The organism is Halobacillus campisalis (genome assembly GCF_030345335.1).
Classification (GTDB): domain Bacteria; phylum Bacillota; class Bacilli; order Bacillales; family Halobacillaceae; genus Halobacillus_A; species Halobacillus_A campisalis.
Map to the genome: position 1 here is coordinate 1 of NZ_JAPVRC010000005.1, position 115,343 is coordinate 115,343.

The window sequence follows — 115,343 nt, forward strand, 5'->3', positions numbered from 1 at the left end:
TTTTTCTTGTTCTATTCTCTTCTTCCGTTAGCACAATAAACGATGTCCACTATCACCTACACCGTTTCTTATAACTCTACTACATATACGATAAATACCTGCAATAGTTTCAAAACGCCTAACATCTCGAATTCAAATCTTCCACAATCCTGCAATCCTGCCCTAAACATTTAAAAAAAGAGCAACTCCTTTGTTTCAGAATTGCCCCAGATACACTAAGAATTGAATTCAAGATAATTAGTTTTTTTCAAAATTATATTAAACCCAAAATTTCAGTCTTTAATAATGTGAAGTACATTATAAGAGTAAACACTATATCACAAATTGTTACTTTATAAGCGTTAGGGTTGTGTGCATAACTTACATTCCATAAACCGCTCTCCCCATTTAAGAAACAGCAACAAAGAAAATAAGTATATACTACGGACTTTACTAGATAAGCCTAATTCCTTATTGTATTTAGTTTTACTTTTACCCCCATTGCAAATGACGCAAGAGCAAAAATGATTAAAAAGAAACAAAGAATGCCATAAGCTGCACCTTCAAAACCCCTAATGTTCACAAAGCCGTGATAAAAGAGAATGGCAGCAATTATTGTTAAAAAGCATCCAGGTAACATCCTGACAAATAAGGAAAAACCCTTTTTACTGAACCACCAAGTAAGCGTCAATACAATTATCCCTGGTATTAAAGACACTAATAAAGGTCCATAAAGCATCATAAGAACACCCCCTTTTAATTAGATTTTGCCAGATAATATTGGTTTTCCTAAAGAAAATTAAGTACCCCTACATTACAAAAGTTCAATAATCTTTCTCATTCTCCACCGAAAGAATCCTCTCATATTACAAATACGATACCAATCCAATTTAGTTTCAAAACGCCTAATATCTCGATACTGAGTCTTCCACTAACCTGCCCTTATCTGTAAGACTCAGTTTCGAGATAACATTCCTTTCATATTCATTCACTTCCGAAATAGCGATTCATCATATGACGATTCTTCTTCATTGTCGTCGCCGGATTCTCCTTCTGAAAATAACGGGAGGCCCCCCTTATTATTACTTAATTTCATCCACTACTTGTGTGGCTATAGGTTCTTTCTTAAAGTCTTTCACACAACCAATCACCACTGTGGCTATGAACCGCAGTAGTGATTAGATCCCCAAAAAAACTACCCCACCCGCGAAACCATCTCAAACACAGCCGGACGAGACTGATCCCCTGGCGTATACTTGATATACCCCTTCTCCACCAACTGCTTCCGCGCCCGCTTATACGAACTCAAAGGCAGCCGGGACTTCAAACGAATCACCTCACCAGGTACCGCGAACTCTTTCTTCCATCCCCTCCTGCTGTTGATTTGCATCAGCGTGAACCATAATAACCCCGCTGATGAAGACAATTTATCCATATCCACCTGATCATGAAAAGCTTCCAATTCTTTCATATAATCCATGTTTACCTTCCTCCTCTATCATGAAATGTTACTTTCCACAGTCTTGGTTCTACTGACAAACTTCCCATACTCCTTCATGAACCTCAGCCCGACATTCCCTACTGGACCATTTCGCTGCTTGCTGATTAAAAATTCCACCTCGTCCTTTTTGCCGCCCGTCCAATTGTAGTAATCATCTCTGTATAAAAAGGCAACCATATCGGCATCTTGTTCGATGTTGCCGGACTCGCGCAGGTCGGATAGGAGCGGGCGTTTGTCTTTGCGCTGCTCGACGTTGCGGGAGAGCTGGGATAGGAGAATGATGGGGACTTTCAGTTCAAGGGCGAGCTGTTTCAGTTCGCGGGTCATGGCTCCGATTTCGAGGTCGCGGCGTTCGTGGCGGCCGGGAGAGGTCATGAGCTGCAGGTAATCGATGATGATCATCGGTTTCGTGTGTTTGTCTTTTCGCATCGAATGACGCACGCGGGCGCGCACCTCGGCGACGGTTGTATCGCGTTCGTGAAGGTGGAGCTGCCACAGCGACATGTCGCCCATTGTTTGCATGCACCGTTCAAACTCGCTGTGGGAAAAACACCCCTTCTGCCATTTTTGCCCATGGATTTCCGCTTCGCAGGACAGCATGCGCTTCAACAGGGCTTTGCGTCCCATTTCCAGGCTGAAAATATGGACGCGGCCGCCCTGCTTGCAGTGATGTCCCGCGAGGTTGAGGGCGAACGCGGTTTTCCCCATCGACGGCCGTCCCGCTAAAATGATCAAGTCGCCGGCTTGTGTGCCTCCGGTCATGCTGTCCACGTCGCTGTATCCGGTAGCGAAACCGGTCAGTCCGTCGGCAGGCGGGTGGAGCATGTCGCGCGCAATTTCCAGGAGCGTGTCATAGACGGTCGGCTCCTCCAGGACCATGCCTTCCTCGCGATACGTCTCCAGCCGGCTCATCATCAAATCCAGTGCTTCTTCGCTCGGATTACTGGCGTACTGAATTGCCTGCTCCTTCGTTTTACGGTTGCGGTACGCATCGAGAATGAGCCGCTGATGATGCTTAATGTTGGCGGTCGTCGGAACCGACTGGGCCATGCCGCTTAAATAGCTGACCCCGCCGACTTCGTTGATATTTTTTTGCAGCTCGGTCGTTACGGTCACCAGGTTGACCGGTTCACCCGCCTGATCAATTTTACAGACGGCCTCGTAAATCAATTGGTGGCGGCGGTCGTTGAAATGATCCGCACGTAACGTCACGTCCTTTACGACCTCCTCTTCCAATAAAATCGATCCAATCACGGACTGCTCGGCTTCTCTGTTATACATCATGACGACACCTTCCTGACGAGTTCTTCAAACATTTCTTCAAAGCGCTGCTTCACTTCTTCCGGCACCTTGGCCGCTTCCTCTTCCCACTGCTTCACCTGTTCTAAGTTCTCATTTTGTTCCGGCAGATGATGTGCAATGTCCGCAATCGTCGGAGGGAATGGATAAGCCGAGGCATGATTGAACAGTTTCCCCATTACCCCGTCAAATTCCATCTCCTCCAGCCGCGGAATAAGAAAGTGCACCCTCCTTTTCGTAAGCTTGAACTTTCCTGGATAGAGCTCCTCCATCGTTTCCAATACTTCTACCGCTTCTTCATACGTCATGCGTGACGCTCCCTTCTATATTCTTCAAACATTCGTTTAACGACTGATTTACGATCGTCCTTCTTATTCGACGGTGTCTTGGCCATCCGCTCCACATCAACGAGCGATTTCACCCCAGCTTTTTCCCACCGTTTCAAAATTCCTTCACAGTAGTGAAAAAATAACTTGTTGTGCTGCCCTGCAATTCTCATCGATTCCATGACGAGCTCATCGGAGAGCTGTTCACACCAATCGGTAATCTTCTCCGCAATAAAAGGATTCAGCACGCCGAAGTTCTCTTCGTAAAAAGTATGAGGCTGCATACGCGCGCCACCTCCTTCTTCTTTTCCTTTCACTTCTTTTCTTTTACATAATGCCTCCGGGCTGACCCCCGGCTTATCCACCAGCATGTCCTTCACCTCAAGCTGCTCTGTATCCTCCACATCAACCACGCCAGCTTCTTTCACCTGGGAAATCATCTGGTACGTCGGAGCCTGATGGCGCCTGCCCGCCTCGAACAAAATATACCCCTTCTCCGCTAACTCTTTACGCGCCCGGAGAAACGCGCTCTCGCTTAAAGCCGACTTCACTAAGATCGACGACGTCGGAACGGTAAACTCTTCCTTCCACCCCGTCTTGTTGTTGAACTGAATCAGCACATACCACAGCATCGAAGCCGACAGCGAAAGAGAATTCAAATCCTTCTCATCAAAAAATGCATTGATCTCTTTCAAATAGTTCACATGAACCACCTCCTTTTGTTTTTGCTTCTTTTACCCTGTTCATAGTCATAATCGAAAGAAGGGCCGGGTGAGGTGTCATGAATTTTATATTTTTTTGAAAAACTTTAAAAAAAGGTGAAAACGTGTGCTCCTGACCATGATCACACGAAAGAAATTCACCGGTTACCAGGTGAATTTCTAATTTACACTCTATGATTAATGGCCATTAGACTTAGCAGATTGCAGCGAGCATATGGAATAGAAAAGCGATCTTAATCACCGGACTTTCATAAGAAAGACACCTTCAAAAAGGATCACAGCTTTGAAGGTGTTTAATGAAGTACCAATATATTAGTCGCAAGGGGTCGCTTTGTAAAACGGCTTATAAAATATAGTTAGATCTATACAGAACTCAAAAGTGTTGTTTCTGTTTGCTTCCGGTATTGAATCAATTCAAGTAATGCGGCTTAAATTGATAGTCGGGGGGTTTTTGATGGAATTCTATTTCAATAACATTCGCTTTCCTACTATAGCGTACCGGGGGGAATGACCAAAGTTTGTTATTTTTAACAATCTCTAAATTATTAATGGTATAATCAATTTAAATTAAGGGGGAAATTTCATCCAAAACAAGCAGCTCGAACTACGAATAGAAATGGCCCGGCTAGAATTGTACCAAGATTATCAAGAAGGCAAAAGCGATGAAGAGGTAATTGAAATTTCCCAGAAATTAGATAAGTTATTAAATCAATATATTCAATATAATAAGAATTTTCCAGAATAAGATTGTTCCCACCTATATCGGGTATATGAATTATACTTATATAATTCCGACAAATTTTTCGGTTATTTGCTAATTCATTAATATGAATGAGGAGGGTTGGTATGGATCATCATAAAAGTTCTATTTATGAAGAATTCTCTAACGAACAGCTGGTAGGTTTTTATTTGTTCATCCTCACGAATATCTATTCAAAAAATGTATCATCTGCCATGTTTACTGAGATTGTTTTATTAGAAGAGGTTGCAGCTAAGCGTGGATTAGAATTGAACCACCTTAAAAACGTGTGGAGAACCAAAGAAAATTACCCCGTACTAGTAACCGTGGGTTAATGGAATACTCTATCACAACGTAGTTAACTTTTAACCCTCGCCTCTCGCATTCTTTCCCTCATTTGATTCATGTAGTTTACAGATTCATTCCGTTTAATTTCCGAATTCCCTTAATGCACAAATGGACTCTAAACTTATGTTCATACATATAGCTTTAAATTCAGATGTTACATTTCATTCTATCGTTTACATGCCCCTCCTATCTTTATCGATACTCCCAACCATAAGGCATCAGAATTAACGTAACAGCATCTATACGACTCCACTCTTCTGCAGATTATTGCATAAAAAGCCTGATTCCCACTGCCAGAAGTGCAGTGATGGATTCAGGCTTTTATAATTTTCATCTAAATGATGCTGCGCTATCCTTTAGTTCTCGAACGTATCGGGGGACTGTCCCCAGCAAAACCAAAAAACCCAATACCTTTTAAGTATTGGGTTATCATAAAAAAATAACCTTATTTCTCAAAAAGAAAACCGAGTCGGAAACTAGAACTGAACATCTTCAGACTAATAAAAAAACTAACAAAGAATAACTTTAATTATTCTTTAGAATCTTTTTTATTCTTCACGGCAAGTTCCAGTTCATTTAAAAGCTTATCCAGCGCTTGGGAAATAACTAGTATTTGTGAGTCATAAGGGTTATTTTCATACGCTTGATACATTTTTTTTCTTAACACTTCAATTTGCTCATTCAAACTATTGATTTGTGACAGTCTTCATCCCCCCGCAAGCATCTGCAAGGCATTGATGAAGAAGTGATTAAATTATTTTACTGTGCAACTAAACCAAAATTATCAACTGGTTAAACTTTTAAATTAACCTTGATTCAATTAACCTTCTCAGTCTTAATCATCTAACACAACTAAATCACTCAAACAGATACTTCATGTTAAATGCTGAGACAGCCTATAAATAAGGAACTTATTAGCTTAATAGATGGTAAAGCTTTTTAGTTTCAATAGTATACTCGGTTTTCATACAAATACTATTCCCATTAATTTTTACCCTATATCCCCCTATATAAACCAAAGTTTTGAAATCACACCATTATTTTACCTGTAATAAAAACTTTTTACCCATAAGAAAAAACACCTTCAAAAAAGACTTTGAAGGTGTTTAATTTAGTTTCACTTTATTAGGTCACAGGGTTTAGTTCTCGTATTATTGAAGTGCCTCATCCCATTTGGGCACAACCCAGCTTAATGTTACGGTTCACTGAAGGCATTGAACAGCCTTCGTTGCGTAAAAAGCATTACTTATTGATTTTAACGAATGAAAAAAATCGATATAGCAATAATATGAAGGTACTTTTTATTCGGGAAGGAGGAAGTTGAATGAACAAATTATTGTTTAAGGTAGTCACTTTGTTATTACTGCTAAGCATGCTGCCTGGGTTAGTTAGTGCCAATGATAATACGCCGGAGCAAAGTAGTAGTCCATCAGAGGTAGAATTCGAAAATGAATTCAGGAGACTTTGGATTGATCATGTTTTATGGACAAGCAATTATATTACAAGTGCAACAACAGCAGGAGCGGAGGATCAGGAGCAAGTGCTGACAAGGCTTCTGAAAAATCAGGAGGATATCGGGAATGCGGTGAAGCCGATATACGGTGAGGAAGCTGGGAATAAACTTACAGATTTGCTTAAGGAGCATATTGCGATTGCTGGCCAAATTGTAGATGCAGCTAAAAACAATAACGAAGACATGGTAAATCAGCTAAACAAGGAATGGGATAGAAATGCTGATGACATAGCAGCTTTTCTTAGTGAGGCCAACCCTAACTTGGAAAATGAAGAATTAAAAAAGCTGCTGTATATGCATTTGGAATTGGTCACAGATGATTTAATGGCAAGCTTAGAAAAAGATTGGGAAGCAAGAATCATTGCGATTGATGAAGGGGTCACCCATATCATCGTCATGGCAAATGCTATCTCTGAAGGAATTGTAAAACAGTTTCCAGAGAAGTTTGACCAATGATTTACAGAAGCTCCAGCCTTGTGCTGAAGCTTTTTTCATTTTTGACAAAAGAATGCGAGTAAACAGTTCAAACTATATCTGACAAATTGTTCCGATTAAGGACTGCCGCCTATCTGGCTTTTTTACCGTTTCTCTATTAAACCATTCAATTCCTTTTAACGATAAAGTGACGGTAAATAAATCCCGCTTTGCACGCAGGAACACATAAATAGACCTTCATACTTGCAATACCGGGATAATAATTATACTATAAAGCAATCCTTTCAAAGGATAGTATATCAAGGGAGAGTATAAGCGAATGCCAACGTTTATAGCAAATGATTATTTAGTAAAAGACGGAAAAGTCGTTTCCCCGGGACATGAAATCGAAATTACCGAGGAGCAGGCGACTAAATTAGAGGATAAAGTTAAAGACGCATCCCATTCTTTCTACACTACAAAGGAAGAAGACGGAAGCCAACCCTCTAAATAAATTACAAATGGAAACAAGGAAACCTAATGAAGGTTCCTTGTTTCCATTTTTTCATCTTACTGTTCGGAACGTTTTAATCCATCATGTCCACCAACTATATCCCCCTCCACACACGCCCCTCTGCATTCACAGCTAGAGCCTGCCACGTAAAAGCGAAGAGTTTTGACGGGGCGATGGTGTACATACCTCGTTCACATCAATCGTCCGATCCTGGTTTCCTCTCTGTCTTACCAGCTCCCTCCCTTGACTTACGAGCGAATGACGATCCGTTAAAAGAAGGCGGGCATTCCTATACACAGCCTTGCATAGAGTATGTATGGACAAGTCAATAAGGAGGAACGCTGCATGTTGGAGCACATTTCATTATCTCTGTTGTTGATTTTTACATTTTTTGGTGTCCTTTTTATCACAGGCCATCATATGAAACTCTGTGAGTCCATACCCCAGATGACAAGCATGGTCATTGCAATGGCATTATCTATGAGTTTCGGTTTATTTACTGGGTATATTGCCGGAGTTTTATTCAGTGGAGACTTATTTTTTTCTACTAGTCTAGGCATGATCGTGGGAATAACCATTGGCTTCTTGTCAGGGCTGCCTGCAGGGTTACTTACAGTCATCGAAGGGGTGTTCTCTGGGATGATGGGCGGGATGATGGGTGCCATGCTTGGAGAAATGATCAATTCATCTGATCAGGAGCTTCTGTTAAAAATATTATTCTTTATATGCTTTTCCACTATTTTATTATTACTTGGATTAATACAGGCTCAGACAAATAGGAAGAGAAATTTCACTAACCCACTGTTGACCATCGTGCTTTATGGAGTTGTTTTCATTTCCATCAATTCCTTAAGCCCATTTTTCCCTAGTCATACTGTCCCTTCCCCTGTAAACAAGGAGATCGTTGTGGAAGCCGGGGATTTCAGTTTCACCCCGAGTGATGTAACTATAGGGGTCGGTGAGAAGGTAGACTTATCGTTAGTAAACAGAGGTAAACACGAGCACGACTTAGAAATTATCAATCTTTCCACCAGCGACATGACTGCTGGTGAACATTCACATGACAGCTCAAACCAAAATGTTCACTTACATACCAAAGTCGGTAAACGTCAGACGGTCTCTTTCGTAGCTGCTGAACCCGGCACTTACCAATTTATATGCACTCTCTCTGGTCATAAGGAAGCTGGCATGTTCGGCACCTTTAAAGTGATGTAATCATAATAAACAGTACCCCCTCCTTTGGGACGGGGGTACTGCTTTTTGACGCACTAATTGTTAGGATCCCTGGGTACTTCTCGTTTAAAAGAAGGTCTACATCCGTTTCAATTGTGATTTTTCAATACAACAAACCTACATGAATAATTCAATAAAAGCCCAGCCTGCTGCAAAAAAGACGCCTGTGTATAAGGAAAGGTAAATCATCAATTTCTTCTTTGCTGTTTTCTGTAACTCTATATACTCTTGATACGTCAGTTGACCTTGAGCAAATTTCAACCCATTTTCACTTGGTTCTACTTCATAAAGACGTCCATCATTTCCTTTTAATACGATTTTTTCGATCAGCTTGAACGAGTCAGGTTCTTCTGCTGTTAAATCTACGATTTCATTTCCCATGCAAATGAGCTTAACCGGCAAGTAAATCGAATAAGAGCTTATTTTTTCAAACATGTGATAGGCTTGCATCTCAAATGTATGATCGGAAACGCACATAGTTCTCACCTCGTATCATTTTATTTACTGATTCCCGACTTGGTGAACGCAGTCTTTCTATTAGCGTGTTAACCACTTGTTAATGGAAAGGAAGTGATAAGCTCCCCTTCCGCTTTCCTCAGTATTTCTAACGTACCACGATTCGTAATGTTTTCTATTATAGAGTAATCTTTTGGTTTTGCGTAGTCGAGTCCCCTACAAGAAACGTACTGTTTGTTATTAACATTATACGTTTTATCTCCAGAGATAGATACAGGTCAAATTTTCAAAAGCAAAGTTCATTAATTCGCTAGTTTCTTGATAAGCGATTGCTTAAGCTTCGCTCTTCATCCTTATCACAATAACTCCCATACCTTCACGTTCTGCCAGTGTAGCTAATGTTGTTCCAGATTGATCCACATAGCCGGTTTGGCACCCTGTCACATCTGTATGATTCGAATCAAGCGCAACAGGGGTCAGAAAAAAATAATTTGAAATTTCCACTTTAAATTACATTATATGTAAATATATCACCCTCAGTTTGTGGTCGGAACAGCCCTTGCATATGAAAATTTAACTATGAAAGAAAAACACATTGAAGACGCAGCAAAAGCCTTCGGCACACAATTACGCAATCTCCGTTTAGAGGTCGACCTCTCGCAGGAAGAACTCGCCTTTAGAACCGGCGTGTCGCCAAACCATATTGGTTACATCGAACGAGCAGAAAGAAATCCAAAATTGGACCTCATCAACAAAATCGCTTTCGCTCTGCGCGTCCAGCCTGCCACCTTATTTACAACCATAGAAGTACCAAGCGATCTAGATGAGCACGGGGAACGACCAACAGGTCAATAAAAACGTTGGTGACAAGAATTCTAAGGCAATTATGTAGAGAGGAGAGTAAGAAACCTAGTATATTGTAAGAAGAAGTACATAAGGCAGCACTCTGAATTAGGAGGTTTTGAGCGCTGCCTTACAACTAAATCAATTGGAGGAATTAAATTATGGATTACATCTTAAAACACACAGAACTTGAAGATGACGGACACAGGAGCATACATATCCTAGACGTAAAGAAAGAACAAGCCCTCATTTACTACCCAGAAGAAATTTCACATGTGGATCATCAGCTTAAAGAGTTTCTATTCACAAAATTAAAAGACATTAACGAAGGCCATTATGATACTTGATTAGTAAGAACTTCTCATTGGATCTTTTATAAGCTTGATGATCATCTACGAAAATGATGGATGACACGGTCACGCTTTATCCACCAACCTCTTGCATATTCCTCTAGATAAACCACATCGCATACACTGCAAGTAACTTCTCCAAACAGATACAACCTAACTGATTGATAACCCCTATATTATATATAACTTCCAATCCCTGAGTTTACCTTGTACCTGCAACCGAAGAAGTGAGTTCATCACGCCACTCTCACACTGATCTTTTCTTACCTAATAAAATGATACATACAGGAAGAAAAGAGCCAGTGGTTGCAAAAGTGTTACTTCTATCAAGCGGAAACTGTTCTATTCGTTTAAGAAGTTACAGGCACCAGGTGAGAAAACATGTACAAGTATAAGGGGATATCAAAGACACACCTATTTGTAAAAATCAAAATCTAGTAATCAGAATGAAGACAGAGAGGAAACAAGAGAAATGTTCAACGATCGTAAAGAAATACTCTGCATATACATTGAGCGAAAGCCCGTGATGATTGAAATCATCACAGCTAAGAAATATATTGTACTGGCCGATTTCAATGATCGATCCTATAAAGTGGAAGCTGCAGATAAAGGTGTAGCTTTGCGGGAAATGGTGAAGATGTTGAAAGAGGATTATATTATTCAATAGTCGGTCAATAAATAAATCCTGGTTACACTGGATGTGGTTAAAAAATAGCGTATCTCCAATAAAATTCATTGTGGATACGCTATTTTTTCCGCTCTAATGTACTGAGGATCTGACATCAACTCTAGTAAGTGTAAAATACAAAGACTCAACATCCGCATTTAATTCTGTACTTTCAATCATAAGCATAAAGCCGCTTGCGACTTCAATTTCTGTTTTAGTTTGGTCTAAGAGGACGCAATTCTCGGTTACAATAAGTTGAAAATGAGTAGACATTCCTTTGACTTATATTGAACTTGAAAGTGTAGTTCCCGTCTGCTTTCGGTATTGAATCGCTTCAAGCAATGCGGCTTCGGAAATCGAATCAGACCCATCAAGGTCAGCAATCGTTCTTGCTGTCCTGATAATATTGACCTGGACACGGTTACTCCAATGATGGACCATGCTTTTTTCCTGAAGAAGGTGCTGAAGTGGAGGAGATAAGGGGGAGGTAAGCGAGAGTTCTTCGAGAGAAACAATCGAGTTAGTCACAGGACGGCTGAAACGCTGGTATTGATTGTTTCTAGCTTTCGTGACTATATCTTTTCGTTCAGCAGAAGTCATTGATTTTTCCGCTGGGGTGAGCGATAAATCAATAGGGCGCAGCTCGAGATGGATGTCCATCCGATCGAGAATCGGACCGGATAATCGCTGTTGATAGGCATGAACTTGTTTCGGTGTGCAGATGCAGTACTTTTTCGTCGATCGGTAGTGGCCGCAGGGACAGGGGTTTGTGGCGCCGATCATGATAAACCTGGCTGGAAAAGTGACCGTTCCACTTACGCGGCTGATGGTCACTTTTCCTGCTTCAAGCGGCTGTCTTAACATATCTAACGTTTTCTTCGGAAATTCGGCCATCTCATCAAGAAAAAGCACACCGCCGTGTGCAAGAGACACCTCTCCTGGTTTTGGAACGGTACCGCCGCCAATCAAAGATACGGAAGAAGCGGAATGATGGGGGTGACGATAAGGAGGCAAAGGAGTGAGAGCTCTCGTTTCATGAGCTAATTGATACAGACTGAAGCTGTCGACCATCGTTTCTTCTGTCATGTCCGGGATGATCGAGGGAAAAGCTGCAGCAAGCATACTCTTTCCGCATCCAGGCGGACCACTTAACAGCACATGATGCCCGCCAGCTGCAGCTACCATTAACGCACGCTTAGGAATGTCATGCCCGATAATGTCCGAAAAATCGGTCAGCGCTTGAGAAACACGGGGAGTTTCCATGACGACAGGGGGAGATTCTGCAAAAGGAAGCAGCGATTGACCACTTAGATGATCGATGACATCTTGCAGGTGTTGAACGGGTACAAGGAAGTCCTTGTCTTTTAGTGTAGCTGCTCCTTTCATATCGCTTGGGACATAAAGTGTTTCATAGCCCATTCGCTTCGCCTGCATAGCTGCTGCCAGCATTCCTTCCGTTTCATGTACCGAACCATCTAAAGACAAAGCACCGATAAATGCCGTGCTTTTTGGAATGTCGCAAGTGAGCTGCCCCGTCTCTTTTAATACGGCAATCGCCATAGCAAGATCAGCCATCGGACCGCTTTTTTTCTGTTCGGCTGGTGAAAACAGCACAATCAAGTGCCGTCCGGAAATATCAAGCCCCACGGATTCGATCTTTTGATTCCTTAATCGATGCATCCGGCAATCCTATGACAGAGATTTGTTCGATGCCATCCAGCGACTGAACCTCTACTCTCATCTCGTAGCCTTCCAGTCCCTTAAGTCCAATGCTTTTTACTATAGTTGCGATACGTACCCCCATCCTTTCCGTCCACATACGCCTGATACTTCTCGTGCGCAGGGTGCGTAAATAAGCTGAGAATTTTCTCTGTACATACACACCTGTCCTCTGCATGAGAAGCCAGGTAAGCAGCATAACTGCTGAAGGGATAAGCAGCAGCTGATGCTACCATGTTCGCTTTCAGTGGATTCAAATGAATATATTTGCTTGCTTCTAAGACATACTGCTTCGTATCAATTAACGTCGCGTGATACCTGCCTTGAAACAAGTGACCACTTACCTTATGCCTTTTATTAAAGTAAATAGCATATCTTGTGTGCATAGCTTTGATACTTTCACCAGGGGGAAGGTGAAGAGTTTCCATGAGAAGATGGACATGATTCGTCATTAAACAATACGCATGGAGACGAAAAGGGAATTCCTTCTGGCCCCACACCAGCAGACTCTTATATTCCTCAAAATCAGCATCATCATAAAATAGATCCCCTCTTCGATTACCCCGCGCCGTCACATGGTATATCGCTCCCGGATACCAAACCCTTGGTTTTCTCGCCATTCCCTTCCCCTCCTCCAAAGCTGCCCTTCGATGTATGTAGTGTACGCTTAGAAAGCTACTCCCGCAAAACCGGAATTTTCAATTTTTCACTGTATAAAGGCCATCAATCTTTTAGTTTGATTGATAGAAAGTTGCTTTATGGACACCAATAGATTCAGAAGCGGGGATTTTTGCTCAAATACAATATTAAAACATGATTCCTTATCAAATTACTGAAAACCTACGGGCCGGGGGACTGTCCCCCAAATCGTGTTTCAAAAATAAAAGAAAAGGGGAATGAGGGGATTAGACTTAAAGGAGGTTTTCATATGGGATTTATATTATATTTAGTTGTCGGAGGATTAATCGGCTGGCTGGCCCAAGTATTAATCGGGAGAGACATGCCACTTGGTATAATAGGTAATATTATCGCAGGGATTGTCGGTGCCTGGATCGGCGGTGAACTTTTAGGTTCAATGGGTCCTACCTTAGCAGGTATTGCTATTATTCCAGCACTGATCGGTGCTATCATTTTTGTATTTATTCTAAGTTTAATTATGAGAGGTACAAAAAAGAAATAAGAGAAAAGCCAGCTCAGTAAAATTTGAGCTGGCTTTTTTTGGTGTAGACGTCAAGTCGAATTTTACACTTTTTGCTCGTTTCCCTTTTACACTTCTGCTTGAAAAATACTTTTTCGGTTTTTCATCCGATGACTTTCCTCATTCTCTCCACCATGTATGACCTCCACACGATGAAGTAAACGATCTAAAATAGCTGTCGTGATCCCTTGATCGCCAATCAAATTTCCCCATTCATCTGGACTTTTATTGGAAGTCAGGATGATCGAACTTCGTTCGTATAAATGGTTGATCAAATGAAAAAACAGATTTGCCTCTCTCTGATCCATCGCCATATACATCAAATCATCGATAATCACCAGGTCGGCATTTCTCATTCGTTTGAGTTGCACCTTTGATTTATTCAGGTATTCTTCCGTTTTTAAGAGCTGCACAAGCTCACCCATTGTAACGAAGTAAACATTGAATCCTTTGGAAACAGCTTCGAGCCCCAGTCCAATTGCGATGTACGTTTTTCCAATGCCAGGTGGCCCAAGAATAATTAAGTTATATTGCTGTTCTAGCCAGCTTAACTCTCTAAGTTGTGTTAATTGGCGGGCCGTCAGGACGTTTTGACCTTTTAGTTCAAACTCATCTAGTGACTTCACGAAAGGGAAGCGTGCCCATTTCATTCTCTTTTCCAGGCTTTTAGCTTCACGCTTTGCTAGCTCATATCGCGTAATAGATTCTAAGAATTCTAAGTAAGTCCATGAAGCTTTTTCAGCTTCGCGAAGAAGCTGTGGGAGCTCCTCCGCAGTTTCTGATAATCGTAATTGACGAAATTGATCTTGTAATTCATTCACGGTCTTGTTCATTATGGTCGACCTCCTAAAATGCTGGTATAAGCATTTAAAGAACGGGTAGAGGTCTTAATTTGTGAATGTTTTGCTGTATGGGTATAAAAAGACTTTATCTCTTTTACCGAATCATGAGGCAGTGTATGAATGTGCTGGGCCATATCACGAAAGTCATTCGCACTATACAACTTTTCTCTCATACACTTGGCCAATACGGTATCGATTAAAGCTGGATACTTTTGGACGACCTGATGAATGATCGCAAACTGGTCTCGACGATACCTTGGGTATCTTTGGCTGATCTCATTAAAGAAAGCAAGGGCCTGTGTTTGATCTTTAAAAAAGGAGATCAAACGTCGCTTAAACTCTTCAACCCCTTTGGAGCGATCACGGGTATGATTACGGTTTTGAATGAGCTTCCCTTTTTCTAAACTTATACTGTGTTCGGCAATGATTTCACTCTCTGCGTCTTTTCGAACCACGAGCGTCGGTGGCTCTTTACCTGTAACTTCAATCAAAACAAGATTCTCAGCGTTTGTTTGATAAGTTCCAAGTGGGACGGAATAACGATTGGACTTGTACCGGATTGTATTGTCCTTGCTTACACTTCTTGTTATACTTTGATTATTGGTACTTTCATATGAAAGTAAGGAAGAGACTGGCTTTAAGTGTTGCTTTTCGACGAGAAACACTTCAGCTGGTCTTTTTTTTGTTGTCTGATGAACCTGATGGTTCCCTGTACGCTTTAGCCATTGTAACGACCGATGATTCCAATCCTCTATATCACTGAACACTCGGCTGTCTGCGAAGTTGCCTTTAATATACTTCACTACATTTTCAATCATCCCTTTAGACTCCGGATCAGCTCTTCTGCACAAGTGAACTATAAACTTCCGTTCATTCACATAACTTTGAAACTCAGCTGTTAAAAGGAGCTCGCCTGCATTTTCACTAACTGTGATTAAGTGATCCTGATCGTATACGATTTCTTCTGTGCGTCCCCCATAGAATTGAAATGCATTTTCATGACAACGTATCGCATCTCTTGTGGTGAAAGGACGTGTCTGCCATTCCGTATACTTCTGTCTGGAGTGAGCGAGTACAAACGCAATGAAATACAGCTTGATTTCCTTTCTGTTAGTAGTCTTTTGTTTTGTTTCACCCCAGTCTACCTGAAGTTGTTTCCCCATTGGTTGTTCAGGTATGGCTTCGTATTGACGAACCATTACCTTTTTCTTAATCTGGTAGAATTCCCTGACTTCTTTCACATAAGATCTCAACGTACTTCCACCGACCGTTAGGTCGGGGTACCTCTCTAAAAGCCAATCATGTATTTGTGCAGCACTTAAGTGAGGATACTCTTCTAACCAGGCCAGTATCCAGTCTTTGTACCTGTCTAATTTCTTGCTCCTCCCAAGAGGCTGTTCAGTATAAGCTTTTGCTTCCTCAAATGTCATTTCTAAATATTTATAGACAGTTGGTCTTGAGATCTTAAGCTCCTTAGCAATTTGAGCTACTTTAAACTTCCGTTTATGTAGGTCTTGAATCTTTAAATATAGCACTAATTTCTCCTCCAAAATCCTAACCTCCAGTAAAATAACGTCACCAACTATTTTACTAAAAGAATAGGCTGATAGAGCAAAAGTGTAAAATCTATTCAAGCAAAAACTGTCAACTTTATTCTAGCGTTAACATCCGTACCAAGGATCCCCAATCTCTTGCAGGAGATGGTGAAGATGTTGAAAGAGGATTACATAACTCAATAGACAGTAAACAAAAATCCCTCTTCAACTTTATGATGGCAAAGAAGCGTAGTACCAATAGAAATCCATTGGTGCTACGCTATTCTTTAGTTCTCTAACGTACCGGGGGACTGTCCCCAAAATTGCAATTTTGAAGGTGTTTAATGAAGTATCATTTTTTTAGTCACAGGGACAAAAAGATCGTAAATCACCATATCACAACACTACATTGGAGAAATGAAACTGAATGTATTAAAATTCTGGATTATACCACTTGCCTAATGATATTCATCAATCATTTGTTGCACTTTATTAACTTCTTTTTCATTTACTTCCAGATAGTAAATTCCATCAATCTTTACTCCACTACCTTTAACTTGATATGTATCAATGTTTTTTTGAGCGCTTCGATAATTTAATAACAGGCTTTGCATTGTATTAAAGTCCAAATTAGTTTTCATGTTATTTCCTAACACATCCATAATTGCACCAATTTTATTGACCGAGGCAACACTAGATCCTTTTTCAATAATTGCTTTAATTACTTTCCTTTGTCTTTCGGTCCTTCCGAAATCACCATTTGGATCTTGTGATCTCATTCTTACAAACCCCATTGTTTGGGGACCATCCAGACTAATCTCTCCCTTATTATAATGAAAACCACTCTTACCTTTCCATTCCAAATCATTCTTTACAGTGACTCCACCTATTGCATCTACCATTTCCGATAAACCTTCTATGTTCATTCGAATATAATAATCCATTTCATGGTCCAGAAAATTTTCAACAGTTTGAACAGCCATATCAGTACCACCAAATGCATAAGCATGATTGATTTTATCATAGTTGCCTGCGTTTGACCCTTCTCCAATCAACTCAGTTCGAGTATCTCTTGGTATACTAACTAATTGACTTCTATTATCACTGGGATCTAATGTTAAAACCATCAAGGCATCAGACCTACCTTGGTCACTATCTGTCTCATCAACTCCCATCAATACTATTGACAAAGGGTTTTCATTGCTAACTTTTTTTTCCCCAACCGAATGATCTATAGAGCTCACAGATTCATTCATCTCTCCGTTAATAGTACTTTTCGCATTATTATAATGAAAAAACAAAAAAGTCACTGAACCTATCACAATTATTCCTATAACCACTAAAGTAATCTTCCACCACTTATTAATCTTCAATTTTTAAGCACCTCTTTACTCCTCGGCGTATACTTTGTTGCTTTAGAGCTAATTTTTATAATTCATGTATTTTTTAATTCAAATATAAAATTACAAACATTACTCTAAAAACTTTGAGACACAGTTGAATATGACATTTTTTGTTATTTTGTTAATTCTCAATATAATCCAAGTACCACTTCACAAATTCCTTCAGTCCTTCATCAATGGTGGTAACAGGTTTATAGCCAGTTAATTGATTCAATTGTTCAATATCAGCATAAGTTGCTTGCACATCCCCAGGCTGCATGGGTAGAAACTCTTTATTTGCTTTTTTACCCAGGTGTTTTTCTAAAATTGAGATAAAATCCATTAGTTTTACTGGTTGGTTGTTCCCAATGTTGTATAACTTATAAGGAGCATAGCTAGAGCCAGGGTCCGGGTTTAATCTATCCCAATTATCATTAGGTATAGGTGCTTTATTTAATAGTTGAATAATCCCCTCTACTACATCATCAATGTAAGTGAAATCCCTTTTCATTTCTCCGTTATTAAAAACCTCGATTGTTTCTCCATTTAGAATGCGATTGGCAAAAGAAAAATAAGCCATGTCTGGGCGTCCGTATGGACCATAAACTGTAAAGAATCTCAGTCCAGTTGTTGGTAGATTGTACAAATGACTGTAAGTATGAGCCAATAATTCATTAGACTTCTTAGTTGCTGCATATAAACTAACTGGGTGATTTACTGAATCGGAAGTAGAGAAAGGCATTTTTACATTTGCACCATAAACTGAACTAGAAGAGGCATAAATTAGATGACGCACTTTAAAGTGTCTTGAAGCCTCTAATATGTTCGTAAATCCTTGAATATTTGAGTCAATGTACGCATGTGGGTTTTCTAAACTATAACGAACCCCTGCTTGTGCAGCCAAGTTTATAACTATCCCAATGTTTTCATGTTCAAAGCAATTATTAACTGCTTTTAAATTCGCTAAGTCTTCTTTATAAAAAGTGAAGTTATCATACTTTTCGAGGATAGATAATCGCTCATCTTTTAATTGAGTATCGTAATAGTTATTTATATTGTCATAACCTATAACTTTGTATCCTTGTTCTAAGAGTTTTTTTGATAAATGCATACCAATAAAACCTGCGGCACCAGTTACTAATATATTCAAGCTATACCTCCTGAAAATCCATAATTAAAACCTTTAATACTATATAGAATTGAAAATGTATTGATATATTAATTGTTTCTAAATTAAATTAACTATTTAATTTTTTTTAGTATCCTTTTAATAAAATAATTTTTCATGAATTTTATAATCCATTTTCCTTCTGTCCCCAAAAATATCCTTGGTAACAATGTACAGATAAACAATAAAATTACACCCATTAATATAAAGTTTGAAAATATTGTGAGAAGTGGGTTGTTGAATGTCAAACTTAGATTACTCAGTAATAAAAATACAACGGTTGTATTTAAAATAGCGGGAACATGAATTTTTATAAACTCAAACTTACTTAGTGATAAGATTTTCAAGCTTAAATGAGACATTAGTAAAAAATTTAAAATTAAAGAAATATTGATTGCGTATGCTACTCCAATTAACCCCCATTGTTGACCTATTAAGCTACCACCTATAACTGAAATTGCATAGATTAATTGACGCCATGCCCTTCTATATACTGCGCCGGTTGATCTAGCTACTGACTCACTAATCTTATAGCTTGTTCTAAAAAAAATACCTATACTTAATATTTGAAATGGTAAAACTGCATCTAACCACTTCTCCCCTAACAATACCAGAATTATTTCTTCTGAGAATATAAATGAAAAAATACTCGTCGGTAAAGCTACTAAAGATATAAGTACAATGCCTCTCTTAAAAACCATTCTTAATCTACTCTTGTCGGTTTGTATCCGTGACATAGCAGAGAATAAAACTTTATCTACTACTTGACCAAAAAATGTAGCAGGTAAAGCCATTAATTGATATATTCTTCCGTAAATACCTAATGACTCTGCGCCTAGCGTTCTTCCCACTACTAAGTTATCCCCTTGTAAAGCGAAGTAGTTAAATATTCTAGCTAATGTAAAACCACCACCAAAGTACATTAATTCCTTTGTTGCAATAATACTTATTTCTAATTTCTTGCTATGTTGCTTCTTACTTAAAATTAGTATTAATTTTACAATTTCCTGTGAGATTTGAGCGATAACTAATGCATAAACCCCGAAACCGCTAAGGCCAAAAATAATTCCCATTGCCCCATAACCTATAATATAAGCTAGTGAATTAATTAGTGATATGGATTTAAATTCCAAATTACGTTCTAACAAGCTTAAAGAAGTCATATAAATACCTTGTATTAAAAAAGTGAAAGAAAGGACTTTTAATACATTCTCTAACTCTGGTATCCGGAAAAAAGAAGCCATTATACCTGAACAAAAAAATATTAACAGAGTAAAAGAAGCTCCCATTAAAATTGATAAACTAAAAGCTGTACTAATGTGATGTTTCTTTATATGTGGACGTTGCACTAAGGCCGGTCCTACACCTAAAGAAGAAAAAATTAAAGAGAAACCTATCACTACCATCGCTGCAGTTACTATTCCAAATTCATTTGGTGCTATTAACCTTGCAAGAATTGTTAACACTAAGAGCTGAGAGATACCTTGAACTCCCTTACCGCTTATCATCCAAAGAAATCCATTAAAAGTAGTTTCACTTAACGTTCTGTTTGTTTTTTTATTCATTACCTCATCTTTTCCTAATGTATTAATTTATTGCTTTATATCTGAAATAGAAGTTCTCATTATTTCAAAGTTACTTTTAGCTTTTTCAACTATACTTTCTGGTAGAATAATTCTTTCATTGTGATAATTCTCTAATAAATTCAGAATCTTGTCCTCAGTAACTTCTGTTAACTTAAGGCATCTATCTTCCTCACCTATTTGATTATAATAGCGTCTTACTTTTTCATAATGGTTTGGAAAAGCTAGAACAGATTTTGAAAATGATGCACCCAAAATTCCCACATGAAGTTTAGTAGTTAGTATTACATCCACCCTATTTAACAGGGAACATAATTGCCATGGGCTTTGATAATTATAAACATATATTGAATCACAATTAACTTTTTCTTTAATTGTTTTTAATTGTTCAGTTGTTTCATTAGTTAGGACATCTGCGCCTATTATCACACCATAATCATTATGGTTTTTTAAAAATAGGTTTAGTGATTTAATAATAGTATTTTGATACTCTGCGAATTCATCTCCGTAATTATTAATGTGCAAAAAGATTATTTTTTTATTTTCAAAAGTGGATAAAATAGATTTTTCTACATCTTTATTTAACACAGGTAAAACATCAGGAGTTATAATTTGAGCACTATCAGAAGTAACTGTGAGTTGGTTGTTAACCCCGTATTTTTTATAATATTCAGCTGTTTCATTATCCCTAACAGTAACAGTTTTTGCTTTATTTAAAATAAAAGTTAACATTTTTCTTAAGAATTTATTAGAGATCGGTCCTCCACCAACACCGATAACCATTAGTTTTTTCTTAGTTAAAATAAAATATAAACCTATTGGCACAAACTTTAGAAATCTAAGTACGCTCTTAGGAAAAGATTTTTTTGTTCACCAAAATATCCCCCAGAGATATAAATAAGCAAGTCTGCAGTTAAAAGATCTTTGAAACTTTGCTTATTTTGATATCTTAATTCTCTTTTGAAAAATTTGCCTATTCCAAACCTCGGACATTCAAAGAATAAGTTTCTTCCCTCTCTGTTGCATTCTAATACTTCATTGTAAAAAATATCAGCAAATAAATAATCACCAAAATTCGAACCCATAGTTGCACCATGTAACATTATTTTCATAATCACTTTTCCTTTCTTTCCTTTAACAATCAAATAACAATCAAAATTTTATTTATTTTAAATTTTAAAATTTTATTGTATCATTAATATTAATATTTGGTTTTTAAACTATTAACCAAGGTGGGTACTACTTGCTCTTCAGTATACTTGCTTGCTTCTTCCAAACATTTTTTTTGTTTGAGTTGGAGTAACTCTGGGTGATTATGTAATTCTGTTATTTTCTCTAAAAGTGATTCAATTGAATTCACCTTACATATTAAACCAGTATCGTTACTCACTATTTGTGTGTTGTATTTCCAATCAGACGCTATAACAGGAACCCCGGAAATAAAAGATTCAAGAACCGCACCAGGAAACCCCTCCCCTACATAATATGTAGGAAAAACCATGCAATCATATTTTGAAATAGTAGAAATTATATTTGGTTCTTTTAAGACTCCCTTATATTTAATGTAACTTCCACTCTTAATTTCAGTATAGAATTCATTCTCAAATCCAATCTCTATAGGTCCATATATATCTAGTTGAATTTTCTCCTCATTTAATTTATTGAAGGCATTCACTGCTTCTATCGCAATTAGTACACCTTTATCCTTACGTACTCGGGAATAAAAAACTAAATTTTTCAGTCCTGATTTCCCTATTGGTGTTACTCTGTTTTCATTCTCCAATATTCTATAATTAGGAAACCAATTGACATTATTCATACCTAGCTTTTCAAGCTCACCTTTCATTGACTGCATCTGTACATTAACTGAAGAAAGGTCTTTTAAAACTTTAATTAATCGGTCCTCATCTCTAATATGTTCAACCAACCAACCTCCAATTGCTACATAAGAAGTTTTTGAACACGCAAACAATAACTTGATCATATACAGAACAGGTTTTAAACCATTCTGTGCAGGCATAATAATTACTTTATTAGCAGTAAGCACACCGATAAAAGCTGAAATAATAGTTCGGAATTTTTTATTGGAAGTGTCTACAGTTGTGACGTTATAGTCATTCAAATATTTTTTTATAGATTTTGTTACCGTCCTGGTTCTAGTTGATTGTCCAGTTAATCTATCATCTTTTCCGTAATTGCCCATGATTAGTATTTTCTTTTTCTTCTTCATGTCTTACTCTCCTTAATAATACCTTCAATTTGTTCAACCTTGTTTTATTATAGTAATAATGCAAGGTTGAACAAATTGTTCGCCTATTAAATAATAGAAATATTAGTCTAGACTACTTAGATTTTTTTGTTGGGAATATTAAATTAATGCTTATTATCATAAGAAACAAGTACAATGTCATTTTAATAACAAACTCTGTAACACCATTCTTATAAAGTAAAACTATTTGTGATAAAGCAATTAAAGCTAGCACTTTATGTTTCATATAGATACTATGTAAACTTCGATTATACATAACTGATAATATATAACCTACTAAAAAGCTAACAAAGATACTTACCGGTCCAAAAGTTAAATACATATCAGTTATATAAAATAAAGACAAATTTGATCCTGCATTGCTCATATTCTGGACTTCTTCTGTAAGAGCAGCTAATTTTTCAGAATATATTGCACTAGGAATTGGACTAGTTATTAAATATATGACATTCCTAAAGTATGGTAAACCTGAAGCTATTGTCTCATAGTAATTGTTTAAAGCAATTATCGTTGGAAACCCTGTTGAAGAGCTACCGAATAATACCTCAAACACTCCTCTAACTTCCCATGGGGGAGTAATATTAGATGCGCCTCTTTGAATTTGATTAAACCACACCCTACCGTACCAAAAAAACGGGACTAACGCTGCTATAAATAAACCTAACCTTAAAACTTTGGTTTGTATTTGATTTTTTTGTTTGTTCTTATAGCCTTTAAAATAATCTATAATACTATACTTAGGTAGCACTATAAATAAAAGTGATATATATAATATTTGGTTGATAATCTCTCTTCTTTGACCAGACGGGACTGAAGACGCCAATACTAATAACACATAAAACACAGTTGTCTTATCTATTTTTTTATTATTAAAATGGTAAACTTTAAGTCTTTTTAAAGTAAGCATTATGATAGGTAATAAAAAAGAAATATATTTTTCGTAGTAAGAGCCGTAAACATCCTTACTTGATGGGGTAAAAAACATAATTAAATCGCCATTATATCTACTTAATAGATTAACCATTATGACTAGCCATATAGTAAAACATAAGCACTGAATAATATAATAATTAACACTTACATAATTTGTTGGCTTACATAAATCAACATTAACTTTTTTATTTTTTCTTTTTAATGAGTAACCAATTTCAAAACTTAACATAATTAGTGTAGTTATAAAGTTAAAATATGTAATAGTGGTCTTAGATGCAAAAACATTGTATTGTCCTACTATTTTATAAACGTATGAAAATAATTGCCAATCAAAATACATATCGTAAACAACAGGAACATAAAACACAATATAAATTATTATAAAGAGTGCTCCAAAATCAAGTGCATTTTTCTTTAATACTAAAATGGCTTTAATTAACAATATTATTTGCAAAGTAAATATTATTAAATTTAAAAAAGTTAACATGTTACCTCCTCTTTTTTTAAACCTATATTCACCTATTTTTATTTTTTTATTAGGGCCGCATTATGTAACATTTAATAATCAATAGAAATTTAAATATTCTCATTGCGGTCATGCAAAATATATTACTTTAAGGTTAACTATCTATTTATGCTAATTACGAGATAATTTTCTTTTATAATTATTTAAATAGTTAAGTGTACCTATTGGAGATACGATTATAGCTAAAATAGAATTAAGCAGAGCATTATAGTATTTTTTATTTTTATAAAAAATAAAAAATAGTACACTATAATGTCTACACAATATAAGCCTCTTTTGCTTACTATTTAATAAGTAAAAATATTTTCTTTTCACTTTTATTAATTCTTTTTGCACTTTAATCTTTTTTGGTCCTGTAGATATCCTTTCACCCTCATGCATATGATTGACAACTAGTATTCTTTTAATATGGCCAACTTTTAATTTTGCTTCAATTGCTTTAAGTACAAGCATATATTCTTGGGCTGAGCTATAGTTATCAAATCCACCTATATTTTTTAGGCTCTTACTTCTAAACATAAAATTATTTGTAACTGTAAGATGATCTATAAGGTGTGCAGTTAGTAATTCCTTATACTCTGGGTTCTCACTAATATTCTGAATTTTAGTGTTAATTATTTCTCCTTTTTCATTACATGTCTTATTATCTGTTAGTGATAAGTCCCAGCCGTTGGTTTTCATTCCTTCTACTTGTATTCCTATCTTCTCTGGTAAGTAAATATCATCGTCATCCAAGAAAGTTATAAAAGTTCCTGTAGAAGCAGAAATACCGATGTTTCTTGCCAATGCCCCTCCCACATTATTTTTATTTATAATGTATTTCACCTTTTCATTGGAAGAATACTTCGACATTATATTTTCAGTTTTTAATTGTTGATTAGTACCGTTACCATTATCATCAACAACGATAATTTCAATATTTTGAAAAGATTGGCTTAAAACAGAGTCTATAGCTCGACACAAATATTCACATCGCTTATAAGTAGGTATTATGACTGATACAATATCCATTTTATTCTCCTTTTAGAAGAGTAATAGCTCTAAATTACTCAATTAATAGTAAAATCTTATTTCTTTATGTATTTGTAAACAACATAATCTCCTTCTCCCTTTTCACAAAGTTTAATAGTTCTAAGAAATTTAGAAATATGGGCATGACTTAAATAATGAAATCCTACAGCTTCTGTAGCTTTTATACTTGGAATATTGTCTTTGTGTATATAATCATAAGCGTATCTAAAAGTTAATTCTGGCTGCTTTAATATAAATTCAAGCAAAATTTTTGAAAGTTTTCTTCCCCGATATTCTTCATGAATAAAATAAGGACCAACAATTACATCTTTCTCCGAAGCAAATTTATATCTATTATCTTTTCCATTTTGAACAAGACAGTATCCGATGAGGTTGTTATTCTCTCCAATGTAATATACAGTGTAACCCGTGAAATATGCTAATAGTAACCTAATCCTTCTTTTTAAAGTTATTGGCTCTAATTGTTTGAAAAAAGGTTTTAATATTGTGGGCTTATACAAATAAAAAGAAAGTCCTTCCTTTTCTGTCAATAGTTTCATAGAATTCACCTCAAATTTAGAAAAATTTTCTTCATTATTAATCAGATCTTTTTTTCATTTCCTTTCTATAACGACCTAATGATTGAATTGAATAGGAAAACCATGGTAAAGGATCTGCTAAGGAAAAAGTCTGGTCTTTAGTTTTTTTCATACTAAACCACGATGGTTTTGATGTTAGACGATCTGAAGATTTAATAAACCATAAAAGGTCCGTTTGTGAACAACGAAGCCGTTGTCCAATTTTATATTTATTATATGATGTAACAGGGTGATCGAATTCTCTTTGAATTATTTGTTTAGCCAGATCAACCCCTGCTTCAAAACATATCTTAACGCTTCCTGAAACTCTAGGATTAATTTCCATTATTTTAGCAATTCCGTCACGCGGATCTTGTATTAAATCAACATCTGCACAACCTCTCCAACCAATGTCTTTTAGTAATTTACTGCAGCTTTCAACAATATCTTTCCTATCCACAGTTATATTAAATGTACTTGATCCTCCCTCAATTGGAAACCATCTATTCTTTGAGAATACAAGCGAAGTCTTAATTTCATTTTCATTATCAACAAACATTGCTGCTTCAAACTGTACATCTGATTGTGGTATATATTCTTGAAAAACATAAAATGATATATTAATTTTGTTCTTGACAATATATTCTCTTAATTCAGCTTCATTATTTGCAACTTTAAAACCTATAGCTCCATATCCAATTCTAGGTTTAACAACAATTGGAAAGTTCAGGTCAGAGTTAATTACTTCTTCGATTGATTCGACAGAGATAAGAGTAAGAGGGCAAGGAATACCCCTTTCCATGCAAATTTCCATAGTTTTTAGTTTATCTTGAGCTATATCATAAATTTCCCAATCATTAGATGCTATTTTCGCATAGTTACTAAATTCATCTTTATTTCTAGATAGTAATGAAGCAGAAAAGTCAGACATAGGGACAACTAAATTGTATTCTCCACTTTTCAATAACTCTCTAACTGTATTTACAGTTCTTACATAATCATTACTAGAACTATACTTTACTATTTTTTTTGTAGGGTATTTTGAAGTGTACCCGACATCCAATTTCGAATGATTTAAAGTTGTTACTTCACAGCCCAGTTTATTAAATGCTTTAGCCATTGGTAGCGTCTGCCTTGCATAACCTTCGAATATTAGAACCTTTACTTCACTAAATTCCATATATATCACCTATTTCTTTTATCTTAGAACAATATAAACAACCCCTACTATACAAGGTGGTTGTTCGTATTATTTAAAAAAGTTTTAATAGTACAAGCTTCAAAATCATTGACTAATTTTTTTAATTTTTTTTCTGTTTGTTTTAAACCATAATAGTGCCTAAATTTCTCAAACCTATTAATGTTTTCAAATTTGGGTTGGTTATAATCCAACTCCCAAGGGTGCAAATAAAAACAAAATGTATTATGTTGTTTTAATATTTTTTTAACCCCATTCCTATATAGGGGATACGGAATTAATCTAAAATAACCTCCACCTCCCCAGGGTAGAGAGACAACTGATTTCATCACAGGAATCTTTACTTCAATTAAACCATTTGCCAAGGTTTCAATAATTTGATTCTCTTCATTATCGATATTTGAATATTTATCGTGATAGTTTAACATGTTTATACTTGAATCATATTTAAAGCCTTCTTCCTTCAATATATCCAAACCATCTTCTGTTATTGAAAAAGTTGGAGCTCTGTATCCAATTATTTCTTCTCCAGTCAAATCCTCTAAAAGTTTCTTTGACTTCCTTAAATCTTCTCTGAATTCATTCTCACTTATGTTATAAACTAAGTCATGATTATATCCGTGGCTAGCTATCTCATGACCATTAAGATGTATTTTTTTTACCAATTCTGGGAATTTCTCAGCTACCCAACCTAACACAAAAAAAGTACCCTTCGCATTAGCATTTTCCATTAGTTCAAGTATCTTTTCAGTCGAACCCTCTACTCTATGTTCTAAACTTTCCCAGTCTCCTTTATTAACAATGTGTTTAAAAGTTTCCACGTGAAAATAATCTTCTATATCAAAACTAATCATAATATCTTTCATTAAATTTCCTCATTTCATTATTCCAACATATTCTTAAATTTTATAGATTAAAGACCCAAAAACTTTATTTACTAAATGAAATCTTTTCCCAAAAACTTTAATCAGGCTCCCTAACATACTAGACAAATAAATCTTCTTTCCTTTTTTTTGAGCTATCTCCTTAACAAGCAAACTTGTATTTACATACTTATCGTCTTGTGGGAAAAAGACACCTTCAACGTTTTCATCAATATAATTCTTTATGTATAAACAAAACCTCTGAATATTCAACATACTACGCTCATTATTAACCATTGGAAATATATAAGATTTTTGCGCTATTTTCTCAAGTTTTTTATAATTACCAGGACAATTAGGGCCGTATATCATTGGTGGCCTTAAAATTACAACTTTAAAAGAACCATTTCTTAATTTAGTTATTTCGGTCTCTGCTTCCAATTTACTCTTCCCATAAAATGTATTAGGATTTGGTTTGGTTTCTTTTGTAATAACTATCTTTTTCTCTACCTTACCTTCTTCACCGTATACAGCCATGGTACTCAAGAAAATAAATTGATTTATTCCTGACTCCTTAGCTTTCTCAGCCACTTGTACTGGAAGTTCTTTATTTATAGTGTAATATACTCGTTCCATTTCTTTTTTTTCTTTATGATGAACTACTGCTGCCACATGAAGTAAAACATCATACTCAGACCAATCCATTAGCTTCCAGTTGCTAGTTCTAACACTTATAGCGTCTACTGAATACTGACTAGGATACTTTTCCAAGTATTCTTTAACTTTGGTACCTATATAACTATTTAATCCTGTTATAAGTATCTTTTTCATTTAGATAAATACTCCTTAGTATCAATATTGCTATCTTCTTCCTTAGCTGGATCATTCTTGCCTTCTACAACTCCATCACTCTTTAACACGCTAAAGATGGTACCTAAGAAACACTTAATATCCATCCACAGACTAATTTTCCGAACATACTCTCCATCTAATTTTGCTTTAATTTCAATTGGCAGTTCATCTCTCCCATTAATTTGTGCCCAACCAGTTAGACCTGGAGGAACATCATTGGCGCCATATTTTTCACGTTCTTCTATTAAATCATATTGGTTCCAAAGAGCCGGTCTTGGTCCAATAATGCTCATTTTCCCAGAAAAGATATTCCAAATTTGAGGCAGTTCATCTAAACTAGTTTTCCTTAAGAACATCCCCATTTTCGTAATATATTGTTCAGGATTTTCAAGGAGATGAGTTGGAGTGTCTTTAGGCGTGTCGATTTTCATTGTTCTAAACTTAAACATATTAAAGTGTGAGGCGTGAATTCCCACACGTTTTTGTTTAAATAGAATGGGACCTTTTGAATCTCTTTTTATCGCAATAATAAGAACTAGAAATACAGGTGATAAAACTATTAGTCCTATTGACGATAACAATATGTCTATCGATCGTTTAACTTTTAGATACATTACGTTCTCACTCCTTGAGAGGTTTATTTAGTTGGTTACTACTTATTTGGAACTTTAAGTGATCCAATTAACTAGTAACCATCTAATTATTAAATAGGTATTACAATTAAGGTGGAAAGAGTACCGCCTTAACAGTGGGTACCCTTACCTTAATTTCTTAGTTACCTTGTTATTGCTTGTCTACTGTCTGATGAAACTGAAGGTCTCCCTACCGAATGATACTCAATACGGTTCTCCTTCATCTCTTCGATAGAGAAACAGTTACGTCCATCAATTACAAGCGGGTAAGCCATGCGATCAAATACATCCAACTCCACATTCTTAACTTCATCCCACTCAGTAAGTACTAATGCAGCATCACTACCATTAACAGCTTCTTCTACTCCATTTGCATACTGTAACTCATCATTAAGGATTTTTTTCGCATTTTCCATCGCAATCGGATCATAAGCTACAACATCAGCTCCAGCATTTATTAATTCTTCCGTCACAACTAGAGAAGCAGCTTCCCTCATATCATCTGTATTAGGTTTAAACGCTAACCCCAAGACTGCAATCCGTTTCCCTTTTAAGTCAGGAAGACGCTCTTTAAGCTTTTCGATTAATAAGCCTTGCTGCTTTTGATTCACTTTAACTACACCTTTAAGCAATTCAAAGTCATATTTCACATTCCCAGCAATTTGGATCAAAGCTTTTGTATCTTTAGGGAAGCAAGAGCCTCCGTACCCAATGCCAGCGTTAAGAAACTTATCTCCGATTCGCTTATCCATGCCCATACCATTCGCTACATCTTCCACATTTGCATCTAGTCTTTCGCAAATATTCGAGATCTCGTTTATGAAACTGATTTTGGTAGCCAGGAAAGCATTAGAAGCGTACTTAATCATTTCCGCACTTTTTATTCCCGTTTTAAATACCGGCACTCCGAACGGTTTGTTAATTTCTTCAATGATATTAGCTGCTTCTTCACTATTAGATCCCACTACAATTCGATCACCATTGAAGGAATCATAAATAGCTGAACCTTCTTTTAAAAATTCTGGATTAGAAGCCACTTCCACTTTAACATTTTTCGCCAGATTTTCGTTGATAATCGACTGAATTCTATCATTTGTTCCTACAGGCACTGTACTCTTTGTAACAACAATAGTATCTTGAGTTACATTAGCAGCAATATCTTTAGCTACTTGCTCTACAAATGCTAGATTTGCAGAGCCATCTTCTCTTTCAGGAGTACCGACCGCTATGTAAATGACTTCAGCGTTTTTAAAACCTTCTTCATGCACAGTAGTAAAGAATAATCGTTTCTTTTCAATGTTCTTGCTCATCATATCGGACAAACCCGGTTCATAAATAGGAGATTCCCCTTGCTGCATTCTCTTTACTTTTTCCTCGTCAATATCTATACACGTTACGGTATGACCAATTTCAGATAAGCTCACACCTGTGACTAAGCCTACGTAACCTGTTCCTACTACTGCAATAGTTCTCATCCTCAAGCCCCCGATGTTTATTGTTTAACTTTGTTTTTCACTAAAGACTCCAATAACCCTTCCACTTCAGAGCCAATTTCTTCATTTTTAAGTGCGAATTCAATGGTCGTTTTTATGAACCCGAATTTTTCTCCTACATCATACCGGCTTCCGGCAAAGTCATAGGCAAATACGTTTTGCAGCTCATTTAATGCTTGAATCGCATCCGTTAATTGAATCTCACCGCCAGCTCCTGTTTTATGCTCTTCTAGAAAATCGAAAATCTCCGGATTAAGCACATAACGTCCCATAATCGCCAAATTAGACGGGGCGGTACCTTGCTTCGGTTTCTCAACAAATGTATTCACTTGATAGAGACGATCATTTTTATCAGAGGGATCGATGATGCCATAACGGTGCGTCTGGTTATCTTCTACTTGCTGTACACCAATAATAGAAGAACCGGTTTCATCGTGCTGGTCAATTAATTGTTTAAGGCAAGGTGTTTCTGATTCCACGATGTCATCACCTAAAAGAACTGCAAATGGTTCGTTGCCGATGAAGTTACGTGCGCTCCATACCGCATGTCCAAGACCTTTAGGTTCTTTTTGGCGAATATAGTGAATATCAACGTTTGACGTTTCGTTTACTTTCTCAAGTAAGTCAAACTTCTCTTTTTTTCTTAAGTTATCTTCTAGTTCCCAATTATTATCAAAGTGGTCTTCAATCGCACGTTTTCCTTTTCCAGTCACAATAATAATATCTTCAATACCAGATTCAATAGCCTCTTCCACTATGTACTGAATAGTAGGTTTATCGACGATCGGCAGCATTTCTTTAGGCATCGCTTTTGTAGCTGGCAGGAAACGTGTACCCAGCCCTGCCGCTGGTATAATGGCTTTTTTAATTTTTGTCATCTGAAATTCCTCCAATATCAATTAGAAACAGAAATTTTATTATCTATCAGTTTGAATACTTTATCTTTCACTTGTGCTGGTGAAGTTTCATCAATTTCTACATTGATGAAATTCACTAATTCATCCACTGGAAACTCGTTGTTTTTACCAACGTAGATTTTCGGATAAACTTGTTCGGAATTAACTTCATTATCTCCCAGCAGTTCTTCGTACATTTTCTCACCCGGGCGGATTCCGTTAAATTTAATCGGAATTTCTTCTTCCGTAAATCCTGATAGTGAGATTAGGTTTTTAGCCAAATCTACTATTCTTACGGGCTCTCCCATATCAAGCACAAAGATCTCCCCGCCTCGAGCTAATGCCCCGGCCTGAATAACAAGTCTCGATGCTTCTGGAATCGTCATGAAATACCTGGTCATATCAGGGTGGGTAACTGTCAATGGTCCTCCATTGGCAATTTGTTTTTTGAACAAAGGAATGACACTTCCCCGACTGCCTAACACGTTTCCAAATCGAACCGCTACGAATCTAGTACTGCTGACCCGGCTTAATGATTGAATCACCATTTCAGCAACACGCTTCGTAGCACCCATCACATTTGTCGGATTCACGGCTTTATCAGATGAAATCAAAACAAAGTTCGGTACTCCGGCCGCGTGTGCCGCTTCAGCCACGTTTCGTGTGCCCAGCACATTATTTTTTACGGCTTCTTTTGGATTGGCTTCCATTAATGGCACATGTTTGTGCGCAGCTGCATGGTAAATATAAGAAGGCCCATATTCGTGAACAATCTCGAAGATACGATCACGATCCTGAATATCAGCAATCTTCGTGATCAGTTCCGTTTCTATGTCCAGCTGTTTTAGTTCCATATGAATGGTATAAATGCTGTTTTCTCCATGCCCTAATAAAATAAGCTTACTTGGACCGAACTTTAATAATTGACGGCAGATTTCTGACCCAATAGAACCACCAGCACCAGTAACTAACACGGTTTTTCCGTTGATTTCACTGGATATGGATTGAATATCGAGCTCGACAGGCTCTCTGCCTAATAAATCTTCAATAGATACGTCTCGAATACTATTAACGGATACGTTACCTAACGCAATGTCTTCAATCATAGGAAGCGTTTGAACATTACTAACGATGCTTTTCGCTTCTTTAATGATTTCTTTGATTCTTGATTGCTCAATAGAAGGCATAGCTATGACCACGTGGTTCACACGACGTTTCTCAACTACTTCTTTTAAATCGTTACTACTGCCTAATACCGGTAACCCCGATATCGATAGGTTTTGCATCGTAAAGTCGTCATCCAGGAATCCGACTAAGTTTGAATTGACGTCGTTGGAGTCTTTCATTTGACGGGCCAGCATTCTGCCCGCTGAGCCTGCGCCTATAATGAGGGTTTGTTTCATATTTGGATTATTTTTTACGATTCTTGCTTTTTTCCCTTTTGGATTCAGCGTCAATCCATAAGTCTTATAATAGCGCCACGCGAAGCGAACACCGGCAATCAGTAACACATGTAACATCCACGTAATCACTAACGCTCGCTCATAAATCATTCCAAACGCTAAAAACTGGATGACCGTTGTCGATAGTAACGACAGCGTGACCACGACAATAATGCCGACGAGTTCCTCCATACTGGCATAACGCCACTTCTTCCGATACATGCCTAACAAACCGGAAAAAAGATGGTGAGTAATCAGCAATACTGCAGATGATACGAACATAATTTCATCAAACGTGGCCACATAAGGGTTCAAAAAGAAATGTGACATATAGATGGAAAAAGATACGATGATAGAATCAATCAATATTAATAAAAACAACCTTTTTCTATGAGAAGATAACATGTAAACTACCCTCTCCTTTCCTAAATTCTAAAAGATACCTAAAAACTTTTTCTTTTTAACACGGCTCGGAGAATCTGACGCCAGATTCTCCCCATTCACCACATACTCCGCATTCTCCGCAAACAAATAAACCATGGATTCCCCATAGTTCTCCCTGATTTCCTCATATGCATCCGTCATACAGAACCCTCGGCTCTCGGTGTTGTGGGCATCAGATGCTATCAGGTGGGCCTGGTTCGCTTCGATCAGCTGGTGAGTGAACTTCTGAACATTCTTACCGAATCGTCCCGTAAGACTGGCTGCGGTAATTTGGGTGAATGCTCCTTTGCTGACTAAATTGTATAAAATGTCGGGATGCTGGATGATTTGTTTGTTCCGTTCTGGATGGACGATGATGGGCTGATAACCCTCAAGCTGGATATCAAACAACAGCTGTTTGGCATACCTCGGCACAGCGTCTGAAGGAAATTCGACGAAGACATAGTGTCCTAGATTGTTCAAGGTCAAAATGTCGTCCGCACGTATTCCTTCCATCATGTCTCCGTGGATCCGTGTTTCCTGTCCAGGCAGAACGGTTAATGGAATGTTATGTATGTGTAGTTGGTGGTTAAGTTCGGCGGTGAGTTCGATGATATCTTGTTTGTAGTTGTCGTATTTCCCATTCTTATGGTGGGGGGTGGCGATCATGGTATGGATTCCATCTTCTACTGCGGCTTTCGCTATGTGAATACTGTCATCCATCGTCTGAGCTCCGTCATCGATCCCTGGGAGTATGTGGCTATGTATGTCGATCAATAACCTGGCCCCTCTCCTAATATTTTCATATTTTCACAGTTTTTCCACTCTGTTGGTTTATAATGGTATAAGTATATCAGGTTTATTCCATCATTTATAGGGAATATTTACGAGATTAGTTCTATTTTTGTAAAATTTTCATGATAAATAGGGTGATACCAACGGTTAGGTTTACTGTAACTTTTTTGTCTGTTCAATAGGTAATTTGACGTATCCGCTTACATTTAATATCAAAAAACAAGACGGGGCTCATTTTCAGCTCCGTCTTGTTTTTTACTATTAAAATAAACCGAACACCTTTTTCTTTTTTACGTGCTGTGGTGTATCGCTCGCTAGTGTGTCTCCTGCGATGACATACTCCGCATTCTCCTGGAAGAAATACACGTAGGATAGGCCGTACTGTTTTTCAATTTTACTGTACGCTTTTTTCATGTTAAACGCGCGGCCTTTCTGATCGTGGGCGTCAGAAGCGATTAAGTGGGTTAAGTTGGCTTCGATCATCTGGTGGGACACTTTCTCTGCTGTTTTGCCAAATTTGCCTGCAATGCTTCCTGCTGTGACTTGGGAGAAAGCGCCGTGTTTAACAAAGGAATACAGGATGTTCGGGTTCTCCTGAATCTTTAGGTTCCTCTCGGGGTGCACAATAATAGGCTGATAGCCTTCCACCTGCAGGTTGAATAATAGATTCGAAGCGTACTGAGGTACGTGGTCATGCGGGAACTCTACGAATACATACGTACTGTCCACATTTAAGGCGAGAACTTCGTCTTTGTGGATGTCTTTAATGAGTGCGTCGTTTATCCGCGTTTCTTGTCCGGGCAATACGGTTAGGTCGATCCCTTTCTCTTTCAGCACGCGATTGAGTTCATTCACTTGAATGATGATGTCGTGCTTGTAGTTATCGAACTCCCCATTCCTATGGTGAGGGGTTGCGACAATGGTGGTGATGCCTTCTTCTACTGCTGCTTTAGCCATCTCAATGCTTTCTTCCATCGTTTGTGCGCCGTCATCTACTCCCGGCAGAATGTGACTGTGAATATCAATCATTCCAATTCCCCTTCCCTATTTCGTTAAAATATATTTTATAGCCAGACTTGTTGTAAGCCTGGCTTTATTGTCATGTCCATTATTTTTCTGCATACCTGACTTGAGTGAATTTAAACCTGTTTTTTATTCGTCTTTTCTAAGACGCCATCTGTTGAATTCGAGATATTCGCGGAATTGCTGCTTCGATAAACCGGAATTCATCGCTTCCACGACTAACTCTACCCAGTCTTCATCCAGTGGGATATCAATGGTCTTCGTTTCGCCCTGGACGAGGTAATGAACCGACACCCCGAGGGCTTCAGCCACTTCTTCTACGAAGTGAATCGACGGATTGGACTGTACACCTCGTTCGATCGAACTGATATAGGATTTCGCAAAGCCTGTCCTGACCGCGAGTTCGGACATGGACATCCCTCGACTTTTTCTTAATGCTTGGATTCGATCACCAATCACTGCTTTCACCTTCTTTTGCTGTTAATCCGTCTATATCTTTATCTGTTAATAACACTGAAGAGTTGGTAAATAAATAAGACTTTTTAATTATAATATACCACATACGACCACGAAATCCAATATACAGAATTTTTGATCGTTATAATGAAAATATTATCTTGAAAGTGCATAATAACAGACTATTTCGTCATCCGTCATAATGATAGGTTGCCCACTACTTTGAAATTTCAAACTTAGTAAAGGCGAATAAAGAACTAATTCTTTCCTATTTATACGTAGAATTCTCTGCTCAAAGTTATTAAAAAATGGAAAAATTCTTATTCTTTATCACATGCTCCGGCGGATCTGTGATCAACGCTTCCCCTTCGATCACATAATGAGCGTTTTCCATGAATGTATAGACGACCGAACTTCCGTGAACTTTTTCAATCTGGCGGTACGCTTCCTTCATATAAAAGCCCTTCTTTTTCTTCAGTTGATGAATGTCAGATGCAATGACATGAGCGAGACCCGCTTCAATCAGCTGGTTGGCGAGCTTGCGCGCGGTTCTGCCGTGTTTGCCGCATAGACTGGCAGCCGTTACTTGGGAGTATGCTCCATTTTTCACGAGTGTATACAGTACATTCGGGTGCTTCTGTATATATTCATTGCGTTCAGGGTTCGCGATGATGGGCTGATAGCCTTCCATCTGCATGTTGAATAGGAGAGGGCTCGTGTATTGTGGCACGTGGTCTCTTGGTAATTCAATTAATACGTACGGACTCGTTCTATTGAGGGTGAGGATCGTTCCGTTTTTTAAGCCATCGAGTAAATCTCCGTGCAGGCGAGTCAACTGCCCGGGCAGCACGGTGAGCTCCATCTTTCTTTTCTGCAGTTCATTATTTAGGTCTTTTACTTTTTTCAAAATGATCGGTTTGTCATTCACGTACGCCCCGTTCAAGTGGTGCGGCGTTGCTGTTAAGGTATCCATTCCTTCCTGCAGAGCTGCTTCGGCCATTGCCATACTTTCTTCTAAGGACTGGGCGCCGTCATCTACTCCTGACAGGATGTGGCTATGTAGATCGATCACGTTCGTTCTCTCCTTATTTCCTATATTTCTATTTCTTTTTTCATCGTATCACCACCGGGGGTTTTTCTTTGTCATAAAATGGAACATGATGTTCTGTTTTTTTGTCGAATGGACATAAAAAAATCACTCCCCTATTTGTGGAAGTGATTCGTCTTCAGATTAATTCTTTTTGTTCGTCCGCCATTTATTAAATTCCAAGTATTCACGGAATTGTTCTTTGGAGATACCGGAATCCTGAGCTTCCTGGACGAGTTCAATCCACCCGTCATCTAAGTTGACGTCTTTCTCAGCGGCGTCTCCGTGGAGCAGGTAGTTCATGGAGACGTCGAGTTCTTTAGAGATTTTTTCTAAGAATTGGATCGAGGGATTGGATTGGAGATTGCGTTCGATTGAGCTCAAATAGGACTTGGCGACCCCTGCGCGTTCGGCGAGCTCGGATAGCGATAATTGTCGATTTTTACGGATATGCTGGATGCGATCACCGATCATCCTATCACCTTCTTTCAATGTATATATAGAGTGTAGCATATTTTGTTGAGACGTTCTATTTAAAGCACGTTTTTTTCTGTGAGCAATTGTTACCAATTTTTATCATAAACTTCTTGTTCTATAGTATATCCAGAAATAAATGACAGGTGCTGGGATGTTCTTCTATATCTTCATTTTTTTTACATTATGAGGTTTAATTCGTTATAGTTTACATGTGTGAGTAGCGGAAAGTTTCGGTATACTAGGAGTAGAAAGTAAAGGTGGTGGTAAGGTCGTGAGTGAATTAGTGAAGCGTTTTGAAATGGCGTTCAATCAAATCCATCAGACGCTGAAGGAAATGAACGGCTACCCGAAAAATGATAACTTCGTCGAGCTGCTGCAGCGATCGCGGGACCGCAGTATCATCAAGGAGCACTTTGACGCCCTCCGGCAGTATGCGAAGCTGCGTAATGCAATCGTTCATGAACGTGTGCGTGACGGGTATTATATCGCATCCCCCCACGAAGAGGTCGTAGAGGAGCTTGAAAAAATTAAACAAACGCTTGATCAACCTCCGCTCGCGCTGGATATTGCGTCACGTCCGGTGATGTTCTTCTATGCGGATTCGGAGCTGCTTGATGTCATGAAAGAGTTCCGTGAACACCGTGTGTCTCAGTTTCCGATTTATGAAGGTCCTAAAGGAATGTTTCTCGGCTTACTGACGGACACGGCAATCGTCCGGTGGATGAGCCATAACGTGGTGGACGGCTCCGTAAGCATGGCGGGCGTGACGGTGAACGACCTGCTTGAGGAAGAATCGATGCATGAGGCCGTCTTTTTGCCGGAGGACGAGTCCGTCTTTGAGGTCGAGGATGTGTATGAGCGCAGCCATGCGAACGGGCATAAATTAAAAGCGGTGCTGATTACAGAAAGCGGCAGCCGCGATGAATCGCCGCTCGGCATCGTGACGGCGTGGGACTTGATCAAAGTCGATGCCGGGGTGTCGGCGGATGAGTGATCAGAAGCGTTCGGTGAAAGAATTCTTTTCCTATATACGAGCGGGGCTGCCGGCGAAATGGCTCGTTGCTGTGGCACTTGTGCTCAGTCTGCTGGAAACAGCAGCCAGTCTGATCGTACCCCTGTTTGCCCGCGATTTAGTCGATCAGCTGGCCGACGGCGGTCTGAGTACCGGACTGATTGTGTTTCTTGCGGTGACATTTTTAATTCAGACGGTGTCGGGCGGATTTTCCTACTATATACTGGCGTACATCGGCGAGCATATCGTCGCCCATATTCGTCAAAAGCTGTGGAATCATATCTTGCGTCTGCCTGTGACTTATTTTGACGAACATGAATCGGGCGAAACGATGAGCCGGATTACGCAGGATACGACGACGGTGAAAAACTTAATAACGAACCATCTTGTGTCGTTTATTACCGGAATCATTACGATCATCGGTGCTGTTGTCATTCTGCTTACGATCGATTGGCGGATGACGCTGATCATGCTGTCGTCCGTGCCGGTCGCTCTATTCGTGCTGATGCCGTTAGGACGCATCATGTACCGGGTATCGCGCAAGCTGCAGGATGAAATGGCCGATTTCAGTGCCAACCTTGGACGCGTGCTGAGCGAAATCCGGCTCGTGAAATCGTCGAATGCTGAAGAAGCAGAAAGCGATAAAGGCGCTCGCGGCATCGGGCAGCTGTTTACATACGGACTGAAGGAAGCCCGTATCCAGGCGATTATCTCCCCTTTTGTCACGACGATCATTATGGTCGTGCTTGTTGTCTTGATCGGCTATGGCGGTGTGCGTGTCGCTTCGGGAGCGTTAAGTGCCGGCTCTTTAGTGGCCGTTATCATTTACGTATTTCAGATCATCGTGCCGTTCAGTCAAATGGCGACGTTTTTTACCGCGTTTCAAAAAGCGATGGGAGCAACGGAACGGATTCAGTATTTGCATGAACTTCCTGTCGAACGTCTGCAGCCAGGCACCGACATTACCGGTGAAGGCTTGCGTTTTTCCAATGTGTCGTTTGGCTACCGTGGTTCGGAGCGAGTGATTTTGAAAGGATTGAACTTTTCTGTAGATCCAGGTGAAGCGGTGGCGCTCGTCGGACCAAGCGGTGCCGGGAAAACGACGGTATTTTCATTGATTGAAAGATTTTATGAACCATCGGACGGTTCGATCACTGTCGGAGATATGGACCTTGAGTCGATCGGCCTGGAAGAATGGCGGCGCTCGATCGGCTACGTGTCTCAGGACAGTCCGGTCATGTCCGGCACGATACGCGATAATATTTGCTATGGGTTAAAAGGCGACATCATCGATTTGCATATCGAAGGCGCCCTGCACCAGGCGAATGCCTATGACTTCGTCCATCAGCTGGAAGACGGCATCCACACCTGGGTCGGAGAACGCGGCATCAAACTCTCCGGCGGCCAGCGCCAGCGCATCGCCATCGCCCGAGCCTTGCTGCGAGATCCTTCGGTGCTGCTGCTCGATGAAGCGACTTCGAATCTTGACTCTGAGTCAGAAGCCGCTGTTCAAGATGCGCTGCGGGCGCTGATGGAAGGGCGAACCACTTTGGTGATCGCCCACCGCTTATCGACGGTGGTTGATGCGGATCAGCTGTTGATGCTTGAGGATGGGATGATTACGGGGCAAGGGAATCATGCAGAGTTGTATCAGGAGAATGAGCGGTATCGGGAGTTGGTTGATCAGCAGATGCTTTGAGTGTAGAGAAGGAAATAAAAAACGCGTGAAATCCAGATTGTTGAATCTGATTTCACGCGTTTTTTGTCTAGGTAGAGTTTTACCCCAGCCTGTTTTTAAGAACTTTATTGTAGAAGTTGAAGAACTCCTTGTGGCTGCTGGTTTGCTTGAGCCAGCATTGCTTGTGATGCTTGTCCAAGGATTGAATTCTTTGTTTGATTCATCATTTCTGCTGCCATATCCACGTCTCGAATACGGGATTCAGCTGCAGTTAGATTTTCTGAAGAGGTACTTAAATTATTGATTGTATGGTCAAGACGGTTTTGAGTCGCCCCTAACTTTGAACGTTCTGCTGAAACTTTACTAATCGCTGTATCGATTACATTAATAGCAGTGTTAGCTTGAGATTGAGTACTAACCTGCAAACCTTCTACACCTAGACTAGAGGATGTCATTTCATTTATAGACAAACTCAAATTCTGTCCAGTGTTTGAACCTATTTGGAATGTAGCACTTCCATCCTGCCTTACATTTTCAGCTTGAGTGGTTTCAGAAAAATTAGAAAGTACATCAGTAGCAGCAGTTCTAACGTTACCAGAACTATCCTCTACTGAAAAAGTTAATCCATTTATAGCATTTGATGTACCACCATCTGTTGCAGTTAGATTAATTTTCCCATCCGCGTAAGTGGTATCGGCATCTGAAACTAGTCCTGCTAAATCAGATACTGCTGTAGTCGCTCCAACAGTTAATGAATCCTCAATAGTTTCTCCATCCTTAACATAAGAAACTTTTATAACGTCGTCTACAGCTATCCCTAAACTATTACCATCTGAATCTTCCAATTCTGTTAAAACTCCAGCTCCATCTGTAATATTAGTATCTGAAACTTGCAATACTCCACTTTCATTAACATTTGCTACAGCTGCGTCCACTGGGCCACCCATTGAACCATCAAGTAAATTCTTCGTGTTGAACTCAGTATCATTAGAAATACGATCTATTTCGCTAGATAATTGATCAATCTCTTTTTGGATTTCTTTTCTATCATCTGCAGTGTTAGTGTCATTTGATGATTGGACAGATAATTCACGCATACGCTGAAGAATATCATGAGTCTCGTTCAAAGCACCTTCAGCAGTCTGAATCATAGAAATACCATCCTGTGAGTTACGTTGAGCTTGATCCAACCCACGAATCTGACCACGCATTTTCTCTGAAATCGCAAGACCCGCTGCATCGTCTCCTGCTTTGTTAATACGAAGTCCTGAAGAAAGTTTCTCCATTGAATTTTGCTGTGCCTGGTTAGCTTGTCCCATTTGGCGGTGTGTGTTTAACGCCGCAATGTTGTGATTAATTCTCATTATAATTACCTCCGTGTTTTTTTAGAGCACGTCCTTGTGCTCGTTTTAATTTATAAAAACTCGCTATGAGTTCCTACCATGAATTTCTTCTCTAGCAATTTTAAATGATGAGTCTGCTTGGAGACCGATTCTTTATAAACCGTCCTCTGTCTTGATCGCTTCGACCACAAGGGTATCTCCTTTGTGTTCAACCACGATCTTCTCACCGGGCTTTCTACCAATTACAATGTGCCACTTATATCATCCTCTTTGATGATATATCTTATATCGGATGGATCATGGAGATATAAAGCGATTTTTTATATTTATTTTCACCGGTTCGTATACCCCACTATTGAGGAAATCTATCAACACTCTTTTTAATGTTGCTTTGCGAACGATTAAGATCATTCTATTCTTCTCCAAATTCTCATCCTAGATAAATAGGACTTTTAAATGAATAAGTTAGGCTCAATAATCGATTACATACAGACTTTTGAGATATGATCGTTTCCTTTTATTAAGTGCGTGAACGTTTTCTAAATTACCATTAATTATTATAATTGTTATTTATTTCCTAAAACATCATCAATTCAAAGCTGACAATTGACGAATCGTGTAGAAATATAGGAAATAGGATTTACAACATAAATGGTTTACTGTAAAGTATTAAAGAACAATAATTTTAAATATTATAATTCTTATGAAGAGTGACAGAGGGAATGGCCCGTTGACGTCACAGCAACCTTCCTGCCGGAGTGGTGCTAATTCCTGCAGAATCATAGATTCTGCGAGATAAGAGTTTGGCCGTTTATAGCGAAACTCTTTCCTCATTGGAAAGGGTTTTTTATTTTAAGGCTTGGCGATTTTTAAAAAAGGAGGGCACGAGATGATTTCGATTGAACAGCTGAGTAAAGTCTATCAAACAAAAGACCGCAAAATTATCGGCGTGGATGACGTCACGATGTCGGTCGAACAGGGAGAAATTTTCGGAATCGTCGGGTACAGCGGGGCAGGAAAAAGTTCTTTGCTTCGCTGTATGAATATTTTGGAAAGGCCGACCAGCGGAAAAGTGGTGCTGGACGGAACGGATCTGCTGTCGCTTTCGCCAAAGGAATTACGTACCGCCCGGCAGTCGATCGGTATGATTTTTCAAGGATTTCACTTAGCGATGTCTAAAACTGTATTAGAAAATGTCGCGTTTGCCTTGAAAGCTTCCAAGGTGGGAAGGGTTGAAAGAAGAAGGCGTGCCTTAGAGCTTCTCGATCTTGTCGGTCTCTCTGATAAAGCCGATCAATACCCTGCCCAGTTAAGCGGAGGGCAGAAACAGCGGGTCAGTATCGCCCGCTCACTCGCTAACGATCCGAAGGTGCTTCTATGTGATGAGGCGACTTCCGCTCTCGATCCGAACACGACGCAGTCGATTCTTAAGCTGCTGAAGAAAATCAACCGGGAGCTCGGGTTAACGATCGTCTTGATCACTCACGAAATGGAAGTCGTCAAAGAGATTTGCGACCGCTGCGCGGTCATGGAAGAGGGCCGGATCGTGGAGGAAGGCGAAACGTATCATATGTTCGCTCATCCGCAAAATGATTTGACGAAGCGTTTCATCCAGACCGTGCTTGATTTCAACCTTCCAAAGGAACTGCTGGAGAAAAGCAAAGGGACAATCGTCCATATGAAGTTCACGGGTGAACTTGCGGGTGAGTCGATCGTTTCTGACCTGTTGAAAAACTATGAAGTGAGCGGCAATATTCTTCACGGAAAAGTCGACTATATCCAAAATAAAGCGTTAGGCACGTTCGTCATAGAATTAACAGGCGAAGACGCAGAAGTGCAGCGGGCTATAGAGCATGTACGTCAAAAGGTAGAAGTGGAGGTGCTGCCGCATGATGGATCAGTTCATCACTCTGTTGCCGGAGCTGAATAAATCGTTTCTGGAAACGTTGATTATGGTTGCGATTGGACTTGGTGTCGCTTTAGTCGCCGGATTACCGTTAGGCCTTCTGCTTTTTGTTACAGACCGTGGATTATTTCTTGAAAATAAAGTAGTGAAAAGCGTGACAGGGATCATTGTGAATCTGGTTCGATCGGTCCCGTTCATCATTTTACTCGTCTTTTTATTTCCTTTTACTAATTTTCTCGTCGGTTCAACGACGGGACCTGTGGCCGCTTCGGTCGCTTTATCCGTAGCTGCCATTCCATTTTATGCGCGTATCGTCGAATCCTCTGCCCGGGATATCGACCGCGGCGTGATCGAAGCTGCGATTGCCTGTGGAGCTTCGCCGTGGTTGATTATTAAAGATATTATTTTTCCAGAGATAAAGCCGGGTCTGATCAGCGGATTGACGATTACCGCGATAAGCTTGATCGGCTATTCTGCGATGGCAGGAGCGATTGGCGGCGGAGGTATCGGTGACCTGGCGATCCGCTACGGCTACTACCGTTACGACAACTTCGTCATGTTTACGACCGTCATTATATTGATTGTGATGGTTCAAGTCATTCAGTATGCAGGTGACTTCTTAGCAAAATACGTTAAAAAAGGGTAATACACCTTGAGGAGGGTACAACATGAAAAAAATATCAGCTTTCCTTATCCTACTTTCCATCGCCTTCTTAGCAGCTTGCGGTGAAGATGAGGGGAATAGTGATTCATCAAACGAGAAAGAAACGATTAACTTTGGTGCGACAGCCGGTCCATATAGCGATATGGTGACGCAAGCTATCGCTCCGCTGCTTGAAGAAAAAGGATATGAAGTTACAAACAAAGAGTTCACAGACTATGTGCAGCCGAACAAAGCCCTGGCCAATGGCGACCTGGATGCCAACCTTTTTCAACATAAAATTTATTTAGATTCTTTCGCGGAAGAGAATAACCTGGAATTGTCTGAGGTTATCGTTGTGCCGACCGCTCCAATGGGCATTTACTCCAACACGTACGATGACTTCGACAGCATAGAAGACGGAAGTACAATGGGCGTTCCTAACGATCCGACAAACTTAGCCCGTGCCTTGATTGTTCTGGAAGATGAAGGTCTTGTGACGATTAAAGAAGACGTTGATCCACTGCGTGCTTCTTTATCAGACATTGAAGAAAACCCTAAATCCCTCGATTTCGTAGAAGTGGAAGCTGGTCAACTGCCCCGTCTCGTAGACAGTGAAGACTTAGCGGCTGTCCCAGGAAACTATGCACTTGCCGCAGATATGGATCTGCTGGACGCGCTGGCTCTTGAAGATATGCCAGACGATTACCGCAACCGTGTGGTCGTCAATACAGAAGATACCGACGCGGCTTTCGTGGAAGATATCAAGGAAGTCATCGAGTCGGATGAATTTGAAGAAATTATCGATGAAGACTTCGAAGGTTTCGGTAAGCCGGCTTGGATGGAAGAAGAATAATCATCTCGTTTTGCGAAATGTTAAAAGTACTACAAAGAAGCAGCTCCGCGGCTTACGGAGCTGCTTTTTTTAAATGATAAATGAATATTTGAATTTAGCAGACTGTGTTACTTCCTTAACATTGACACCTTTCACTTTATGTCTATACTATTAATGTAAGAAGCTTACATTATCAGCACTTTCCGCATACACTGAATAGCAAAAAGCGTGTGGTGACGGTGCATACAAAAGGGAGGATTGCAAGAAAATGAAGGCAACTAAATCCCCTCGCAAACAATCACCAAAAACTCTTCGGGACAATCTGCGCAAAAGAAAACAAAACATTGAAGATCAAAAGCTTCAAGACATCGCTTCACAAATTAATTTAGATGCTTTAGAGGACAAGCCTGCTCTCCCTGTTGATAGATACGGTCGGGTTGATATCGATCCGAGTCATCCAAGTTATGATTATTGGACAAATGATGATGTAGAATGAAACCAGGCTATCTTTATGAACTTTGGTTTCCCCATGAAGAAGGGTCGGGCGGAGAAAAGCGTCCGACTCTTATTTTGGTTATAAGCGATGATACCACTAAAGTAACTCAATCCGGGCCAAACAATAGTCATCCTTAACGTATACCCCTCACTAGCAAGCAAGCTCATTTATCTGAAAAATCACACGCTCCATATGATCGTCATGAATGGTTTGATAATGAAGAGCTTATCCCTAGAGGTAAATTAGATGCTGAGGAATTTTCGGATATCGTTCACATCTGGATGGAACATAACAACTTATAAACAATTAGGAGAGGCGACTAACCTTTGTCATCCTCCATCACCGAACGTGCAGTTCTCCGACTGTTGCCCTGTCCACAGCATTTCTTCTTTCATACTTAGATGAAAATGTAAGAAAAAAGTGCTGAAATGTCAGTATTAACCCGAGAAATGTTAGAATTACTTTCCAAAATGTAAGAAAAACACTCGCAAATGTAAGAAAAAGCTAGCCAAATGTCAGTATTAATTCTCACCCCAGCCAAAAAGCAGTTCCGCAACTCACGGAACTGCTTTTTTTATAGGGCTATACCTGCATATTTTCCACTTCCGCTATTTCCTTCTGCAGAAAATCCATCAACTCCTGAATCATTTCTCCCGAAAAATCAAAACGAATGCCAGCCGCTTCGTACACGTCAGCTAATGACTTCGTATTGCCGAGCGCCAGCGCTTTTTTGTAGCGGTCCAGCGTGCCCTCAGGGTCTTCTTTATACTGCTTATACATTTGCACCGCGCCGAGCTGGGCGATAACATACTCCACATAATAGAACGGCACTTCAAAAATATGAAGGATGAAGAGCCACTCTTTCCTGCGCGCGTCCTCATAGCCGCTCCAATCGACGACGCCTGAAGACAGCTCTTTAGACAGGGCACCGAATTTCTCCATCCGTTCTTCCTTCGTATGCTTCGGATTTTCGTACATCCAGTGCTGGAACTGATCGACGCGGATCCCGCCGGGCAGGAACGTCACGATGTCGCGCAGCAGATCAAGCTTAGCCTGCCGCTGTTCTTCTTTTGAATAAAAGTGATCCCATTGATCAATCGAAAACAGCTCCATCGTCATACTGGCCAGCTCCGATGATTCCATCGGCGTCTCCCGATCGTAGGCTAACGGCTGCTGAAGCTTCAAGTCGTTATGAATGCAGTGGCCCATTTCGTGGAACAGCGTCATCATGTCCGCGTGCGTGTGGGATGCGTTCATGAAGATAAAGGAAAGCTGTGATACCGGCAGTGGCGTACAGAAACCGCCCGGCGATTTATTTTTACGCGTTTCTAAATCGAGCATGCCTTTGTCATCCATCACATCGATCAATTCAGAGAAACGGGGATCGATTTGCTTCAGCGCTTTCGACGTACGATTGACCAGCTCATCCCGCTTGGAAAAAGGTTTCAGTGGCGTACGTCCTTTAGGTACAGCACTGCGGTCATACGGACGGAGCACATCGACACCTAATTCCTCCTGCTTCTGCTTTTCTATTTTTTCAGCAACGGGCAGGACATGCTCACGTATGGAAGCCGCCAGTTGCTTGCAATCCTCAGGTGTATAATCAAAGCGCTCATATTTCTTGAACATGTAGTCCCGATAATTCGCGAGACCACTGTTTGCCGCTTTCTTCTCACGGAGCTCCATCAGCTCACTCATAATCTCCTGAAGTTCATCCTCCACCGTCGTCAGCGATTGAAAGATTTTATCAAAAGCGGACTTCCTCACCGTTCGATCAGGATTCTCTAAATAAGGAAACAGCTCAGGAATCGTTTTTTCCTCGCCATTCCAGTCCGCTGACAACCCGCCCGTCAGCTCAAAATAACGGGTAGCGAGACGATCCTCTTCCACCTCAAGTCCAATATTCTCTTCACGAAAGAGCTCCATCGCATTTTCTTTACTGCGCAGAAGCCTGCCGTATTTTTCTTTATCGAGATCATCCTTAAAAGGCGAGCTCATCAGCTTGTCATCAAGCTTTGCCGTGTACGTTTTCATTAAAGGCTCATTCTTCTCCTGATCATGCTCAAACGCCCGCTTCGCCTCTGCATCTTGATTATGCGCCTGGAAATCGATATAGTGCCCATCAAGAGCTTCCCGCAGCTCATCGTAAAAAGTCGAAACCTCAAGCAGCCACGATTCCACGTCGGCCAACGAATGGAAAGGCAGCTGAACGAGGCTCTCAATCTTAGCTTCGATAGCCTTTGTATCCTGCAAATCATGCTTTTCTATGTAGATCGAACTCATTATAAATCCCCCTCTTTCTTCATATATATATAGCATTCGCTAAAAGGAATAGAATTCCTTCACGCTTTCTTACGCGCTCTGAATTCAGTTCCGAAAAATATGGCAGCGATAAGGAACAGGGCATTGGAGATCATTAATACGATGCCGTTCCATTGTCCGTCGAAAATGGTGGTGTTGACGAGTGTCATGACGTGCATGGCGATGATGACGATAAATAGGATGATGTAGGTTTTCAACGTTCTCTCCTCCTTTTTTACATTTCTACCTTATCATAAGAATCCGCGGGTTTTTATGCAAATAAATGTATTTTGCACATGTATATAGATCTAGTAACTTTGCAATTCGCTCTGCCGTATAAAAAGCCCGACTGGGAGGAGCTTCAATAACCTACCTACATAAAATTCTGCATAGAAAAAGAGAGTAGCAGACTCCTACTCTCTAAATATAACTTATCTATTATAAACCAACCTGGTCTGCAGCGTATGTTGCATCTTCTGTACTGTACCCCTCAAATTTTAATTGATCGATCAATCCCTGCCTTGAAAAAGATGAGTAATCGAGATAGCTTTGTGCCGCACTTACCGCCTGTTCTCTCCAGTCCACCGTGATATTCTCTACAGCGTAGGAAGCATCGTCTGTTTTGTGTCCCTCAAATTCTAATTGTTCGATCAAACCTTCTTTTGAGAAAGCCGTGTAATCAATATAACCTTGAGCCGCATTCACCGCCTGCTCTCTCCAGTCCACCGTGATGTTCTCTACACCGTAGGAAGCATCGTCTTGACTGAATCCCTCAAATTCTAATTGTTCAATCAAACCTTCTTTCGAGAAAGCTGTGTAATCAATATAGCTTTGAGCTGCACCCACCGCTTGTTCTTGAGAAACAGTCACACTATTTTCTTCCTGTTCTTTCTTCGCTTGTTCTTCCGCCTCTTTCGCTTCTTGTTCTTCCTTCTCTTTCTGTGCCTGTTCCTCGGCTTCTTTTGCTTCCTGCTCTTCCTTCTCTTTCTGTGCCTGTTCCTCGGCTTCTTTTGCTTCTTGCTCTTCTTGTTCTTTCTGGGCCTGCTCTTCGGCTTCTTTTGCTTCTTGCTCTTCTTGCTCTTTCTGTGCTTCTTCTTCAGCTGGCTTAGCTTCCTCTTCCTGCTTAGCCTCTTCTTCAGCTTCTTTATCTTCTGCGGAAGCTTCAACTGCGACCTCTTCAGCAACAGGTGCTTCATCAGACATCGATCCTACAATCACAGCCAGGACTAGAAGTGCGAACAGGAAACCACCTGACTTAGCTAAGTTCTTGAATCTGTTATTCTTCCCTTTCATAAAGGCAAATGCAACAAAGACGATCATACCTGCAAAAGCTGCTAACATTAAAATCATTAAAATTGTTTCCACCGATTCATCTCCCCTTATTAAGTTTTAAGTAATTGTTTATATGATCAAGGACTTATGAACTAATTTCCATACTATTATACCATTTCCAACGCTATATTTTCTCAGTTTTTTGGTTAATTTTCCATGAAATATTGGAAGTTTTCTTAAAATTAGGAAGACGATAGGCAGGCGAAGGATTTTTCTTCTAAATGTTCGATGGATGGAACAATAACGATTTCAAGGGATGAAACAGTGGAGGGCAAAATTCACCATAATTATAATGTTTTATGCTCCTTTTAAAATAGAGTTGTCAAACCTTCTTAAAAGCTATAAAATCCATGTATGCTCTGGAATTATTGACTTGTCGATTGCGAAGGAGGTTCCGTATATGTTCCGTTCCTTAAGAGAGAATTTCAACAGATTTTTTAACCGGCTTACACCCTTTCAAGTTATTGTTTTATTTTATTTTTCAGCCGTTTTGATCTCGACATTGCTTATCAGTTTTCCTTTTTTACATAGAGAAGGCGTCCACTTAAGTTTCATCGATACCCTGTTTACTGCTGTCAGTGCTGTTAGTGTCACAGGGTTAACCGTTGTTTCAACTGCAGACACCTTCAATACCCCGGGATATTTTGTATTAATGTTTATACTCCAATTTGGAGGGATAGGTGTTATGACGCTAGGTACATTTATTTGGTTGATGCTGGGGAAAAAGATTGGGTTGAAGCGAAGACAATTGATTAAAACGGATCAAAACCAATCTACTTTTTCAGGCATGGTCAAGCTGATCCGGCAGATTTTATTAATCATTATTATTATAGAACTATTAGGAGCTCTCATTTTAGGCATATACTTTACACGTTATTTCCCTACGCTGGGTGAAGCGTTTGTTCAGGGAATGTTTGCCTCCGTAAGTGCGACAACGAACGCCGGCTTTGACATAACCGGGACTTCGCTTGTGATGTTTCAAGATGACTACTTTGTTCAGTTTATTAATATGCTCTTACTCACTCTTGGAGCCATAGGATTTCCTGTACTTATTGAAGTAAAAGATTACCTGACAAAGAAACAAAAGCATTTCATTAATTTTTCACTATTTGCTAAGTTAACATCCGTTACTTTTGGTGCACTGGTTGTCGTAGGTACCATCCTTATCTATTTTTTAGACCGTGATCATTTTTTTGCGGGGAAAACGTGGCATGAAGCCTTTTTCTATTCCCTGTTCCAATCCGTTACCACTCGTAACGGAGGGCTTGCCACAATGGATGTCAGTGAGTTCAGTGCACCTACCTTGCTCGTTATATGTGTGCTTATGTTTATTGGTGCATCTCCCAGCAGTGTTGGCGGGGGAATTCGAACAACCACGTTCGCCATAACTCTTTTAAGTGTGATTGCCTATGCTCGAGGAAAAAGCAGTGTACGTGTTTTCAGGCGCGAAATTGATCCAGAAGATATCTTCCGTTCTTTCATTGTCATAAATACAGCCATTATGATTGTAGGTATAGGGGTTATACTGCTGAACTATTTCGAACCTCAATTGTCACTCCTTTCGCTCACATTTGAGGCTTGCTCAGCATTCGGGACAACCGGTTTATCGATGGGGGCGACAGCTGATCTGCACTTAGCTGGAAAAATAGTTATTATTTCGCTGATGTTTATCGGACGAATAGGAATCTTTTCTTTCCTATTTATTATTAGAGGACGAACTAGTAAAGACAAATACCACTATCCAAAAGAGCCGATGATTATTGGTTAATTATAAAAAAATGCATCACCTGGATTTAGGGGGTGCATTTTTTAAAATAGAGATTGAGCTCCATACAAAAAAGTCGTTCCGTGTAAGGGCGCACATATTGCACTCCTGCACGGAACGACTAGGTTATCTTCAATTCTTTACTGCAGAGAAGCAGGTTTCGAAGGTTTCGAAGGCTCCGATTCCGTCCCATCAAGATACACCGTCGTTACATAATACGAGTGATCGGCATCATAAAAGTAACGAAAATTACTCACCGCTTAAATACTCTACCGCAAATGCACTCATGGCCATAACACCAGTCGGAATCGCTTTCTCATCAAACACAATCCCCGGGTTATGCAGGGACCTTGTTGACTGCTCTGAATCATTGCGCGTGCCAATTCTAAACAACATTCCTTCTACTTCCTCCAAGTAAAAGGAAAAGTCCTCTCCACCGAGCGACGGATCTGTCAGATAGTGAACGCCGTCCTCACCGAGCAGTTCTTGCGATGACTTCAAAAAGATATCGACAATCTCATCATTATTAATGACAGGGGGACTTCCAGGCATAAACGTCACATCTGCAGTCGTCTTGTTGGCTTTTGCTACATGCTTACTCATCTGTTCGATACTTTGTTTAATTTGTTCACGTGTGTCCGGGTCTAGCGTCCGAAGGGATCCCGACAGGCTCACTTTATCGGCAATGATATTATCACCTGTTCCCCCGTTAATCTGCCCAAGGGTAACTACGGCTGAGTTTAACGGCGACAATTGTCTTGAAACGATCGACTGCAAGTTCGTGACGAGCTGACTCGCAACTGGGATCGGATCAATACTAATATGTGGATGCGCTGCATGCCCGCCGCTTCCGTATACATCAATGGTAAACTTGTCGGCTGCCGCCATAATGGGTCCGTGTCGTACGCCGACTTTTCCCGCATCGACAAGCGGCCAAGTATGAAGGCAAACGATGTTATCTACTTTTGGTTCATCATGCAAAGCGCCATTCTCAATAGCAAATTTCGCCCCTTCCATCACTTCTTCTCCAGGTTGAAAGATGAATTTAACCTGACCAGATAAGTCATTCTTCATGCGGTCAAGTACAATAGCTGTCCCGAGTAAAACCGTTGTATGTAAGTCATGTCCGCAAGCATGCATGACCCCATCAACATCCGAACTGAACTCCAAACCTGTTTTCTCATGAATCGGCAACGCATCAAGATCTCCTCGCAGGGCCAGGGTTTTTCCATCTTTAGCCCCACGAAGCACCCCAATAACTCCAACACCACCCTTCATGACTTTTAAATCGATACTCGTGTCTTTCAAATAGTCCATCACAAATTCAGTTGTCTTAAATTCGTTCATACTAAGCTCCGGATTGCGATGCAAATGGCGTCTGACCTCAATCAGTTCTGAGTTAATTTCAGCTACAATTCCTTTTATGTCCATGCCCATTCTCCTTCTATAAAAGTAAAGATTATGAAGGGTGCAGCAAGCACCCCACATAACCTTTTAAAGTTTATAAGTCTTCTTGACCCATCTCTGTAATTTGTTCATATAAATCTTCGCCCCAGATTTCTGTCCCCATCTCATCACGCACAGATTGGGTTGCTTCTTTGAATGCTTCAACATCTGGATCTATAAATTCAACTCCACTATCCTCTATTTCTGTACGCATCTCTTCTGCGCTCGCATCAAGCTGCTCTTTCGCATACTCTTCGCCTTTTGTAGCAGCGTCCATTACGGTCTCTCTATAATCTTCAGGCAAGCTTTGTAAAAACTCATCATTAACAGTAACAAAAGCAGGCTTGAACATGTGATTCGTGTTGATTATATAATCCTGTACCTCTTGGAAACCTGATGCATAAATGGTCTCTAATGGATTCTCCTGTGCATCTACTACTCCTGTTTGCAGGCCATTGTACAATTCACCAAAGTCCATCGGTGTTGGACTTGCACCTAACGCGTCAAACGTCTCGATATAGTAATCTACTTCTGGAGCACGAATTTTTAAACCCTTCATATCCTCTGGGGTTTCAATTGGATCGTTAGCTGAAACAACACGAGGTCCTCTTGGTAAAATCGCAATGTTTTGTACGCCTTCCTCGCTTACTAATTGCTCGTTCCATTCTTCACCAATGTCAGATGCTAAAACATGACTCCAATGTTCGTTTGATTTCATCAAATACGGCAGCGACAAGTATTCAATCTCGTCCATCCCTGGATCACCACTAGACATCATCTGAATCGTGTTCGTTTTCACCTGCTCCATCTGCTCAGCAGTTGAACCTAATTCATTTCCTGGAAAAAGCTCAACCGTCACGTTCCCATCAGTTTCTTCTTCAACGATCTTTTTAAATTCTTCCATCCCCTGGTAAGCTGGTTCACCCTCGTTTGCCCACGTGCTGTAAGTAATTTCAAAAGTTTCACTTGTTTCTCCGCCGTCTCCTCCGTCTGAGGAATCCCCAGAGCCTTCATCCCCGCTTCCGGAACAAGCAGAAGCTACTAACAACAGACCACTCAAACCTGACGCCAATAAAAACTTTCTCATAAGTAAAAACTCCTTTTATATTAATTTATGAATCTGACATAATGACATGGCTGCTCTTCAAACTTCCGCTCGTCACCTCCTTTAAATTAAAGATACGATTAAAGCTTCATATTTGAATCATTGAGCTTCTCTACTAACGTAACTCCCATTTGGGTAATATGGTCAACAATCTTCTCGCCTTTCTCTGCCGAAGACTGAGTAGGATTACCTAATATCCCTTCTGGAGAAACCTCTTCGATATTAAAGTAGAGGTTCGCACTCGACTCCCCAACTTGCACTTCCTTCATATTCTTAATCGTAAAGTCATTCCACTGCTCCTTCTCTTCCCAATCACCCAAAAGATCCATGCGCATGTCATCTGGATATAAATAATGCATGATAGAGGTCAGAGGTTCACCTCCGTGACCTGACGGATCCCGCTCGCCATAAAGTTCTTTTTTCTTACCGGGCTGGACCGCCTGCCAAAGATTAACCGATGCGATCATCGTCTGATCTTCCCGCCTCACTTTACGCGCCACCTGTTCAACAGCCGGCGCATTACCAGCGTGTCCGTTGAACACAAGAATTCTTGTAATGCCGTGTTCAATCAAGCTTCTGAAAATATCCTCTAATATACTGATGACCGTTTCTTGTGAAAGAGAGATCGTTCCCGGATACCCTCGGAAATACTCTGAATTACCGAAAGGAATGGTTGGAATATATACGGCATCGGACTGCTCAGCAACACGTTTCGCAATAGCGGTTGCCGCTAAGTAGTCTCCTGTAATCGAGTGCGGCCCGTGCTCTTCCATGGAGCCAAGAGGTACAATTACTACTGGATCTTTTTTATAAACTTTCTGTGCTTCTTTCCAAGTCATATGATGAATCGCATGTTTGTTTGTATTCACTGAAATTCTCCTTGTGTAATAAAGTTGTCTTTCCTTAACGTTAATAGGATTAATTTGTTTGTTAATTATTGGCTGCTATGGTAAAATGATAAAAGAGTTATTGATGTATAAATCCCTGGCTGCTTAAGGTCTTTGTAGAGGTTGCTCAAGCAGCAGTCATTCATGACGCCTTCATTTAGGTTAGAAGAACAGATCGACGATAACGAGCGTCAACTGTGGGAAAAAAGCAATGACAAACGCCGTAACTATTAATGGTGCGTACATAGGCAGCATCTCTTTAACCAGCGCCGTATATTTAAGCTTGGCAATGTCCGCAACAATGTATAACAAAATTCCAACCGGCGGCGTTGCTCCACCGATAGTAAGCGTGATGACCATCAGCACCCCAAAGTGAATGGGATCAACGCCTACTTGCATTACAATTGGCGTTAAAATGGGTGCAAATACGATAATTCCCTCAGATGGAAGCATAAACAAACCAATTAGAAGTAAGAAAACAACAAGCATCGCTAGAATCACATGTTCATTAGTCGATATGCCTAAAATAAAATCACCTAACGTCACAGAGATCCTTGACCGTGTTACCACCCAAGCAAACACGGTTGCGGCTGCTAAAGTAAACAAGATGTTTGCTGTATCAAAGCTTGTTCTTTTTAATATCCCGCCAAATGATTTCAAATTCACATTTTTATAGTAGAAAAATGTGATTAAAATTGCATATAATACTGCAATAGCAGCGGATTCAGTTGGTGTAAACACCCCGCTGACAATACCCACAACGATAATAACAGGTAACAATAAGGCTAAAAATCCTGATGATAGAGCGGAGCCTGCTTGTCTAACGGTTGCCCGCTTATAACTGGGATAACCTCTTTTGGTTGCAATAAAATATGTGTAGACCATCAGAGACAAAGCTAGTAATGCCCCAGGTATGATCCCTGCTATCAGCAGTGGACCAATCGGTTGCTGCGTGACGATCCCAAAAATGATTAACGTTATACTCGGGGGAATAATTGGTCCGACAATTGATGATGCCGCAGTAATCGCAGCTGCAAACTTTTTGTCATATCCCTCTCTTTCCATAGACGGGATAAGCACAGATCCTAAGGCAACGGTGTCGGCAGTAGCTGAACCAGATATACCTGAAAAAAGAACACTTGCAAGGATATTCACCTGAGCCAGTCCACCTTTAATGTGACCGACAAAAACTCTCGCTACGTCAATAATCCGATTCGTAATCCCTCCTGAATTCATCAGTTCCCCCAAAAGCAGGAAAAACGGAACGGCAAGCAGTGTAAATGAATCAACACCTCGGACCATACTCTGTGCTACCATTCCCAGGTCAACACCTTCAGCAATCAAGTAAACCATTGAAGCAATGCCCAACGAGAACGCGACAGGCACGCCAACTAATATAAGTAAAATCATGACCAGTAATACTGTAAAAATCATTCCTTCACCTCCTCTTCAGTCGTACTGTTAGTCTGGTAAACCCCATTTCTAAAATCCAGGAAGTCATAAACACTTCGAATAATTGTGAAAATTATCATTAATCCTGATCCCACCGGTGCTGCAATACGCCACCACGAGTACGGGATATCGAGTGCACCCGTCGTATTCGAGTGCGCAGCAGCTATCACTTCCTGCGAGCTATAAATCACAATAACTAAAAACACAATAATGACTGCACGTATGATGAATGATGTAATGAGTTGGACAATGGGCGGCATATACTCTTGAAGCATATTGACCGCCAAGTGCCGATCGTCCAGCGATACCACTCCGACTCCTAGAAATACCACCCATACTAACAGGAACCGCCCTAACTCGTCCGTCCACGTTAATGGACTATCCAATACAAATCGGAAAAAAACTTGAAGAATGGTAACAAATACAATTCCAAATAGTAAGAAAGCTGTCACATACCTCAAATACTTCGCCAAATCCTTACGCTTTTTCATTTCATTCCTCCTTTCTCAACTTTAGTTTCATACTTTTTTCGTAAAACCCCCTCAATATTCAAACTCATGCCCATCTTTCGAAAAGACCACCGTGTACGGCCACTGCTCCGTATCCACATAATACTCAACATACTCTACCGGATTATAATCGCTGTCATAGGACACCCGGTTGATTTTCAGCAAAGGAGCACCCTCTCTTACTTCTAATATAGAACTGAGATGTGAATCTGCCACCGCAGCCTTTATCTCCTCTTTTACATATTCAAAATTAATGCCCAGCACCTCAGATGCGAACTGACGCATATACAAAATGTCTCCCGCTTCTTTGATCTTATTGATATCCACATCATTGTAATAAGAATTTAAAATGAAGATCGGCTTATCCTTCTCTTTCCTAAGACGTGAAACTTTTATTAAGGACGAATCTTCTTCCAATTTGAAAATATCCGTAATTTCCTTATCTGCGATGACCTTCGATACATCCAGCGTCTTACACGTAAGATCTCCCGCCGTATTTCTAAACTGAGAACTGAATCCCCCCATCGGCATCCACGGGGCCGACACCGAATTCTCCGCGACTATCGTTCCAATGCCCGGCTTCCCTGTAATAAATCCTTCTGTTTTTAACTTGGCTAAAGCCTGCCTGACCGGAGCACGACTAACGCCATAAATATTTTGCAGTTCAGCCTCCGTTGGAAGAACATCCCCCACAGAGTAGAAATTGCTTTTGATTTTGTTGTATAAGTCATTGAATATTTCTTCATTCAATTTCTTTTTGATGAAGATCACCTCATAAATGATAATATTTGAATACTTTGTTATAACAAAGTTTCCTTTATACTACCGGTACTTATCAGGGAAGTCAACAATATTTTTGAATTTTCTTTCAATTTATTTTTAAAACTTTTTAAAATTAAACCTCTTTTTTTGTGAATTTTATTATTTTTTTCGATTTTTTCAGACAAAAAAATGCAGCTCCGCAACTTACGGAACTGCTCAGTCAATCTCATTATTCGACTATTCAGGCGCAACCTTGGAAGGATCCGACTCCGTCCCATCAAGATACACCGTCGTTACATAATACGAGTGATCGGCCGCTTCTTCATCCGTGAACGATTTGCGTTCGTGGGATGAAATGCTTGCGACTTTTTCGTAATTTTCCCCGTCTGTGCTTTTATAGACACGATAGCCGGCAACGCCTTCTACGCGTACTGCGTGCCAGGTGATGAACGTGCCGCTTACTTCAACGTTTGTCGGTGCCTGGATATCAAGCTCCTGTTCTTCTTCCTCTTCCGGCTGTTCAGGTTCGACGAGTTCAGTATAGACGACGAGACGTTCATCGTGGGTGCCGGCTTCACGGTTGAAGGTTCCGGTGCATGTGATCAGGTTGAGATTTTTTTGATCGGTCGGTCCAAAAATCTCATTGATTGGTGAATCGGTATACGGATAGCTTTCCATCCGCTTCACGGTATACGTAAGCTCGGTGCCCTCTTCATCAGAAACGATGATGTCATCGCCTTCTTCCAATTGATCGAGCTTAAAGAATACCGCCGGGCCCGTCTTACTATCAACATGACCGGCTAACACGGAGTTCCCGGTGTCCCCGGGTTTCGTGCCTGGCTCGAACCAGCCGACTTTCTCCATTTCCTGTGGCACACCCATCTGTCCGTTATCGAGGATGCCGACTTGTTCAATCGATGCATCCACGTCGATGCTTGGAATCTTGATGTGTGTCGGGGTAATGCCTTCTTCTTTTTTCTTTTCGGTTTGGAATTTCTCTAAGGTTTCCTGATCATTTAAGATGGTGAACTCTTCATCGAGCGGGACGTCTTCCTCAGGAGGAGTAAGGTTTTCGTCCGACTGTGAAGAAAGCTCCCCTCTTGTATCTTCTTCAGGTTCGGAACTGTTCGTCCAGTTCGCAAAAACATCGGTACTATAGGCCGTGAGCAGCAGGGCAACTAAGCCCACTACAGTAAAATAGATTTTCCACTTCATTGCCCTTCGCTCCTTTTTTTAAAAAAGTTTCTCTTTCTAGTGTAGCATGTTATTGATTAGCATTCTTTCTGATCATGAATCCAGCACCAGCTAGAGCTGTTACGGCAAAAGCAACCCACATCCACGTGGTGCTTGCTGCATCAGTTGCTCCACCGAAACCAGTCTTCGGCATTTCTTCAGGCATTTCTTCTCCTGCAAACTGATCTGGCATTTGCGTCACTATCGCTTCGCCTAATGTTTCACCAATTCCAAACATGAAGCCATATCCTTCACGGTACGATTCATAAGCAGCTTCATAATCGCCGGCTACATAGTTGTCAAACGTAGCAAGGACTTGTTCTTCATGCTGCCATACTGCTTCTGTCGCGGCTTCAGCTGGAAGATTTCCTTCTGTTGATGTTCCAAGGAACGCGCCGAATTCTTCAGCGAACATTTGCAGGCTTTCTTCGGCTTGCATACGTGCTTCTTCATCTTCTTCTAGTGCAGCTGTAATGATATCAGACTGTGCATTGATGTGATCCTGCTGCCAAACTTTTTCAAACTGAGCAGCTCCTTCATCGCCATAAATAGAAGCGATCGCTGCTTTGAAATCTTCTGTGTGCATATTTTCAGCCCACGTGACGAAATCGTAATCAGACGCCTGGTCATATCCTTTTTGCATTTCAAGAGCAGCTAACGCAAAGTGTTCAGAAGCCAGACTGTTCAACGTAGAACGAAGGTCAGCGGCTGGTGTGTCGGCTTTCGTATTTTCAAATTGATCAGGCATTTGAGTTGTAATGGCTGTAGATAAAGCTTTACTAATATCAAACATACGGTGGAATCCTTCACGGTACGCACCATACGCTTCTTCATATTCTTCATTTACATAGTGATCGAACGTGCTGATCACATCTTCCTCATGGGCAGCCAGCACTTCTTTCGCTGCGTCAGCTGGAAGATTGCCTTCCGTCGCCGTTGATAAAAATTCACCGAATTCCTCTACGAATTCGTCAACTTCTGCTTCCGCTTCTTCACGCATCGCTTCGTCGCCACTTTTCGCAGCTTCGACGAAATCTGGAGAATAATCGTTATGGTTCACAAAAATCTCTTCGAATTGAGCGGCTGCCTCATCGCCGTAGACGGAAGCTACTGCCGGCGTCATATCCATCGCATTTTGATCAAGTGCAGCATACGCCTGCTCGGCATCTTCTGCATCATCATAATCCTTCATCATCGCGGTTGTTGCTAAAGCGAAGTGTTCCGATAGCAGCTGATCCAGAGTTGATCTCAAATCAGAGGCTGGCGTTTTTGTCGTTGGTTCTGAGTGGTCATGTGCCATTGCCAGGGATGGGGTAAGCAGCATAATGGCCATGATCGTTATAAGTATTCGTTTGGCTGTTTTCATGTTTCGGTCACTCTCCTTTAGTTTTTGTTGGTATTCTGTGTAGCTATCGAATGGGCGGAAAGTTTGGATCACTTTTTTTGCGGATTTTTTTATTTTTTTGTTTTTGGAGTGGTATTTTGTTGATTTGACGGAGATGAGAGGGATTAAAAATAACATTTCGATACCTTAATAGAGGATAGGACGCAGGGGAACGAGTCGCTTTCCGCGGGAGCGCGGTGAGCTTCCTCAGGCTAGCGCCTTCCGGGATCTCACCATGCACTTTTTTCCCGCAGGAGTCTCCCCGTTCCCCTGCGTCCTTTGCTGTAATAAGCATATCGAAATAATGGATATACTTTTAAAATCGTCTCGATTCTTTCACAAATTTAATCCCAACTTCAGCCTGTCTACGATGACTTCGAAAACCCGCCGCAATTGAAAACACGCAACTATCAACTTCTATATGACTTTGGATGTATGTACTCAAAAAAATAGAAATGATTTAATTCCGGAAGGCTCCGTTGCTCTCTATTACATAAAGGGTTCGGGTCAAAGGCGAGACTCCTGTGGGATGAGCGGGGTAGATGAGACCCCGGAAGGCGAAGCCTGAGGAGACTCATCACATGCCCACGGTAAGCGAGTCGTTGCCCCGAACCGTTTTCTCTATCAAAAATCAACGGAACAGGAGAACTTCACGATTCGTAAAAGTAACACAAAAAACCCTCCGCCGCCAAAGCGATGCAGGGTCGAGTATATATCTAGTTTTGAATAAGGATCTCTTCTTTCATGTAGACACTCTCGTCGCTGTCGAAGTGTTCGATGATGGTGCGTTCTTCAACGGGCTGGGCGTCGGCTTCTTTAAAGGCGAACAGGCCGAGTAGTACGAGCGAGAATAAAAGGAATGTGCGTGAGTCTTTCAAAAAGTTTTTCATCATATAAGTGTCCCCTATGCGTAAATTTAGGCTAGGATCAAGTACTTGGCTGACGTTCGTTATACTTGTAAAAAAAGTAATTTCTTCCCGAGCTTAGGGTAATAAGGGCACCTTAATCTTCCTGTACTGCTCTTGGTCAAATAGCACTCGTTCGCTAACAATCTATGTTCTATGATACTACATTTTTGCAGAAATAATTAGAAAAAAATTGTTACGTTTCTGTTAATTATTTTACTCTGTTAAGTTTCCGTCTGGATATTCATATAAGCTCCCTATTTTTGAAGACTCAGTTTCGAGACATAGTCGGAGTTTAGGAGCTGCAGGAAACGATTCGCTTTCCGTGGGGCGGGCGCTGAGCCTCCTCGAGCTTCGCTCTGTGGGGTCTCACCTGTCCCGCTCATCCCACAGGAGTCTCACCGTTTCCTTCCGCCCCTCTGCTTAATCAGTATCTCGAAACCACTTCAAGTAAAAGCAAACATTTACGTTAGCTGATTCTCACAACAAGTATCTCATGTTAAAAACCTTGCTATAGAGCTCTATATTCTCCCCGAACAAGGATATGGTAAAAGCCCCTTCTGTATATAGGGTTCGTTTCCCAACCACATCTGACTGTCAACCTAGCAACGAACCCAGTTTATCTCAGAAGCAAGTCTTCCAAACAACAACTTTTAATTGCTGAATATTAAAAACCCCCTGCCACGGTCGGCAGGGGGTAATTGGATCAGGCTTTGTCGCGTCTTCTGCGGAAAAATCCGGTAATTTTATTCGACAAGTCGTCAAAATACGTATAGACGACTGGGATCAAGGTCAAGGTGAAGAAGCTTGAGATCGACAGGCCGAATATGATCGTAACGGCGAGCGGCTGCTGGGCTTCGGCGCCCTGGCCAATGCCGATGGCGAGCGGTACCATCGCAAGGACGGTCGTAAATGTCGTCATCAGGATCGGACGCAGTCGGTTCGGGCCGGCTTCAAGAATCGCTTCGGTCCGGTCGTATCCTCTTCTTCGTAAAATGTTGATATAGTCAACGAGCACGATGGCGTTGTTGACGACGATCCCGGCGAGCATGATGATCCCGACAAACGCCGGTAAACTGAACGGCATGCCGGTGACGAATAGTCCGGTCGAGATGCCGACAATCGTTGCGGGCAGCGAGAACATGATGATGAATGGGAACAGGAAGTTCTCAAACTGGATCGCCATGACCGCGTACACGAGGAAGATCGAGAAGATGAGCGCAAGACCTAAATCTCCGAACGCTTCTTCCATATCCTGCGCCTGGCCGCCAATTTCATAGGTGTATCCTTCTGGGAAATTAAGCGTTTCAAGCGCGGCGCGGACGTCTTCGGTCGTACTTCCGAGGTCGCGGTCGAGAACTTCCGCTTCGACGTTGACTTGCGGCTGCTGATCCTCACGCAGTAAGTTGACCGGTCCCTGCACTTGTTCAAGGTCGGCGATTGTTGCGAGCGGAATGACTTCGCCGTTTGGTGTCTGCAGCGACATGTTCTCAAGGTCAGAAATCGTTTGGCGTTCTTCTTCAGGCAAAATCAATTGAACGTTGATTTCTTCACTGGCTTCGCGGTATCGTGTCGCGACCTGGCCGGTGAAGGCTGTCTGTACCTGGGTGATCACTTCTTGATCGCTCATGCCGTACTGTGCAGCTTTATCACGATCGACATTGATCTGCATTTCGGGACGTCCTTCTTCCGTGGAAGACGTCGGTTCGCTTACGCCTTCCACGTCTTCCATGACGTACGTCACTTGCTCGGCCAGTTCATCAAGCACTTCGTATTCAGTCCCGTTCAGCTGAATTTGCAGCGGTGCGCCTGTGCCTAAACCGGCATCAAGCTCCGTCACGGCGATTTCAGCTCCGGGTACCTGGCTTAACTCTTCATCAATCTGCTTCATCACATCCTGGGTGGTGTTCTCCCGGTCATCCGGGTCGACCAGCTGGATGGTGTAAGAGGCATTGTCGGCGGTGCCGCCTCCGACATCTCCCCCGAATTCTCCGCCTCCGATCGTCAGGTAGCTGACTTCGATGTCATCGCTGAAGTTTTCCAAACGTTCATCGATGAGGGCGGTCGTACCTTGAGTGCCTTCCTGTGAGGTGGCGGCTGGCATTTCGACGTCGATTTCAATTTGTCCCTGGTCTGAGGCCGGGATGAATTCGGTGCCGATGTTCGGGATCAGCGCGACGCTGCCGATGATGGCGGCGAGCGTCAGGGCGATCGTCAACTTTCTCCACTTCAATACGCGGCGGAGCAAGCCCTGGTATTTGTCATTCACTTTGGCTAAAAAGCGGTCGAACCAGTAGCGGCGGCCGCTCATCTGAAGTGGTTTCGTCAATAGTTTAGACGACAGCATCGGAATAAGCGTCACCGATACGGCAAGTGCTGCGATCAACGCAAAGGATATCGTGAGCGCAAGCGGCGTGAACAGCTCGGACGCGATGCCTTCCACGAATATGATCGGCAGGAAAACGACTAATGTTGTCGTCGCCGAGGCGATTACAGCCGGCGCGAGCTCCGAGGCACCTTTAATGGCGGACTCCTTCATCGAATAGCCGCGGTTCCGGTAGTTGACGATATTTTCTAATATGACGATCGAACTGTCGACCATCATCCCGATACCTAACGCAAGTCCGCCCATCGTAAGGACGTTCAGCGTTTCACCGGTGAAATACATGAGTGTAAACGTGGAAATAATCGCGATCGGCATCGAAATCCCGATAACGAGCGTGGCACGAATACTTTTTAAAAACAGGAGAAGAATCCCTACGGAAATGATTCCTCCGATAATGATGTTCAGAACGACACTGTTGATTGATACCTGGATGAATTCACTCGTATCCAGAATGACGTCCGCATTCGTACCTTCAGGCAGATCGCCTTGAACTTCGCTCATAGCGTCACGGACGTTATTGGCGGTTTCCACCGTGTTGGCGTCGGTTTTTTTCAAGATCGATAAGGCGACGGACGCCTCTCCGTTCACTTCGGAGACGGTGCTCGAATTGTATGTTTCTTCGATATCAGCGATTTGATCAAGTGTAACGCGGGCTCCCGATGGCGACTGGATGATCGTGTCTTCGATATCCTGCATCGATTCGAATTCCCCGTCGATCCGCAGCTGCACTTCCTGATCGCCTTTATTGACCGAGCCGGCAGAAGCGGCCTGGTTCGAGGCGTTGATCGTCTGGATGATCGTCTGGGTGTCGAGTTCATATTCGGCCATTTGGGCGCGATTAATCAGAACTTCGACCTGACGTGTTTCTCCACCTTCGACATCGACGGAAGCTACGCCTTCCTGACGTTCAATTTCCGGGATGAGCTGATCTTCTGCTACGCGCTGCAATTCAGCGGGTGAATCACCGGATAACCCGATCGTCATAATGGGAAGCTGCTGGGGGTCGAAGCGCAGCACGCTCGGCTCGCCAGCTCCTTCAGGCAGAGCTTCCGTCACCTGATCGACGCTTTCCCGCACTTCAAGCAAGGTACTATCAAGATCAGTGCCGGTGCTGAACTGCATGAAAATCAGCGAGGCGCCGGGCTGAGACTGGGATTGCAGGACTTCAAGGCCTTCAATGGCGCTGACGGACGATTCGACAGGCTGACTGACGAGCCGTTCTACTTCCTGCGGGGCTGCTTCTTCGTAACTCGTCGAAACGACGGCTACTGGTAAATCTATTTCTGGATAAAGATCGATCGTTAACGACCGCAGCGAAACAAAGCCGAGCGCGAGAATCGCCGCAACGACCATGATGACGCCGACGGGGCGTTTAACGGAAAGGTTGACGAGCTTCACTTATTCGTCCTCCTTCATGACTTCGACCTTCGCTCCGTCTGTAAGGGTGAGCTGTCCACTCGTCACCACTTCCGCATCGCTCTCAAGGTCTCCGCTGATCGCGGTCCGATCCGTCTGAGCTTCGAGGATTTCTATATCCACGCGTTCCACTTCTTCGCCTTCTTCACCGGCAAGCTGGTAAACGTACGTTTCGGATCCTTGTTCAACGACGGCATTACTCGGCACGATCAAACTATCCTCAACGATCGTCTCCGGCAATAGGAAAGAAGCCATCATGCCTGGCTTAATATTTTCTTCTTCATTATCAACAGTTGCTTCAACCACGTACAGGTTCGTATCCCCCGGGACAGACGGTACGTAATCGATCGTCGCTGTTACCGTTTCTTCGATTGTCGGAATTTCGACTTCGAGCTCTTCTCCTTCTTCAAAAAGAGACAGCTGGGCGTCCGTCACGGAAGCTGTAATCGTCATCGGATTTAAGCTGACGATCGTCGCAAACGGCTCCTGATTCGACACGTTATCGCCTTCACTGGCATTGACAGAAGCGATTTCTCCCGCTTCATCGGCCATGACGGCTTCGTTTTCAGACGCTTCCCGGGCGTCTTCAAGCTGGATCTGGGCTTGTTCCAAACCAAGTTCGGCTTGTTCAACAGCGGATTCGGCCTGGGTCAGCCCTTGTTCCGCCTGACGTAACTGTGCTTCTGCTTCAGCTACCGCAGAGGAGGACATGCCGCCTTGGTCGGTCGCTTGATTAAGTTGACTTTCTGCCTGATCGGCGCGGCCTTGCGCTTGTTTGTTAAGTGATGCAGGAATGATCCCTTCATCAAAAAGACTTTGAGTTTCCTCAGCCAGCTGCTGAGCGGATTCGAATTGAGACTCCGCTGCTGAAATCGTCTGATCAACTTGAGAGCTTGAGGCTTCACGGGCGGTATCGACTTGTTCTTCCGCGTTCTCTACGCCTTCTAAGGCCTGGTCATACTGAGTCTGTGCATCATCAAGCTGGGATTCTGCCTGGCGGACGGCAATCTCCTGCAGTTCGACCTGGCTTCCTTCGGTCGCCGGGGTGACGACGCCGATCGTCTCCCCTTCAACGACACGGTCTCCCTTGGCTACGTTTAACGTAACTAACTCACCGGGCGCGCTCGGAAGGACGGGAGTGGGCTCATCTGCCGCAGCCCTCCCAGCTATTTTTCGATCAACGATGAAGTCACCTTCGGATATTTCGGCGACTTCAACGGGTGTGGTGCGTTCTTCCTGGGTTTCTGCGTCTTCTTCGTCATTGTTACAGGCGGTCAGTGTGGCGGCGGTGATCAGCAGGAGGCTGAGCATCTTTATTTTCATATGTAAATTATCCTCTCTGTCGGTTGTGACTACGTGGTCAGTATGAATAAATGTTACTAGAATTTGTTAGGTTATGCAAGGTTTTGTCGGGGGTGGATGTGACGGTTATATGAAGTGGAATTAAAAAAACCGCCGGCACGTGGCCGACGGTTATGTACGTTATTGTAAGCTGTGTCCGAGCTGTGCAACGATGAGTTCGAGTTTCTTTACTTCCGGGAGATTCACGTGGTCCGGGAATTTCTCGTCGAAGTGCTTGATCAGCGGCTTGATGCCTTCATCGTCCAGCAGCTGTTTGTAGGTGTTGAACGTGTGCTGGTACTGTCCGATATACCGTTTCATCTTTTTATCGAATCCAGATAGATGATAGGTGGATGAAAAGTCGAATGCTTTTGCGATGTCGCTATCATAGGATGGAAATACCGGATTGATCGCATGCAGCATGGCCGCCGCGAGAGGAAACTGCATCGTCGGGTTGCCTTTGTGGTTCTTGATGTCATAGAGCTCTTTTGTAATTTTAACGATGTTCGGTCGTTCTAAGTCTCGCTGTTGTTCCATTAATATAAAGTATTTCTCTTCGAATTCGTTCGTCAAACTCGGGTTATCAAGCTTAAAGAAATGGCGGAAGACGAATTGGTAAATGCTGTCGTCCGGTACGTAGGTTTTGTCAAAGTTTTGATTAAGATAAGCGTACACGTCCACTTTTTCACGCGGGATCTGGTTGACGACTTTTTCCTGTGCATCAAATAGTAATGGTTTTAAGTCTTCAGCTGTTCTGTATTTCATCGGAAATCACCTCTCGTTCCCTTATTCCACACAAGTTCTACCGAAAAACTTCAATTTCGGAAAATGTGCTGGAATTTTAGGACTTTCTTTTTATTTTACAGAAACAGGCGGTGTAATGCCAATACTCTGTTGATTTTTTCGTAAGTTGGTCGATGTTATAGGGGAAAGGAGCGTGGACCTATGGATATTGCTGCCGTCTCAATGGCGATGAGTCAGGTAGGTGTTCAGCAGCAGACGAGCCTCGCAGTCATGGACAAAGTGAAGGATCAGGCCGAGGAAAAGGGCGCGGATATGATTGAAATGCTTTCTGAATCGGCTGCGCACCCCTCCAAAGGACTTCATGTTGATGTAAAAGGGTAATAGGGTACCAGGCGGCTGTTTTAGGCTGTCTGGTATTTTATATGAAAGATGGGATGCCGTGTGAAGCAGGTGTCTATGCGTTTAGCGCTGTTTGGTCTCGCTCTTTTCTATGTAGGGATCGCATTGTTTCTCGTCGATTGGTTCGTGCGGCCGGCGTTCGTCGTTCCTTTTTTTACGGTGGGTGGATTGACGGTCTTTGCTTTGGCCGTCTTTTTGCAGGGGTCTGGGGGAAATAAAAAAAGCCGCTTCTTTTGAGTAAGAGCGGCTGTATATCGTTTATTCTTCTGTGTCTTCGTCCATATCTTCGTCCATTGTATCTTCGTTTGTTGCGTCTTCGTCTTCCTGCATGTCTTCTTCCATATCCTCTTCCATGTCTTCTTCGTCTTCTTGCATATCTTCGTCCATGTTTTCTTCATCTTCCTGCATGTCTTCGTTTTCTTGCATGTCTTCATCTTGTGCTGGTTCTTCTTCGTTTGCGCACGCGCCTAGAAGTGAGATCGCAAGCATGGCTGTCAATAGTTTAAGTAGAGCGTTATTCATTTTGTATTCCTCCTTGTGATATGTGTTATACGGTTGCTAGTTTGTCCACTTTATGGGAGGGATATACATCGGAAATCGGTACTTGTTTTGTAGAGGATTTCCGTTACTAAGAATAGAGCATGAAGGTCCGGGAAATCACTCGCTTTCCATGGGCGTACGGTGAGCTTCCTCGGGCTAACGCCCTGTGGGATCTCACCATGTACTATCATCCCATAGGAGTCTCGCAATTTCCCGGACCTTCTTGTTTTTGTAAGAATAACGGAAACAACTGAGCGAAGTGATATTTCACGAAATCCCTTTATAAAGAGAACGGTACAGCGGATAATTTAGTTGTTTCCCAACCACACCATTTAAAATAGAATGACCGAACCCACGATTACGGGGGATGTATCTCCTGAAGGATACGAAAATACCTCTTTTTGCACGTTTCTCCAAAAAGGGAAATTTTTCACGTGAAACATTTTATCTGATGCATGAAATTTCTTTTCAAAGGTAAGAAGGTCCAGGAAATTGTGGATACCTGTTGAATAACAGCACTTAATGAAACTCCGAGTGCGTTAGCCTTAGGAAGCAAATCAGCTTTCAGGATAGGGTTGAATGACAGTTATTCCGATAAATTCATATCGCAAGGTGCGGAGGGAAACGGTTCTTTCAGCTGCGTTTGAAATTCACTGTAGGAGAAAAAGAAGTGGCACAACACCTCAGACTCTCTCGCCATGGGTAGCGGAAGCATTTGAAACGCTGTCTAACTTAATTTTTGGGGATAGAACCTTACAGAAGTAAGCTTTTATAAATGACATGCCAATCGATATTATTCTAAGTGTTGCCTCTGACGCCGTGGGTTCGTGCATTCCATTTTGAGTGGGATGGTTGGGAAACGACGAGACTCCCGCGGGAGAAGGGTCTAGGCAAGATCCCACAGGGCTTTAGCCCGAGGAAGCTTGCCAGGTCCCCCGCAGGAAAGCGAGTTGTTTCCCAACCATCCCTTAACCTTTTACAGAAGCGGACCCAGGATATTTATTCTCTGAAGCGTAAACAGATCAAATAAAAAACCGCCCCAAAAAAGGACGGCTTGGTGGATTATTTTAAAGCGAACATGATTTCGGCTTCGCAAGCCAGCTCGCCATCGACAGTGGCTGTGGCTTTTCCTTTGCCGATCGGGCCTTTGAGGCGGACGATTTCGACTTCGAGCTTGAGGCGGTCGCCGGGTTTGACCTGGCGCTTGAAGCGACATTTGTCGATCCCTGTGAAAAAGGCGAGTTTACCCTGGTTCTCTTCTTTTTTCAGCATGGCGACAGCTCCCATTTGTGCGAGGGCTTCGGTGATCAGAACACCTGGCATTACGGGATAGTCAGGAAAGTGTCCCTGGAAGAAGGGTTCGTTCGCTGTTACGTTTTTGTACCCGACCGCGCGCTTGCCCTCTTCGATCTCTTCGACCTGATCGATGAGCAGAAACGGATAACGGTGCGGGATGATTTTTTTGATTTCTTGTATGTCTAGCATAGAAAAACTCCTTTCCGTACAAACTACCCCTATTATAAGGGTATCGACTCATTTGGACAAAATTTTCTTCAAAAAGTTTCAACATTATTATTTTAGGATATTTATAGAGGCAGGATCGTTTTTATAAAAAGGAGGTCTACGATATGCTTTGGACTATCATCGGCATTATACTTGCCATCTGGCTTATCGGACTTGTTCTGGATATTGCAGGCGGACTTATTAATTTATTATTGATAGTTGCTGTTATCGTCATCATTTACAAAGTGATGAAGGGAAGGAAAAAACCATAGCCAGTCCATCTAAAAAACCGTCATGGGTCTCATGACGGTTTTTGTTATGAAGAGCGGGTGAGACGTGATCGGTTGATCGACTGTTCTGAGCTTCCAGATAGACTCGATTGGCGCAATTCGTTAACGTGTACACTCGGGCTGAGCCAGAAGGTGTACCAGGATCCTTCTTTGACGATCGGGTCGAGGTCGAACAGCTCGAACTGGCACGATTCGGACAGTTCCTTCAGCTGGAATTTCGTCGGCAGTGCGAACAGGTTGGAATGGGCGACGAAAAAGCTGTTGAATGCGGAAGAAAAGGCTTCTCCGAATTCAGTTTCGCTGATCGGGGTGATGACGGAAATCAATCCGTCTTTTGACAGGTAGCTGTTCAAGTGATCGAGCAGTCCCCGGCGTGAATCCGGGTGGATGTAGTGGAAAATGTTATGGATCAAAATGACGTCTACCGTTCCTTCATCGGGTCTCCACGAGTTGATATCGCCTACTTCAAAATGGATGTTCGGGTAGTCTCTTGACTCCTCGCGTGCTTTGACGATTACGTTTTTGTTAATGTCGACTCCGAGCATTTCGACATCGGGTAGTTCATCGGCCAGTTTACGCAAGTAGCCGCCGTGACCGCAGCCGAGATCGACGATCGTTTTCACTTTACGGTGACGGATCATTTTTTTAATTTTAGTGATTGCGAAATATTCGAGAAGAGCGGACGTTTCCGCTACGATTTCACCGTGCAGCTCGTGATCAAAGCGTGCTCGCTCCTGGGAGACCATATATTTTGGATAGTTCAGCAGCGTCGGCATATGAAGCTCCATAATCTCTTTAAGCAGGGCTTTGACGCCAGGGGAAGCGTTGTTGCCGATCAGCGACGCGCAGCGTTTCTTGGATGTGCGGAATGTTTGATTCGGGCGCCTCTTCAAATGTTTGACCGCAAGGCCGACGCGTACCCATGAAGCCAGCATATCTTCCGCATAGCCGGTTTCCTCGCTTACGTCCTGTACGGTTCGTGCTTTGCTGAAATAATCGAATAATTGCAGTTCTGATCCTACATAAGCATGCCATACCGGCAAAAAAGATTCATTCTTCTTCATCCATTTACGTGCCTGCATCGCTGTTATCCATTCATTTTTCATACTACACCTTCCCTTTCCCTTCGAATTTCCACGGATAATCTTCCGCTTCACTGAAAAGCTGCTTTTGCTGCGTATGGTCTTTGATCCGCTTTCTGCGGACGGGAAGGACGCTTCCTTGAATCGCGCGGTCGAACAAGGAGAAATTCCAGCGTCCAAGACCTGATATATTCAGCATTTGTTTGACGTGCAGCTGGTCATCGTCATAGATGCGCTGCACAGCGCGCATCCGTATCTTCCTCCACCATGGGTTCGGAAAAGAATAGACGAGCGCGGACATGTGGCTTAACGAGAGTAAAAAGGATACCCGCGGCTTGCGGACATCTTCATAGTAGTGCAGGTTCTCATGATACGGTTTACCCTCTTCCTTACACCAGGCGAGCAGTTCGCCCAGCACATCGGCATCCTGGACGGCGAGATTCATCCCTTCCCCGGCCATTGGATGGACGGTATGGGCTGCATCGCCGATAAGAGCGAGGTTGCCGGAGTAATACTTGTCGACATGATACGTAAACGGAATCATCAACTGGATCTTACGCCAATCGTCCAGAGATTTGACGGTTTCCGCAAGCTCAGGCTCAAGATTCCCATACGCTTTGTATAGATGCTCCAGTCCTTTTTCTTTTATTTTTTTAAATTCCCCGGCTTTGATGAGGTAGACGGTTCGCACTTCGTTATCAGGAAGCGGGAATAAGCCGAGGAAGCAGCTCGTCGTTGTAATGATTTTTCCTTTGGTGAAGCTTTCCGGCCGCGGAATCGTGACAGTCAGAAAGTGATGGTTATAATCCTTCCGCTGCACGCTTACGTTCATCGCATCGCGCGTCGGCGACGTGCGTCCTTCTGCACCGACATACACCTGCGCCTGGATTCGGGAGATTTTTTTATTATGTCGGATAAGCGCCATTCCGCTCTCAAATCCGAGAAAGCGTGCGCCTGGTAAGTAGTTGAAGTAGTCTGCGTAGGTTTGCCCTTTTTCGCGAAGGATGTCTTTCGTCCGTTCGTGGGGTACCATCAACGCGTGATCATATCGGCTCGCCACCCGGCTGTAGTTCAGTTCAGTCAGCTGGATGTTCTCCGGTGGTTCCTGACCAGGACGGGTGTTGATTTCCTGAAATCGGAGCTGGTCGATGATATGTCCGCTCGCTTCGATCTCTTCCAGCACACCGATGCGATCAAGTATGGCGAGTGTTTTCGGCTGGAGAAGCTCTCCTTTATAGGCGTTCGATTTCTTTTTCAATTGCTCGGCGATCGTCACGTGGACACCGCGGCTCGCAAGCTTTACAGCCAGGGCAAGTCCACCGACGCCTCCTCCTGCAATGAATACATCTGTTTTCACTATCGCTTCCCCTCCCCCCGTTTTTTTCTATGATAGATTAATTCCACAATTAGCTGAGAAGGAAACATTTTATTACATCTGTGAACATTGGAGTGCAATTGTTTAGTGGTTTATTGTAATGTAAACTGCTGAATGAAAGTTCCGTTACCTGAAGTTGGGAGGAAGGGTTTTAGGAAACGACTCGCTTTCCGTGGGCGTATGGCGTGCCTCCTCGGGCTTCCAGCCCTGCGGGGTCACCCCTTATCCGCATATCCCACAGGAGTCTCGCCGTTTCCTAAAGCCCTTACTCGATAATAATTGAACGGAACAACTTATTCTGCTTTAGACGTATCAAGACTCGGATCATTGGAAAAAAACAAAATCCTGCTTGCGAAAAACGGGTAATAAACTCAGCCGATTAGCAAGTACTTATTTTTCAAGAAAGTTATCATCATTCCGATCTATATTTTGTATAGGGCGCAGGGGAACGGGGAGACTCCTGCGGGACAAAAGTGCATGGTGAGATCCCGGAAGGCGCGAAGCGCATGAGGAAGCTCACCGCACTCCCGCGGAAAGCGACTCGTTCCCCTGCGCCCTGTCCTCTCATAAAGTATCGGAATGCAGAAAAAAGCACGAGCTCTTAAATAGAGCTCGTGCTTTTTTATCCGACATTAATTGCCGGTCATGATATCAATGATATGCTGCCATGTTGACCAGTTTAAGGCATCAAGCGGATTTCCGTCCCCGATGACACCATAGCCGATCATAAGGCCTACAACGAGAGCCACGACGCTGAGTACGAGAACGAGGACGATCCGAAGCCAGATTGGAACTGCGCGGCGTCTTGAAGAGCCCGGGCGCTTTTCGACAGGCTTTTTCTCACCTTTCGTTTGCTTTTTCTTCTGTTTTACATTTTTGTTCTTTTCCTCAGTTGCCATTGGGTTGGTTCTCCTTACGTTATGATCTTAATTGATTGACGAGTCCCATCATTTCATCACCGGTCGAAATGGACCGGGAATTGAATGAATAGGCTCGCTGCGCATTTTGCATGTCTGTCATTTGTTTGGCGATATCGACGTTCGAAGATTCGAGCGTCCCGGCACGAACTTGACCGTCAGCCTCGACGATCACGCCGTCTACCGCTTCATCCGGTACACGGAAACGATTTTCTCCAGTTGCTTCAAGCATGCGCGGACGAACGGCTTCTACAATGCCAAGCTGCCCTTCTACCGCTTCTTCACCATCACGCAGGACGACGATGGCTCCGTCTTCTCGCACCTGCAGATCCTGAAAATTCGCAGCGAACGTCAGCGGCTCGCCGTTATTATCAAGAATCGGACTGCCGTTGGAGGCGGTCAGCATCATCTCGCCGTTATCAAGTGGACTGAGGTACAAGTTTCCTGACCGGGTGTACTGGGTTTCGACACCATTTTCGGTCTCTGTCTGCAATTGAAACAGATGATGGTCTTCAAGTAAAGCGATATCCATGCCGCGCCCGGTAGCCTGCATCGTCCCTTGTGTCAGATCGATATTCGTATGAGCCAGCTTCGCGCCGGAACCGATGCGGATGCCGTCTGGCGTGAGACGATTGACTTCCGCTTCCTCATCAAACTGGTTGTTGATCTGCTGGGTGAGCAGGGAAGCAAAGTCAGCTTGTCTACTCTTATAGCCCGGAGTGTTCGTATTCGCCAAATTATTTCCGATTAAATCGAGCTTATGCTGCAGCTGCCCCATCGTGTTGGATGCTTGCATCATCGATAGATTCATAGACGGCTCCCTCCCTTATCCTAATTTTCCTACGTCGTTGACGGTTTTCTGCATGCTTTGATCGTAGGCTTTCAGTGCGCGCTGGTTCATTTCAAAATTACGGTATGTATTCATCATTTCAGTCATCATCCGGGCTGGATCAACGTTTGATCCTTCAAGCACGTTCTGCTGTACGGTAAAATCGACGCCATCGATGTCACGCGCATTAACGACAGGTTCTCCGTCTTCTCCGACGGTGTACAGGTCATCGCCTTCTTTCACCATGCCGTTCGCGTTCGCTGTATAAGAAAGGCCAAGCTCCGTTTCTTCTCCGTCGATCTCAAGCGTCCCGTTGTCCTGGACAGTGAATTCCATTCCATCCGTCTGGATTGGTTCTCCGGCATCATCCAGCACGTAGTAGCCCTGGTTCGTCGTCAGAAACCCTTCGCCGTCAACGGTGAAATTCCCGTTTCTCGTCTGCCGGACGTCTCCGTCTTGATTTTGTACATTGAAAAATAAGAATCCTTCTTCATCCGGTACGTCACCATGTAAGAGAGCCAGGTCTGTTGTGTTCCCTGTCTCCCTTACATCGCCCTGAGAAAATTCAGGAACGGCTTCCTGCATATAAACACCTGTATTAAGAGAACCTAGCTCCTTTTGTGTCGGCAGCGTCAATCCGCCAGAACTTGTAGGGATCGTTTCCCCTCCCATTTGCTGCAGCAGCAGTTCAGGAAAAGCCCGCATCGTGCCCTGGTCCGCTTTGTAGCCGGGTGTATTGGAGTTGGCTATGTTGTTCGATAGTGTTTCCTGCATACGCTGGTTGGCTATCATTCCTGATGCCGCCGTATTGAATCCTCTCAGCAAGACGATCGCTCCTTTTTAACCGATTTTATTTCGAGTGATTTTATCGATGTTCTCAAGCATGATGCCTGTCCCTTTAGCTACACAGTCCATCGGGTTCTCAGCTGGGACTACAGGAACCTTCAGCTCTTCCGCAAGAACTTGGTCAATTCCATGCAAAAGCGCGCCTCCACCTGTCATGATGATTCCGCGGTCGATGATATCCGCAGATAATTCAGGCGGTGTGCGCTCTAGAACTTGCTTCGCTGATAGCGTAATCGTCTGGACCAATTCACGAAGACACACTTCGATTTCTTCAGAAGTCACGGTGATCGTACGTGGCAGTCCTGTGACCATGTCACGGCCGCGGATGTCGATTTCCTCATGACGGGCACCTTTAAAAACGGTTGCGACTTCAATCTTGATATTCTCCGCCGTTCGATCCCCAATCAAAAGCTTATACGTTTTTTTGATGTACTGCAGAATTTCCGCGTCAAACTTATCTCCGGCCATTTTGATGGATGACGCTGTCACGATATCTCCCATCGACAAGACGGCTACGTCTGTCGTTCCTCCGCCGATATCTATGACCATATTCCCACTCGGCTGAAAAATTTCCATACCGGCACCGATCGCTGCGACTTTCGGCTCTTCTTCAAGGTACACATTCTTCCCGCCCGATTTCTCGGCCGCTTCACGGATCGCCTTTTGCTCAACCTTCGTAATGTTTGTCGGACAGCAGATCAGCATGCGAGGCTTAGACATGAATCCTTTCACATTCGTCTTATGGATGAAATGACGCAGCATGGCCTCTGTTACGTCAAAATCTGCAATCACTCCATCTTTAAGAGGACGGATCGCCTCGATATTGCCAGGCGTACGGCCGACCATACGGCGAGCGGCTTCTCCGACTTCAAGCACTTTGCCGCTATTGCGGTCCATAGCTACGACCGATGGTTCATTGAGTACGATTCCTTTTCCTTTTACATGAATAAGTACGTTCGCTGTTCCTAAGTCAATTCCTATATCTCGCGCAAACATGTTGAGTAAATCCTCCCTATTTATCAAAAAAACTATGTCAATATCGGTTGATTGAGAGTAACATACATCTAGTTCTTTATTTTATCACAAATTGGAAATGTTCGTATTATTTTTTAAGAAAAAAGTTGCATGCGAAAAGGGGGTGGATTGACCCGGGAGGAAGTCGGAAACTTAATGTGTGGGCTCTGCAGGTGTATCTTTTCCTATTGTGCGGTATTTCATTCGTGTGGCTTCTCCTCCTCGGAGATGTCTGATTTCTTTATGGTGGTCGAGGATCTTTTTCACTTCTTTTGCTAGGGGGGCGTTGATCTCCGGAAGCCGTTCTGTTAAATCTTTATGCACCGTACTTTTGGAAACTCCAAATTCTTTCGCAATCACACGTACTGTCTTTTTCGTCTCGATAATGTACTCACCTGTCTTGATGGTTCGCTCTTTGATGTAGTCATGCACATCTCTCGCCTCCTGTGATTGACTATCCAAGGGGTATGGTGAGACGGGATAGGGTATCAGCGTCTATGATAGTAGTGGAGCTCTTGATGGATCACCCTGGATGGCACCGATTGTTCGGTTATGTTCATTCTATTATCAATACAGGGGAGATATGCTCTATCTTTACAGCAGGATTGTGTTTTGGCACAGGAATTTCGGATCATACGCTCGTCCACCTATTTGAGGACATAAAAAAATGGAGACCGAAGCAGCCTCCATTTTTAGCACGTGGGTATTGCAATATTTTTGCTGATTATGATTGAGTTGTTGAGCGAGATGAAGAGCTATCCTCATCTACCGTCGGATCTTCTAAATCTGCATCCTCTTCATTTTCTGTCGAATCATCAGATTGTGTACCTTGATCTTCCCCTTCAGGCGTTTCGTCCTGATCTAGTTCAGGAACAAGGTCCGTCTCAGATAATTCTTCTTCAGGTGCATCTTCTTCTGTCGCTTCTTCAGAATCCTCGGATCCATCAGTTCCGTCTTCCGTCACAGCTTCAGCTGCTTCGATCGAGCTGACCGCTTGTCCAAAGAAATTCTCAGGATTGACTGGCTGATCGTCTTTTCTCACTTCAAAGTGTACATGAACGCCGCTGTCTTTGCCAAAAGAGCTTTGACTCGCTTGTCCTAACACATCACCTTGTTCCACTTCATCGCCAGACTTGACTTGAATATCAGCTAAGCTAGAGTAAACGGTGGTCACTTCGTTATCATGAGTAAGTTCTACGACATTACCATACAACGGATCTTCTTTCACTTCTGTTACAGCGCCTGATAGAGCGGCTGTCACTTCGAAAGCTTCCCCTTCATTCTTCGTAATATCGACGCCTTTGCTCTGGTAGTACTTATTGTTGTAAAGGACTAGTGCACTTTCCTGTTCTTCATCTGTTGCTCCATAGTCGAAAAACTTCGTTACGATCGTTGCTTCTTCTTGACCTGTGACTGGCATTTCCAAATTCTCACCTTGAGATGTTACAGGAACCGCTTCCTCACCATCTTCGTTTACAAACACGTCGTTTTCTACTTGGCTTTCGTCATTAAGCTGATCAGCGACATCATTTGAACTTTGCTGATACCAGAACACTCCTACCAACACCAACGCTGCTACTGTCAGATATACTGCAGGGTAAAGCCATTTCTTGCGCATTAAGCGTTTGAACTTTAGTTTAGTCACGCTTTTCTTTCCTTCCTCTCTCATGTTCATCACCTCAAGAAACAGTTTGAACGGTTTTATGGAAATATATACATGACTAGAAAAAATTTTATTGGGGAGGGTGGAAAGGCTTAAATTGAGCTGGTTCGTTATTATAGGAAGTGGAGGGGTTGTTGGAAAACAACTCGCTTTCCTGCGGGGGAACTGGATGGTTAAGTAAACAATTCCGAGATGTTAATGAGTAAAGGGCTCCGGGAAACGATTCGCTTTCCGTGGGCGTGCGCTGAGCCTCCTCAGGCTTCGCCTTCCGGGGTCTCACCTAACCCGCATATCCCACAGGAGTCTCATCGTTTCCCTCCGCCCCTTACGATATGAATTTCTCGGAATACTCCAGAAAACCATCCGCCGCTGAACGAAGCGCTTCCTTTTTTACAAAAGGTGTCTAACTGTTTACGAACCACCCAATTAGGTAGGAAGAAAACAGACAATAATAAGGCACTACACTCGTCATTCTTCGAGAATAGGGGCTATGTGAATTATGGTTTCGTTCCTCTATCATGGTAATGGAATCTTGGAAATGGTGAGACTCATGCGCGAAAGGATAGACTGGCGAGACGCTGAGAAGCGATTCATTTTCAAAATCCCTTTTTTCTAATTCACCACAACGAAACCAGGGCATATGATGTATGTTTTAAGCATTCTTCTGAGCAGTATTTACTCAAAAGGAGTTCTTTCACACTTAAAATAACACATCAAATGTTTTCGTTATCCTTAAAAAAGTAAGAAGGTTCGGGGAATTGCGAGACTCCTTTTGTAAAAGCGGAAGCGCTTCGTTCAGCGGCGTATGGACTGGACTGAGCTGACGGAGATAAAGGAAACACGAAGAACGGAGGGATTCGATGTTGACTTATCGTACAGAAGTGAAGGAAGTCTCATCAGCCGCTAAGCGCTGGAGCTGGATAGTCCCCCCATGAGATATATGAACGGATTCAAGCCATAGACTAATTTACGTGTAAGAGGTGGGAGAACAGTACATGGTGAGATCCCGCAGGGCGTCAGTCCCGAGGAAGCTCACCGTACGCCCATGGAAAGCGAGTGATTCCCCGAACCTTCAAGCTATATTCTTAGGAACGAAAACTTTCTTAACGATGTGGAAACGGTGAATTAAAGGAAGCTTATGTGCCCGGAATGTAACAAAACCAAATAAAAAAAGCCGCCCGGATGGACGGCTTTTGTTTCATTACATGGAAAGCCCTGCGGTTTGCTTACTGACCGGCGAGATTTCCGTATTCTGATAGTAATGCTTAATAATGTCTTCATAAGTCTTGCCGTCCTCAGCCATGCCGTTAGCACCGTATTGACTCATGCCGACGCCGTGGCCGTAGCCCCTTGTCGTGAAGATCATATGGTCTTCTTTTTGTTCGATGGTGAAGTCGCTTGATTGCAATCCTAACTTCTCGCGGATTTCCCGGCCGGTAAATTTGCTGTCGCCGACTGAGAGTTCAGCTACGCGGCCGCCTGGTGTCTTTGCTAGATTTATATTCTCTATGCCTGAGTCAATCTGGACATTGAGTGCGGTCTCTAAATCAGGGATGGATACTACCTTTTGATCAAAAAATTTAGGGGAGTCCGTGTCCCACGGGCTTTCTACGCTTTTTAAATAGGGGATTTCATTTTCCCAGTAATCCTCTGAGTTCTCGGTGAAGCCGTTGCTCGTTGAGAAGAAGGCGGCGGTGATCGGTTCTTCTTCGTAGGTGATGATTTTCCCTGCTGTTTCTTTTACCGCCTGGACGATTCTCGCCTTATTGTGGTTGTATTGGTCCTGCCATAATTCCCTAAGCTCATCGTCGTTTTTGTACACCTGATGCTGGGTGGTGTCTGTGACGTCGGCGGCTTCAGAGTACGGTTTCCCGCCCGTCAGCTGCTGGGTGATGTACGTGCGTGCGGCCAGGGACTGGGCCTTCAGGGCTTCCAGTTCGAAGTTGGCGGGCATTTCGGAGGCAACGACTCCTGCCACGTATTCCTCAAGCGGCACTTCCTCCACTTTTTTGCTGGCACTGCGCATCACCTGGATGGAAAATGGGGAGAGGTTCGCCGGAATCTCCAGGACTGCTTCTTCCTGCGGCTGTGTTTCTTGTACAGTAGCTGTATCGTTTTTTCCGATGTATGGTGCGACGATGAGGGCAGGTATGAGTAAAATGCCCAAAAAAATGCTGATGATTGTGATGATCCCTATTCGATGGTTTCGCTTCATATCTCGTCCTCCTGAATCATTAGTAGACCTCTCTACTAAATTGTATCCATCAGGAGGCGTTGATAGAACTTAAAAAAGCAATCCCTTTTGAAGAAAAGGAATTGCTTAAGATAAGATAATTTATAAGGTCGATACAGATTCGCTTGCTTCAGTTTCTTCTACATTCGCTTCATCTTCATTGACCCGCTCGATGTCTGCGCCGAGCAGCTTCAATTTCTCTGCAAAATCTACATATCCGCGATCCAAGTGCTTAAGTTCTGTCACTCGGGTATAACCGTCGGCTACAAGTCCCGCAAGGATTAACGCAGCTCCAGCTCGTAAGTCTGTCGCTTGTACTTCAGCTCCCTGAAGATCCGTCGGTCCTTCGATGATTACGCTGCGGCCCTCGATTTTCATTTTTGCGTTCATACGGCGGAATTCTTCCACGTGCATGAAACGATTCTCAAAGACGGTTTCTGTAATGACGCTTGTTCCCTGCGCGTTCAGCATAAGAGCCATCATTTGTGACTGCATATCTGTCGGGAAACCAGGGTGCGGCATCGTTTTGATGTCTGTCGCTTTTAACTTGGAAGGTCCAATGACGCGCAGGCCATCTTCTTCTTCCTGGATCGTGACACCCATTTCTTCCATTTTCGCTACGACTGAACGTAAATGTTCATGCATAGCTCCTTGAACTAATACATTTCCACCGGTGATTGCGGCTGCTACCATAAAGGTGCCTGCTTCAATTCGGTCAGGAATAATGTTGTGAGTGGCGCCGTAAAGCTTGTCGACACCATGAATACGAATAGTTTCAGTACCTGCCCCTACGATGTGGGCACCCATTTTATTTAAGTAGTTAGCCAAATCAACAATTTCCGGTTCTTTCGCACAATTCTCAAGAACGGTTTTGCCTTCTGCCAATGCAGCGGCCATGATGATATTTTCTGTAGCCCCGACACTCGGTACGTCGAAGTAAATCTTCGCACCTTTCAGGCGGCCTTCTACATTAGCTTCAATTGTTCCATTTCCTACTGTAATCTCAGCTCCCATGGCTTCAAAGCCTTTAAGATGCTGATCTAATGGACGTGATCCGATAGCACAGCCACCAGGCAGTGCAACTTTTGCGTGTCCATAGCGGGCCAATAATGGTCCCATTACAAGCACAGAAGCTCTCATCTTGCGTACATATTCTATAGGAGCTTCTGTTAGTAGTTCTTTAGAAGCGTCGACTGTAACTGTTCTTCCTTCCATGTGAACCTCTGCATTCATATGGCGGATCACTTCGTTGATTGTGCGAACGTCAGCGAGAGCTGGTACGTCGTGTAACACACTTTTTCCTTCGCTTGCGATTATACTTGCTGCGATGACAGGCAGTACGGCATTCTTTGCACCTTCAGCTCTTACAGTGCCTTCAAGCTGCCTTCCACCACGGACGATGATTTTTTCCAAAGTTCATTCTCCTCCGCGTCCATATTCATTATTATTAATATTCAGCAGTAAGGATGGGTGTGCCAATTGTGACGTTCGTTGCGCTGCCCAAATTTCTTGCAGCGAATTGAACATTCATGGCTCCACTCGGTAACTCAATGGCCCCATCCCATCTTTTCGTGTAACCGGATCTGCTCGTCCAGCTTTCATCTGTCGTTTGTTCAATGTTTGTTATATCGAATGTTTGTTGGAATTTCTGATAGAGTAAAACTTCATCAATAATACCATTAATCTCCGTTTTAATGAATGAGTATAAAGTGACATTTGTTGTAAAAATTTGCGCTTTTACTCTATCGCTTAAAAGCACCATAAATTGGGATGCTAGTGGTTTTGTACCCTGTGATGTAACGGTGTAAACTACTTCAAAGGAAATGTCTTCAAGTTTAGGAACCACTATCATAAACTGTTCGACAAAGTCCCCGTTTTTGTGACGTTTTTCATAGATATATTTAGTTGCTTCTGTCGTTTCTTCTTCTGTTAGTTTATCCGACTGAAACTGTTGTTTTATTTTCTGCTGAGTCTCTTGTAGATATTCGTAGTTGATCGATTCTTTTAGTGTAATATTCAATTCTGTGACTTCAAGTTGTTCATCCTCGGCAAAAGCTGCTAATTCAATTAATGGTGAAATTTCACTCCACCCTTGTGCCGTGGTTTGTGGATGAACACCATTTGCTATTACAATGATTGCCGCTAAGCATATCCCTGTCCATTTCATATGTATCTCTCTCCCCGTTCTTCTTTATACTTTCAAGTGTGAACGGAGAATCTTACATTCATACGAAACAATTACTGACATGATTAGACAATGAGTGAATCGATCCCCTTTCTCGAAGCAGCAGCGTCCATGTACGACTTAAAATAAATACACAAGACTGCCTGACCATTCAATAAGCTGTAAGAAAAAATTACTTACTGAAGTGGCGATAGCAATGGTAATCAGGATCATAAAAACTCGAATTTCAAAGACGTGGTCCTTGCGGAATAACTGCTCAAGATTCACTGCCTGCAATACCTTCCATGTAATGATGATGAAGATGATATGGGAGGTCATGCTGAGGAGTGCTTCTTCCACGAAATACTGATCCATTTCGTACACCTCGCTAACTTCTCTTCTAAATGACGCTTATATCTCAGAATCACATTTTATGAGTTCTTTGTCAACCAGGGCATCTTTAATGAAAGCGCTTCGAATGTGACGTTTTTGTGAATGTTGTTTTACAGCAGGAAGTGTCATAATTATTATTTCCTGCGCAATATTTTTAATTTCCCGGGAAATAGTGACAAGATAATCGAATGAGAGGGTATCTAAAGGGCAGTTTTTATAGGTCAATGTGATTTTGTCGATTCAACTGAAATTTTTCCGTGACTAATAATGGAGCATGAAGTACCGGGGTACCACTCGCTTTCCATTGGCGTAAGGTGAGCTTCATCGGATAACGAAAACAACTGAAGAAATGCTTCTCAGTAAAAAACCCCTTTAAGTGAGAAGCGCTCAGAAGAAAGTCTTCAACACATCCTCCGACTAAATTGGAGAAATGGTATTTTAAAAATGACTAGCTTTTTAGCGGGTATGACGTTCATTAGAAAGCATATTTCCTCCCGAGGTAGCGATTAATTATATTCGTTACTGCTTTAGAGTGCAATGCCATTGGCTTCTTTCTTTAAACCGAACCTTTAGAGAATGAAGTTCTAAAGTGTTTGAACATTTTTCATCCTCTCGATACTATTCCGAGAGGAAATCTACGCAATGGGCGTAGGGAAACGGTGAGACTCCTGTGGGATAAGCGGGGCAGGTGAGACCCCGGAAGGCGAAGCCTGAGGAGGCTCAGCTCACGCCCGCGGAAAGCGAACCGTTTCCCGGAGCCCTTAACTCTCACTAACATCTCGGAATCGTGTTTTAACAAGAAGCAAGGTAAATTCTTTAAACAAAAAACTGCTTTCGAAATGAAAGCAGTTCTTTTTAAAAATTATTGTCTTTAACGTCTAAACGGTTAATGGCTCGTTTCAAAGCATGCTCGGCTCTTCTGAAGTCGATATCGGCTTGCTTTTCAGCCATTCGCTGCTCGGCGCGCTCTTTCGCTTTGCGGGCACGATCGACATCGATATCGGAAGGCTTTTCTGCTGATTGCGCCAGGATAGTCACTTTGTCAGGACGGACTTCAAGAAACCCACCGCTTACGGCAATGCGTTCGGAGCTTCCCTCACCTTTAAGGCGTACCGCGCTGATGGTCAATGGAGCTACCATGGGGATATGTCCAGGAAGGATACCGAGTTCTCCGCTTTCCGCCTTACAGCTGACCATTTGATAGGCGTCTTCTAATACCGGGCCATCAGGAGTGACAACACTCACCGTTAGTGTCTTCATAGCTATTCCTCCTAAGGCAGATCATAAGCGCCGGTGTCAGGCGCTCCGCGTTACGGAACCCCTGAGTGACACTTGCAATGATATGCTTATTGCATTCCTTTTGCTTTTTCGACGACTTCTTCGATGCGCCCCACAAGGCGGAAAGCATCTTCTGGGAGGTCATCGTATTTGCCATCCAAAATCTCACGGAATCCTTTGACTGTTTCGCTTACTGGGACGTATGAACCTTTTTGTCCGGTAAACTGCTCAGCTACGTGGAAGTTCTGAGATAGGAAGAATTGAACACGACGGGCACGGGATACGGTCTGCTTATCTTCGTCAGACAGCTCATCCATTCCCAAAATAGCAATGATATCTTGTAATTCTTTATAACGTTGAAGGGTTTGTTGAACTTCACGAGCTACCTCGTAGTGTTCGTCTCCAACGATGTCTGCGTCAAGTGCACGGGAAGTAGAAGCCAATGGATCCACGGCTGGGTAAATCCCCTGCTCTGACAGCTTACGTTCAAGGTTTGTCGTTGCATCCAAGTGAGCGAACGTCGTTGCTGGCGCTGGGTCAGTATAGTCATCGGCAGGTACGTAGATCGCCTGGATCGATGTTACGGAACCTTTGTCAGTAGACGTGATACGCTCCTGAAGCTGACCCATCTCTGTAGCAAGTGTCGGCTGGTAACCTACGGCTGATGGCATACGGCCAAGCAGGGCAGATACCTCAAGACCACCTTGAGTGAAACGGAAGATGTTATCGATGAAGAATAGTACGTCCTGTCCTTGCTCATCACGGAAGTATTCTGCCATTGTAAGACCAGTCAGGGCAACACGCATACGCGCTCCAGGCGGTTCGTTCATCTGACCGAACACCATGGCTGTTTTTGTAATTACTCCTGAATCCTTCATTTCATAATAAAGGTCGTTACCTTCACGTGTACGTTCACCTACACCAGCGAAAACGGAAATACCACCGTGCTCCTGGGCGATGTTGTTGATAAGCTCCTGGATAAGAACGGTTTTACCTACTCCGGCGCCACCGAATAGTCCGATTTTACCACCTTTAACGTAGGGTGCCAGCAAGTCTACAACCTTAATTCCTGTTTCAAGAATTTCCGTTTCAGTTGCCAGGTTTTCAAATACAGGTGCTAAACGGTGAATCGGGTCGCGGCGAACGTCACTAGGAAGTGGTTCGTCAAGGTCGATATTGTCACCAAGTACGCTGAATACACGTCCAAGTGTTACATCACCTACAGGAACGGCAATAGGTCCGCCTGTGTCGATTACATCTGTTCCACGCTGAACACCTTCTGTTGAAGACATCGCAACGGTACGAACGGAGTTATCTCCTAGGTGAAGGGCTACTTCAAGTGTAAGATCAACGTTTGTTTCGTTTTCTGATTTTGCTACGTAACTTACGTGCAATGCGTTATTTATATCAGGGAGTTGACCGTCGTCGAAAGCTACGTCAACTACCGGTCCCATGATTTGGGTTACGCGTCCTTTACTCATCGTTTTCCCTCCTTACTATTAAGAGAAGCTGTAAGCGCCCATGTCAGGGTGCTTTATGCTAAACATTCGAACATGAAATTAATGCGTTAGAATCCGAGACCTATTCGAGGGCAGCTGCACCGCCGACGATTTCAGTGATCTCCTGGGTTATAGCAGCCTGACGCGCACGGTTGTAAGAGAGTGAAAGATCTCCGATTAAATCATCAGCATTATCCGTAGCACTCTTCATAGCTGTCATACGTGCCGCGTGCTCACTGGCTTTTCCATCCAGCAATGCGCCGTAAATAATACTTTCAGCGTATTGAGGCAGAAGAACTTCCAGAATTTCTTCCTGGTTCGGTTCATATTCGTAAGAGCTTGTAGAGGCTTTGCCTTCTACATTTATATTAGTCAATGGAAGGACCTTTTTCTCGGTCACTTCTTGAGTCATCGCACTTACATAGTGGTTGTAATAAATGAATAGCTGGTCGATTTCACCGTCTGTGAAAAGTCTTACCGTTTCCGAAGCGATATCTTTAATATCGGCAAAATCCGGCTGATCCGAGATCGCGGTAATATCTCTATCGACGGGCATATTACGTTTACGGAAAAAGTCACGCCCGACGCGCCCCATGGTGATCAATGCATATTCACCAGCTGAACTATGATGCTGGCGGATCTGCTGATACACTTTTCTGAGCACGCTGCTGTTGTAAGCTCCGGCTAGTCCTCGATCCGATGTAATGACAAGATATCCGGTACGTTTAACATCACGAGCTTCGAGCATCGGGTGGCTTGCATCACCACCGCCTGCTGCGATACTTGCAACGACTTCCTGGATCTTTTCACTATAAGGGACGAAGTGACGTGCGTTTTCCTCTGCACGATTAAGTTTTGCGGCGGAAACCATCTCCATCGCTTTCGTAATCTGCTTCGTTTTTTTCGTTGAGTTAATCCGACCTTTAATGTCTCTAAGGGATGCCACGCTGTTTCACCACCCTTTCTAGCTTTTTAAGCATTTATAAAGAGTCATTTATTCTGAAATGATAAAGGTCTTCTTGAATGCTTCTACAGCTTCGTTCATATCATCTGAATCGGCTAATTTACCTGTACTGCGGATTTGAGAAAGAAGTTCTTTACGGTTGTTATCCAACCAGTTATTGAATTCACTTTCAAATCGAGTGACATCTTCTACTGGAATTTCATCTAAATAACCTTGCGTCAATGCGTAAATGATCATAACTTGTTTTTCAACGGCAAGCGGCTGGTGAAGACCCTGCTTCAGTACTTCTACCGTACGTGCACCACGGTTAAGCTTCGCCTGTGTTGATTTATCAAGATCTGAACCGAACTGGGCAAATGCTTCAAGCTCACGATAAGACGCTAGGTCCAGACGAAGTGTACCGGCTACCTTCTTCATGGCTTTGATCTGTGCAGAACCACCTACACGAGATACGGATAGTCCGGCATTGATCGCTGGACGAACACCTGAGAAGAATAGATCGGACTGCAAGAAGATCTGTCCATCAGTAATTGAGATTACGTTTGTTGGAATATAGGCTGAGATGTCGCCAGCTTGTGTTTCAACGAAAGGAAGAGCAGTCAGTGACCCTCCGCCTTTAGCATCACTCAGCTTAGCGGCACGCTCTAATAAGCGGGAGTGCAAGTAGAATACATCCCCTGGGAATGCTTCACGGCCTGGCGGACGACGAAGCAGCAAGGAAAGCTCACGGTATGCGGCTGCCTGCTTCGATAAGTCATCGTATACGACAAGAACGTGCTTTCCGTTGTACATGAAATCTTCACCAAGCGTTACTCCAGCATAAGGAGCAAGGTAAAGAAGTGGCGCCGGCTGAGATGCACTTGCTGTTACAACGATTGTGTAATCAAGAGCGCCATGGCGGCGAAGTGTTTCTACTGTGCCACGAACGGTTGATTCTTTTTGACCGATGGCTACGTAGATACAAATCATATCCTGGTCATGCTGGTTCAAAATGGCATCTACCGCTACAGATGTTTTACCTGTCTGACGGTCACCGATGATCAATTCACGCTGTCCACGACCAATTGGAACAAGAGCGTCAATTGCTTTGATTCCAGTTTGAAGCGGCTCGTCTACGGATTTACGATCCATTACACCTGGTGCAGCGGATTCAATCGGACGAGTTCTTGTCGTTTCAATCGGACCCTGGCCATCAACTGGCTGTCCAAGAGGGTTCACGACACGTCCAAGCATAGCCTCACCTGTAGGAATCTGCATGATGCGTCCTGTACGACGAACTTCATCGCCTTCTTTAATATCTGTAAATGGTCCCAAAATGACAAGACCGACATTACTTTCTTCTAAGTTCTGTGCCATACCCATGACACCGTTTGAGAATTCAACAAGCTCCCCGGCCATACAATTATCCAGACCGTGAGCACGTGCGATACCGTCACCTACTTCGATAACTGTACCTACGTCAGTGACTTCAATATCTGATTCGTAGTTTTCAATTTGCTGTTTGATCAGCGCACTGATTTCTTCAGCTTTGATGCTCATGCCATTTCACCCCTATCGTCTATTATTCGTAGAAACTAACTGGCGTTCAATCCGGTTAAGCTTCCCACTGACAGAACCATCAAAAATGCGATTACCGACACGAAGACGGATACCGCCAAGAATGGACGGCTCGACAATGTTTGTCAGGTTAAGTGTTTGCTTGCCCACTTTAGGAGCAAACGTTTCTGAAATACGTTGCTTTTCCACTTCAGACAGTGGATTTACGGAATACACGGTTGCATCGGCAATCCCTTTTACATCGTTCATCTTTAAAATGAAGTGATCCGCCATTTCCGGAATGATCTCTTCACGGTGACGATCGATGAGCAGCATAAGGGTGTTGAGCGTTTCTTTGGAAAAGCCTTTTAAAGTATCGCTTAAAAGCTGCTTCTTCTGACTCGCCGACAAACGAGGATGCTTAAGGAATTTGACCAGCTCTTCATTACTTAAGAAAATCTCACGCAATGTGCGAAGTTCTGTTTCGATTTGATCGAGCTTTAATTTTTCCTGTCCGAGTTGAAAGAGAGCGGTTGCGTAACGTTTCGCAATGATCGTGTCACTCATCGCTCTTCTCCTGCCTCATTGATATATTGACTGATCAATTCCTGCTGATCTTTCTCAGAAAGTTCTTTCTCAATCACTTTCGAAGCGATCATCACGGACATTGAAGCCACTTGATCTTTAAGAACTTGAACGGCTTTATCGCGCTCCTGCTCAATTTCCTGACGAGCAGAAACTTTGATACGTTCTGCTTCTTTTTTCGCAGACTCAACGATATCACGCTCTTGCTGAGAAGCCGTCTTACGAGCATCCTCAATTATATTCTGTGCGTCTTGACGCGTCTTTTTCAACTCTTCAGAAGCTTCACGATGTTGAATCGCTGCTTCTTCACGACTTTTTTCAGCTGTTTCGATTTCATTGGCAATGTAGTCTTCACGATCTTTCATCATCGTCATCAACGGACCCCAAGCAAACTTTCTAAGTAACGCTAGAAGCACGATGAAGAAGAATAACTGAGCGACCATGTCGCCTAACTGGAAACCTGCAGCACCCAGGGCTAAATTCGAAGTTAATCCTTGCACAGTTGTCACTCCTTTCCAAAAAAAGCAGATAAGAAAAGCGGCGAGGGGCGGTTATGGCTGCCCTCAAAGCTAGACATTAGAAAAGCGGAAGCCTATGTAGACCCCTTAAATATACAGTCAGACAATAGAAAATTCGGCAGAAGCCGAAGTTTTATTTTTCAAAAACGAGGGTATTCACAACGCGTACCCTATAAAGAAAGACATAAAGGAATGGCGAGGTTCAACACTATGAACTTCGCCACGATTCACCTTTACTGTCCCATTACGATAAATGCAATAACAACGCCGATGATTGGAACGGCCTCAACTAGTGCAACACCGATGAACATTGTTGTTTGAAGCGCACTACGCAATTCTGGTTGACGCGCAATACCCTCAACTGTACGACTTACGATTAGACCGTTACCAATACCAGCACCAAGTGCCGCCAAACCTACTGCGATTGCAGCTGCTAATAGACCCATAATGAAAATCCTCCTCATATTGTGTAAAAAATTTTTTTATGCTTTTATAATTAATGGTCGTCGCTCACCTTATGAGACATATAAACCATCGTTAACATAACGAAAATAAACGCCTGAATGAAACCGATGAATGTACTGAAGCCCATCCACGCTATCATTGGCAGTGTGGCTCCTAAGAAGCCTAAGAAGCTGGTTGTTGCAAGTCCTACTAGTAAGGAAAGTAGAATTTCACCTGCGTAAATGTTCCCGTATAGACGCAGACCAAGCGTCAGAGTGTTTGAGAACTCCTCAATAATCTTAAATGGCAGTAAGAAAGGTAGTGGTCTGATAAATCCTTTACTGTACTCGCTGCCGCCTTTCAGCTTAACTCCATAGTAGTGCGTTAAACTGATGACCATTACGGCTAAGGTCATGGTAATACCAGGATCAGCTGTAGGTGATTTCCACCAGAGCTCATGACCAACGATTCCGTTCGTGACGACCCCGAGCATATTCGAGATAAATATGTAGGCGAAAAGTGTAAGCCCTAAAGGAAGGAAGAGCCGGCCTGTACGCCAATCCATATTCGAACCGATAATCCCTTTGATGAAATCAATCAGCCATTCCATAAAGTTCTGGAAACCTTTCGGGTTACGCTGCATGTTCCTTGTGGCTGCAACCCCTAGAATGAATACAATTAATGAAGCAACAAACATCATTAATACGTTGGATAAGTTGAAACTCAACCATGGGATTCCAAACGCCTGCTCCCATATCGGTGATTCGTGATCCAATCTGTTCACCTCTCTTCCATCATGCTAATCTGTTGATTTGTTGAACAGGTAATCTATTGAAATGACAAGGTAGGCTGTCATTAAGCCCAATACTACCGAAATCAGGTGGAAATGTTCTTCAAACTGAAGGGCGATCACTACGGCTAACGCGCCGGAAGCGAGTCGCGTAAATGTACCGATTCCTCTAGTGGTGTGGTTGTTTGCTGTGGATTCACCAAATTTCTGAATCTTTCGCTGCATTAACCAGAGGTTGTAGAAACTAAGGATGCTTCCTAAGAGAAGCCCGAGGAAAACCGGCTGCCAGGGTGTGATTCCCCAGCCTAAAACGAGTAATGCCAGAAGGTAGAACATCCATTTCCGCTGACGGGCTATCATCTGTTGATAATCTTCCAAGTTAATCGTCTCCCGTGTACGCTCGTACTAAATGAATGGTTCCGTATGTACCTGCTCCTACTCCCAGGAATATACCTAAGATCAGGAATAGTGGACCTGTGGAAAATTGGCCGTCCACCCACTTTCCCATGTAAACCCCGACTAGTGGTCCGCCTGCTAGTTGAGACACGATAGCGCTTGTTAATGCCATCGCTTGAAACGGTGATTGTGAGTGCTTCAATGTAACACCTCTTCTATCGTTTAAAAAAGAGTGAGGTATGTATGAAAACCTTATCATTCCACACTATGTAAGAATACAATAGGGGTACTTTGATGTCAATGTGTTTGGGACCAAAAGTACAAATGTCCGACACGAAATGATCACATTTTTGACACATTTTCTGAAAATTCGCCGAACTAGATTTGACAACTAAAAAATGACAATAAAAACAGCCGCTACAACGGCTGTCTGTTTGGTGATTTTCTTTAATTTTTGATTGTGTTAAATGTAGTTGTTGATATTGATAAGTGAGTTATTCAACAATATGGCAGGGTAGCAGAAGACTTAATTTCGAGATAATCTGGGTTCGTTGCCGTATGAAGAGTCAGGGGTTGTTGGGAAGCTACTCGCTTTCCTGTGGGGGAAGTGGCGAGCTTCCTCGGGCTGAAGTCTTTGCTGTTCCGTCCTCGTGATGAGAGGAAGGTGGTTTTAGGAATGGACTCGCTTTCCGTGGGAGTGCAGTGAGCTTCCTCAGGCTTCGCCTTCCGGGATCTCACCAATCACTCTCATCCCACAGGAGTCTCGCCCACTCCTAAAACCACCTCATTTAAATTTGAGAGACGGAACTTAGAAAATAGTTCTCATTTACCAACATTCGGAGAAATCAAATAAGTATGCTACCTGAACAATTGGCATAGACCACTGGAGTGCTACCAAGCTTCAGCGCTTTTTCAATAAAGAATTCAAGCAGCTTCCCAACCACCCCATGCAAAGTAAATGAGAAAAAATCCATTTACCAAGAAGCAGCGTCTTCTATACGACTGTCCGGTGAGAATATAGCGCTCTACAGCAAGTTTTTCAACATGGCAGCATCTTTGACAATCACTATACGAACATCAATGTTCATCTTTTCTTGAAGCGGTTTCGAGAAACTTATATGGCAAAGGGGCGGAGGGAAACGGTGAGACTCCTGGGGGATTAGCGGGACAGGTGAGACCCCGCAGAGCTAAGCTCGAGGAGGCTCAGCGCCCGCCCCCCGGAAAGCGATCCGTTTCCCGGAGCCCCTAAATTCTCATTATGTCTTGAAACTGAGTCTTCCACTAAAGGGAGCTTATATGAATAGGAACACGGAACTTTAACAGAGCATAATTTTTGTGGCTCCGCTTCGCTTTCCCAGGAGCTGAAGAAATCTTACTGCCATTCCATTATTGAAATTGAATCTGAAACGAATAGCTGAACGTTTCTTCCTCAATTTCCACAGTCACTACTGCTATATAAGCACCTTTGAAGTCATCACTCATTTCGAGTTCGATTTCCCCTTCATTCATTCCTTCTTCGAGATCCTCAAGTTCCAGGAGATTCCCTTGATGAAACATCGTCCCGGCCCGGTAGAGATCAACGCTTAAATGATCGGCCGCTTCTGATAAATTGAAACGGTACGTCAAATCCGCTTTCGTTTCCCAGTCTTTATAAAGCTCGAATCCGGATACTTTTTCATAATCTGATATATCCATCATAAACAAGAAAGGAAGGTTGTACTCTTCTCCCCCGCTTTCCACCTCGATATAACCTTCATGGACACCGTCTTTCACAAAAGACTTCGTCATCTGCACTTCAATCAGTACTTGTTTTTCTTCACCAGGTGCTACCGAAAAGCTAGCCGGAACTGTCCAGGCTAAGCCGGTTTGCTTAGAAGGCTGTTTCATACGAACCGTCTGGGAAACGTTCCCCTGATTTTCTACAGTTACTTGAATCTTTTTTCGGAAAAAGTCTTCGTCCACTTTTCCGAAGTTGAGCGCACCAGGGTTGATCCATAATTCGGGATCAAGCGCAGCTTCAGGGTTTACGTACCCTGCTCCCTGCTCAGTCGGAGGCAACGTTTCTTCCTTGCCCTCAAGCAAATCGGCTGAACTCATGATCGATGTTTTAATATCAGCCGGGGACCAATCGGGGTGTGCTTCTTTAAGCAGAGCCGCTACGCCTGCGATGTGTGGAGCGGCCATGCTTGTGCCTTGAAGGGCCTGGTAACCTCCGGGAACGGTGCTGATGACATTTACGCCCGGCGCAAGGACATCAGGCTTTACGTTCCAGTTAGAGGTTACAGGACCGCGTGAGCTGAACGGCGCAATCGTGTGATCAGCTTTTGTTTGCTCGGTTTCAAGCCACTGATCGGCCGCGATTCCCTTCTCTATCAGCCAGTCCCCTTCTGATTTCGTGACGGCCGCCACCGGAATAGGTAATTTCAATCCGTCAATCGAACCCTGGAGCGGTTCATCCGCTGTGTTCACGATCAGCACGGCTTCCGCTCCTTTTACATAAGCCGCTTTCGCTTTTTCTGCAAAACTTGTACCACCACGCGGAACGAGGACGATTTTTCCACTTAAGCGTCTGTCGGCCATCTCGGTTAAAGGATATTTCCTCGTAAGATCCCATGGCTTCGATCCTTGTAAAAGCTGGACGCCGAGCTTTTTGTCCTCTCCTTTGATCGTCAGCACGGGATGTTCGGCAGGAAGCGCTGAAGCTCCGACCGTGATCGCGTTTGGGGAGGTTGCGGGTGAACCGATCGTCCACGTATCGGGTCCCGCATTGCCCGCGGCTACAATGACCGTTGTCCCTAGCTCAATCGCCCGATCAACCGCTTTTGTCGTCGGCCAATCCGGTCCATTAACGTCGTTGCCGAGAGACAGGTTGATCACGTCCATCCCGTCTTCTACTGCTTCTTCAATCGCCGCAATCACCTGGACCGATGATCCCATTCCTCCAGGACCTAGCGCCCGGTAAGCGTAAATTTCCGCGTCAGGCGCAACTCCCTTCATATCGCCATTTGCCGCAATAACGCCCGCCACGTGTGTCCCATGCAGCGTCGCTCCATCTTCCATCGTTTCCATCGGATCGTCATCAAAATCGATCAAATCAAACCCGCCCTTGTAATTAAGCTGTAAATCCGGGTGAGTGTGATCGACTCCCGTATCAATAACTCCTACTTTGACACCTTCACCCGTAAAAGTCGTGTCCGGCCTGAGCGTATCCGTCGTTAACTCTACGCCGCGGGAACTAAGCTGCGTTTCTTGTGTCTTGTATGTTTGTTCAGGGAATTGATTAGCAACTTCGCCGAGGCGAGCAATTTTTTCTAATTCCTGCGGAGTCCCTTTGACGGCAATGCCGTTAAAAATCGTTTCATACTCTGCGACGACTTCAAGTCTAGGAAGCCTGGAGCTGATATGCTGCCTGAACTCGGCAGCTGTTGTGTCTTTTAATTCAAGAATAATGGTGATTTCTTCGCTTGGATCAGGCTGTCTGAAGCCTGTCAGCAGGGTAATTGTCAGGAGAATGGCGGCGAGTTTCAGCGGCATGATGAGTGGGACTCCTTTTTTAACGTAGTGTGTGTGTTTCACGGGGAGTTATGCGTGCATGAATTGGCCGTGCTGCCTTTTTTCCAGGAGATTTTTGACAGGATCAAACGTTGAGTAGAAAATGCTATGTAGCTGCAGACGAAAAAACAGCCTCTCCCTAAGGAAAGGCTGTATCACTTTACCCTTTATTCTGTTTCAAAAGCGTCCGGCTTATCCTCACGCTCTTTGAAAAAATAGCGGATCGCTTCCGCAATACGCACAGAAGCCTGGCCGTCGCCGTATGGATTAGAGGCGCGGGACATGGCTTTGTGCTTCGTATCGTCACTTAACAGCTCGTCCGCAAGGCGGAAGATGGTGTCTTCATCCGTTCCGGCAAGCTTCAGCGTACCCGCTTCAATGCCTTCAGGACGTTCGGTCGTGTCGCGTAAAACAAGTACAGGCACACCTAAAGAAGGAGCTTCCTCCTGTACACCGCCTGAATCCGTCAATATCAAATGAGCGCGGGAGGCGAAATTGTGGAAATCGATGACATCAAGCGGATCAATCAGCTTAATCCGATCCTCATTTCCTAAAATTTCATCGGCTGTTTCTTGTACAACGGGGTTCAGATGAACAGGATACACGACTTCCACATCATCGTGAATCTCGACTAGACGTTTGATCGCACGGAACATCTGCTTCATATTCTGACCGAGATTCTCACGTCGATGGGCGGTCATTAAAATAAGACGCTTATCCCCGATCTTGTCGAGAACTTCAGAAGTATATCCGTTATCAACGGTCGTTTTCAATGCATCAATCGCTGTGTTCCCGGTCACAAAAATAGAATCGGCGGATTTATTTTCGGCCAGCAGATTGTCTCGCGATTGGTTCGTCGGCGCAAAATGCAGATCTGCCATCACGCCCGTGAGCTGACGGTTCATTTCTTCCGGATAAGGCGAGTACTTGTCCCACGTTCTAAGGCCGGCTTCGACATGTCCGACGGGAATCTGGTTGTAGTAAGCCGCAAGCGATGCAGCAAACGTCGTCATCGTATCGCCGTGGACGAGCACGATATCCGGTTTCGTTTCTTTCATGACGCCGTCCAGCCCTTCAAGCGCTCGGGTTGTGACTTGAGACAGCGTTTGACGATCCTTCATAATGTTCAAATCAAAATCAGGTTCAATGTTGAAAATGTTCAATACTTGGTCAAGCATCTGTCTGTGCTGAGCGGTCACGGTGACGATGGGCTCAAATTGCTCTGACCTTTTTTCCAATTCTAAGACTAGCGGGGCCATCTTGATCGCTTCGGGACGAGTGCCAAAAATCGTCATGACTTTGATCATGCTGCGGCCTTACTTCGTGCCGAACAGGCGGTCACCGGCGTCTCCGAGGCCTGGTTCGATGTAGCCTTTTTCGTTCAATTTGTCATCCATGGCGGCCAGGTAAATGTCTACGTCCGGGTGGGCTTCTTGAACTGCTTGGGCTCCTTCAGGTGCTGCTACGATACACATGAGACGGATTTGACGGGCTCCCCGTTTCTTCAGGGATTCGATCGCTTCGTTGGCGGATCCTCCTGTCGCAAGCATGGGGTCGATGACGATCAGTTCGCGCTCTTCGATGTCGCTTGGAAGTTTGACGTAGTATTCTACGGGCTGCAGTGTTTCTGGATCTCTATATAGTCCGACGTGACCGACTTTGGCAGCTGGAATAAGTTTGATGATTCCGTCCACCATGCCTAAACCGGCGCGGAGGATGGGAACGAGACCGATTTTCTTCCCTGTCAATACGTGCGCTTTTGCCTTATCCACTACGGGTGTGTCGATTTCCACATCTTCGAGGGGCAGGTCGCGGGTGATTTCGAATGCCATTAGTGCGGCTACTTCATCGACGAGCTGGCGGAAATCTTTCGTTCCTGTCTCTTTTTTCCGTATGTGTGTCAGCTTATGTTGAATTAATGGATGGTCCAATACGTATACTTTTCCCATGTCAGTCACTCCTTTTAATAAATTGCATCCCGCTAATTGTACAGAAAATGTCGATAAAGAGCAAGGGGGATAAGGTCGCACTTCGGGCTGGGAAATTTCTTCTCTTACGTCCTCTTGATGAGTGAAAAGTGGTTTTAGGAATGGACTCGCTTTCCATTGTGTGCTCATTCCTAAAACCAACTATTTATAATTACTTGCGAACTATCTTTTTCCTACATATTCTTCTGATTGCCTGGGAAGAAGAATAACTCTCATTTATAAAAACTATGTTAAACTTCATAGTTGATCTTTCATAAAAAATTATTCAACGAAATGGCAGGATTGTGGAAGACTTAATTTCGAGACAATCGGGGTTCGTTGCCCTATTAAGAGTCAGGGGTTGTTGGGAAGCTACTCGCTTTCCTGTGGGGGAAGTGGCAAGCTTCCTCGGACTTGCAGCCCTGTGGGATCTCGCCTACATCCTTCTCCCACGGGAGTCTCGCAGCTTCCCAACAACCCCATTCGATGAAGGTGAGAAACGCTCCCCCATAAGGAACGGCTTCCGTCATTCCTTTCCTATAGGTAGAAAACGCTCTACAGCAATTCTTTCGCAAACACTCTTATTGAGATTGTAGCTTTCCTTGAAGCTGTTTCGAGACACTTTTATGGAAAGGGGCGGAAGGAAACGGTGAGACTCCTGTGGGATGAGCGGGACAGGTGAGACCCCGGAGAGCGAAGCTCGAGGAGGCTCAGCGCCCGTCCCACGGAAAGCGAACCGTTTCCTGCAGCCCCTTACCTCCCATTTTGTCTCGAAACTGAGTGTTCAAGAATAGGGAGCTTATATGAATATTAACACGGCACTTCAACAGAAACGTTCGTGCTAATTTTATCACACCATAATATATGAAAATCGTTTCTTAACGGCTAATAGAAAAATAACCAATAAAAAACCCACCTGCATCAGGTGGGTTTCATCGTGTATTTATGGCGTGCTTGGCATTAGTGATTGGTAGAGTGGGAAGCGTGAAGTCAGGTCGCTTACGCGTTCTGTTGCTTCTTTTAGTTTTTCTTCGTTGTCATGGTTTTTCAGAGTGAAAGCGATAAGTTCGCCTACTTCTTTCATTTGTTCTTCTTCAAAACCACGGCTCGTCACAGCGGCTGTTCCGACACGGATACCGCTCGTTGTAAATGGTCCTTCTGGATCGAATGGAATCGTGTTTTTGTTCGTTGTGATTCCAACGGCATCAAGTGCTTTTTCAGCAACTTTACCAGTAAGTCCTAATTCACGAAGGTCAAGCAATAACAGGTGGTTATCGGTTCCGCCTGATACGATACGCACTCCGTTTTCGGACAGCGTTTCACCTAGCTGCTTGGCGTTTTTGATGATTTGACGGGAGTATTGTTTGAAATCCGGCTGCAGCGCTTCTTTGAAAGAAACGGCTTTAGCTGCGATGATGTGCATCAGCGGGCCGCCCTGCATGCCTGGGAATACGGATTTGTCGATTTTTTTAGCGAATTCTTTTTCACAGAAAATCATACCGCCGCGTGGTCCGCGAAGTGTTTTGTGTGTTGTTGTTGTCACAAATTGGGCGTGAGGCACTGGGTTAGGGTGTAAGCCAGTGGCTACTAGACCTGCGATGTGCGCCATATCAACCATCAAGTAGGCTCCGACTTCATCAGCGATTTCTCTGAACTTGGCAAAATCGATTTCACGAGGGTATGCGCTCGCTCCAGCTACGATCAGCTTTGGCTTCACTTCCTTCGCTTTTTCTAAAACGGCGTCATAATCGATGCGCTCGTCTTTTTCAGTAACACCATACTCTTCAAAATTGTAAAGTGTTCCACTGAAGTTGACCGGGCTTCCGTGCGTCAAGTGACCGCCGTGGCTCAGGTTCATACCTAAAACTGTGTCGCCAGGCTCAAGGACTGTGAAGTACACGGCCATATTGGCTTGTGCGCCGGAGTGAGGCTGGACGTTTGCGTGTTCAGCGCCGAAAATTTCTTTTGCACGATCTCTTGCCAGATTTTCAGCAACATCGACGTGCTCACACCCTCCGTAGTAACGGCGTCCAGGGTACCCTTCTGCATATTTATTCGTCAGTACTGAACCCATCGCTTCCATGACAGCTTCTGATACGAAGTTCTCTGACGCGATCAGTTCGATATTGTTTTGTTGACGATTTTTCTCATCCATAATGGAGTTGTACAGTTCAGCATCCGCATGTTTTACATGTTGCATAGTAAAAAATTCCCCTCTCCGATTCCAAATTCTTAATTCTTAGCATTCATAAACTGCTCGTGCGCCTCCGATAAGCGGCGGGCGTGTTCGAGCGACCGTGACGTGGGCGTGACCAATGGACTTCTGTTCGATGCGAAGGGGTACAGCGACCCGCTTCAAATGCATGCCAATCAACGTATCTCCTATATCCACTCCACCCTGCGCTGTAACGGACTCCACTAGTACTGGGTCGTCCATTTGTTTGAATGCATAAGAAGCCATAGATCCTCCAGCCTTGGCTACAGGGACTGCTGTCACTTCTGTAAATCCGTAGGCTTGTTGGACTTTGCGCTCTACGACGAGCGAGCGGTTCAAATGCTCACAGCACTGAAAGGCGAGTTCGGCACCTGATTGTTTGGAGAACTTCTGCCATTCCTCGAAGATTACTTCAGCAATGGCTTCACTGCCAGCTGTTCCTATTCGTTCGCCGGCAACTTCACTAGTGGAGCAACCAACAACAAATAAGCCGTCCTTCATGTGTCCGGTTTCCAGCAATTGACGGGCCACAGAGGCTGTGTCATGCTGGATGGCTTTTACATCTGCCACTTTGGTCATCTCCTTTTTTCGAAAAATGATTCACCCGTGACGTATGATTTACAACAACTAACAGTCATCCTGATCCGTTATCCATCTATTCTATTACTTATTCTCGTATTCGGCAATCTTATTGATACGATTTTTGTGGCGGCCTGCCTCAAATTCGTTTTGGATCCATGTTTTTGCGATTTCACTTGCAAGTCCAGGACCGATAACGCGTGCTCCCATGCATAACACGTTTGAATCGTTGTGTTGACGGGTGACTTTTGCCGTGAAAAGGTCGTGTACAAGCGCGGCGCGTATGCCAGGTACTTTATTTGCGGAGATCGACATGCCGATGCCTGTTCCGCAAATGAGAATCGCTCTGTCGAATTCGCCGGAAGCTACCCGTTCCGCTGCGGGAATCCCATAGTCTGGATAGTCGACGGAGCCTTCGCAATCGCAGCCGATATCTTCGAATTCCACGTCCAACTCTTTCAGGACCTCAGCTATTTCAAGGCGAAGGTTCACGCCTCCATGATCTGAAGCTAAAATAACTTTCATGCTCGTGCCACTCTCCTCTGTCCAATAATCACTTTATCCATTTTATAGTGACAGGTCTTTACGGCTGTGTCAATTGAACAAAAAGCTTATTCTGCCAAGTTTTTTCACTTTTACCAAAGAGCAAATAACTCGCTTTCAAAGTTAGAAGACTCGCCGTTCTCTAAGGCCACCATACGATTGATAGTCTTGTACCTACCTTAATTGTAATTAGTTTCGAGATGTTTCAGGAAATTTCCGATACTGAGAATAGTGGTTGAAGGTCCGAGAAATGACTCGCTTTCCATGGGCGTACGGTGAGCTTCCACGGGCTAACGCCCTGTGGGATCTCACCAAGTACTGTTCTCCCATAGGAGTCTCGCCATTTCCCGGACCTTCTTCTCGTTTAAGTGGATATCGGAAACATCAAAGGTATTGCTTCTAGTGGTAAAGAGCTAAAGTCGTACAGCAGGACACTTTCATTTATGTAGCTTAAGTAATACTCACTCTTCAAAGACAGGGGTTCGTTCATTCTACTCTGAATGGGATGGTTAGGAAACGACGAGACTCCCGCGGGAGAAGGAGTTAGGCAAGATCCCACACTGAGGAAGCTTGCCAGTTCCCCCGCAGGAAAGCGAGTTGTTTCCTAACCATCCCTACGTTCCATAAGGTGACGAACCCATTTTCTTTTCACGGAATCAAGAAAAATAAGTTCTCAGTGTTGAATTTTCGTATAAGGAAATGACACCTGAAGAATCGTTTAGGAGTTTTTATTGGAGAATTGATTTTTGGAGAAACAAAGAGTAGTGTTTTAATTCTTTTGTAAAGGGTTAAATAATTTCGATTCCTATGCCATTTAACCAAAGAGCGTTTGGTGAACGGAGAAACTCTAACAAGAGATATTCATTCCCTTATTCCGTCCCCATTAATTAAATGGGGGGTTTTAGGAATGGGCGAGACTCCTGTGGGAAGAGAGTGATTGGTGAGACCCCGCAGGACGAACCGTCCGAGGAAGCTCACCGCACTCCCACGGAAAGCGAGTCCATTCCTAAAACCGCCTCCACTCAGCTCGATGACGGAAAGGCTGGCAGCAGAAACAATGCCCTTCTATAGAACTATCAACAACCACTTGTAACAAAACGACCTAAAAGGGATTTAATATAGAGAGGATTAGTTCATGAGGGGGAAAGATCGACACTGTCCTATCCAGTGGCTGAACAGGACACTTCGAAAATTATTCTACTCTGCTTGCTTTTTCACTTTCTCTACTAAACGTTCAATCGTTTCATTCAATTCATCACGCGTTTTACGATAAACTTCCAGGCTTTGACCGTACGGATCAGAAATATTCAAGTTCGGCAGCTTTTCTTCCGCCTGCTGAATCTCTTGAATCTCAGCATTGAGCTCGCGAAGCAAATGCTGCTCCAGCTCTACTTCGTTCATCTGCTCATCCGCATGGCTTAAAACCCAGGCGCGCTTTTCTTCAAACTGGGCATATAAATCCGTCAAATGTCTCCATTGCTCGTCATCGACATAGACGTATTCTTTCAAAGTGAAAAATTTATTTTGAACCTCTGGATATTGTAAAGCCAGAGTCTGCTTATGGCTTTCAGTCATACATAACACGATATCAGCCCATCCAAGCACATCTTCGTTCACTTGCGATGAGGTTCCATCGAAGAATAAACCGATTTCTTCAAGAACAATCGTAGTTTTTTCATTGATCGGAAGATTGGCTTCAGCAAATATTCCTGCTGACTTCACGTTCGCTTCATGTTTTTTTGCTTTCATAAGCGCTTCAGCCATCGGGCTCCGACATGTGTTCCCTGTGCATATGAAAAGTAGATTCAAAGCTTATCCTTCCCTTCTCAACTCTTTCTTCTATATTAACACACGTATCTCATACAAAAAATATATTAGAATATTGTATAAAGCCCGAGGGCACATAAAATACTCCCTCCGAAAATCTCACTGTAAGCGCCGACATAGCTTGTCACTCTTTTGCCTACTAGAAACCCGAGCCACGTCAGCAGTGTACTCATCATTCCGAACGATATCATCGCAAAATATGCACTTATATTATTTAAGCCCAGGCTGAAGCCGATTGGAAAACTATCAATACTGACACTGAACGCAAAGATCCACATACCAAATCCGGCAATCGTATGGACCGGTGAATTCTTCTCCGTAAACGACGCCAGTACCGTATAAACCCCCATCGTCAGCAAAAGCAGACCGCCGGCTAATGACGCCCATTCGACAACATTCGCAAACAGCCATTTTCCGAGAAGCATTCCGAGTCCTGGCATGATCATATGTAACAGACCAACGAGCAAGCCAGCAAGCCCGATGAATTTTAAACGAACTGACTGCATCCCCATCCCTAAAGATACTGAAAAAGCATCCATTCCCAGTGCAATCGATAATAATATAATTGACGCTAAATTTTCCATTCCCACGAAAAAGCCCCCTCCTAGGACATGCTAATGTAGCGTATGCGCAGGAATGGGGGGATATGATTAGTGCTGGGTGATTTTCTGGGTAGCCGCTTTTTGCAGACGGTTCATAATGGCGGCACCGACTCCTTTTTCTTCAAAGCTTTCACATAAAATGACGTCGATGTCCGCTTTTTTATACTGCCTGAGAGCACGGTAAAGCTGCCCGGCGATTTCCGGCAGATTTTCTCTTGAACCACAGGCTGTGATGACGTCGTGGTCGAGTTTACCGGCCAGTTCGTTGCTTGCGATGACAGCTGTGCGACGGTTTTCTTCCTTTATATGCAAAAGCTGCTGCTGGAAAAAATCGTCGTCGCCTTCGATGAGCCATAGAGGCGACTCAGGTGCATAGTGGGTATATTTCATACCTGGTGATTTAGGCTGTTCCTTTTGATCCACAAGGGCAGGATCTACCATCACTTCCGGAAGGATGCGCTCCAAATCTTCTTTCGTCACTCCGCCCGGACGCAGGATGACGGGGATTTCTGACGTACAGTCGAGGACGGTCGATTCGACGCCGACCCCTGTCGGACCGCCATCGACGATGCCCGAAATCCGGCCGTCGAGATCCTGCTTTACATGCTCGGCTTCAGTCGGACTCGGACGTCCCGAGCGGTTTGCGCTCGGAGCGGCGAGCGGCAGGCCTGCCGCTTGTAAAATCTGCAAGGCTACGGGGTGACTCGGCATCCGGACGGCTACCGTGTCTAATCCTGCCGTTACGTTCTGTGCGGCCGTATGATTACTCGGTAAAATCAGCGTCAACGGCCCCGGCCAAAATTCATCCATCAGCCTGTGGGCAACTTCCGGGATCTCTGTGACCAGCTGCTCCACCTGATCACGGTTTCCGACGTGGACAATCAGCGGATTATCCGCCGGACGACCCTTCGCTTCGAAAATCCGCTGGACGGCTGCTTCATGGGTGGCATCTGCCGCCAGCCCGTACACCGTTTCCGTAGGAAAAGCAACGACCTGTTGATCTCTCAACAACGCCGCTGCTTCTTGTATAGTTTCTTCATTTATCGTTGTGGATACATTCCATATTTTCGTTTGATTCGTCATGCCTGAATACTCCTTTATTCAACACGTTCTTCTATATATTATGAATAATCGTCGATAAATTCGCAAATTCAGGCGTTATTCACAGGTTACCCCCAACTAATCCACAGATTCATCCACATATCCATAGGTTTATCACTCTAATTGTAGGATGAAGCTGTTGACTATTCACAGGTTATCCACTGTTTTTAAACAAAATGTGCATAAATCATCCAGTTATCAACAATTTATTCGATACGTCCACAACTGTTTTTCTTTATCTTTTAATACGAATTGTTGATGATCCAGCAGTGTATCGAGTTCTGTGGAATGGCTTTTCACCTGTACTTCTTTAATATTCTCTTCTTTCAAGTAGGATTGGATCAGTTCGAATACGTAGAGAATGCCCGTTTTCGATACGTTCCCTTCTACCTGCAGATTCCTCAATTGTTTTACACCGTTTCCTTGTTCGCTTAACATGAACCTTCCTACTTCATCGCTTTCCTTTTTGATCACATATAAGCTTTCATTTCCAGCCTTCAATTTCTCAATATGCATAGGCACCCACCTTTCTTCTACTACTCTATGAAACCGGGGGGCTCGTTATGCTAGGATATCAACTTGTTAAACAGCTTTACGAGGAAGAACTCCACTTCTTGTTCTTCCGATTCCTCTTTCTCTTCCGGCTCCTGCTCTACTTCCTCTTCAGCTGAAACGGTCGCTCCGTTAGAAAAATCAAGGAAACATAGCGGCGGGAATAGGACACACCACCAGTTGTCGCCCTCCCCTTCTCCTAACGTGATCAAAATGGCTTCATACTCTCCAGCCGGGTAAACGTACGTACCATATAATTTCGTCGGGAATTTGACCGATGTATCATAATTCACTGTGTAGCTCTGTTCCAGTCCGGATTGCTCGACTGTCTCTTCTACGATGGCGTCGATTTCATCCATGCGTTCCTGAATAAGTTCACGGGCCGCTTCGATGGACGTCAATGATTCCACCCACGTCGTAATTTCTGCGTTGACGCGATCGCGGACTTCACGTTTCAAGGCTTGCGCCTGGTCATCGTTATTATCGGCAAGAATTCTCAGCCGAATCGCTTCATCGGGGATGACTTGATATTCCGCCCCGTTTGCCTTTTCTTCCGTTGTTCCGAACATGAACGTCGTTAAGCTTATTGTGGATAACATTAAAATTATGATGACATTTTTCATAAAAAATTCCCTCCCTGTTGATAACCATTGTGGGCAGGGAAGGAATGTTTTAAACCTATGAATCTAGAATTGCAAAAATCATCCGGTCTTTTTTGTTGATGTCCTGCTCGATCGTGACATGATAGTTTGCCAGATGAGCGTGGATAAGCTGTTTGACGGCTGCTCCTTGCTCATGTCCGATTTCAAACGCGATCATGCGAGGTTTATCATTACGGCTTGCGGTCTGCTGGATGATCGTTTGATACGCAGCGAGACCGTCGGCGTCGGCATACAGCGCAAGGTGCGGGTCAAAATTTTGCACGGTGTCGTCGAGCTGCTCGTGACGGGCAATGTACGGCGGATTTGAGACGATGACGTCAATCGGCTCGTGATCGAGCGGTTCCAGGAAGTCTCCTTTAAACCATTCGATTTCAGCACCGTTTGTTTGTGCATTTGATTTCGCAACTTGCAGCGCTTGCGGTGATATGTCGGACGCAAGGGTGCGTCGCCCGGTTTCAAGTTTCAGCGTGATCGCAATAATGCCGCTGCCTGTACCGATATCAGCAATGGTTTGATCGTCAGGCTGCAGTCTTTTCACAACGCCTTCAATCAGCTCTTCGGTTTCAGGACGTGGAATGAGAACGTCGGAATTGACGGCGAATGTCCGCCCGTAAAAATCCGCTTCGCCAATGAGATGCTGAACAGGTATGCCGGTTGTGGCGTGCTGCTCGACTTTTTTTATGAACATCTCGACTTTATCCTGCGGAAGAGCGTCCCGTTCATAAGCGAGCAGCATCGAGAATTTCATCTGCAGCAGATCCTCCAGTAAAAGATCGGCTACGCGTGGCTCCCGGTTATGCTTTTTCAAAAAAAGAGAAGCCCAGCGGCGGGCTTCCTCAATCGTTGTCAGGTTCATATTATTCACCAATAGACTCTAGTTTTTTCGTTTGTTCTTCGATCAGCAGAGCGTCTAAAATCTGATCCAGGTTCCCCTGGAGAATGTGATCCAGCTTCTGCAATGTCAGGCCGATGCGGTGATCGGTAACACGGGTCTGCGGGAAATTGTACGTACGGATACGCTCGGAGCGGTCACCTGTACCAACGGCCGATTTACGTGTTTCGTCAAGCTCGGCTTGCACTTCACGCTGATGCTTATCGTAAATTCTCGCACGAAGGACCTTCATCGCTTTTTCCTTGTTCTTGATCTGGGACTTTTCATCCTGACAGGAAACGACGATTCCGGTTGGCACGTGCGTCAGGCGGACGGCAGACATCGTCGTGTTTACACTTTGTCCACCAGGACCGCTTGAAGCGAACGTATCGACACGAATGTCTTTATCATGAACTTCGACTTCCACTTCTTCCGCTTCAGGAAGAACCGCAACTGTCGCTGTCGACGTATGGATCCGTCCTCCGGATTCGGTTTCAGGGACACGCTGCACACGGTGAGCGCCGTTCTCGAATTTCATTTTGGAATAGGCACGCGGACCATTCACCATAAAAATGATTTCCTTGTAGCCGCCCACTTCATTGGCGGTTGATTCGATGACTTCGATCTTCCAGCCTTGCGATTCCGCGTAACGGGCATACATGCGGTAAAGGTCCCCAGCAAATAAGGAGGCTTCATCTCCGCCGGCCGCTCCACGAATCTCCATGATCACGTTTTTGTCATCATTCGGATCTTTCGGAAGCATAAGGATCTTCAAGCGCTCCTCAAGCTCCGTCTTCCGTTCTGAAAGCTCGTCGATCTCTTCTTTGACCATGTCGACCATATCGTCATCCATGCTTTCTTTCAGCATCGCTTTGGCATCGTCAAGCTGTTCAGCTACCTCTTTATATTCGCGGTAAGCGATCACCGTATCTTCAAGACCAGCTTGTTCTTTAGAGTATTCACGTAATTTATCCGTATCCGAAATGACTTCAGGATCGCTAAGTAATTCATTTAATTTATCATAACGATCTTCAAGTGTTTGTAAACGTTCGATCAATGGTATGCACCTCTTTCTCCATAACAGTACAATTATATTATAGAGAGGTGGCGGTTACAACCACATCTAAGGATCGGCAGGCAAAAAAGGAACTGTAATCACCTCGATTTGACCGTTACATTATAGTCAGGGACGGAATTCTTGATTTGATTCATGACTTCTTCCTTCACAGCTTTCTGCTCATCTTTCGTCAAATCGCCAGCCAGGCTGACCGTCACCCATGCCCGATCGCCGTCCATGATGATTCTCTCTACGTGGACACCAGGAACCGTATGGGCAGCATCGCGCATCTGATCACGCATTTGCTTTACCCCCCACGTTTCACCTACACGTTCAATCGACCGCGGGTTCGTTGGAGTGGTCTGCGGGTTATCCTCGAGTCCCATATTCATAATATCCTGCCGGTTCGTATGACCCTGTGACTCATCTAAATTCGGGGCACAAGCGGCAGTAAAAAGGATGAATAACAAGACAGTTAAACGAAACACGTTCATCACCTCTTCTCTTTTCCTCTAGTTTGACCGAGAAGGAGGTGATTATGCTTCATTCGTCAGGATTTACGGAAAATCGGCAGTGTACAGCAGCGGAAAGAACCACCCGATTTGATGATTTCAGAAAGATCGACTTCAATCACTGTAAAATCTTCATCACGGAGTGCTTGATTCACTTTTTTGTTCTGAGGGAGACTGATTACTTTTCTCTGCCCAATGGATAAGACGTTCGTCCCCATTTCGAATTGTTCCTGGTCATCCACTTCAATACAGCGGTATGTCTGCTTCAGTCTTTGTACATCCTGCTCCTCAAAAGCAGGAGAATAAATCAACGCTGTGCTCTCATCAACAAGATTGAATGCACAATCAAGGTGAAGAATCTCCTCACTGAGCTGTAGAGGCACTACTCTATGATCAGGCATCGACTTCTGAAGATGCTCCGCCGCACTCAGCGTCGTCCGCCCGCTTATGCCGACATAAATGACGTCATTATCAAGAATGACGTCGCCTCCTTCAATCGAAGGTCCCATCAGCCGCGTAAAGGAGATATTATTTTCGTCTAAGTAATCCACAAATGGCTTGACCTCTTCCTGTCTTACTTCACTGGCAAGAGACGCCACAAATATTTGATCATCAATGCAGAATCCAATATCTCTCGTAAACACCTGTTCATTCAGATTCTGCTTCGTCGGTAAGTATTCTACATCAATCTCATGGCTTTGCAGCACTTCTATGAATTGCACATGCTGTTCCATCGCCCGGTCTATGTCAATGTTTTCATTCGCAAAATGCTTTTGTGTTTCATTAATGATTTCTTTGATTTCCATATGTTCCGGCTTGCTTACCAGTACTCGCTTAAGCGTCGAATATTCATTCTGACATCCTTTGAACTGGTTTGAATTTGCGTTTCTCGTCTGCATCTTGATTCCTCCATCGCGTGGATTGGGTATTCTTTATATTTTCACATAAATGGACATACTCTAAACATAAATCATGAATCTTCTTATTCTTAGTGATGATCAAACTTTCCTCCACACACTCCTGACATTGCTCGACAGAGGATTTGACCGCCCAGTCACTGTTCGTTTTCTCACTTACCTCGACAGCGTATAAATAAGCATCCGAGCATTCTTTTAATAGTCTTGCTTCTTTAAGTGCAGTACTTGACGCTTTCATATGTATTCTCCTTTTTCATTTAGTTTTCCTCTTTTTATTTTTTGTGAAACGGAGAATAGCACATTGGTGCCGAAAGTTGCTGCTTGCGAGTGGCGGCTGTGAATGACGTACGTGCTGCGGATGGGCTGGTGGCTGAATTATTGTTATTTTTGTTGTAATTATTCGTAAGTATAAAGGAAAATCCGTCAATTGTGGTCGAATAATCAGAGGGCCTATGAGAATTCGACCATTCCAGCCAATAATTCCTCCATCTCCTCCAGGCCGTTTTACAAAAAGCCCGTCCACTAAGTGAACGGGCTCCCCTTTTATTTATAAGTTTCGACGTGCGCCTTCACTTGCGCTTGCCTGGGCTTATTCGGCACCTCATGATGGTGACGGCAGCGGGGCTCGTATGATTCAGACGCGCCGACAAGAATAATCGGATCATCATAAGAAGCAGGCTTCCCATCAATCAAACGCTGCGTGCGGCTGGCTGGAGATCCACAAATCGGGCAGATCGCATTCAGCTTCGTCACACTCTCACTCAAAGCCATAAGCTCCGGCATTTTTCCAAAAGGCTCGCCGCGGAAATCTGTATCAAGACCAGCGACAATCACACGAATTCCGCGGTCTGCTAAACATTCCACGACTTCGAGAATATGCTCATCAAAAAACTGCACCTCATCAATACCAACAATGTCCACATCTTCCCCGACCTCAGGAAGAATCGCTAACGACTCGCTCATTGGACGAGCAATTACAGACGCTCCATTATGGGATACGATGGAATCCTCTTTGTACCGATTATCAATGAGCGGTTTGAACACACGCACCGATAAATTTCCATATGTAGCTCTGCGTACCCGGCGGATCAGCTCCTCCGATTTACCACTGAACATACTTCCACAAATCACTTCCACCCATCCACTATGCTTCATGACATACACGTCCACAGTCGCTCCCTTCTACATCTACCGTAATCATTAAAAAAGCTCTCTCTGGGCGACCGCTCTACAGCTGATCGCCTCAGGACAGCTTTTTTAATTAGTTTAAGCTTCGAGAGGCAGGCCTTCGCGACGTAAGCAATCTACCTACGTGAAGAAAGTTCGCTTCACTTCGGCATCTTGCTTTCGCGTTTCAGGCCTAAGCGCCTCTCTCCGCTTTTCTTTCTAACAAAAAACAGGCAAACGGTAAGATAATTTGCCTGTTTTTGTTCAAAATTATGCAATGGACACCTTTATCGGGTGTGCATTCATTATTATGAAAGGTTATATTTTTTCTTAAAGCGATCGACACGGCCGCCAGCTTTGTCAGCTTTCTGCTTGCCTGTGTAGAACGGATGAGACTCTGAACTAATTTCAACACGAATTAGCGGGTAAGTGTTTCCATCTTCCCATTCGATTGTCTCTTCAGATCCTTGTGTAGATCCGCTTAGAAATTTGAAATCAGAACTTGTGTCTAGAAATACCACTTTACGGTATTCTGGATGAATTGCTTCTTTCATGTTCTTCCACTCCTTTTTGCCCTGAGTCCTTTGAAACAGAGTTATTGTAAGAGCCTTCGAAGGTTAGTCGTGACACCTTGTACTGAAACTCACATAGAAAGATTATATCAGCCCTAGTAAGGCAATGCAACATCTAATAGATTTATTATTTTCTAGCTCCGGCTTTCGCCGTTTTCCCCTGCATCTCTTTGTCCATTACGTCGAAAAATTCTTCATTGCTCTTCGAGGAGCGAAGTCGGCGTAAGAAACGCTCGGCGAAATCGTTGGAGTCGGACATCGTTTTACGGATCGCCCAAATTTTATCCAGTTCGGTTTTCGGCAGGAGAAGTTCTTCTTTACGCGTTCCTGAACGGACGATATCGATAGCTGGGAAGATTCTTCGTTCAGCCAGGCTGCGGTCGAGGTGCAGCTCCATGTTTCCTGTTCCTTTGAACTCTTCATAGATGACGTCATCCATGCGGGAGCCTGTATCGACTAGCGCAGTAGCAAGAATCGTCAAGCTGCCGCCTTCTTCAATATTACGTGCTGCTCCGAAGAACCGCTTCGGCCGGTGGAAAGCTGCTGGATCGATACCGCCTGAAAGTGTACGTCCGCTTGGCGGAATAACCAGGTTATAGGCACGAGCTAAGCGGGTGATGCTGTCCATTAAGATGATTACGTCACGCTTATGTTCCACTAAACGCATCGCGCGTTCAAGGACAAGCTCAGCCACTTTGATATGGTTTTCTGGAACTTCATCAAAAGTGGAGCTGACTACATCCACGTCAGGTGCAACAGAACGTTCGATGTCTGTCACTTCCTCTGGACGCTCATCAACGAGGAGAATGATCAATTTAGAATCCGGATGGTTGACTGAAATGCTGTTGGCCATCTGCTTAAGCAGCATCGTTTTCCCTGCTTTTGGCGGAGCTACGATCAATCCACGCTGACCGTAACCTACCGGAGACATAAGGTCCATGATTCTTGTCGACAGCTTTTTGCCTTCTGTCTCAAGCTTCATTTTCCGGTCAGGATAAAGCGGAGTTAATGCTGGAAAATGGACGCGTTCTTTAGCTGTTTCCGGGTTTTCACCATTAACGGCATCTACGTGCAGTAGACCATAATAACGTTCGTTTTCTTTAGGAGGGCGAACCTTACCGGAAACTTTATCACCATTACGCAGATCGAACCTGCGGATTTGTGACGCTGAAATATAAATATCTTCCGCACTCGGCGAATAATTGATTGGACGTAAAAAGCCGAAGCCTTCAGAAGGAATAATTTCCAAAATTCCATCCATGAATAAGAAGCCGTCTTTCTCGGCCTGTGCTTTTAGAATTGCAAAAATCAACTCTCTCTTCGTAAGCTTAGCATAATAAGAAACTTTGAACTGCTTAGCCAGCGAGTAGAGTTTTTTCAGGGTCATAGTCTCTAAACTTGAAATTGTTACTTCTGACACGAAATCACCACTTTAATTTATTTTTTCCTGTAGACTTGTATACCCGAGCATGCCTTCGATTCATCTATCTAACTAATATTTTCTTTTTGAAAAATTGGGACGTGAAGAATATACGGAAGGTGATAGAAGCTCTTCTTGAGGGTTACGAAATTATTTATCTTTAGTAAACTCTACTCATTGTACAACTTGTATGGATAAGGATTCAAGTAATTTTGCTGGCAGGTTGTAGGAGGTGTAAAAAAAGTGAAGAAAGCCGGATCCCTCCGGCCTTCTATTTTCTTTTAAAAGATTCATTTTTTCTTCTGTCCAGCTGTAAGGGGCAGGCCTTCGCGTCATAAGCAATCTACCTCCATCGAGAAAGATCACTCGATTGCGGCATCTTGCTTGGGCCCCCACGACGGGGGTCAGATCGACGTTGCCACAGGATGTGGCGTTCTTAGTCGATCTTCCTTGAAATACCGCTCGCCTTCGCTTTTCTGCTGTCCAGCTGCGAGAGGCAGGCCTTCGCGTCGTAAGCAATCTACCTCCATCGAGAAAGACCACTCGATTGCGGCATCTTGGTTGGGCCCCCAGGACGGGGGTCAGATCGACGTTGCCACAGGATGTGGCGTTCTTAGTCGATCTTCCTTGAAACAGGCCTAAACGCCTCTCTCGCTTTTCTTATGTCCAGCTGCAGCGGCCAGACACTCGCGACATAAGCAATCTACCTACGTGAAGGAAGATCGCTTCACTTCGGCATCTTGCTTATGCGTGTCGTGTCTAACGGGCCGCTTCCGCTTTTCTTTTATGAATTCTGGAATTGTTCTACTTCTTCTTTGGACATTTCTTCGCACCAGATTTTTCCGCCTAGTTCGATGAGTTTGTTGGTTATGTTTTCGTAGCCTCGTTCGATGTGGTCGATGCCTGTGATTTCTGTGATCCCGTCGGCCATCAGACCTGCTATTACGAGTGCGGCTCCGGCTCGTAAGTCGGTGGCTTTTACTTTGGCACCTTGCAGCTTGGAGGGGCCGGCTACGATGGCGGCTCCGCCTTCGACTTTGATGGCTGCGTTCATGCGGCGCAGTTCATCGATGTGCTTGAATCGGGCCTGGTAGATGGTATCGGTGACTACTCCGGTTCCTGTCGCCTGGGTGAGCAGGGATGTGAACGGCTGCTGGAGGTCGGTCGGAAATCCTGGGTAGACGAGTGTTTTGATGTCGACACTCTTCAATGATTTTCCTGGCCTTACATACAGCTGTTCGTCATTTTCCTCTATGGTTACGCCCATTTCGCGAAGCTTGGCCAACAAGGATTCCAGGTGCTGTGGGATGACGTTATCAATGATCATTTCTTCGCCCTGAGCGGCTGCCATGATCGTGTAGGTTCCGGCTTCGATCCGATCGGGTATGATGGTGTGCAGACAACCGTTCAGCTCGTCTACTCCTTCGATGCGGATAACATCTGTACCGGCTCCTTTGATTTTCGCGCCCATGCTTGCCAGCAAGGTGGCGACATCGATGATTTCGGGTTCTTTCGCGGCGTTTTCGATGACAGTTCTGCCTTTCGCTTTGACAGCGGCCAGCATGATATTAATGGTGGCTCCGACACTGACAACGTCTAAGTAGATGCGTGCACCGCGCAGCTCTTTCGCACGCAGATAAATCGCGCCTTGTTCGTTTGTGACTTCAGCACCGAGGGCTTGAAATCCTTTGATGTGCTGGTCGATCGGACGAGGTCCTAAGTGACAGCCTCCGGGAAGGCCGATGACTGCTTTGTTGAAACGACCGAGCATCGCTCCCATAAAATAATAGGAGGCTCTCAATTTTTTGACGCGGCCATTAGGCAGCGGCATGGAAATCATTGTCGAAGGATCTATTTCTACTGTTTGTCCATCTTTACGTACAGTTCCGCCTATTTCCTCCAGTAGCTCTGAGAGAGTCTGAACGTCAGAAATATCCGGCAGTCCTTCGATTGTTACTGTTGAATTCGCTAATATGGCTGCAGGAAGCAAAGCGACAGCACTATTTTTGGCTCCTCCTACGCGTACTTGTCCGCGCAGACGAGTGCCACCTTCTACTAATAATTTTTTCATGAGAAACTCCTCACTTTAAGCGCAAAGATTTTGTGCTTAGTGTATGCATCTTTTACCAATTCACTCTTATTTTTGATTATTCCAGTCATTGAGGAATTTTTCAATACCCTGATCCGTAAGCGGGTGCTTCACCATTTGCTCAAAAAGCTTAAATGGAACAGTTGCGATATGGGCACCATTGATCGCTGCTTCCGTTAAATGGACCGGGTGGCGCACTGAGGCGGCGATGATTTCAGAATCAATCGCATGACGATCGAAAATTTCCGCTATTTGAGCAATCAAGTCTACACCATTGTGGCCGATATCATCTAATCTTCCTAGAAAAGGAGAAACATAGGAAGCACCTGCGCGAGCGGCCATCAAGGCTTGGTTCGCGGAGAAAATGAGCGTGACGTTCGTTTTGATGTTTAAGTCGCTCAATGCTTTTACAGCTTTCAGTCCTTCAAGCGTCATCGGAACCTTTACCGTAATATTCGGTGCAATGGCGGCTAATTCTTTAGCTTCTCGCAGCATCCCCTCGGCATCCAGAGAAATGACCTCAGCACTGACCGAACCTTCAGTGACTTCAGAAGTAATTTCACGAAGACGTTCATGGAAAGATACGCCTTCTTTCGCTACTAAACTCGGGTTTGTCGTTACCCCGTCAAGCAATCCCAATGCGTTAGCCTCTTTTATCTCTGAAATACTAGCTGAATCAATGAAAAATTTCATTCATATTCCTCTCCTTTTTAAAAAAATATCGAATGATTGCGTTTTCATACATTTTGAAAAGGAAACCGCTACTCAGTAACGGCTTCCTTCTATGTGTCTTATGCTTTTTGTGATGAACCGAATTCACGCATTTTTCCAATAACGGTTTCCTTGATCGCGTCACGACCAGGTCCAAGATATTTACGTGGATCATATTGCTCAGGCTGTTCTTCAAGCACTTTACGTACTGCTTTACCTTGAGAAATTTGGTTCTCCGTGTTTACGTTGATTTTAGCTGTACCGAAAGAGATAGCTTTCTTGATATCAGCTGTAGGGATTCCAGTACCGCCGTGAAGTACAAGTGGCTTGTCTACGATTCCCATGATTTCTTCCATACGGTCGAATCCTAGGTTAGGCTCGCCTTTGTAAGGTCCGTGTACGGAACCTAGAGCTGGTGCGAAAACGTCGACGTTTGTCGCGTCTACAAGCTCTTTACACTCAGATGGAATTGCGTAAGCTGCTTCAGCATCATCTACGATAAGATCGTCTTCTTGTCCGCCTACACGGCCAAGTTCAGCTTCAACAGATACACCGTGAATGTGTGCAAGTTCAACTACTTTTTTCGTAACCGCGATGTTTTCTTCTAGAGGATCGTGAGAAGCGTCGATCATGACAGAAGTGAATCCAGCATGGATTGCTTCTGCACATTTCTGGAAGCTTGAACCGTGATCTAAGTGAATGGCAACAGGTACAGTAGTACCGTATGATTCCATAAGTGATTTAACCATCGCTACAACGACGTTGAAACCGCCCATGTAACGACCCGCACCTTCAGATACTCCAAGAATAACTGGAGACTGCTCCTCTTCAGCAGCCTGAAGAATAGCCTGGGCATATTCTAAGTTGTTAAGGTTGAACTGTCCTACTCCGTAGCGTTCTTCCTTAGCTTTTTCTAGCATTTCTTTCATTGAAACTAATGGCATGAAAGATCCTCCTTTAATGTATATACTTCTCTATTACTAACATATATTTTATGTATATTACAAAAAAAATATGTTATGTAAGCTTAGGCACAGTACTAGAATACCAATACGCTTTACAAGGTGCAACATCAAAGGAGAGAGTTAACGCTTTCATCCAAAAAAAAGATGTGGTTCACACATCCTCTATTGTTTGTGCCACTAGTTCTCGCATGACATGAATGTCGAACGGCTTGGAAATAATTTCTTTTACAAAGGGATATTCCGCTTCATCTGCAATAGATTTCGGAGAGAGTCCGGTCATGATTAATACGGGTTTATGATAGTCCTGGCCGTGTAAGTATTCGAGCACTTCTCCTCCACTCATCGTCGGAAGCCGATAATCCATTAAGATTAAGTCTGGATTGTGCTTCGTCACTTCTTCACACGCTTGTTTCCCTGTTTTTGCTGTAATAATTTCATAGCCATCGCCTTTTAATAATTCTTCCAGCAACATGCGTATGCCTGGTTGATCGTCTACTATAAGTACTTTGTTTCCCATTTTTCACAACCTTTCCATCAAAACATGCATCTCCTATACCTTTTATGTCTTTTGGTCTATAACTTCTACAAATTCAAGGCGTTCTCCTGCATATTTTTTAAAATAGTGAGAAGTTTGCAAGAAAACCACTTTTTTTATCTTTTTCTTCTTTAGAAAAAGGAAGAATCTGCTGATTTTTGTCAAAAAATGCGGACACTAACTTCTAAGATTTTCAGGTGCACCATTACTCTGTAATTTTCTGGACGTTTCTATTTTAGTACGCCAGCATCCATCTAAGTAGTAGAGCCATAAAAAAACTCGAACGCTTAAAAAGCGTTCGAGGCGTACTTCACTATTATTTCGTATTCATTATCGCACCGATAAAGCCGTGGAAAAGCTCCTGCGGGCGGGTTGGACGTGATTTGAATTCAGGGTGGAACTGGCTGGCTACAAACCAAGGATGGTCTTCGACTTCGATAATTTCAACGAGACGGCCATCAGGGCTTGTACCTGAGAAAATAAATCCTGCCGCTTCCATTTGCTCACGATAGTGGTTATTGAACTCAAAACGGTGGCGGTGGCGTTCGTACACGACTTCTTCACCGTACGCTTCCATCGCTTTTGTACCATGCTTCAACCGTGAAGGATAAATGCCTAGACGCAGTGTACCTCCAAGGTCAGAGATTTCTTTTTGTTCAGGCAGCAGGTCGATGATCGGATGAGGCGTCGATGGATTGATTTCGGCAGAGTGCGCGCCTTCAAGTCCAAGTTCATGACGAGCAAATTCAACGGTTGCCAGCTGCATGCCTAAGCAAATTCCGAGGAAAGGTACTTTCTCTTCACGAGCGTAACGGATCGCCTGAATCTTCCCTTCTATCGCACGGTCTCCGAACCCTCCAGGAACAAGGATGCCATCGACATCGCTCAATTGGTCCGCGACGTTGCTTGCAGTCACTTCTTCAGAATTCACCCACTTGACTTCGATGTCCGCATCGAAGCTGTATCCTGCATGCTTAAGCGCTTCTACGACAGAAATATACGCATCCGGCAGCTCGACATATTTTCCGACAAGGCCGATTGTCGCCTTCTCTTTTAAGTTCTTCACCTGATTCACGAGATTGTTCCACTCCGTCATATCAGCAGGTGCGGTCTGCAAACCGAAATGCTGACACGTCAGCTCGTCCAGCTTCTGTTCCTGCAGTGTAAGAGGCACATCATACAATGTATCAGCATCTCCTGCTTCAATAACAGCCTGTTTATTAATGTCACAGAACAACGCGATTTTCTCTTTCATATCATCGGAAATTTCGCTTTCCGTACGCAGTACGATGACGTCAGGCTGGATACCCAGGGAACGCAGCTCTTTCACACTGTGCTGGGTAGGTTTCGTTTTCATTTCACCCGCAGCCTTTAAATAAGGAACGAGTGTACAGTGCAAGTACATGACGTGATCGCGGCCGATATCGCTCTTAATTTGACGAATCGCTTCAAGGAAAGGAAGAGATTCAATGTCCCCGACCGTTCCGCCGATTTCGGTAATGACTA

At 43.3% G+C, this 115,343-nt stretch carries 119 protein-coding genes and 1 riboswitch (1 of these 120 running past the window's edge); of the genes, 20 read left to right on the forward strand and 99 right to left on the reverse strand.

The window, feature by feature from the left end:
- Positions 1–442: 442 nt before the first annotated feature.
- The 5 genes from O2Q26_RS11455 to O2Q26_RS11475 all read right to left on the reverse strand — a co-directional run bounded on the left by O2Q26_RS11455 (position 443) and on the right by O2Q26_RS11475 (position 3,809).
- The gene (locus O2Q26_RS11455) at positions 443–721 is read right to left on the reverse strand and encodes a YesK family protein (RefSeq protein WP_253935467.1); all 279 of its coding nucleotides are present in this window, start codon (positions 719–721) and stop codon (positions 443–445) included.
- Between the two features lie 453 nt (positions 722–1,174).
- Positions 1,175–1,459 (reverse strand): hypothetical protein, encoded by a 285-nt coding sequence (locus O2Q26_RS11460; RefSeq protein ID WP_289216034.1) that lies wholly within the window; start codon positions 1,457–1,459, stop codon positions 1,175–1,177.
- 18 nt (positions 1,460–1,477) lie between these two features.
- Positions 1,478–2,764 (reverse strand): replicative DNA helicase, encoded by a 1,287-nt coding sequence (dnaB, locus tag O2Q26_RS11465; protein ID WP_289216035.1) that lies wholly within the window; start codon positions 2,762–2,764, stop codon positions 1,478–1,480.
- Entirely contained in the window at positions 2,761–3,087 is a 327-nt protein-coding gene (locus O2Q26_RS11470) for a replicative helicase loader/inhibitor (protein WP_289216036.1), read from the reverse strand. The genes dnaB and O2Q26_RS11470 overlap by 4 nt, the downstream gene beginning before the upstream one ends.
- Complete coding sequence (locus tag O2Q26_RS11475; RefSeq protein ID WP_289216037.1) at positions 3,084–3,809, reverse strand: DnaD domain protein; 726 nt, start codon at positions 3,807–3,809, stop codon at positions 3,084–3,086. Before O2Q26_RS11475 ends, O2Q26_RS11470 begins: the two co-directional genes overlap by 4 nt.
- 628 nt (positions 3,810–4,437) lie before the next feature.
- Between O2Q26_RS11475 and O2Q26_RS19065 the strand changes: the two genes are divergently transcribed.
- Both O2Q26_RS19065 and O2Q26_RS11480 read left to right on the forward strand, forming a co-directional pair.
- A complete protein-coding gene (locus O2Q26_RS19065; protein WP_352232244.1) occupies positions 4,438–4,572 on the forward strand; it encodes an aspartyl-phosphate phosphatase Spo0E family protein in 135 nt (44 codons plus the stop codon).
- Positions 4,573–4,673: 101 nt separating this feature from the next.
- Entirely contained in the window at positions 4,674–4,901 is a 228-nt protein-coding gene (locus O2Q26_RS11480; RefSeq protein WP_289216038.1) for a hypothetical protein, read from the forward strand.
- A gap of 542 nt (positions 4,902–5,443) precedes the next feature.
- Here the strand turns inward: O2Q26_RS11480 and O2Q26_RS11485 are convergent.
- A complete protein-coding gene (locus tag O2Q26_RS11485) occupies positions 5,444–5,599 on the reverse strand; it encodes an aspartyl-phosphate phosphatase Spo0E family protein (RefSeq protein ID WP_289216039.1) in 156 nt (51 codons plus the stop codon).
- Between the two features lie 639 nt (positions 5,600–6,238).
- On the opposite strand from O2Q26_RS11485, the gene O2Q26_RS11490 reads away from it, so the two are divergent.
- The 3 genes from O2Q26_RS11490 to O2Q26_RS11500 all read left to right on the forward strand — a co-directional run bounded on the left by O2Q26_RS11490 (position 6,239) and on the right by O2Q26_RS11500 (position 8,570).
- Positions 6,239–6,883 carry a glycosyltransferase gene (locus O2Q26_RS11490; RefSeq protein ID WP_289216040.1) on the forward strand — a complete coding sequence of 215 codons (645 nt, stop codon included), beginning with the start codon at positions 6,239–6,241 and terminating at the stop codon, positions 6,881–6,883.
- Positions 6,884–7,181: 298 nt separating this feature from the next.
- Complete coding sequence (locus tag O2Q26_RS11495; RefSeq protein WP_289216041.1) at positions 7,182–7,355, forward strand: hypothetical protein; 174 nt, start codon at positions 7,182–7,184, stop codon at positions 7,353–7,355.
- A 345-nt stretch (positions 7,356–7,700) separates the two neighbouring features.
- Positions 7,701–8,570 carry a plastocyanin/azurin family copper-binding protein gene (locus tag O2Q26_RS11500; RefSeq protein ID WP_289216042.1) on the forward strand — a complete coding sequence of 290 codons (870 nt, stop codon included), beginning with the start codon at positions 7,701–7,703 and terminating at the stop codon, positions 8,568–8,570.
- Between the two features lie 135 nt (positions 8,571–8,705).
- Here the strand turns inward: O2Q26_RS11500 and O2Q26_RS11505 are convergent, their stop codons facing one another.
- Positions 8,706–9,065, reverse strand: a complete 360-nt coding sequence (locus O2Q26_RS11505) for a hypothetical protein (RefSeq protein ID WP_289216043.1) — start codon at positions 9,063–9,065, stop codon at positions 8,706–8,708.
- A gap of 558 nt (positions 9,066–9,623) precedes the next feature.
- Here O2Q26_RS11505 and O2Q26_RS11510 point away from each other — a divergent pair.
- From O2Q26_RS11510 to O2Q26_RS11520, 3 genes are all read left to right on the forward strand, one after another.
- Positions 9,624–9,899, forward strand: coding sequence for a helix-turn-helix domain-containing protein (locus O2Q26_RS11510; RefSeq protein ID WP_289216044.1), 276 nt, complete (start codon positions 9,624–9,626; stop codon positions 9,897–9,899).
- A gap of 149 nt (positions 9,900–10,048) precedes the next feature.
- Positions 10,049–10,234: a hypothetical protein gene (locus O2Q26_RS11515; RefSeq protein ID WP_289216045.1), complete on the forward strand. Its 186-nt coding sequence runs from the start codon at positions 10,049–10,051 to the stop codon at positions 10,232–10,234.
- A gap of 475 nt (positions 10,235–10,709) precedes the next feature.
- Entirely contained in the window at positions 10,710–10,904 is a 195-nt protein-coding gene (locus tag O2Q26_RS11520) for a hypothetical protein (RefSeq protein ID WP_289216046.1), read from the forward strand.
- A gap of 282 nt (positions 10,905–11,186) precedes the next feature.
- On the opposite strand, the gene O2Q26_RS11525 is transcribed toward O2Q26_RS11520, so the two are convergent.
- Genes O2Q26_RS11525 through O2Q26_RS11530 form a run of 3 tightly spaced genes read right to left on the reverse strand, consistent with a single transcriptional unit; the run spans position 11,187 to position 13,243 of the window.
- Positions 11,187–12,584 carry a YifB family Mg chelatase-like AAA ATPase gene (locus O2Q26_RS11525; RefSeq protein WP_352232239.1) on the reverse strand — a complete coding sequence of 466 codons (1,398 nt, stop codon included), beginning with the start codon at positions 12,582–12,584 and terminating at the stop codon, positions 11,187–11,189.
- Positions 12,541–12,645, reverse strand: a complete 105-nt coding sequence (locus tag O2Q26_RS19135; RefSeq protein WP_390215933.1) for a magnesium chelatase domain-containing protein — start codon at positions 12,643–12,645, stop codon at positions 12,541–12,543. The genes O2Q26_RS11525 and O2Q26_RS19135 overlap by 44 nt, the downstream gene beginning before the upstream one ends.
- Positions 12,646–12,664: 19 nt before the next feature.
- The gene (locus tag O2Q26_RS11530) at positions 12,665–13,243 is read right to left on the reverse strand and encodes a transposase (RefSeq protein ID WP_289216047.1); all 579 of its coding nucleotides are present in this window, start codon (positions 13,241–13,243) and stop codon (positions 12,665–12,667) included.
- A 308-nt stretch (positions 13,244–13,551) separates the two neighbouring features.
- Between O2Q26_RS11530 and O2Q26_RS11535 the strand changes: the two genes are divergently transcribed.
- Positions 13,552–13,803, forward strand: coding sequence for a GlsB/YeaQ/YmgE family stress response membrane protein (locus O2Q26_RS11535; protein WP_289216048.1), 252 nt, complete (start codon positions 13,552–13,554; stop codon positions 13,801–13,803).
- A gap of 86 nt (positions 13,804–13,889) precedes the next feature.
- Here the strand turns inward: O2Q26_RS11535 and istB are convergent, their stop codons facing one another.
- From istB to O2Q26_RS11650, 23 genes are all read right to left on the reverse strand, one after another.
- Positions 13,890–14,654, reverse strand: a complete 765-nt coding sequence (gene istB, locus O2Q26_RS11540) for an IS21-like element IS643 family helper ATPase IstB (RefSeq protein WP_289216049.1) — start codon at positions 14,652–14,654, stop codon at positions 13,890–13,892.
- Entirely contained in the window at positions 14,654–16,198 is a 1,545-nt protein-coding gene (gene istA / locus O2Q26_RS11545; RefSeq protein ID WP_289216271.1) for an IS21 family transposase, read from the reverse strand. Before istA ends, istB begins: the two co-directional genes overlap by 1 nt.
- Positions 16,199–16,656: 458 nt before the next feature.
- Positions 16,657–17,571, reverse strand: coding sequence for an LCP family glycopolymer transferase (locus tag O2Q26_RS11550; RefSeq protein WP_289216050.1), 915 nt, complete (start codon positions 17,569–17,571; stop codon positions 16,657–16,659).
- A 151-nt stretch (positions 17,572–17,722) separates the two neighbouring features.
- Positions 17,723–18,730, reverse strand: a complete 1,008-nt coding sequence (locus O2Q26_RS11555; RefSeq protein ID WP_289216051.1) for an NAD-dependent epimerase — start codon at positions 18,728–18,730, stop codon at positions 17,723–17,725.
- Between the two features lie 92 nt (positions 18,731–18,822).
- Positions 18,823–20,313, reverse strand: coding sequence for a lipopolysaccharide biosynthesis protein (locus tag O2Q26_RS11560; protein WP_289216052.1), 1,491 nt, complete (start codon positions 20,311–20,313; stop codon positions 18,823–18,825).
- Positions 20,314–20,340: 27 nt separating this feature from the next.
- Positions 20,341–21,156 carry a polysaccharide pyruvyl transferase family protein gene (locus O2Q26_RS11565; RefSeq protein ID WP_289216053.1) on the reverse strand — a complete coding sequence of 272 codons (816 nt, stop codon included), beginning with the start codon at positions 21,154–21,156 and terminating at the stop codon, positions 20,341–20,343.
- Positions 21,157–21,161: 5 nt separating this feature from the next.
- A complete protein-coding gene (locus tag O2Q26_RS11570) occupies positions 21,162–21,443 on the reverse strand; it encodes a hypothetical protein (RefSeq protein ID WP_289216054.1) in 282 nt (93 codons plus the stop codon).
- Positions 21,444–21,532: 89 nt separating this feature from the next.
- The gene (locus O2Q26_RS11575; RefSeq protein ID WP_289216055.1) at positions 21,533–22,561 is read right to left on the reverse strand and encodes a glycosyltransferase; all 1,029 of its coding nucleotides are present in this window, start codon (positions 22,559–22,561) and stop codon (positions 21,533–21,535) included.
- A gap of 112 nt (positions 22,562–22,673) precedes the next feature.
- Positions 22,674–24,020 carry a hypothetical protein gene (locus O2Q26_RS11580; protein ID WP_289216056.1) on the reverse strand — a complete coding sequence of 449 codons (1,347 nt, stop codon included), beginning with the start codon at positions 24,018–24,020 and terminating at the stop codon, positions 22,674–22,676.
- A 150-nt stretch (positions 24,021–24,170) separates the two neighbouring features.
- On the reverse strand, positions 24,171–25,070 hold the full coding sequence (locus O2Q26_RS11585; protein WP_289216057.1) for a glycosyltransferase family 2 protein: 900 nt from the start codon (positions 25,068–25,070) through the stop codon (positions 24,171–24,173).
- Positions 25,071–25,126: 56 nt separating this feature from the next.
- Entirely contained in the window at positions 25,127–25,630 is a 504-nt protein-coding gene (locus O2Q26_RS11590) for a GNAT family N-acetyltransferase (RefSeq protein ID WP_289216058.1), read from the reverse strand.
- Positions 25,631–25,667: 37 nt separating this feature from the next.
- Positions 25,668–26,828, reverse strand: a complete 1,161-nt coding sequence (locus tag O2Q26_RS11595) for a carboxylate--amine ligase (RefSeq protein ID WP_289216059.1) — start codon at positions 26,826–26,828, stop codon at positions 25,668–25,670.
- 47 nt (positions 26,829–26,875) lie between these two features.
- Positions 26,876–27,712: an XrtA system polysaccharide deacetylase gene (locus tag O2Q26_RS11600; RefSeq protein WP_289216060.1), complete on the reverse strand. Its 837-nt coding sequence runs from the start codon at positions 27,710–27,712 to the stop codon at positions 26,876–26,878.
- Positions 27,713–27,745: 33 nt separating this feature from the next.
- Positions 27,746–28,540: an NAD-dependent epimerase/dehydratase family protein gene (locus tag O2Q26_RS11605; RefSeq protein ID WP_289216061.1), complete on the reverse strand. Its 795-nt coding sequence runs from the start codon at positions 28,538–28,540 to the stop codon at positions 27,746–27,748.
- Complete coding sequence (locus O2Q26_RS11610; protein ID WP_289216062.1) at positions 28,537–29,175, reverse strand: sugar transferase; 639 nt, start codon at positions 29,173–29,175, stop codon at positions 28,537–28,539. The genes O2Q26_RS11605 and O2Q26_RS11610 overlap by 4 nt, the downstream gene beginning before the upstream one ends.
- A gap of 161 nt (positions 29,176–29,336) precedes the next feature.
- Positions 29,337–30,668, reverse strand: a complete 1,332-nt coding sequence (locus O2Q26_RS11615) for a UDP-glucose dehydrogenase family protein (protein WP_289216063.1) — start codon at positions 30,666–30,668, stop codon at positions 29,337–29,339.
- Positions 30,669–30,685: 17 nt separating this feature from the next.
- Complete coding sequence (gene galU / locus O2Q26_RS11620; protein WP_289216064.1) at positions 30,686–31,564, reverse strand: UTP--glucose-1-phosphate uridylyltransferase GalU; 879 nt, start codon at positions 31,562–31,564, stop codon at positions 30,686–30,688.
- Between the two features lie 17 nt (positions 31,565–31,581).
- Positions 31,582–33,429: a polysaccharide biosynthesis protein gene (locus O2Q26_RS11625; protein WP_289216065.1), complete on the reverse strand. Its 1,848-nt coding sequence runs from the start codon at positions 33,427–33,429 to the stop codon at positions 31,582–31,584.
- Positions 33,430–33,456: 27 nt separating this feature from the next.
- Entirely contained in the window at positions 33,457–34,224 is a 768-nt protein-coding gene (locus O2Q26_RS11630) for a tyrosine-protein phosphatase (protein WP_289216066.1), read from the reverse strand.
- Positions 34,225–34,503: 279 nt separating this feature from the next.
- Complete coding sequence (locus tag O2Q26_RS11635) at positions 34,504–35,271, reverse strand: tyrosine-protein phosphatase (RefSeq protein WP_289216067.1); 768 nt, start codon at positions 35,269–35,271, stop codon at positions 34,504–34,506.
- Positions 35,272–35,394: 123 nt separating this feature from the next.
- On the reverse strand, positions 35,395–35,733 hold the full coding sequence (locus tag O2Q26_RS11640; RefSeq protein ID WP_289216068.1) for a helix-turn-helix domain-containing protein: 339 nt from the start codon (positions 35,731–35,733) through the stop codon (positions 35,395–35,397).
- A 289-nt stretch (positions 35,734–36,022) separates the two neighbouring features.
- Positions 36,023–36,793 carry a tyrosine-protein phosphatase gene (locus O2Q26_RS11645; RefSeq protein WP_289216069.1) on the reverse strand — a complete coding sequence of 257 codons (771 nt, stop codon included), beginning with the start codon at positions 36,791–36,793 and terminating at the stop codon, positions 36,023–36,025.
- A gap of 159 nt (positions 36,794–36,952) precedes the next feature.
- Positions 36,953–37,282 carry a helix-turn-helix domain-containing protein gene (locus O2Q26_RS11650; protein ID WP_289216070.1) on the reverse strand — a complete coding sequence of 110 codons (330 nt, stop codon included), beginning with the start codon at positions 37,280–37,282 and terminating at the stop codon, positions 36,953–36,955.
- 274 nt (positions 37,283–37,556) lie between these two features.
- On the opposite strand from O2Q26_RS11650, the gene O2Q26_RS11655 reads away from it, so the two are divergent.
- Both O2Q26_RS11655 and O2Q26_RS11660 read left to right on the forward strand, forming a co-directional pair.
- Positions 37,557–38,279: a CBS domain-containing protein gene (locus O2Q26_RS11655; protein ID WP_289216071.1), complete on the forward strand. Its 723-nt coding sequence runs from the start codon at positions 37,557–37,559 to the stop codon at positions 38,277–38,279.
- Positions 38,272–39,996: an ABC transporter ATP-binding protein gene (locus tag O2Q26_RS11660; RefSeq protein ID WP_289216072.1), complete on the forward strand. Its 1,725-nt coding sequence runs from the start codon at positions 38,272–38,274 to the stop codon at positions 39,994–39,996. The genes O2Q26_RS11655 and O2Q26_RS11660 overlap by 8 nt, the downstream gene beginning before the upstream one ends.
- Before the next feature lie 104 nt (positions 39,997–40,100).
- Here O2Q26_RS11660 and O2Q26_RS11665 read toward each other — a convergent pair whose 3' ends face one another.
- Positions 40,101–41,339, reverse strand: coding sequence for a flagellin N-terminal helical domain-containing protein (locus O2Q26_RS11665; protein WP_289216073.1), 1,239 nt, complete (start codon positions 41,337–41,339; stop codon positions 40,101–40,103).
- Between the two features lie 677 nt (positions 41,340–42,016).
- Positions 42,017–42,120, forward strand: a riboswitch (SAM riboswitch).
- 87 nt (positions 42,121–42,207) lie between these two features.
- Between O2Q26_RS11665 and O2Q26_RS11670 the strand changes: the two genes are divergently transcribed.
- The 4 genes from O2Q26_RS11670 (at position 42,208) to O2Q26_RS11685 (ending at position 45,195) form a co-directional block, all read left to right on the forward strand.
- On the forward strand, positions 42,208–43,248 hold the full coding sequence (locus tag O2Q26_RS11670) for a methionine ABC transporter ATP-binding protein (RefSeq protein WP_289216074.1): 1,041 nt from the start codon (positions 42,208–42,210) through the stop codon (positions 43,246–43,248).
- Positions 43,208–43,870: a methionine ABC transporter permease gene (locus O2Q26_RS11675; protein ID WP_289216075.1), complete on the forward strand. Its 663-nt coding sequence runs from the start codon at positions 43,208–43,210 to the stop codon at positions 43,868–43,870. The genes O2Q26_RS11670 and O2Q26_RS11675 overlap by 41 nt, the downstream gene beginning before the upstream one ends.
- 22 nt (positions 43,871–43,892) lie before the next feature.
- Positions 43,893–44,720, forward strand: coding sequence for a MetQ/NlpA family ABC transporter substrate-binding protein (locus tag O2Q26_RS11680; RefSeq protein ID WP_289216076.1), 828 nt, complete (start codon positions 43,893–43,895; stop codon positions 44,718–44,720).
- A gap of 247 nt (positions 44,721–44,967) precedes the next feature.
- Positions 44,968–45,195 carry a hypothetical protein gene (locus tag O2Q26_RS11685; RefSeq protein WP_289216077.1) on the forward strand — a complete coding sequence of 76 codons (228 nt, stop codon included), beginning with the start codon at positions 44,968–44,970 and terminating at the stop codon, positions 45,193–45,195.
- 582 nt (positions 45,196–45,777) lie between these two features.
- Here the strand turns inward: O2Q26_RS11685 and O2Q26_RS11690 are convergent.
- The 3 genes from O2Q26_RS11690 to O2Q26_RS11700 all read right to left on the reverse strand — a co-directional run bounded on the left by O2Q26_RS11690 (position 45,778) and on the right by O2Q26_RS11700 (position 48,861).
- Positions 45,778–47,478, reverse strand: coding sequence for a M3 family oligoendopeptidase (locus tag O2Q26_RS11690; RefSeq protein ID WP_289216078.1), 1,701 nt, complete (start codon positions 47,476–47,478; stop codon positions 45,778–45,780).
- Positions 47,479–47,537: 59 nt separating this feature from the next.
- Entirely contained in the window at positions 47,538–47,714 is a 177-nt protein-coding gene (locus tag O2Q26_RS11695; RefSeq protein WP_289216079.1) for a hypothetical protein, read from the reverse strand.
- Between the two features lie 220 nt (positions 47,715–47,934).
- Positions 47,935–48,861 carry an Ltp family lipoprotein gene (locus O2Q26_RS11700; RefSeq protein WP_289216080.1) on the reverse strand — a complete coding sequence of 309 codons (927 nt, stop codon included), beginning with the start codon at positions 48,859–48,861 and terminating at the stop codon, positions 47,935–47,937.
- Between the two features lie 367 nt (positions 48,862–49,228).
- Here O2Q26_RS11700 and O2Q26_RS11705 point away from each other — a divergent pair, with 367 nt between their 5' ends.
- Entirely contained in the window at positions 49,229–50,596 is a 1,368-nt protein-coding gene (locus O2Q26_RS11705) for a TrkH family potassium uptake protein (RefSeq protein ID WP_289216081.1), read from the forward strand.
- Positions 50,597–50,842: 246 nt separating this feature from the next.
- Here O2Q26_RS11705 and O2Q26_RS11710 read toward each other — a convergent pair whose 3' ends face one another.
- The 12 genes from O2Q26_RS11710 to O2Q26_RS11765 form a co-directional block, all read right to left on the reverse strand.
- Positions 50,843–52,024, reverse strand: coding sequence for a M20 metallopeptidase family protein (locus tag O2Q26_RS11710; RefSeq protein WP_289216082.1), 1,182 nt, complete (start codon positions 52,022–52,024; stop codon positions 50,843–50,845).
- 70 nt (positions 52,025–52,094) lie between these two features.
- Complete coding sequence (locus O2Q26_RS11715; protein WP_289216083.1) at positions 52,095–53,126, reverse strand: TRAP transporter substrate-binding protein; 1,032 nt, start codon at positions 53,124–53,126, stop codon at positions 52,095–52,097.
- Positions 53,127–53,224: 98 nt separating this feature from the next.
- A complete protein-coding gene (locus tag O2Q26_RS11720; RefSeq protein WP_289216084.1) occupies positions 53,225–54,013 on the reverse strand; it encodes a creatininase family protein in 789 nt (262 codons plus the stop codon).
- Positions 54,014–54,193: 180 nt separating this feature from the next.
- The gene (locus O2Q26_RS11725; protein WP_289216085.1) at positions 54,194–55,465 is read right to left on the reverse strand and encodes a TRAP transporter large permease; all 1,272 of its coding nucleotides are present in this window, start codon (positions 55,463–55,465) and stop codon (positions 54,194–54,196) included.
- A complete protein-coding gene (locus O2Q26_RS11730; RefSeq protein WP_289216086.1) occupies positions 55,462–55,974 on the reverse strand; it encodes a TRAP transporter small permease in 513 nt (170 codons plus the stop codon). The genes O2Q26_RS11725 and O2Q26_RS11730 overlap by 4 nt, the downstream gene beginning before the upstream one ends.
- Positions 55,975–56,025: 51 nt before the next feature.
- Entirely contained in the window at positions 56,026–56,742 is a 717-nt protein-coding gene (locus O2Q26_RS11735; RefSeq protein WP_289216087.1) for a GntR family transcriptional regulator, read from the reverse strand.
- Between the two features lie 249 nt (positions 56,743–56,991).
- Positions 56,992–57,969: a class F sortase gene (locus O2Q26_RS11740; RefSeq protein ID WP_289216088.1), complete on the reverse strand. Its 978-nt coding sequence runs from the start codon at positions 57,967–57,969 to the stop codon at positions 56,992–56,994.
- Between the two features lie 49 nt (positions 57,970–58,018).
- Complete coding sequence (locus O2Q26_RS11745; RefSeq protein ID WP_289216089.1) at positions 58,019–59,353, reverse strand: copper amine oxidase; 1,335 nt, start codon at positions 59,351–59,353, stop codon at positions 58,019–58,021.
- 734 nt (positions 59,354–60,087) lie between these two features.
- Positions 60,088–60,261, reverse strand: coding sequence for a hypothetical protein (locus O2Q26_RS11750; protein ID WP_289216090.1), 174 nt, complete (start codon positions 60,259–60,261; stop codon positions 60,088–60,090).
- A gap of 721 nt (positions 60,262–60,982) precedes the next feature.
- Complete coding sequence (locus tag O2Q26_RS11755; protein ID WP_289216091.1) at positions 60,983–64,060, reverse strand: efflux RND transporter permease subunit; 3,078 nt, start codon at positions 64,058–64,060, stop codon at positions 60,983–60,985.
- Positions 64,061–65,401 (reverse strand): efflux RND transporter periplasmic adaptor subunit, encoded by a 1,341-nt coding sequence (locus O2Q26_RS11760; RefSeq protein ID WP_289216092.1) that lies wholly within the window; start codon positions 65,399–65,401, stop codon positions 64,061–64,063.
- A 159-nt stretch (positions 65,402–65,560) separates the two neighbouring features.
- Positions 65,561–66,184: a hypothetical protein gene (locus tag O2Q26_RS11765; RefSeq protein WP_289216093.1), complete on the reverse strand. Its 624-nt coding sequence runs from the start codon at positions 66,182–66,184 to the stop codon at positions 65,561–65,563.
- A gap of 180 nt (positions 66,185–66,364) precedes the next feature.
- Between O2Q26_RS11765 and O2Q26_RS11770 the strand changes: the two genes are divergently transcribed.
- A complete protein-coding gene (locus O2Q26_RS11770) occupies positions 66,365–66,544 on the forward strand; it encodes a YjfB family protein (RefSeq protein WP_289216094.1) in 180 nt (59 codons plus the stop codon).
- 60 nt (positions 66,545–66,604) lie between these two features.
- A complete protein-coding gene (locus O2Q26_RS11775; protein WP_289216095.1) occupies positions 66,605–66,799 on the forward strand; it encodes a hypothetical protein in 195 nt (64 codons plus the stop codon).
- 21 nt (positions 66,800–66,820) lie between these two features.
- Here O2Q26_RS11775 and O2Q26_RS11780 read toward each other — a convergent pair whose 3' ends face one another.
- Both O2Q26_RS11780 and fabZ read right to left on the reverse strand, forming a co-directional pair.
- The gene (locus O2Q26_RS11780) at positions 66,821–67,084 is read right to left on the reverse strand and encodes a hypothetical protein (protein WP_289216096.1); all 264 of its coding nucleotides are present in this window, start codon (positions 67,082–67,084) and stop codon (positions 66,821–66,823) included.
- Positions 67,085–68,164: 1,080 nt separating this feature from the next.
- Positions 68,165–68,587, reverse strand: coding sequence for a 3-hydroxyacyl-ACP dehydratase FabZ (gene fabZ / locus O2Q26_RS11785; RefSeq protein ID WP_253937522.1), 423 nt, complete (start codon positions 68,585–68,587; stop codon positions 68,165–68,167).
- Between the two features lie 143 nt (positions 68,588–68,730).
- On the opposite strand from fabZ, the gene O2Q26_RS11790 reads away from it, so the two are divergent.
- Complete coding sequence (locus tag O2Q26_RS11790) at positions 68,731–68,877, forward strand: lmo0937 family membrane protein (RefSeq protein WP_289216097.1); 147 nt, start codon at positions 68,731–68,733, stop codon at positions 68,875–68,877.
- A 44-nt stretch (positions 68,878–68,921) separates the two neighbouring features.
- On the opposite strand, the gene O2Q26_RS11795 is transcribed toward O2Q26_RS11790, so the two are convergent.
- From O2Q26_RS11795 to spoIIID, 7 genes are all read right to left on the reverse strand, one after another.
- A complete protein-coding gene (locus O2Q26_RS11795; RefSeq protein WP_289216098.1) occupies positions 68,922–70,001 on the reverse strand; it encodes a class I SAM-dependent methyltransferase in 1,080 nt (359 codons plus the stop codon).
- A gap of 1 nt (position 70,002) precedes the next feature.
- On the reverse strand, positions 70,003–71,334 hold the full coding sequence (locus tag O2Q26_RS11800; protein ID WP_289216099.1) for an FAD-dependent oxidoreductase: 1,332 nt from the start codon (positions 71,332–71,334) through the stop codon (positions 70,003–70,005).
- Positions 71,335–71,984: 650 nt separating this feature from the next.
- Positions 71,985–72,251: a DNA-directed RNA polymerase subunit beta gene (locus tag O2Q26_RS11805; protein WP_289216100.1), complete on the reverse strand. Its 267-nt coding sequence runs from the start codon at positions 72,249–72,251 to the stop codon at positions 71,985–71,987.
- A 19-nt stretch (positions 72,252–72,270) separates the two neighbouring features.
- A complete protein-coding gene (locus O2Q26_RS11810) occupies positions 72,271–73,080 on the reverse strand; it encodes a flagellar hook-basal body protein (protein ID WP_289216101.1) in 810 nt (269 codons plus the stop codon).
- A 15-nt stretch (positions 73,081–73,095) separates the two neighbouring features.
- Positions 73,096–73,923 carry a flagellar hook-basal body protein gene (locus O2Q26_RS11815; protein ID WP_289216102.1) on the reverse strand — a complete coding sequence of 276 codons (828 nt, stop codon included), beginning with the start codon at positions 73,921–73,923 and terminating at the stop codon, positions 73,096–73,098.
- Between the two features lie 15 nt (positions 73,924–73,938).
- Complete coding sequence (locus tag O2Q26_RS11820; RefSeq protein ID WP_289216103.1) at positions 73,939–74,940, reverse strand: rod shape-determining protein; 1,002 nt, start codon at positions 74,938–74,940, stop codon at positions 73,939–73,941.
- Positions 74,941–75,111: 171 nt separating this feature from the next.
- The gene (gene spoIIID, locus O2Q26_RS11825; protein WP_253937513.1) at positions 75,112–75,390 is read right to left on the reverse strand and encodes a sporulation transcriptional regulator SpoIIID; all 279 of its coding nucleotides are present in this window, start codon (positions 75,388–75,390) and stop codon (positions 75,112–75,114) included.
- Positions 75,391–75,455: 65 nt separating this feature from the next.
- Between spoIIID and O2Q26_RS11830 the strand changes: the two genes are divergently transcribed.
- Positions 75,456–75,692 (forward strand): hypothetical protein, encoded by a 237-nt coding sequence (locus O2Q26_RS11830; RefSeq protein ID WP_289216104.1) that lies wholly within the window; start codon positions 75,456–75,458, stop codon positions 75,690–75,692.
- Here O2Q26_RS11830 and spoIIQ read toward each other — a convergent pair.
- The 41 genes from spoIIQ to pyrG form a co-directional block, all read right to left on the reverse strand.
- Positions 75,683–76,633: a stage II sporulation protein SpoIIQ gene (gene spoIIQ, locus O2Q26_RS11835; protein WP_491624961.1), complete on the reverse strand. Its 951-nt coding sequence runs from the start codon at positions 76,631–76,633 to the stop codon at positions 75,683–75,685. The genes O2Q26_RS11830 and spoIIQ overlap by 10 nt on opposite strands.
- Before the next feature lie 1,189 nt (positions 76,634–77,822).
- Positions 77,823–78,836 (reverse strand): stage II sporulation protein D, encoded by a 1,014-nt coding sequence (gene spoIID / locus O2Q26_RS11840; RefSeq protein WP_289216106.1) that lies wholly within the window; start codon positions 78,834–78,836, stop codon positions 77,823–77,825.
- 120 nt (positions 78,837–78,956) lie between these two features.
- Positions 78,957–80,267, reverse strand: a complete 1,311-nt coding sequence (gene murA / locus O2Q26_RS11845) for a UDP-N-acetylglucosamine 1-carboxyvinyltransferase (protein WP_289216107.1) — start codon at positions 80,265–80,267, stop codon at positions 78,957–78,959.
- Between the two features lie 34 nt (positions 80,268–80,301).
- Complete coding sequence (locus O2Q26_RS11850) at positions 80,302–81,021, reverse strand: YwmB family TATA-box binding protein (protein WP_289216108.1); 720 nt, start codon at positions 81,019–81,021, stop codon at positions 80,302–80,304.
- A 138-nt stretch (positions 81,022–81,159) separates the two neighbouring features.
- Complete coding sequence (locus O2Q26_RS11855) at positions 81,160–81,393, reverse strand: DUF1146 family protein (protein ID WP_253937392.1); 234 nt, start codon at positions 81,391–81,393, stop codon at positions 81,160–81,162.
- An 873-nt stretch (positions 81,394–82,266) separates the two neighbouring features.
- On the reverse strand, positions 82,267–82,671 hold the full coding sequence (locus tag O2Q26_RS11860; protein ID WP_253937391.1) for a F0F1 ATP synthase subunit epsilon: 405 nt from the start codon (positions 82,669–82,671) through the stop codon (positions 82,267–82,269).
- 86 nt (positions 82,672–82,757) lie between these two features.
- Positions 82,758–84,170, reverse strand: coding sequence for a F0F1 ATP synthase subunit beta (gene atpD / locus O2Q26_RS11865; protein WP_253937390.1), 1,413 nt, complete (start codon positions 84,168–84,170; stop codon positions 82,758–82,760).
- 100 nt (positions 84,171–84,270) lie between these two features.
- A complete protein-coding gene (gene atpG / locus O2Q26_RS11870; RefSeq protein WP_289216109.1) occupies positions 84,271–85,134 on the reverse strand; it encodes an ATP synthase F1 subunit gamma in 864 nt (287 codons plus the stop codon).
- A gap of 48 nt (positions 85,135–85,182) precedes the next feature.
- Positions 85,183–86,691, reverse strand: a complete 1,509-nt coding sequence (gene atpA, locus O2Q26_RS11875) for a F0F1 ATP synthase subunit alpha (RefSeq protein ID WP_289216110.1) — start codon at positions 86,689–86,691, stop codon at positions 85,183–85,185.
- Positions 86,692–86,703: 12 nt separating this feature from the next.
- Positions 86,704–87,255 (reverse strand): F0F1 ATP synthase subunit delta, encoded by a 552-nt coding sequence (locus O2Q26_RS11880; protein WP_289216111.1) that lies wholly within the window; start codon positions 87,253–87,255, stop codon positions 86,704–86,706.
- Complete coding sequence (gene atpF, locus O2Q26_RS11885) at positions 87,252–87,773, reverse strand: F0F1 ATP synthase subunit B (RefSeq protein ID WP_253937386.1); 522 nt, start codon at positions 87,771–87,773, stop codon at positions 87,252–87,254. The genes O2Q26_RS11880 and atpF overlap by 4 nt, the downstream gene beginning before the upstream one ends.
- A 251-nt stretch (positions 87,774–88,024) precedes the next feature.
- Positions 88,025–88,237 (reverse strand): F0F1 ATP synthase subunit C, encoded by a 213-nt coding sequence (gene atpE / locus O2Q26_RS11890; protein ID WP_026799008.1) that lies wholly within the window; start codon positions 88,235–88,237, stop codon positions 88,025–88,027.
- Positions 88,238–88,287: 50 nt separating this feature from the next.
- Positions 88,288–89,010, reverse strand: a complete 723-nt coding sequence (atpB, locus tag O2Q26_RS11895; RefSeq protein WP_253937385.1) for a F0F1 ATP synthase subunit A — start codon at positions 89,008–89,010, stop codon at positions 88,288–88,290.
- 24 nt (positions 89,011–89,034) lie between these two features.
- Positions 89,035–89,403, reverse strand: a complete 369-nt coding sequence (locus tag O2Q26_RS11900) for an ATP synthase subunit I (protein WP_289216112.1) — start codon at positions 89,401–89,403, stop codon at positions 89,035–89,037.
- A gap of 1 nt (position 89,404) precedes the next feature.
- Complete coding sequence (locus O2Q26_RS11905) at positions 89,405–89,593, reverse strand: AtpZ/AtpI family protein (protein WP_256558379.1); 189 nt, start codon at positions 89,591–89,593, stop codon at positions 89,405–89,407.
- A 1,214-nt stretch (positions 89,594–90,807) separates the two neighbouring features.
- Positions 90,808–92,955: a S8 family serine peptidase gene (locus O2Q26_RS11910; RefSeq protein WP_289216113.1), complete on the reverse strand. Its 2,148-nt coding sequence runs from the start codon at positions 92,953–92,955 to the stop codon at positions 90,808–90,810.
- 185 nt (positions 92,956–93,140) lie between these two features.
- Positions 93,141–94,280: a non-hydrolyzing UDP-N-acetylglucosamine 2-epimerase gene (gene wecB / locus O2Q26_RS11915; protein WP_289216114.1), complete on the reverse strand. Its 1,140-nt coding sequence runs from the start codon at positions 94,278–94,280 to the stop codon at positions 93,141–93,143.
- 9 nt (positions 94,281–94,289) lie between these two features.
- On the reverse strand, positions 94,290–94,922 hold the full coding sequence (upp, locus tag O2Q26_RS11920) for a uracil phosphoribosyltransferase (RefSeq protein WP_289216115.1): 633 nt from the start codon (positions 94,920–94,922) through the stop codon (positions 94,290–94,292).
- Positions 94,923–95,883: 961 nt separating this feature from the next.
- The gene (glyA, locus tag O2Q26_RS11925; protein ID WP_289216116.1) at positions 95,884–97,140 is read right to left on the reverse strand and encodes a serine hydroxymethyltransferase; all 1,257 of its coding nucleotides are present in this window, start codon (positions 97,138–97,140) and stop codon (positions 95,884–95,886) included.
- Between the two features lie 39 nt (positions 97,141–97,179).
- On the reverse strand, positions 97,180–97,734 hold the full coding sequence (locus O2Q26_RS11930) for a TIGR01440 family protein (RefSeq protein WP_390215961.1): 555 nt from the start codon (positions 97,732–97,734) through the stop codon (positions 97,180–97,182).
- A gap of 84 nt (positions 97,735–97,818) precedes the next feature.
- Entirely contained in the window at positions 97,819–98,259 is a 441-nt protein-coding gene (gene rpiB, locus O2Q26_RS11935; RefSeq protein ID WP_289216118.1) for a ribose 5-phosphate isomerase B, read from the reverse strand.
- Between the two features lie 1,215 nt (positions 98,260–99,474).
- A complete protein-coding gene (locus tag O2Q26_RS11940; RefSeq protein ID WP_289216119.1) occupies positions 99,475–100,086 on the reverse strand; it encodes a low molecular weight protein arginine phosphatase in 612 nt (203 codons plus the stop codon).
- 65 nt (positions 100,087–100,151) lie between these two features.
- Positions 100,152–100,688, reverse strand: a complete 537-nt coding sequence (locus O2Q26_RS11945; protein ID WP_289216120.1) for a manganese efflux pump MntP — start codon at positions 100,686–100,688, stop codon at positions 100,152–100,154.
- Between the two features lie 66 nt (positions 100,689–100,754).
- Positions 100,755–101,789 carry an L-threonylcarbamoyladenylate synthase gene (locus O2Q26_RS11950; protein WP_289216121.1) on the reverse strand — a complete coding sequence of 345 codons (1,035 nt, stop codon included), beginning with the start codon at positions 101,787–101,789 and terminating at the stop codon, positions 100,755–100,757.
- 216 nt (positions 101,790–102,005) lie between these two features.
- Positions 102,006–102,323, reverse strand: coding sequence for a hypothetical protein (locus O2Q26_RS11955; protein WP_289216122.1), 318 nt, complete (start codon positions 102,321–102,323; stop codon positions 102,006–102,008).
- Positions 102,324–102,373: 50 nt separating this feature from the next.
- Complete coding sequence (gene spoIIR, locus O2Q26_RS11960) at positions 102,374–102,982, reverse strand: stage II sporulation protein R (RefSeq protein ID WP_289216123.1); 609 nt, start codon at positions 102,980–102,982, stop codon at positions 102,374–102,376.
- 55 nt (positions 102,983–103,037) lie between these two features.
- Entirely contained in the window at positions 103,038–103,877 is an 840-nt protein-coding gene (gene prmC / locus O2Q26_RS11965; protein WP_289216124.1) for a peptide chain release factor N(5)-glutamine methyltransferase, read from the reverse strand.
- A gap of 1 nt (position 103,878) precedes the next feature.
- Positions 103,879–104,949: a peptide chain release factor 1 gene (gene prfA, locus O2Q26_RS11970; protein WP_289216125.1), complete on the reverse strand. Its 1,071-nt coding sequence runs from the start codon at positions 104,947–104,949 to the stop codon at positions 103,879–103,881.
- A 98-nt stretch (positions 104,950–105,047) separates the two neighbouring features.
- Positions 105,048–105,437, reverse strand: a complete 390-nt coding sequence (locus O2Q26_RS11975) for a hypothetical protein (protein WP_289216126.1) — start codon at positions 105,435–105,437, stop codon at positions 105,048–105,050.
- Between the two features lie 62 nt (positions 105,438–105,499).
- Positions 105,500–106,360: a dimethylarginine dimethylaminohydrolase family protein gene (locus tag O2Q26_RS11980; RefSeq protein WP_289216127.1), complete on the reverse strand. Its 861-nt coding sequence runs from the start codon at positions 106,358–106,360 to the stop codon at positions 105,500–105,502.
- Positions 106,311–106,616, reverse strand: coding sequence for a hypothetical protein (locus O2Q26_RS11985; protein ID WP_289216128.1), 306 nt, complete (start codon positions 106,614–106,616; stop codon positions 106,311–106,313). Before O2Q26_RS11985 ends, O2Q26_RS11980 begins: the two co-directional genes overlap by 50 nt.
- A gap of 305 nt (positions 106,617–106,921) precedes the next feature.
- Entirely contained in the window at positions 106,922–107,542 is a 621-nt protein-coding gene (locus tag O2Q26_RS11990) for a thymidine kinase (protein ID WP_289216272.1), read from the reverse strand.
- A 311-nt stretch (positions 107,543–107,853) separates the two neighbouring features.
- The gene (locus O2Q26_RS11995) at positions 107,854–108,099 is read right to left on the reverse strand and encodes a type B 50S ribosomal protein L31 (protein ID WP_253937177.1); all 246 of its coding nucleotides are present in this window, start codon (positions 108,097–108,099) and stop codon (positions 107,854–107,856) included.
- Positions 108,100–108,244: 145 nt separating this feature from the next.
- A complete protein-coding gene (rho, locus tag O2Q26_RS12000; protein WP_253937176.1) occupies positions 108,245–109,537 on the reverse strand; it encodes a transcription termination factor Rho in 1,293 nt (430 codons plus the stop codon).
- A gap of 174 nt (positions 109,538–109,711) precedes the next feature.
- Positions 109,712–109,873, reverse strand: coding sequence for a hypothetical protein (locus tag O2Q26_RS12005; RefSeq protein ID WP_289216129.1), 162 nt, complete (start codon positions 109,871–109,873; stop codon positions 109,712–109,714).
- Positions 109,874–109,941: 68 nt separating this feature from the next.
- Positions 109,942–110,067, reverse strand: coding sequence for a hypothetical protein (locus tag O2Q26_RS12010; RefSeq protein WP_289216130.1), 126 nt, complete (start codon positions 110,065–110,067; stop codon positions 109,942–109,944).
- Positions 110,068–110,321: 254 nt separating this feature from the next.
- Positions 110,322–111,608, reverse strand: a complete 1,287-nt coding sequence (gene murA, locus O2Q26_RS12015; protein WP_289216131.1) for a UDP-N-acetylglucosamine 1-carboxyvinyltransferase — start codon at positions 111,606–111,608, stop codon at positions 110,322–110,324.
- A gap of 66 nt (positions 111,609–111,674) precedes the next feature.
- Complete coding sequence (gene fsa / locus O2Q26_RS12020; protein ID WP_289216132.1) at positions 111,675–112,319, reverse strand: fructose-6-phosphate aldolase; 645 nt, start codon at positions 112,317–112,319, stop codon at positions 111,675–111,677.
- 98 nt (positions 112,320–112,417) lie between these two features.
- Complete coding sequence (gene fba, locus O2Q26_RS12025) at positions 112,418–113,281, reverse strand: class II fructose-1,6-bisphosphate aldolase (protein ID WP_253937173.1); 864 nt, start codon at positions 113,279–113,281, stop codon at positions 112,418–112,420.
- A gap of 172 nt (positions 113,282–113,453) precedes the next feature.
- Positions 113,454–113,819 carry a response regulator gene (locus tag O2Q26_RS12030; protein ID WP_289216133.1) on the reverse strand — a complete coding sequence of 122 codons (366 nt, stop codon included), beginning with the start codon at positions 113,817–113,819 and terminating at the stop codon, positions 113,454–113,456.
- Between the two features lie 334 nt (positions 113,820–114,153).
- Positions 114,154–115,343, reverse strand: the 3' portion of a protein-coding gene (pyrG, locus tag O2Q26_RS12035; protein WP_289216134.1) for a CTP synthase. Its footprint extends 412 nt past the window's final position; the window shows 1,190 of its 1,602 coding nt (coding positions 413–1,602); its start codon lies beyond the right edge, outside the window; its stop codon occupies positions 114,154–114,156.

Bases quoted from the DNA above. Each gene is read 5' to 3' on its own strand.
- O2Q26_RS11455 (WP_253935467.1), bottom strand. From the start codon at position 721: ATGATGCTTTATGGACCTTTATTAGTGTCTTTAATACCAGGGATAATT.
- O2Q26_RS11460 (WP_289216034.1), bottom strand. From the start codon at position 1,459: ATGGATTATATGAAAGAATTGGAAGCTTTTCATGATCAGGTGGATATG.
- dnaB (WP_289216035.1), bottom strand. From the start codon at position 2,764: ATGATGTATAACAGAGAAGCCGAGCAGTCCGTGATTGGATCGATTTTA.
- O2Q26_RS11470 (WP_289216036.1), bottom strand. From the start codon at position 3,087: ATGACGTATGAAGAAGCGGTAGAAGTATTGGAAACGATGGAGGAGCTC.
- O2Q26_RS11480 (WP_289216038.1), top strand. From the start codon at position 4,674: ATGGATCATCATAAAAGTTCTATTTATGAAGAATTCTCTAACGAACAG.
- O2Q26_RS11490 (WP_289216040.1), top strand. From the start codon at position 6,239: ATGAACAAATTATTGTTTAAGGTAGTCACTTTGTTATTACTGCTAAGC.
- O2Q26_RS11495 (WP_289216041.1), top strand. From the start codon at position 7,182: ATGCCAACGTTTATAGCAAATGATTATTTAGTAAAAGACGGAAAAGTC.
- O2Q26_RS11500 (WP_289216042.1), top strand. From the start codon at position 7,701: ATGTTGGAGCACATTTCATTATCTCTGTTGTTGATTTTTACATTTTTT.
- O2Q26_RS11505 (WP_289216043.1), bottom strand. From the start codon at position 9,065: ATGTGCGTTTCCGATCATACATTTGAGATGCAAGCCTATCACATGTTT.
- O2Q26_RS11510 (WP_289216044.1), top strand. From the start codon at position 9,624: ATGAAAGAAAAACACATTGAAGACGCAGCAAAAGCCTTCGGCACACAA.
- O2Q26_RS11515 (WP_289216045.1), top strand. From the start codon at position 10,049: ATGGATTACATCTTAAAACACACAGAACTTGAAGATGACGGACACAGG.
- O2Q26_RS11520 (WP_289216046.1), top strand. From the start codon at position 10,710: ATGTTCAACGATCGTAAAGAAATACTCTGCATATACATTGAGCGAAAG.
- O2Q26_RS11525 (WP_352232239.1), bottom strand. From the start codon at position 12,584: ATGCATCGATTAAGGAATCAAAAGATCGAATCCGTGGGGCTTGATATT.
- O2Q26_RS19135 (WP_390215933.1), bottom strand. From the start codon at position 12,645: ATGAGAGTAGAGGTTCAGTCGCTGGATGGCATCGAACAAATCTCTGTC.
- O2Q26_RS11530 (WP_289216047.1), bottom strand. From the start codon at position 13,243: ATGGCGAGAAAACCAAGGGTTTGGTATCCGGGAGCGATATACCATGTG.
- O2Q26_RS11535 (WP_289216048.1), top strand. From the start codon at position 13,552: ATGGGATTTATATTATATTTAGTTGTCGGAGGATTAATCGGCTGGCTG.
- istB (WP_289216049.1), bottom strand. From the start codon at position 14,654: ATGAACAAGACCGTGAATGAATTACAAGATCAATTTCGTCAATTACGA.
- O2Q26_RS11560 (WP_289216052.1), bottom strand. From the start codon at position 20,313: ATGAATAAAAAAACAAACAGAACGTTAAGTGAAACTACTTTTAATGGA.
- O2Q26_RS11570 (WP_289216054.1), bottom strand. From the start codon at position 21,443: ATGAAAATAATGTTACATGGTGCAACTATGGGTTCGAATTTTGGTGAT.
- O2Q26_RS11575 (WP_289216055.1), bottom strand. From the start codon at position 22,561: ATGAAGAAGAAAAAGAAAATACTAATCATGGGCAATTACGGAAAAGAT.
- O2Q26_RS11580 (WP_289216056.1), bottom strand. From the start codon at position 24,020: ATGTTAACTTTTTTAAATTTAATAATATTTACTTTGCAAATAATATTG.
- O2Q26_RS11585 (WP_289216057.1), bottom strand. From the start codon at position 25,070: ATGGATATTGTATCAGTCATAATACCTACTTATAAGCGATGTGAATAT.
- O2Q26_RS11590 (WP_289216058.1), bottom strand. From the start codon at position 25,630: ATGAAACTATTGACAGAAAAGGAAGGACTTTCTTTTTATTTGTATAAG.
- O2Q26_RS11595 (WP_289216059.1), bottom strand. From the start codon at position 26,828: ATGGAATTTAGTGAAGTAAAGGTTCTAATATTCGAAGGTTATGCAAGG.
- O2Q26_RS11600 (WP_289216060.1), bottom strand. From the start codon at position 27,712: ATGAAAGATATTATGATTAGTTTTGATATAGAAGATTATTTTCACGTG.
- O2Q26_RS11605 (WP_289216061.1), bottom strand. From the start codon at position 28,540: ATGAAAAAGATACTTATAACAGGATTAAATAGTTATATAGGTACCAAA.
- O2Q26_RS11610 (WP_289216062.1), bottom strand. From the start codon at position 29,175: ATGTATCTAAAAGTTAAACGATCGATAGACATATTGTTATCGTCAATA.
- O2Q26_RS11615 (WP_289216063.1), bottom strand. From the start codon at position 30,668: ATGAGAACTATTGCAGTAGTAGGAACAGGTTACGTAGGCTTAGTCACA.
- galU (WP_289216064.1), bottom strand. From the start codon at position 31,564: ATGACAAAAATTAAAAAAGCCATTATACCAGCGGCAGGGCTGGGTACA.
- O2Q26_RS11625 (WP_289216065.1), bottom strand. From the start codon at position 33,429: ATGTTATCTTCTCATAGAAAAAGGTTGTTTTTATTAATATTGATTGAT.
- O2Q26_RS11635 (WP_289216067.1), bottom strand. From the start codon at position 35,271: ATGATTGATATTCACAGTCACATTCTGCCGGGAGTAGATGACGGCGCA.
- O2Q26_RS11650 (WP_289216070.1), bottom strand. From the start codon at position 37,282: ATGATCGGTGATCGCATCCAGCATATCCGTAAAAATCGACAATTATCG.
- O2Q26_RS11660 (WP_289216072.1), top strand. From the start codon at position 38,272: ATGAGTGATCAGAAGCGTTCGGTGAAAGAATTCTTTTCCTATATACGA.
- O2Q26_RS11665 (WP_289216073.1), bottom strand. From the start codon at position 41,339: ATGAGAATTAATCACAACATTGCGGCGTTAAACACACACCGCCAAATG.
- O2Q26_RS11670 (WP_289216074.1), top strand. From the start codon at position 42,208: ATGATTTCGATTGAACAGCTGAGTAAAGTCTATCAAACAAAAGACCGC.
- O2Q26_RS11675 (WP_289216075.1), top strand. From the start codon at position 43,208: ATGATGGATCAGTTCATCACTCTGTTGCCGGAGCTGAATAAATCGTTT.
- O2Q26_RS11680 (WP_289216076.1), top strand. From the start codon at position 43,893: ATGAAAAAAATATCAGCTTTCCTTATCCTACTTTCCATCGCCTTCTTA.
- O2Q26_RS11685 (WP_289216077.1), top strand. From the start codon at position 44,968: ATGAAGGCAACTAAATCCCCTCGCAAACAATCACCAAAAACTCTTCGG.
- O2Q26_RS11690 (WP_289216078.1), bottom strand. From the start codon at position 47,478: ATGAGTTCGATCTACATAGAAAAGCATGATTTGCAGGATACAAAGGCT.
- O2Q26_RS11705 (WP_289216081.1), top strand. From the start codon at position 49,229: ATGTTCCGTTCCTTAAGAGAGAATTTCAACAGATTTTTTAACCGGCTT.
- O2Q26_RS11710 (WP_289216082.1), bottom strand. From the start codon at position 52,024: ATGGACATAAAAGGAATTGTAGCTGAAATTAACTCAGAACTGATTGAG.
- O2Q26_RS11715 (WP_289216083.1), bottom strand. From the start codon at position 53,126: ATGAGAAAGTTTTTATTGGCGTCAGGTTTGAGTGGTCTGTTGTTAGTA.
- O2Q26_RS11725 (WP_289216085.1), bottom strand. From the start codon at position 55,465: ATGATTTTTACAGTATTACTGGTCATGATTTTACTTATATTAGTTGGC.
- O2Q26_RS11730 (WP_289216086.1), bottom strand. From the start codon at position 55,974: ATGAAAAAGCGTAAGGATTTGGCGAAGTATTTGAGGTATGTGACAGCT.
- O2Q26_RS11740 (WP_289216088.1), bottom strand. From the start codon at position 57,969: ATGAAGTGGAAAATCTATTTTACTGTAGTGGGCTTAGTTGCCCTGCTG.
- O2Q26_RS11745 (WP_289216089.1), bottom strand. From the start codon at position 59,353: ATGAAAACAGCCAAACGAATACTTATAACGATCATGGCCATTATGCTG.
- O2Q26_RS11750 (WP_289216090.1), bottom strand. From the start codon at position 60,261: ATGAAAAACTTTTTGAAAGACTCACGCACATTCCTTTTATTCTCGCTC.
- O2Q26_RS11760 (WP_289216092.1), bottom strand. From the start codon at position 65,401: ATGAAAATAAAGATGCTCAGCCTCCTGCTGATCACCGCCGCCACACTG.
- O2Q26_RS11765 (WP_289216093.1), bottom strand. From the start codon at position 66,184: ATGAAATACAGAACAGCTGAAGACTTAAAACCATTACTATTTGATGCA.
- O2Q26_RS11770 (WP_289216094.1), top strand. From the start codon at position 66,365: ATGGATATTGCTGCCGTCTCAATGGCGATGAGTCAGGTAGGTGTTCAG.
- O2Q26_RS11780 (WP_289216096.1), bottom strand. From the start codon at position 67,084: ATGAATAACGCTCTACTTAAACTATTGACAGCCATGCTTGCGATCTCA.
- fabZ (WP_253937522.1), bottom strand. From the start codon at position 68,587: ATGCTAGACATACAAGAAATCAAAAAAATCATCCCGCACCGTTATCCG.
- O2Q26_RS11790 (WP_289216097.1), top strand. From the start codon at position 68,731: ATGCTTTGGACTATCATCGGCATTATACTTGCCATCTGGCTTATCGGA.
- O2Q26_RS11795 (WP_289216098.1), bottom strand. From the start codon at position 70,001: ATGAAAAATGAATGGATAACAGCGATGCAGGCACGTAAATGGATGAAG.
- O2Q26_RS11805 (WP_289216100.1), bottom strand. From the start codon at position 72,251: ATGGCAACTGAGGAAAAGAACAAAAATGTAAAACAGAAGAAAAAGCAA.
- O2Q26_RS11810 (WP_289216101.1), bottom strand. From the start codon at position 73,080: ATGAATCTATCGATGATGCAAGCATCCAACACGATGGGGCAGCTGCAG.
- O2Q26_RS11820 (WP_289216103.1), bottom strand. From the start codon at position 74,940: ATGTTTGCGCGAGATATAGGAATTGACTTAGGAACAGCGAACGTACTT.
- O2Q26_RS11830 (WP_289216104.1), top strand. From the start codon at position 75,456: ATGATAGTAGTGGAGCTCTTGATGGATCACCCTGGATGGCACCGATTG.
- spoIIQ (WP_491624961.1), bottom strand. From the start codon at position 76,633: ATGAACATGAGAGAGGAAGGAAAGAAAAGCGTGACTAAACTAAAGTTC.
- spoIID (WP_289216106.1), bottom strand. From the start codon at position 78,836: ATGAAGCGAAACCATCGAATAGGGATCATCACAATCATCAGCATTTTT.
- O2Q26_RS11850 (WP_289216108.1), bottom strand. From the start codon at position 81,021: ATGAAATGGACAGGGATATGCTTAGCGGCAATCATTGTAATAGCAAAT.
- O2Q26_RS11855 (WP_253937392.1), bottom strand. From the start codon at position 81,393: ATGGATCAGTATTTCGTGGAAGAAGCACTCCTCAGCATGACCTCCCAT.
- O2Q26_RS11860 (WP_253937391.1), bottom strand. From the start codon at position 82,671: ATGAAGACACTAACGGTGAGTGTTGTCACTCCTGATGGCCCGGTATTA.
- atpD (WP_253937390.1), bottom strand. From the start codon at position 84,170: ATGAGTAAAGGACGCGTAACCCAAATCATGGGACCGGTAGTTGACGTA.
- atpA (WP_289216110.1), bottom strand. From the start codon at position 86,691: ATGAGCATCAAAGCTGAAGAAATCAGTGCGCTGATCAAACAGCAAATT.
- O2Q26_RS11880 (WP_289216111.1), bottom strand. From the start codon at position 87,255: ATGAGTGACACGATCATTGCGAAACGTTACGCAACCGCTCTCTTTCAA.
- atpE (WP_026799008.1), bottom strand. From the start codon at position 88,237: ATGGGTCTATTAGCAGCTGCAATCGCAGTAGGTTTGGCGGCACTTGGT.
- O2Q26_RS11905 (WP_256558379.1), bottom strand. From the start codon at position 89,593: ATGGCATTAACAAGCGCTATCGTGTCTCAACTAGCAGGCGGACCACTA.
- O2Q26_RS11910 (WP_289216113.1), bottom strand. From the start codon at position 92,955: ATGCCGCTGAAACTCGCCGCCATTCTCCTGACAATTACCCTGCTGACA.
- wecB (WP_289216114.1), bottom strand. From the start codon at position 94,280: ATGATCAAAGTCATGACGATTTTTGGCACTCGTCCCGAAGCGATCAAG.
- upp (WP_289216115.1), bottom strand. From the start codon at position 94,922: ATGGGAAAAGTATACGTATTGGACCATCCATTAATTCAACATAAGCTG.
- glyA (WP_289216116.1), bottom strand. From the start codon at position 97,140: ATGCAACATGTAAAACATGCGGATGCTGAACTGTACAACTCCATTATG.
- O2Q26_RS11930 (WP_390215961.1), bottom strand. From the start codon at position 97,734: ATGACCAAAGTGGCAGATGTAAAAGCCATCCAGCATGACACAGCCTCT.
- rpiB (WP_289216118.1), bottom strand. From the start codon at position 98,259: ATGAAAGTTATTTTAGCTTCAGATCATGGAGGCGTGAACCTTCGCCTT.
- O2Q26_RS11945 (WP_289216120.1), bottom strand. From the start codon at position 100,688: ATGGAAAATTTAGCGTCAATTATATTATTATCGATTGCACTGGGAATG.
- O2Q26_RS11950 (WP_289216121.1), bottom strand. From the start codon at position 101,789: ATGACGAATCAAACGAAAATATGGAATGTATCCACAACGATAAATGAA.
- O2Q26_RS11955 (WP_289216122.1), bottom strand. From the start codon at position 102,323: ATGCATATTGAGAAATTGAAGGCTGGAAATGAAAGCTTATATGTGATC.
- spoIIR (WP_289216123.1), bottom strand. From the start codon at position 102,982: ATGAAAAATGTCATCATAATTTTAATGTTATCCACAATAAGCTTAACG.
- prmC (WP_289216124.1), bottom strand. From the start codon at position 103,877: ATGAACCTGACAACGATTGAGGAAGCCCGCCGCTGGGCTTCTCTTTTT.
- O2Q26_RS11980 (WP_289216127.1), bottom strand. From the start codon at position 106,360: ATGCAGACGAGAAACGCAAATTCAAACCAGTTCAAAGGATGTCAGAAT.
- O2Q26_RS11985 (WP_289216128.1), bottom strand. From the start codon at position 106,616: ATGAAAGCGTCAAGTACTGCACTTAAAGAAGCAAGACTATTAAAAGAA.
- O2Q26_RS11995 (WP_253937177.1), bottom strand. From the start codon at position 108,099: ATGAAAGAAGCAATTCATCCAGAATACCGTAAAGTGGTATTTCTAGAC.
- O2Q26_RS12005 (WP_289216129.1), bottom strand. From the start codon at position 109,873: ATGACGCGAAGGCCTGCCCCTTACAGCTGGACAGAAGAAAAAATGAAT.
- O2Q26_RS12010 (WP_289216130.1), bottom strand. From the start codon at position 110,067: ATGGAGGTAGATTGCTTACGACGCGAAGGCCTGCCTCTCGCAGCTGGA.
- murA (WP_289216131.1), bottom strand. From the start codon at position 111,608: ATGAAAAAATTATTAGTAGAAGGTGGCACTCGTCTGCGCGGACAAGTA.
- fsa (WP_289216132.1), bottom strand. From the start codon at position 112,319: ATGAAATTTTTCATTGATTCAGCTAGTATTTCAGAGATAAAAGAGGCT.
- fba (WP_253937173.1), bottom strand. From the start codon at position 113,281: ATGCCATTAGTTTCAATGAAAGAAATGCTAGAAAAAGCTAAGGAAGAA.
- O2Q26_RS12030 (WP_289216133.1), bottom strand. From the start codon at position 113,819: ATGGGAAACAAAGTACTTATAGTAGACGATCAACCAGGCATACGCATG.